Annotated in this window: 143 protein-coding genes, 1 tRNA gene and 3 pseudogenes (1 of these 147 only partly in view); 42 read left to right on the top strand and 105 right to left on the bottom strand. The window is 48.8% G+C overall.

What is annotated here, in order from left to right; all coding sequences use genetic code 11:
* On the top strand, positions 1–1,819 hold the 3' portion of the coding sequence (pta, locus tag R5268_RS11350) for a phosphate acetyltransferase (RefSeq protein ID WP_182106726.1). 329 nt of this gene lie to the left of the window's left edge; 1,819 of the gene's 2,148 nt are visible here — the last part of the coding sequence; its start codon lies off the left edge, out of view; its stop codon occupies positions 1,817–1,819.
* A gap of 66 nt (positions 1,820–1,885) precedes the next feature.
* Here pta and R5268_RS11345 read toward each other — a convergent pair whose 3' ends face one another.
* From R5268_RS11345 to yfcD, 6 genes are all read right to left on the bottom strand, one after another.
* Entirely contained in the window at positions 1,886–3,130 is a 1,245-nt protein-coding gene (locus tag R5268_RS11345) for a 3-deoxy-7-phosphoheptulonate synthase (protein ID WP_317419359.1), read from the bottom strand.
* Between the two features lie 3 nt (positions 3,131–3,133).
* A complete protein-coding gene (locus R5268_RS11340; protein ID WP_317419357.1) occupies positions 3,134–3,535 on the bottom strand; it encodes a cupin domain-containing protein in 402 nt (133 codons plus the stop codon).
* Between the two features lie 15 nt (positions 3,536–3,550).
* On the bottom strand, positions 3,551–4,093 hold the full coding sequence (locus R5268_RS11335) for a hypothetical protein (RefSeq protein ID WP_317419356.1): 543 nt from the start codon (positions 4,091–4,093) through the stop codon (positions 3,551–3,553).
* Positions 4,094–4,111: 18 nt separating this feature from the next.
* Positions 4,112–4,807 (bottom strand): RraA family protein, encoded by a 696-nt coding sequence (locus R5268_RS11330; protein WP_317419355.1) that lies wholly within the window; start codon positions 4,805–4,807, stop codon positions 4,112–4,114.
* 147 nt (positions 4,808–4,954) lie between these two features.
* A complete protein-coding gene (locus R5268_RS11325; RefSeq protein WP_317423098.1) occupies positions 4,955–7,036 on the bottom strand; it encodes a M48 family metalloprotease in 2,082 nt (693 codons plus the stop codon).
* Positions 7,037–7,442: 406 nt separating this feature from the next.
* Positions 7,443–8,018: an NUDIX hydrolase YfcD gene (gene yfcD / locus R5268_RS11320; protein ID WP_182106716.1), complete on the bottom strand. Its 576-nt coding sequence runs from the start codon at positions 8,016–8,018 to the stop codon at positions 7,443–7,445.
* Positions 8,019–8,274: 256 nt separating this feature from the next.
* On the opposite strand from yfcD, the gene R5268_RS11315 reads away from it, so the two are divergent.
* Positions 8,275–9,186 carry a TIGR01777 family oxidoreductase gene (locus tag R5268_RS11315; RefSeq protein ID WP_107678892.1) on the top strand — a complete coding sequence of 304 codons (912 nt, stop codon included), beginning with the start codon at positions 8,275–8,277 and terminating at the stop codon, positions 9,184–9,186.
* A gap of 40 nt (positions 9,187–9,226) precedes the next feature.
* Here R5268_RS11315 and R5268_RS11310 read toward each other — a convergent pair whose 3' ends face one another.
* From R5268_RS11310 to R5268_RS11260, 11 genes are all read right to left on the bottom strand, one after another.
* Positions 9,227–9,820, bottom strand: coding sequence for a UbiX family flavin prenyltransferase (locus R5268_RS11310; protein WP_166708111.1), 594 nt, complete (start codon positions 9,818–9,820; stop codon positions 9,227–9,229).
* Between the two features lie 23 nt (positions 9,821–9,843).
* Positions 9,844–11,361, bottom strand: a complete 1,518-nt coding sequence (purF, locus tag R5268_RS11305; RefSeq protein ID WP_046893326.1) for an amidophosphoribosyltransferase — start codon at positions 11,359–11,361, stop codon at positions 9,844–9,846.
* Between the two features lie 15 nt (positions 11,362–11,376).
* Positions 11,377–11,883, bottom strand: a complete 507-nt coding sequence (cvpA, locus tag R5268_RS11300; RefSeq protein WP_317419353.1) for a colicin V production protein — start codon at positions 11,881–11,883, stop codon at positions 11,377–11,379.
* A 179-nt stretch (positions 11,884–12,062) separates the two neighbouring features.
* Positions 12,063–12,737, bottom strand: coding sequence for a cell division protein DedD (dedD, locus tag R5268_RS11295; RefSeq protein WP_218454222.1), 675 nt, complete (start codon positions 12,735–12,737; stop codon positions 12,063–12,065).
* Positions 12,727–14,025 (bottom strand): bifunctional tetrahydrofolate synthase/dihydrofolate synthase, encoded by a 1,299-nt coding sequence (gene folC / locus R5268_RS11290; protein WP_317419352.1) that lies wholly within the window; start codon positions 14,023–14,025, stop codon positions 12,727–12,729. Before folC ends, dedD begins: the two co-directional genes overlap by 11 nt.
* A complete protein-coding gene (accD, locus tag R5268_RS11285; RefSeq protein ID WP_317419351.1) occupies positions 14,018–14,968 on the bottom strand; it encodes an acetyl-CoA carboxylase, carboxyltransferase subunit beta in 951 nt (316 codons plus the stop codon). Before accD ends, folC begins: the two co-directional genes overlap by 8 nt.
* Positions 14,969–15,069: 101 nt before the next feature.
* Positions 15,070–15,741, bottom strand: a complete 672-nt coding sequence (locus tag R5268_RS11280; RefSeq protein ID WP_166708114.1) for a DedA family protein — start codon at positions 15,739–15,741, stop codon at positions 15,070–15,072.
* Between the two features lie 45 nt (positions 15,742–15,786).
* Entirely contained in the window at positions 15,787–16,608 is an 822-nt protein-coding gene (gene truA, locus R5268_RS11275; protein ID WP_112550605.1) for a tRNA pseudouridine(38-40) synthase TruA, read from the bottom strand.
* Positions 16,608–17,618, bottom strand: coding sequence for an aspartate-semialdehyde dehydrogenase (locus tag R5268_RS11270; RefSeq protein ID WP_107678896.1), 1,011 nt, complete (start codon positions 17,616–17,618; stop codon positions 16,608–16,610). Before R5268_RS11270 ends, truA begins: the two co-directional genes overlap by 1 nt.
* Positions 17,619–17,698: 80 nt before the next feature.
* Positions 17,699–18,829 carry a 4-phosphoerythronate dehydrogenase PdxB gene (gene pdxB / locus R5268_RS11265; protein ID WP_218454224.1) on the bottom strand — a complete coding sequence of 377 codons (1,131 nt, stop codon included), beginning with the start codon at positions 18,827–18,829 and terminating at the stop codon, positions 17,699–17,701.
* Between the two features lie 145 nt (positions 18,830–18,974).
* Entirely contained in the window at positions 18,975–19,751 is a 777-nt protein-coding gene (locus R5268_RS11260; RefSeq protein ID WP_054426298.1) for an AraC family transcriptional regulator, read from the bottom strand.
* Between the two features lie 101 nt (positions 19,752–19,852).
* Between R5268_RS11260 and R5268_RS11255 the strand changes: the two genes are divergently transcribed.
* The gene (locus tag R5268_RS11255) at positions 19,853–20,782 is read left to right on the top strand and encodes a DMT family transporter (RefSeq protein ID WP_317419350.1); all 930 of its coding nucleotides are present in this window, start codon (positions 19,853–19,855) and stop codon (positions 20,780–20,782) included.
* Between the two features lie 627 nt (positions 20,783–21,409).
* Here R5268_RS11255 and R5268_RS11250 read toward each other — a convergent pair.
* The 3 genes and pseudogenes from R5268_RS11250 to fabB form a co-directional block, all read right to left on the bottom strand.
* Positions 21,410–22,083 (bottom strand): annotated as a pseudogene (locus R5268_RS11250) (colicin-like pore-forming protein).
* A gap of 762 nt (positions 22,084–22,845) precedes the next feature.
* Positions 22,846–23,115: a DUF3811 domain-containing protein gene (locus R5268_RS11245; protein ID WP_045138115.1), complete on the bottom strand. Its 270-nt coding sequence runs from the start codon at positions 23,113–23,115 to the stop codon at positions 22,846–22,848.
* 118 nt (positions 23,116–23,233) lie between these two features.
* A complete protein-coding gene (fabB, locus tag R5268_RS11240) occupies positions 23,234–24,448 on the bottom strand; it encodes a beta-ketoacyl-ACP synthase I (RefSeq protein ID WP_107678898.1) in 1,215 nt (404 codons plus the stop codon).
* A gap of 195 nt (positions 24,449–24,643) precedes the next feature.
* On the opposite strand from fabB, the gene mnmC reads away from it, so the two are divergent.
* Positions 24,644–26,671 carry a bifunctional tRNA (5-methylaminomethyl-2-thiouridine)(34)-methyltransferase MnmD/FAD-dependent 5-carboxymethylaminomethyl-2-thiouridine(34) oxidoreductase MnmC gene (gene mnmC, locus R5268_RS11235; RefSeq protein WP_317419349.1) on the top strand — a complete coding sequence of 676 codons (2,028 nt, stop codon included), beginning with the start codon at positions 24,644–24,646 and terminating at the stop codon, positions 26,669–26,671.
* A 244-nt stretch (positions 26,672–26,915) separates the two neighbouring features.
* A complete protein-coding gene (gene glsA / locus R5268_RS11230; RefSeq protein WP_317419348.1) occupies positions 26,916–27,953 on the top strand; it encodes a glutaminase A in 1,038 nt (345 codons plus the stop codon).
* Positions 27,954–28,050: 97 nt separating this feature from the next.
* Here glsA and R5268_RS11225 read toward each other — a convergent pair whose 3' ends face one another.
* The 7 genes from R5268_RS11225 to prmB all read right to left on the bottom strand — a co-directional run bounded on the left by R5268_RS11225 (position 28,051) and on the right by prmB (position 33,075).
* Positions 28,051–28,314 (bottom strand): hypothetical protein, encoded by a 264-nt coding sequence (locus R5268_RS11225; protein WP_046893998.1) that lies wholly within the window; start codon positions 28,312–28,314, stop codon positions 28,051–28,053.
* Positions 28,315–28,705: 391 nt separating this feature from the next.
* Complete coding sequence (locus tag R5268_RS11220) at positions 28,706–29,233, bottom strand: GNAT family N-acetyltransferase (protein WP_107678902.1); 528 nt, start codon at positions 29,231–29,233, stop codon at positions 28,706–28,708.
* Entirely contained in the window at positions 29,230–29,511 is a 282-nt protein-coding gene (locus R5268_RS11215; protein ID WP_046893996.1) for a YfcL family protein, read from the bottom strand. Before R5268_RS11215 ends, R5268_RS11220 begins: the two co-directional genes overlap by 4 nt.
* 36 nt (positions 29,512–29,547) lie before the next feature.
* Positions 29,548–30,099 carry an elongation factor P hydroxylase gene (locus tag R5268_RS11210; RefSeq protein WP_107678903.1) on the bottom strand — a complete coding sequence of 184 codons (552 nt, stop codon included), beginning with the start codon at positions 30,097–30,099 and terminating at the stop codon, positions 29,548–29,550.
* Between the two features lie 25 nt (positions 30,100–30,124).
* Positions 30,125–30,925 (bottom strand): sulfite exporter TauE/SafE family protein, encoded by an 801-nt coding sequence (locus R5268_RS11205; protein ID WP_218454230.1) that lies wholly within the window; start codon positions 30,923–30,925, stop codon positions 30,125–30,127.
* 52 nt (positions 30,926–30,977) lie between these two features.
* Positions 30,978–32,066: a chorismate synthase gene (aroC, locus tag R5268_RS11200; protein ID WP_052927016.1), complete on the bottom strand. Its 1,089-nt coding sequence runs from the start codon at positions 32,064–32,066 to the stop codon at positions 30,978–30,980.
* 79 nt (positions 32,067–32,145) lie between these two features.
* On the bottom strand, positions 32,146–33,075 hold the full coding sequence (prmB, locus tag R5268_RS11195) for a 50S ribosomal protein L3 N(5)-glutamine methyltransferase (protein ID WP_046893992.1): 930 nt from the start codon (positions 33,073–33,075) through the stop codon (positions 32,146–32,148).
* A gap of 194 nt (positions 33,076–33,269) precedes the next feature.
* Between prmB and smrB the strand changes: the two genes are divergently transcribed.
* Positions 33,270–33,815, top strand: a complete 546-nt coding sequence (gene smrB / locus R5268_RS11190; protein ID WP_025154914.1) for an endonuclease SmrB — start codon at positions 33,270–33,272, stop codon at positions 33,813–33,815.
* On the opposite strand, the gene sixA is transcribed toward smrB, so the two are convergent.
* The 4 genes from sixA to R5268_RS11170 all read right to left on the bottom strand — a co-directional run bounded on the left by sixA (position 33,816) and on the right by R5268_RS11170 (position 38,488).
* The gene (gene sixA, locus R5268_RS11185) at positions 33,816–34,286 is read right to left on the bottom strand and encodes a phosphohistidine phosphatase SixA (RefSeq protein WP_317419347.1); all 471 of its coding nucleotides are present in this window, start codon (positions 34,284–34,286) and stop codon (positions 33,816–33,818) included.
* A gap of 235 nt (positions 34,287–34,521) precedes the next feature.
* Positions 34,522–36,675 (bottom strand): fatty acid oxidation complex subunit alpha FadJ, encoded by a 2,154-nt coding sequence (gene fadJ, locus R5268_RS11180; protein ID WP_317419346.1) that lies wholly within the window; start codon positions 36,673–36,675, stop codon positions 34,522–34,524.
* A gap of 12 nt (positions 36,676–36,687) precedes the next feature.
* On the bottom strand, positions 36,688–37,980 hold the full coding sequence (gene fadI, locus R5268_RS11175) for an acetyl-CoA C-acyltransferase FadI (protein WP_317419345.1): 1,293 nt from the start codon (positions 37,978–37,980) through the stop codon (positions 36,688–36,690).
* Between the two features lie 211 nt (positions 37,981–38,191).
* Complete coding sequence (locus R5268_RS11170; RefSeq protein ID WP_046893988.1) at positions 38,192–38,488, bottom strand: YfcZ/YiiS family protein; 297 nt, start codon at positions 38,486–38,488, stop codon at positions 38,192–38,194.
* A 338-nt stretch (positions 38,489–38,826) separates the two neighbouring features.
* Between R5268_RS11170 and fadL the strand changes: the two genes are divergently transcribed.
* A complete protein-coding gene (gene fadL / locus R5268_RS11165; RefSeq protein ID WP_182106691.1) occupies positions 38,827–40,167 on the top strand; it encodes a long-chain fatty acid transporter FadL in 1,341 nt (446 codons plus the stop codon).
* A 77-nt stretch (positions 40,168–40,244) separates the two neighbouring features.
* On the opposite strand, the gene mlaA is transcribed toward fadL, so the two are convergent.
* Entirely contained in the window at positions 40,245–41,003 is a 759-nt protein-coding gene (gene mlaA / locus R5268_RS11160) for a phospholipid-binding lipoprotein MlaA (RefSeq protein ID WP_052927011.1), read from the bottom strand.
* Between the two features lie 182 nt (positions 41,004–41,185).
* Between mlaA and proC the strand changes: the two genes are divergently transcribed.
* Entirely contained in the window at positions 41,186–41,995 is an 810-nt protein-coding gene (gene proC / locus R5268_RS11155; RefSeq protein ID WP_317419344.1) for a pyrroline-5-carboxylate reductase, read from the top strand.
* 65 nt (positions 41,996–42,060) lie between these two features.
* Here the strand turns inward: proC and dsdA are convergent, their stop codons facing one another.
* Together dsdA and dsdX are read right to left on the bottom strand one after the other, a co-directional pair.
* Complete coding sequence (gene dsdA, locus R5268_RS11150; RefSeq protein ID WP_317419403.1) at positions 42,061–43,395, bottom strand: D-serine ammonia-lyase; 1,335 nt, start codon at positions 43,393–43,395, stop codon at positions 42,061–42,063.
* A 12-nt stretch (positions 43,396–43,407) separates the two neighbouring features.
* Positions 43,408–44,745: a D-serine transporter DsdX gene (gene dsdX / locus R5268_RS11145; RefSeq protein ID WP_317419343.1), complete on the bottom strand. Its 1,338-nt coding sequence runs from the start codon at positions 44,743–44,745 to the stop codon at positions 43,408–43,410.
* Positions 44,746–44,964: 219 nt separating this feature from the next.
* On the opposite strand from dsdX, the gene dsdC reads away from it, so the two are divergent.
* The 5 genes and pseudogenes from dsdC to R5268_RS11120 all read left to right on the top strand — a co-directional run bounded on the left by dsdC (position 44,965) and on the right by R5268_RS11120 (position 48,127).
* On the top strand, positions 44,965–45,924 hold the full coding sequence (dsdC, locus tag R5268_RS11140) for a DNA-binding transcriptional regulator DsdC (RefSeq protein WP_317419342.1): 960 nt from the start codon (positions 44,965–44,967) through the stop codon (positions 45,922–45,924).
* A gap of 200 nt (positions 45,925–46,124) precedes the next feature.
* A tRNA-Arg gene (locus tag R5268_RS11135) sits at positions 46,125–46,199 on the top strand.
* A 164-nt stretch (positions 46,200–46,363) separates the two neighbouring features.
* Positions 46,364–47,527, top strand: coding sequence for a tyrosine-type recombinase/integrase (locus R5268_RS11130; RefSeq protein ID WP_317419341.1), 1,164 nt, complete (start codon positions 46,364–46,366; stop codon positions 47,525–47,527).
* Positions 47,528–47,539: 12 nt separating this feature from the next.
* A pseudogene (locus tag R5268_RS11125) lies at positions 47,540–47,638 on the top strand (DNA polymerase III subunit theta); the annotation flags it as partial.
* 204 nt (positions 47,639–47,842) lie between these two features.
* Complete coding sequence (locus R5268_RS11120; RefSeq protein WP_317419340.1) at positions 47,843–48,127, top strand: DinI-like family protein; 285 nt, start codon at positions 47,843–47,845, stop codon at positions 48,125–48,127.
* A 39-nt stretch (positions 48,128–48,166) separates the two neighbouring features.
* On the opposite strand, the gene R5268_RS11115 is transcribed toward R5268_RS11120, so the two are convergent.
* The 24 genes from R5268_RS11115 to R5268_RS11005 form a co-directional block, all read right to left on the bottom strand.
* Positions 48,167–49,783 (bottom strand): hypothetical protein, encoded by a 1,617-nt coding sequence (locus tag R5268_RS11115; RefSeq protein WP_317419339.1) that lies wholly within the window; start codon positions 49,781–49,783, stop codon positions 48,167–48,169.
* A 58-nt stretch (positions 49,784–49,841) separates the two neighbouring features.
* On the bottom strand, positions 49,842–50,459 hold the full coding sequence (locus tag R5268_RS11110) for a hypothetical protein (protein ID WP_108943540.1): 618 nt from the start codon (positions 50,457–50,459) through the stop codon (positions 49,842–49,844).
* Positions 50,460–50,957: 498 nt separating this feature from the next.
* The gene (locus tag R5268_RS11105; RefSeq protein WP_317419336.1) at positions 50,958–54,167 is read right to left on the bottom strand and encodes a host specificity protein J; all 3,210 of its coding nucleotides are present in this window, start codon (positions 54,165–54,167) and stop codon (positions 50,958–50,960) included.
* 32 nt (positions 54,168–54,199) lie between these two features.
* A complete protein-coding gene (locus R5268_RS11100) occupies positions 54,200–54,793 on the bottom strand; it encodes a tail assembly protein (protein WP_317419335.1) in 594 nt (197 codons plus the stop codon).
* Positions 54,794–54,860: 67 nt separating this feature from the next.
* On the bottom strand, positions 54,861–55,148 hold the full coding sequence (locus R5268_RS11095; RefSeq protein WP_317423097.1) for a hypothetical protein: 288 nt from the start codon (positions 55,146–55,148) through the stop codon (positions 54,861–54,863).
* Positions 55,149–55,258: 110 nt separating this feature from the next.
* Entirely contained in the window at positions 55,259–55,966 is a 708-nt protein-coding gene (locus R5268_RS11090; protein WP_317419333.1) for a C40 family peptidase, read from the bottom strand.
* Positions 55,967–55,968: 2 nt separating this feature from the next.
* Positions 55,969–56,727, bottom strand: coding sequence for a phage minor tail protein L (locus tag R5268_RS11085; RefSeq protein ID WP_317419332.1), 759 nt, complete (start codon positions 56,725–56,727; stop codon positions 55,969–55,971).
* Positions 56,724–57,059: a phage tail protein gene (locus tag R5268_RS11080; protein ID WP_317419331.1), complete on the bottom strand. Its 336-nt coding sequence runs from the start codon at positions 57,057–57,059 to the stop codon at positions 56,724–56,726. Before R5268_RS11080 ends, R5268_RS11085 begins: the two co-directional genes overlap by 4 nt.
* Entirely contained in the window at positions 57,056–60,007 is a 2,952-nt protein-coding gene (locus R5268_RS11075; RefSeq protein WP_317419330.1) for a phage tail tape measure protein, read from the bottom strand. Before R5268_RS11075 ends, R5268_RS11080 begins: the two co-directional genes overlap by 4 nt.
* Positions 60,000–60,149 (bottom strand): hypothetical protein, encoded by a 150-nt coding sequence (locus R5268_RS11070; RefSeq protein ID WP_317419329.1) that lies wholly within the window; start codon positions 60,147–60,149, stop codon positions 60,000–60,002. Before R5268_RS11070 ends, R5268_RS11075 begins: the two co-directional genes overlap by 8 nt.
* Positions 60,150–60,226: 77 nt before the next feature.
* The gene (locus tag R5268_RS11065) at positions 60,227–60,571 is read right to left on the bottom strand and encodes a phage tail protein (RefSeq protein ID WP_317419328.1); all 345 of its coding nucleotides are present in this window, start codon (positions 60,569–60,571) and stop codon (positions 60,227–60,229) included.
* Positions 60,571–61,047, bottom strand: coding sequence for a phage tail protein (locus R5268_RS11060; protein WP_317419327.1), 477 nt, complete (start codon positions 61,045–61,047; stop codon positions 60,571–60,573). The genes R5268_RS11065 and R5268_RS11060 overlap by 1 nt, the downstream gene beginning before the upstream one ends.
* 15 nt (positions 61,048–61,062) lie before the next feature.
* Positions 61,063–61,476: an HK97-gp10 family putative phage morphogenesis protein gene (locus R5268_RS11055; protein WP_410795831.1), complete on the bottom strand. Its 414-nt coding sequence runs from the start codon at positions 61,474–61,476 to the stop codon at positions 61,063–61,065.
* A complete protein-coding gene (locus R5268_RS11050) occupies positions 61,473–61,862 on the bottom strand; it encodes a hypothetical protein (RefSeq protein WP_062771433.1) in 390 nt (129 codons plus the stop codon). The genes R5268_RS11055 and R5268_RS11050 overlap by 4 nt, the downstream gene beginning before the upstream one ends.
* Positions 61,849–62,184, bottom strand: coding sequence for a phage head closure protein (locus R5268_RS11045; protein ID WP_317419326.1), 336 nt, complete (start codon positions 62,182–62,184; stop codon positions 61,849–61,851). The genes R5268_RS11050 and R5268_RS11045 overlap by 14 nt, the downstream gene beginning before the upstream one ends.
* Positions 62,181–62,501: a head-tail connector protein gene (locus R5268_RS11040; protein ID WP_317419325.1), complete on the bottom strand. Its 321-nt coding sequence runs from the start codon at positions 62,499–62,501 to the stop codon at positions 62,181–62,183. Before R5268_RS11040 ends, R5268_RS11045 begins: the two co-directional genes overlap by 4 nt.
* Positions 62,501–62,758, bottom strand: a complete 258-nt coding sequence (locus R5268_RS11035) for a hypothetical protein (protein ID WP_317419324.1) — start codon at positions 62,756–62,758, stop codon at positions 62,501–62,503. Before R5268_RS11035 ends, R5268_RS11040 begins: the two co-directional genes overlap by 1 nt.
* A 47-nt stretch (positions 62,759–62,805) precedes the next feature.
* Entirely contained in the window at positions 62,806–64,020 is a 1,215-nt protein-coding gene (locus tag R5268_RS11030; RefSeq protein ID WP_108656745.1) for a phage major capsid protein, read from the bottom strand.
* 14 nt (positions 64,021–64,034) lie between these two features.
* Positions 64,035–64,886, bottom strand: coding sequence for a head maturation protease, ClpP-related (locus R5268_RS11025; RefSeq protein ID WP_317419323.1), 852 nt, complete (start codon positions 64,884–64,886; stop codon positions 64,035–64,037).
* A gap of 5 nt (positions 64,887–64,891) precedes the next feature.
* Entirely contained in the window at positions 64,892–66,229 is a 1,338-nt protein-coding gene (locus R5268_RS11020; protein ID WP_052927732.1) for a phage portal protein, read from the bottom strand.
* A complete protein-coding gene (locus R5268_RS11015) occupies positions 66,229–67,959 on the bottom strand; it encodes a terminase large subunit (protein ID WP_317419322.1) in 1,731 nt (576 codons plus the stop codon). Before R5268_RS11015 ends, R5268_RS11020 begins: the two co-directional genes overlap by 1 nt.
* Positions 67,960–67,962: 3 nt before the next feature.
* Positions 67,963–68,433, bottom strand: a complete 471-nt coding sequence (locus R5268_RS11010) for a phage terminase small subunit P27 family (protein WP_046894976.1) — start codon at positions 68,431–68,433, stop codon at positions 67,963–67,965.
* A gap of 124 nt (positions 68,434–68,557) precedes the next feature.
* The gene (locus R5268_RS19460; RefSeq protein ID WP_410795830.1) at positions 68,558–69,109 is read right to left on the bottom strand and encodes an HNH endonuclease; all 552 of its coding nucleotides are present in this window, start codon (positions 69,107–69,109) and stop codon (positions 68,558–68,560) included.
* Between the two features lie 14 nt (positions 69,110–69,123).
* On the bottom strand, positions 69,124–69,480 hold the full coding sequence (locus R5268_RS11005; protein WP_317419321.1) for an HNH endonuclease signature motif containing protein: 357 nt from the start codon (positions 69,478–69,480) through the stop codon (positions 69,124–69,126).
* Between the two features lie 114 nt (positions 69,481–69,594).
* Here R5268_RS11005 and R5268_RS11000 point away from each other — a divergent pair, with 114 nt between their 5' ends.
* The gene (locus R5268_RS11000; RefSeq protein WP_317419320.1) at positions 69,595–69,990 is read left to right on the top strand and encodes a hypothetical protein; all 396 of its coding nucleotides are present in this window, start codon (positions 69,595–69,597) and stop codon (positions 69,988–69,990) included.
* Positions 69,991–70,153: 163 nt separating this feature from the next.
* Here the strand turns inward: R5268_RS11000 and R5268_RS10995 are convergent, their stop codons facing one another.
* Together R5268_RS10995 and R5268_RS10990 are read right to left on the bottom strand one after the other, a co-directional pair.
* Positions 70,154–70,681, bottom strand: coding sequence for a hypothetical protein (locus R5268_RS10995; RefSeq protein WP_317419319.1), 528 nt, complete (start codon positions 70,679–70,681; stop codon positions 70,154–70,156).
* Positions 70,678–70,836, bottom strand: a complete 159-nt coding sequence (locus R5268_RS10990) for a hypothetical protein (protein ID WP_200894200.1) — start codon at positions 70,834–70,836, stop codon at positions 70,678–70,680. The genes R5268_RS10995 and R5268_RS10990 overlap by 4 nt, the downstream gene beginning before the upstream one ends.
* Before the next feature lie 84 nt (positions 70,837–70,920).
* On the opposite strand from R5268_RS10990, the gene R5268_RS10985 reads away from it, so the two are divergent.
* Positions 70,921–71,472, top strand: a complete 552-nt coding sequence (locus R5268_RS10985) for a hypothetical protein (RefSeq protein WP_317419318.1) — start codon at positions 70,921–70,923, stop codon at positions 71,470–71,472.
* A gap of 44 nt (positions 71,473–71,516) precedes the next feature.
* On the opposite strand, the gene R5268_RS10980 is transcribed toward R5268_RS10985, so the two are convergent.
* The 3 genes from R5268_RS10980 to R5268_RS10970 all read right to left on the bottom strand — a co-directional run bounded on the left by R5268_RS10980 (position 71,517) and on the right by R5268_RS10970 (position 72,777).
* A complete protein-coding gene (locus R5268_RS10980) occupies positions 71,517–72,011 on the bottom strand; it encodes a lysozyme (protein ID WP_317419317.1) in 495 nt (164 codons plus the stop codon).
* Positions 72,004–72,225, bottom strand: coding sequence for a class II holin family protein (locus tag R5268_RS10975; protein ID WP_036422679.1), 222 nt, complete (start codon positions 72,223–72,225; stop codon positions 72,004–72,006). The genes R5268_RS10980 and R5268_RS10975 overlap by 8 nt, the downstream gene beginning before the upstream one ends.
* A 240-nt stretch (positions 72,226–72,465) precedes the next feature.
* The gene (locus R5268_RS10970) at positions 72,466–72,777 is read right to left on the bottom strand and encodes a hypothetical protein (protein ID WP_062773576.1); all 312 of its coding nucleotides are present in this window, start codon (positions 72,775–72,777) and stop codon (positions 72,466–72,468) included.
* 20 nt (positions 72,778–72,797) lie between these two features.
* Here R5268_RS10970 and R5268_RS10965 point away from each other — a divergent pair, with 20 nt between their 5' ends.
* Positions 72,798–73,352 carry a hypothetical protein gene (locus R5268_RS10965; protein WP_317419316.1) on the top strand — a complete coding sequence of 185 codons (555 nt, stop codon included), beginning with the start codon at positions 72,798–72,800 and terminating at the stop codon, positions 73,350–73,352.
* A gap of 298 nt (positions 73,353–73,650) precedes the next feature.
* On the opposite strand, the gene R5268_RS10960 is transcribed toward R5268_RS10965, so the two are convergent.
* From R5268_RS10960 to R5268_RS10870, 20 genes are all read right to left on the bottom strand, one after another.
* Complete coding sequence (locus R5268_RS10960) at positions 73,651–73,809, bottom strand: hypothetical protein (protein ID WP_317419314.1); 159 nt, start codon at positions 73,807–73,809, stop codon at positions 73,651–73,653.
* Positions 73,810–74,077: 268 nt separating this feature from the next.
* Positions 74,078–74,569 (bottom strand): antiterminator Q family protein, encoded by a 492-nt coding sequence (locus R5268_RS10955; RefSeq protein WP_317419313.1) that lies wholly within the window; start codon positions 74,567–74,569, stop codon positions 74,078–74,080.
* Positions 74,566–74,766 (bottom strand): hypothetical protein, encoded by a 201-nt coding sequence (locus tag R5268_RS10950; RefSeq protein WP_036412746.1) that lies wholly within the window; start codon positions 74,764–74,766, stop codon positions 74,566–74,568. The genes R5268_RS10955 and R5268_RS10950 overlap by 4 nt, the downstream gene beginning before the upstream one ends.
* On the bottom strand, positions 74,751–75,350 hold the full coding sequence (locus R5268_RS10945; protein ID WP_317419311.1) for a recombination protein NinG: 600 nt from the start codon (positions 75,348–75,350) through the stop codon (positions 74,751–74,753). Before R5268_RS10945 ends, R5268_RS10950 begins: the two co-directional genes overlap by 16 nt.
* A gap of 8 nt (positions 75,351–75,358) precedes the next feature.
* Complete coding sequence (locus R5268_RS10940; RefSeq protein WP_317419310.1) at positions 75,359–75,502, bottom strand: hypothetical protein; 144 nt, start codon at positions 75,500–75,502, stop codon at positions 75,359–75,361.
* Positions 75,503–75,506: 4 nt separating this feature from the next.
* Entirely contained in the window at positions 75,507–75,641 is a 135-nt protein-coding gene (locus R5268_RS10935) for a hypothetical protein (protein ID WP_317419309.1), read from the bottom strand.
* Entirely contained in the window at positions 75,638–75,931 is a 294-nt protein-coding gene (locus R5268_RS10930) for a hypothetical protein (RefSeq protein WP_317419308.1), read from the bottom strand. The genes R5268_RS10935 and R5268_RS10930 overlap by 4 nt, the downstream gene beginning before the upstream one ends.
* A complete protein-coding gene (locus R5268_RS10925) occupies positions 75,928–76,341 on the bottom strand; it encodes a hypothetical protein (protein WP_317419307.1) in 414 nt (137 codons plus the stop codon). The genes R5268_RS10930 and R5268_RS10925 overlap by 4 nt, the downstream gene beginning before the upstream one ends.
* A complete protein-coding gene (locus R5268_RS10920) occupies positions 76,338–76,781 on the bottom strand; it encodes a recombination protein NinB (RefSeq protein WP_317419306.1) in 444 nt (147 codons plus the stop codon). Before R5268_RS10920 ends, R5268_RS10925 begins: the two co-directional genes overlap by 4 nt.
* Positions 76,782–76,803: 22 nt before the next feature.
* Positions 76,804–77,157 carry a hypothetical protein gene (locus R5268_RS10915; RefSeq protein WP_317419305.1) on the bottom strand — a complete coding sequence of 118 codons (354 nt, stop codon included), beginning with the start codon at positions 77,155–77,157 and terminating at the stop codon, positions 76,804–76,806.
* Positions 77,157–77,363, bottom strand: a complete 207-nt coding sequence (locus R5268_RS10910) for a DUF551 domain-containing protein (RefSeq protein ID WP_214181447.1) — start codon at positions 77,361–77,363, stop codon at positions 77,157–77,159. The genes R5268_RS10915 and R5268_RS10910 overlap by 1 nt, the downstream gene beginning before the upstream one ends.
* On the bottom strand, positions 77,360–77,575 hold the full coding sequence (locus tag R5268_RS19455; RefSeq protein WP_410795829.1) for a DUF551 domain-containing protein: 216 nt from the start codon (positions 77,573–77,575) through the stop codon (positions 77,360–77,362). The genes R5268_RS10910 and R5268_RS19455 overlap by 4 nt, the downstream gene beginning before the upstream one ends.
* On the bottom strand, positions 77,562–77,756 hold the full coding sequence (locus tag R5268_RS10905) for a hypothetical protein (RefSeq protein WP_317419304.1): 195 nt from the start codon (positions 77,754–77,756) through the stop codon (positions 77,562–77,564). The genes R5268_RS19455 and R5268_RS10905 overlap by 14 nt, the downstream gene beginning before the upstream one ends.
* 12 nt (positions 77,757–77,768) lie before the next feature.
* Complete coding sequence (locus R5268_RS10900) at positions 77,769–77,939, bottom strand: hypothetical protein (RefSeq protein WP_214182958.1); 171 nt, start codon at positions 77,937–77,939, stop codon at positions 77,769–77,771.
* A gap of 12 nt (positions 77,940–77,951) precedes the next feature.
* The gene (locus R5268_RS10895) at positions 77,952–78,203 is read right to left on the bottom strand and encodes a hypothetical protein (RefSeq protein ID WP_317419303.1); all 252 of its coding nucleotides are present in this window, start codon (positions 78,201–78,203) and stop codon (positions 77,952–77,954) included.
* Between the two features lie 29 nt (positions 78,204–78,232).
* Positions 78,233–78,961, bottom strand: a complete 729-nt coding sequence (locus tag R5268_RS10890; RefSeq protein WP_317419302.1) for an ATP-binding protein — start codon at positions 78,959–78,961, stop codon at positions 78,233–78,235.
* Positions 78,961–79,749, bottom strand: coding sequence for a hypothetical protein (locus R5268_RS10885; RefSeq protein WP_317419301.1), 789 nt, complete (start codon positions 79,747–79,749; stop codon positions 78,961–78,963). Before R5268_RS10885 ends, R5268_RS10890 begins: the two co-directional genes overlap by 1 nt.
* On the bottom strand, positions 79,749–80,417 hold the full coding sequence (locus R5268_RS10880; protein ID WP_317419300.1) for a GIY-YIG nuclease family protein: 669 nt from the start codon (positions 80,415–80,417) through the stop codon (positions 79,749–79,751). Before R5268_RS10880 ends, R5268_RS10885 begins: the two co-directional genes overlap by 1 nt.
* Before the next feature lie 140 nt (positions 80,418–80,557).
* Complete coding sequence (locus R5268_RS10875; RefSeq protein WP_025154244.1) at positions 80,558–80,884, bottom strand: hypothetical protein; 327 nt, start codon at positions 80,882–80,884, stop codon at positions 80,558–80,560.
* 181 nt (positions 80,885–81,065) lie between these two features.
* A complete protein-coding gene (locus R5268_RS10870) occupies positions 81,066–81,278 on the bottom strand; it encodes a transcriptional regulator (RefSeq protein WP_219694485.1) in 213 nt (70 codons plus the stop codon).
* Between the two features lie 106 nt (positions 81,279–81,384).
* On the opposite strand from R5268_RS10870, the gene R5268_RS10865 reads away from it, so the two are divergent.
* The 16 genes from R5268_RS10865 (at position 81,385) to R5268_RS10790 (ending at position 89,043) form a co-directional block, all read left to right on the top strand.
* Complete coding sequence (locus R5268_RS10865; protein WP_247718323.1) at positions 81,385–82,107, top strand: XRE family transcriptional regulator; 723 nt, start codon at positions 81,385–81,387, stop codon at positions 82,105–82,107.
* Positions 82,108–82,725: 618 nt separating this feature from the next.
* A complete protein-coding gene (locus tag R5268_RS10860; RefSeq protein WP_225902559.1) occupies positions 82,726–82,980 on the top strand; it encodes a hypothetical protein in 255 nt (84 codons plus the stop codon).
* A gap of 54 nt (positions 82,981–83,034) precedes the next feature.
* The gene (locus R5268_RS10855) at positions 83,035–83,340 is read left to right on the top strand and encodes a hypothetical protein (protein WP_317419299.1); all 306 of its coding nucleotides are present in this window, start codon (positions 83,035–83,037) and stop codon (positions 83,338–83,340) included.
* Between the two features lie 35 nt (positions 83,341–83,375).
* Positions 83,376–83,744, top strand: coding sequence for a hypothetical protein (locus R5268_RS10850; RefSeq protein WP_317419297.1), 369 nt, complete (start codon positions 83,376–83,378; stop codon positions 83,742–83,744).
* A gap of 69 nt (positions 83,745–83,813) precedes the next feature.
* A complete protein-coding gene (locus R5268_RS10845) occupies positions 83,814–83,966 on the top strand; it encodes a hypothetical protein (protein ID WP_317419296.1) in 153 nt (50 codons plus the stop codon).
* 251 nt (positions 83,967–84,217) lie between these two features.
* Positions 84,218–84,463, top strand: a complete 246-nt coding sequence (locus R5268_RS10840) for a hypothetical protein (protein ID WP_317419295.1) — start codon at positions 84,218–84,220, stop codon at positions 84,461–84,463.
* Positions 84,460–85,383: a RecT family recombinase gene (locus tag R5268_RS10835; protein ID WP_317419294.1), complete on the top strand. Its 924-nt coding sequence runs from the start codon at positions 84,460–84,462 to the stop codon at positions 85,381–85,383. The genes R5268_RS10840 and R5268_RS10835 overlap by 4 nt, the downstream gene beginning before the upstream one ends.
* Positions 85,384–85,385: 2 nt before the next feature.
* Positions 85,386–86,081, top strand: coding sequence for a lambda exonuclease family protein (locus R5268_RS10830; RefSeq protein WP_317419401.1), 696 nt, complete (start codon positions 85,386–85,388; stop codon positions 86,079–86,081).
* A 39-nt stretch (positions 86,082–86,120) separates the two neighbouring features.
* The gene (locus tag R5268_RS10825; RefSeq protein ID WP_317419293.1) at positions 86,121–86,408 is read left to right on the top strand and encodes a hypothetical protein; all 288 of its coding nucleotides are present in this window, start codon (positions 86,121–86,123) and stop codon (positions 86,406–86,408) included.
* Between the two features lie 63 nt (positions 86,409–86,471).
* Positions 86,472–87,263 (top strand): DNA cytosine methyltransferase, encoded by a 792-nt coding sequence (locus R5268_RS10820; protein WP_317419292.1) that lies wholly within the window; start codon positions 86,472–86,474, stop codon positions 87,261–87,263.
* Between the two features lie 2 nt (positions 87,264–87,265).
* On the top strand, positions 87,266–87,622 hold the full coding sequence (locus tag R5268_RS10815; protein ID WP_317419291.1) for a hypothetical protein: 357 nt from the start codon (positions 87,266–87,268) through the stop codon (positions 87,620–87,622).
* A gap of 18 nt (positions 87,623–87,640) precedes the next feature.
* Positions 87,641–87,799, top strand: a complete 159-nt coding sequence (locus tag R5268_RS10810) for a hypothetical protein (protein WP_317423095.1) — start codon at positions 87,641–87,643, stop codon at positions 87,797–87,799.
* On the top strand, positions 87,789–87,998 hold the full coding sequence (locus R5268_RS10805) for a hypothetical protein (RefSeq protein WP_045138173.1): 210 nt from the start codon (positions 87,789–87,791) through the stop codon (positions 87,996–87,998). Before R5268_RS10810 ends, R5268_RS10805 begins: the two co-directional genes overlap by 11 nt.
* The gene (locus tag R5268_RS10800; RefSeq protein WP_317419290.1) at positions 87,995–88,363 is read left to right on the top strand and encodes a phage protein NinX family protein; all 369 of its coding nucleotides are present in this window, start codon (positions 87,995–87,997) and stop codon (positions 88,361–88,363) included. Before R5268_RS10805 ends, R5268_RS10800 begins: the two co-directional genes overlap by 4 nt.
* Positions 88,360–88,626, top strand: a complete 267-nt coding sequence (locus R5268_RS10795) for a DUF5405 family protein (RefSeq protein ID WP_194857171.1) — start codon at positions 88,360–88,362, stop codon at positions 88,624–88,626. The genes R5268_RS10800 and R5268_RS10795 overlap by 4 nt, the downstream gene beginning before the upstream one ends.
* Before the next feature lie 228 nt (positions 88,627–88,854).
* Positions 88,855–89,043 (top strand): helix-turn-helix transcriptional regulator, encoded by a 189-nt coding sequence (locus tag R5268_RS10790; protein ID WP_025155030.1) that lies wholly within the window; start codon positions 88,855–88,857, stop codon positions 89,041–89,043.
* Between the two features lie 768 nt (positions 89,044–89,811).
* Here R5268_RS10790 and R5268_RS10785 read toward each other — a convergent pair.
* From R5268_RS10785 to R5268_RS10760, 6 genes are all read right to left on the bottom strand, one after another.
* Positions 89,812–90,018: a peptidase gene (locus R5268_RS10785; protein WP_317419289.1), complete on the bottom strand. Its 207-nt coding sequence runs from the start codon at positions 90,016–90,018 to the stop codon at positions 89,812–89,814.
* Complete coding sequence (locus tag R5268_RS10780) at positions 89,975–90,352, bottom strand: hypothetical protein (RefSeq protein WP_317419288.1); 378 nt, start codon at positions 90,350–90,352, stop codon at positions 89,975–89,977. Before R5268_RS10780 ends, R5268_RS10785 begins: the two co-directional genes overlap by 44 nt.
* Entirely contained in the window at positions 90,349–90,507 is a 159-nt protein-coding gene (locus tag R5268_RS10775) for a hypothetical protein (RefSeq protein ID WP_317419287.1), read from the bottom strand. Before R5268_RS10775 ends, R5268_RS10780 begins: the two co-directional genes overlap by 4 nt.
* Complete coding sequence (locus tag R5268_RS10770; RefSeq protein WP_112549535.1) at positions 90,489–90,965, bottom strand: lysozyme; 477 nt, start codon at positions 90,963–90,965, stop codon at positions 90,489–90,491. Before R5268_RS10770 ends, R5268_RS10775 begins: the two co-directional genes overlap by 19 nt.
* Complete coding sequence (locus R5268_RS10765; RefSeq protein ID WP_046893979.1) at positions 90,958–91,149, bottom strand: phage holin family protein; 192 nt, start codon at positions 91,147–91,149, stop codon at positions 90,958–90,960. The genes R5268_RS10770 and R5268_RS10765 overlap by 8 nt, the downstream gene beginning before the upstream one ends.
* 72 nt (positions 91,150–91,221) lie before the next feature.
* Positions 91,222–91,659: a hypothetical protein gene (locus R5268_RS10760; protein WP_218454240.1), complete on the bottom strand. Its 438-nt coding sequence runs from the start codon at positions 91,657–91,659 to the stop codon at positions 91,222–91,224.
* Positions 91,660–92,027: 368 nt separating this feature from the next.
* On the opposite strand from R5268_RS10760, the gene R5268_RS10755 reads away from it, so the two are divergent.
* Complete coding sequence (locus R5268_RS10755) at positions 92,028–92,735, top strand: LexA family protein (RefSeq protein WP_317419286.1); 708 nt, start codon at positions 92,028–92,030, stop codon at positions 92,733–92,735.
* Positions 92,736–92,879: 144 nt separating this feature from the next.
* Positions 92,880–93,212 (top strand): hypothetical protein, encoded by a 333-nt coding sequence (locus tag R5268_RS10750; RefSeq protein WP_247719088.1) that lies wholly within the window; start codon positions 92,880–92,882, stop codon positions 93,210–93,212.
* 44 nt (positions 93,213–93,256) lie between these two features.
* On the opposite strand, the gene R5268_RS10745 is transcribed toward R5268_RS10750, so the two are convergent.
* On the bottom strand, positions 93,257–93,472 hold the full coding sequence (locus R5268_RS10745; protein ID WP_247717238.1) for a hypothetical protein: 216 nt from the start codon (positions 93,470–93,472) through the stop codon (positions 93,257–93,259).
* Positions 93,473–93,938: 466 nt separating this feature from the next.
* Here R5268_RS10745 and nlpA point away from each other — a divergent pair, with 466 nt between their 5' ends.
* Positions 93,939–94,754: a lipoprotein NlpA gene (nlpA, locus tag R5268_RS10740; protein ID WP_052927001.1), complete on the top strand. Its 816-nt coding sequence runs from the start codon at positions 93,939–93,941 to the stop codon at positions 94,752–94,754.
* Between the two features lie 44 nt (positions 94,755–94,798).
* Here the strand turns inward: nlpA and R5268_RS10735 are convergent, their stop codons facing one another.
* Both R5268_RS10735 and R5268_RS10730 read right to left on the bottom strand, forming a co-directional pair.
* Entirely contained in the window at positions 94,799–95,461 is a 663-nt protein-coding gene (locus tag R5268_RS10735) for a CerR family C-terminal domain-containing protein (RefSeq protein WP_247719089.1), read from the bottom strand.
* Positions 95,462–95,494: 33 nt separating this feature from the next.
* A complete protein-coding gene (locus R5268_RS10730) occupies positions 95,495–96,760 on the bottom strand; it encodes a M24 family metallopeptidase (protein ID WP_410795834.1) in 1,266 nt (421 codons plus the stop codon).
* Positions 96,761–96,930: 170 nt separating this feature from the next.
* Between R5268_RS10730 and R5268_RS10725 the strand changes: the two genes are divergently transcribed.
* From R5268_RS10725 to R5268_RS10715, 3 genes are all read left to right on the top strand, one after another.
* Entirely contained in the window at positions 96,931–97,365 is a 435-nt protein-coding gene (locus tag R5268_RS10725) for a hypothetical protein (RefSeq protein WP_107678921.1), read from the top strand.
* Positions 97,366–97,538: 173 nt separating this feature from the next.
* A complete protein-coding gene (locus tag R5268_RS10720) occupies positions 97,539–97,709 on the top strand; it encodes a hypothetical protein (RefSeq protein ID WP_317419284.1) in 171 nt (56 codons plus the stop codon).
* Between the two features lie 245 nt (positions 97,710–97,954).
* On the top strand, positions 97,955–98,173 hold the full coding sequence (locus R5268_RS10715; RefSeq protein ID WP_046893970.1) for a hypothetical protein: 219 nt from the start codon (positions 97,955–97,957) through the stop codon (positions 98,171–98,173).
* 361 nt (positions 98,174–98,534) lie between these two features.
* Here the strand turns inward: R5268_RS10715 and R5268_RS10710 are convergent, their stop codons facing one another.
* The 7 genes from R5268_RS10710 to R5268_RS10680 form a co-directional block, all read right to left on the bottom strand.
* The gene (locus R5268_RS10710; protein ID WP_317419283.1) at positions 98,535–99,341 is read right to left on the bottom strand and encodes a sulfite exporter TauE/SafE family protein; all 807 of its coding nucleotides are present in this window, start codon (positions 99,339–99,341) and stop codon (positions 98,535–98,537) included.
* A 172-nt stretch (positions 99,342–99,513) separates the two neighbouring features.
* Positions 99,514–99,705 (bottom strand): YegP family protein, encoded by a 192-nt coding sequence (locus R5268_RS10705; RefSeq protein WP_046893969.1) that lies wholly within the window; start codon positions 99,703–99,705, stop codon positions 99,514–99,516.
* Between the two features lie 118 nt (positions 99,706–99,823).
* Positions 99,824–100,312 carry a GNAT family N-acetyltransferase gene (locus R5268_RS10700; protein ID WP_317419282.1) on the bottom strand — a complete coding sequence of 163 codons (489 nt, stop codon included), beginning with the start codon at positions 100,310–100,312 and terminating at the stop codon, positions 99,824–99,826.
* Positions 100,313–100,382: 70 nt separating this feature from the next.
* Positions 100,383–100,604, bottom strand: coding sequence for a YdcH family protein (locus R5268_RS10695; RefSeq protein ID WP_046893968.1), 222 nt, complete (start codon positions 100,602–100,604; stop codon positions 100,383–100,385).
* A 166-nt stretch (positions 100,605–100,770) separates the two neighbouring features.
* Positions 100,771–101,166 (bottom strand): hypothetical protein, encoded by a 396-nt coding sequence (locus R5268_RS10690; RefSeq protein WP_317419281.1) that lies wholly within the window; start codon positions 101,164–101,166, stop codon positions 100,771–100,773.
* 213 nt (positions 101,167–101,379) lie between these two features.
* Positions 101,380–102,669 (bottom strand): arsenic transporter, encoded by a 1,290-nt coding sequence (locus R5268_RS10685; protein ID WP_317419400.1) that lies wholly within the window; start codon positions 102,667–102,669, stop codon positions 101,380–101,382.
* Between the two features lie 108 nt (positions 102,670–102,777).
* Positions 102,778–103,113, bottom strand: coding sequence for a metalloregulator ArsR/SmtB family transcription factor (locus R5268_RS10680; protein WP_317419280.1), 336 nt, complete (start codon positions 103,111–103,113; stop codon positions 102,778–102,780).
* A 178-nt stretch (positions 103,114–103,291) separates the two neighbouring features.
* On the opposite strand from R5268_RS10680, the gene R5268_RS10675 reads away from it, so the two are divergent.
* Positions 103,292–103,483, top strand: coding sequence for a hypothetical protein (locus R5268_RS10675; RefSeq protein WP_317419279.1), 192 nt, complete (start codon positions 103,292–103,294; stop codon positions 103,481–103,483).
* A 75-nt stretch (positions 103,484–103,558) separates the two neighbouring features.
* Here R5268_RS10675 and R5268_RS10670 read toward each other — a convergent pair whose 3' ends face one another.
* The 3 genes from R5268_RS10670 to R5268_RS10660 all read right to left on the bottom strand — a co-directional run bounded on the left by R5268_RS10670 (position 103,559) and on the right by R5268_RS10660 (position 105,833).
* Complete coding sequence (locus tag R5268_RS10670; protein WP_247719090.1) at positions 103,559–103,867, bottom strand: DUF3088 family protein; 309 nt, start codon at positions 103,865–103,867, stop codon at positions 103,559–103,561.
* A gap of 427 nt (positions 103,868–104,294) precedes the next feature.
* Positions 104,295–104,567, bottom strand: a complete 273-nt coding sequence (locus tag R5268_RS10665; RefSeq protein WP_247716637.1) for a helix-turn-helix domain-containing protein — start codon at positions 104,565–104,567, stop codon at positions 104,295–104,297.
* Between the two features lie 417 nt (positions 104,568–104,984).
* Positions 104,985–105,833: an SDR family oxidoreductase gene (locus R5268_RS10660; protein ID WP_317419278.1), complete on the bottom strand. Its 849-nt coding sequence runs from the start codon at positions 105,831–105,833 to the stop codon at positions 104,985–104,987.
* An 89-nt stretch (positions 105,834–105,922) separates the two neighbouring features.
* On the opposite strand from R5268_RS10660, the gene R5268_RS10655 reads away from it, so the two are divergent.
* Together R5268_RS10655 and R5268_RS10650 are read left to right on the top strand one after the other, a co-directional pair.
* Positions 105,923–106,303, top strand: a complete 381-nt coding sequence (locus tag R5268_RS10655) for a winged helix-turn-helix transcriptional regulator (RefSeq protein ID WP_046893963.1) — start codon at positions 105,923–105,925, stop codon at positions 106,301–106,303.
* 226 nt (positions 106,304–106,529) lie between these two features.
* Entirely contained in the window at positions 106,530–106,736 is a 207-nt protein-coding gene (locus R5268_RS10650) for a thiamine biosynthesis protein ApbE (RefSeq protein ID WP_107678935.1), read from the top strand.
* Between the two features lie 392 nt (positions 106,737–107,128).
* Here the strand turns inward: R5268_RS10650 and R5268_RS10645 are convergent, their stop codons facing one another.
* Both R5268_RS10645 and R5268_RS10640 read right to left on the bottom strand, forming a co-directional pair.
* Positions 107,129–107,587 (bottom strand): Hsp20 family protein, encoded by a 459-nt coding sequence (locus R5268_RS10645; protein WP_317419277.1) that lies wholly within the window; start codon positions 107,585–107,587, stop codon positions 107,129–107,131.
* Between the two features lie 212 nt (positions 107,588–107,799).
* Entirely contained in the window at positions 107,800–108,156 is a 357-nt protein-coding gene (locus R5268_RS10640; RefSeq protein ID WP_317419276.1) for an MmcQ/YjbR family DNA-binding protein, read from the bottom strand.
* 122 nt (positions 108,157–108,278) lie between these two features.
* On the opposite strand from R5268_RS10640, the pseudogene R5268_RS10635 reads away from it, so the two are divergent.
* A pseudogene (locus R5268_RS10635) lies at positions 108,279–108,483 on the top strand (integrase); the annotation flags it as partial.
* Between the two features lie 128 nt (positions 108,484–108,611).
* Here R5268_RS10635 and R5268_RS10630 read toward each other — a convergent pair.
* Positions 108,612–109,103 (bottom strand): hypothetical protein, encoded by a 492-nt coding sequence (locus tag R5268_RS10630; protein WP_317419275.1) that lies wholly within the window; start codon positions 109,101–109,103, stop codon positions 108,612–108,614.
* Positions 109,104–109,197: the final 94 nt, after the last annotated feature.

Here is a 109,197-nt window from a genome sequence, read left to right as displayed (position 1 = left end):
AACCCGCAACTACCCGCATGCACAGTCCCTGAACTACGATATCGCCCAGACTCTGGGTGCGGAAATCGTGTTCGTGACAGCACCGGGCAATGACAGCGCAGCGGAAATCAAAGAGCGTCTGGAACTGATCCGCAACGAATTCGGTGGTCACAAGAACACCAACATCGCCGGCGTTATCGTTAACAAAGTTAACGCGCCGGTTGATGAGCAGGGCCGTACCCGTCCTGACCTGTCTGAAATCTTTGATGATTCATCCAAAGCCACTATCGCTCACCTGAGCACGGATGATCTGCAATCCCTGCCTCTGCCGGTTGTCGGCAGTGTACCGTGGAACTTCGAACTGATTGCCACCCGTGCAGTCGACATGGCGAACCACCTGGGCGCAAAAATCATCAACGAAGGCGACATCAAAACCCGCCGCATCAAATCTGTGACATTCTGTGCACGCAGCATTCCTAACATGCTGGAGCACTTCCGTCCGGGTTCTCTGCTGGTGACTTCCGCTGATCGTCCTGATGTGCTGGTTTCTGCCTGCCTGGCAGCGATGAACGGCGTGGAAATCGGTGCGATCCTGCTGACCGGCGGTTATCCGATCGATGACAGCATCGCCAAACTGTGCGAACGTGCGTTCGAAACCGGCCTGCCGATTTTCACTGTGAACACCAACACCTGGCAGACCTCGCTGAACCTGCAAAGCTTCAGCCTGGAAGTCCCTGCTGATGACCGTGAGCGCATCGAACTGGTTCAGAACTACGTGGCAAGCCACATCGATACCAAATGGATCGATTCTCTGGTTGCTGATTCTGAGCGTCCGAACCGTCTGTCACCACCGGCATTTCGTTACCTGTTAACCGAACTGGCACGCAAAGCGAAAAAACGCGTTGTTCTGCCTGAAGGTGATGAGCCGCGTACTATCAAAGCAGCGGCTATCTGTGCTGAACGTGGTCTGGCGACCTGCGTGCTGTTAGGCGATCCGGAAGAAATCCGCCGCGTGGCAGCTGCACAGGGCGTGACTCTGGGCACCGGTATCGAACTGGTTAACCCGGCTGACATCCGTGAGCTGTATGTACCGCGTCTGGTTGAACTGCGTAAAAACAAAGGCATGACCGAAGTTGTTGCCCGCGAGCAGTTACAGGACAACGTCGTACTGGGTACGATGATGCTGGAGCAGGATAAAGTTGACGGTCTGGTTTCCGGTGCTGTACACACCACCGCAAATACCATTCGTCCGCCGTTACAGTTAATCAAAACCGCACCGGGCAGCTCACTGGTATCTTCTGTCTTCTTCATGCTGATGCCTGAAGAAGTGCTGGTCTACGGTGACTGCGCAATTAACCCGGATCCGAACCCAGAACAGCTGGCAGAAATCGCTATTCAGTCTGCTGACTCTGTGAAAGCATTCGGTATCGACCCGCGCGTTGCGATGATCTCTTACTCTACCGGGACTTCCGGCCAGGGTGACGATGTTGAGAAAGTCCGCGAAGCGACCCGTATCGCCAAAGAAAAACGTCCTGATCTGTGCATCGACGGTCCGTTACAGTACGACGCCGCCGTGATGGCTGATGTTGCGAAAACCAAAGCACCGGATTCTCCGGTTGCAGGTAAAGCAAACGTCTTCATCTTCCCTGACCTGAACACCGGTAACACCACTTACAAAGCGGTTCAGCGTTCAGCAGACCTGGTCTCTATCGGACCAATGCTCCAGGGGATGCGCAAGCCGGTTAACGACCTGTCCCGTGGTGCGTTAGTTGACGATATCGCGTACACCATCGCACTGACTGCTATTCAGGCAGCGCAGGACGAAGCGAAGAAAAAATAAGTTCTGCTGACTGAAAAGTTACAGACAATAATCCCGGCCGGATTTCCCCGCCGGGATTTTTTTGCATTACCGGCCTGCTGAACCGGATAACAGCCGTACCAGCTCTGTTGCCTGAGCCGCATTCAGCCTGGGGTCACACAGCGATTCGTAACAGGCACCGACGTCCTGATCCGTAATTTTCTGCGGCCCGCCGGTACACTCTGTCACCGGCTGACCGGTCATTTCAAGATGCAGGCCGCCGGGATGCATTCCGGCCGCACGCAGCAACTGTACAAACAGACCAGCCTCACGGTAAACAACCGAAAAATCACGTGTTTTCAGATTATCTGCCGTGCTGCGGGTGTTTCCGTGCATCGGATCACTCAGCCAGATCACCGCATCGTTATCCGCTGCCGCTTTTGCTATCAGCGGCGGCAGTTTTTCACAGATATTATCTGCCCCCATACGCACTATCAGCATAATTCTGCCCGGCTGATTTCCGGGGTTCAGCCGGATCAGTAATGCACCCAGCTTTTCCGGTGTCATCGACGGCCCGCATTTGATACCGACAGGATTTTCAATTCCCCTGAGATATTCCGCATGTGCCTGTGACGGGTCATTGGTACGATCCCCGAGCCAGACAGTATGCGCCCCGCAGTTATACCAGCGGTTATCCGCCGGATTCCTGCGGGTCAGTGCCGTTTCATAGGGCAGAAGTAACGCTTCATGGCTGATATAATACGGCTGAAACAGCGCATCCTGCGCCGTTTCAGCCGCCGGAAACGTTCCGCTGCCGCGCAGTGCATTCAGGGTTACTGCGGCGTGGTAATACGCATTCAGCATACGTTCCGGTGACGGGATCCGTGCATCTGACGAAAATGCATGACCATTGATAATATCCCCGCGGTAACTCGGCAGTGTGATGCCGTTACGGGTTTCTTCCGGGCTGCTGCGCGGCTTGGCATACTGCCCGGCGATCCGCCCTATTTTCACTACCGGTAACCCAAGGCCATGGCCGATATTATCCGCCATAGTCTGCATTGTTTCCGTCCAGTTTCTGAGCACATCGTCCCGGCACTGTGAAAACGACTCTGCGCAATCCCCGCATTGCAGGATAAAAGCCCGCCCTTCACCCACCAGCCTCAGCGCCTGCCGCAATGCATGTATTTCTGCAATACTGACCAGCCCCGGCACACGCTGTAATTCTGCGACCGTATCATTCAGCACACCGGTTCCCGGGTAGTCCGGCTGCTGTTGTGCCGGAAATTCTGCCCATCCTGCCGGTGTCCAGGGGCGGCCGGTTGCCCCGTTCAGCATATTTTGCTGTTCCATAGACTATTCTGCCTGTTTCTGTGAGGTCCGAAGATAGGTTTCGTTCTTTCCCTGCTGACGTGCCACATAATCCTCACGCACCGGCGTGTAAACATCGATGATTTCAGATTCCTCAAGTACTTCAGCATCATGAACTGCCCATGACGGAACCAGCCCGGAATCACCGGCCCGCAGAATCATCGTATGACCGTCAACCGTCAGCCGCAACGCACCGGACAGCACCGTCGTCAGCGTTTCGTGCTCATGCTTATGCTCCGGGATCATCGCCCCCGGTCTGAATGACCAGAATGTCATGGTAAACGCGGTGCCGTGAATAAACCGCGCCTGTATTTTGCTTTCCTCTCCCTCCGCTCTGCCCAAATCCATATCGTAAGCAATCAGATCGTTTCCTGAGATTAACCCCATAACCATCTCCTGCTGTCAGTGCGAAACAGAATGAAAGATCGGCGCATGAACTGAAAATCCCATCGGAACAGGACCGAAGTCATGCAGGATATGAAGATGGTATTTTTCCGCAGTGCTGAGGGTCGTAATACAGCCATCCACAGCCCCCTGAGCACACTGAACTCCCGCTTCACTGTTGGATGTGAACAGCATTTTTTTCATGCTTTTATCTGCTATCGGCAGTTTACTGAGTAAATGCTGAGGTGCCGGATGTGAGCCCACATGGAAAATATCACAATAGCCGGTATAACGGCTGGCAAATACCATATTGTGCGTATCCATTACAAAGCAGTTTTTTAATTCAAGTGATGATAAATTCTGAAAAACAATATTATTTAAATCAGGATAGACAATACATCCTAACAATAAACCATCTTTATCTTCCTTCACTGATTCCGTTGCGGACTCCAGTGTCGGATATAATTTAACATTACCTTTTACATTATTTTTCGCGAGCCAGTAGTCAGCCGCTTTTTCACAATTTGTTCCTTTCGGTCCAAGTGTATGGATAGTCAGCACTTTATTTCCTCTTGCGAATTATATTTGTCCTGTTTTTTCTATTAAATCCGGAAGTCTGACACCCTGTCGTATTTGTTCCATCATCCTGTTTTCAATCCGGCTCATTTTTATGGCATTATCTGTAACCGTATCAATATCCTGATACGGTATAACCACCACACCATTACTATCTGCAATAATAAGATCGCCTGTCTGAATGGTGACCTGCTCTATCCGGCATGATGTTCCCGTTTCAGAGACACACCAGGCTCCCTGAGTATCCGCCGGTGTCAGATTTGTGGCCAAAACAGGCATTGCCAATACCTGTAAATCCGGTGCGTCGCGCACCGCACCGCCGGTTATCACCCCGGCAAACCCCATCTGTTCAAAGTATGTGCAACTCATTCCGCCGGCCAGTGCGGCATCACAGATGCATTCACCGCTGCCGGCAACGTAAACCAGTCCTTCAGCCCTCTCCAGTTCCGGCACCAGAAACGCCCCGACCTGCTCCCAGGTTGAGGGCGACGATGTCAGAATATGACTGCCTTTACGATTTTTGCACCACTGAACAGTATAAGCCTGAGCAACCAGATAATAATCTTCTGTATTTTGTGATCTTATTTTATGTGATAATACACCTCCTGTTTTCATACCATCCATTACATCAGTTATTGTTGATGTGCTTATTTTCAGTTTTTTTATTTCGCTGATGAGATTTTCATTTAATTTTTCCATACGACCTCCTGAGGATAAGATAATAAAAAAATATTAAGTTGTAATTTCCATTAGTTATTATCCTTAACTTAAAAAACGGTTATTTCTGTCAGAAATAAAAAAAGCCTCTTCATGAGGCTTTTTTATTTTTTATCATCAGGTGATTAATTACTGCCGTAATTCATGTTTTACGTGTGCCGTCTGTAACTGACTGTGCACCAGATTTGATAAATCCTGCAAAGATAATGATTTCCCCTGCCAGATACGGATACCGGCCATCAGGATCATCAGTTTCTGCTTTTTGGCATCATATTTAAAGAAACGGCTTTTTTCGGCTGTAACCGGCGCCGGAGCACCATCTGCCACATGCAGTGTGAGTGTCGCCACACCGGACGTTTCCGCAATGTCATAATCGACAATGTAGTGCAGCGGATACGCCTGTGTCAGCTTATCACTGACCAGCTGACCATGGCGGAAAGCAAACAGCGGCGCTTTCCCCCGGTTCCGGTACATAAAGGCTACACCCCAGAACAGCAGTAACAGCCAGAAACCGTGAACCGCACCGGAACTGACCAGATTTTCCGCACCGAGTTTTACGGTGGCAATCCCCATCCCGGCCGCCACAATCAGGCCAAAGATAAACATCATCCGGAACATTTTACGCCGCTCAGTGATGATCACTTCATCAGCCGCATCGGATTCATGCAGCATGGTTTCCAGTGCCGCTGTCCGCTGTGTGGTGTACTCAGCAACCATGCCGGAAAGTGATGCGGTCAGTGACATCGAGATGGCTTTGGCATCCGTGAACAGATCCGCAATATTGGCGTAATCATCTGACTGCACTTCGCGGGAAGCGGCGGCCAGCAGGTCATCGCTGATATCCTGAGACAGCGCTTCAATACGGGCGCGGGTCTGCGGATGGCTGTCGCTCGGGTGACTGGTTGCCTCATTCAGGAACTGTCCGGCTTCCGGCACACCGCGCTCACGCAAACGTGCCATCACCACCGGCAGTAAATCATCCGTTTTCAAGGTGCCTTCATACAGCTCACCCAGCGTTTCGGAAATCACGTCACTGACCGCAGAAATACGCAACAGTGATGAGGATACCGCTGCCGGTGAACTGACCGATGCCCCGGCTTTATCCGCTTCCAGTTCACGGATACGGCTCCAGTGACTGACCGCAAAATCAAACTGTTCGAGGAAGAAGATCCCGAGATACACGGACGGGCTCATAATCACTTTGCTGTAGTAATCCTGCACCTCATTCGCCACCAGCGAAATACTGTGGCTCATACCGGCATAGATCGGCGCAAAGTTCAGACTGTACGTGGTATCTTCGCCGGTAAAATGCCCCAGCTCGTGGCCGATAACCGCACTGGCTTCTTCCCGGTTGAGCAGCGCGGAATAAAGCAGCGGGAAGTACAGCGTTTTCCCTTCAATCAGCTGATTTTCATTCAGATTAATACTGTGGGATGTCACATAGAAGCATTCCGTCATACCCGCAATAATATGATCCGGCGGTGTTGTGCCGACTTTTGCGGCAATCTCATCCACCCACTGCCACAGCCCCGGCGCTTCCTCACGGCTGACAGCATGTCCGGTCACATCAGACGGCTCACTGCGGAACATAGCGAAACTCTTGCGCAGCTTAAACAGCCCCTTGATGATATACCAGATGATCAGCACAATACTGATCAGAATAAAGATCATGATTTTCGCGCCACCGCCGCTCATCACGAAATTACCGGCAAACCACAAGGCTTCATAAGCCATCACACAAATAATACTCAGGCCGACCAGTGTCATCTGTCCGGTCAGAATAAACGGCAGCAGTTTACGGCAGCGGGCAAAGACGTTCAGCAGGGCATCGCGGGAGCGGCGGGCAGCCCGGCCGCTGCTGATGCAGAGATAAATGGCCCCGGCGCCGAACAGCAGGGATAAAATCCCGGTAGCGATCGTCCCTTTACTGGCCACAGCCCGGGCCAGGATCATGGTAATTTCACTGCTGTATTTATTCAGCTCACGGTTAATCATGCCCAGCTGCTGACCGGCAGAAACCGTTTCCCCGTCATCGTAAGTGATTTGTGTGTCCGGGTCTTCCGCAATCAGACGCTGAAGTTCCGCTTTATCGGCCATGACATAGTGGTAAGCCTGATATTCATCACTGATCCGCCAATACTGAAATGCACCCCATGCGGTGAGAAGCAGCGGTAATAACAACAGCCATCCTGCTAATTTATTTCTCATCATTATTCTCGTTTGGTTTGTATTTTATTTTCCCGTTCACTTCAGGATAATTCTGATTACCGGCTGCCATCATATACATTCTCCGTTAACAACCCACTGGCGTAAATATATAAAAACAGTTATATTTCAAATAATTAATTGGCTTTTAATTATTGTTTCATAAACAGATTGTTTGCGGAGAAACAACAGAAATAATGGCTGACAAACATTGCGGGATTATTGTTTATATTCGCTGCGGCATTCTACATGAAAATGATAAAATGCAGAAACCGGAATAATACAAATGGTAATTAATAATATCGGATAATATTCCTTTTTCCCGATATATTTACTGTCAGCCTTTTATTTTACCGTATTTTAAATATAAAAAAGCCTGCATATTGCAGGCTTTTCCGGTTTTTATTCTTTTTTATTCGCTGTCACTGCTCATTTCAGTTTCAGGTATTACCGCCGCCTTTTGTGACTCTGCCGGGGTATAATTCTGATTATTGCGCGTCAGCCAGAGTGAAAGCGCTTTCAGTGAGTCTGCGGTAAATTCGTCACAGCGGGCCGTGATTTCCGCCGGTGTCAGCCAGGTCACTTCCGATACTTCACTTTCCTGAAGCGCGAACGGACCGTGTGTCACACAGCTGAATAACCCGCCCCAGACACGGCAGATGGGCTCTTCATAATAAAACAGGCCGTGCTCGGCAAACGGTACACCAGCAATCCCGAGTTCTTCCTCCGCTTCGCGCCGGGCAGAATCAAGCATCAGCTCGCCCTGCTGTACCACACCACCTGCTGTGGCATCCAGCAGACCCGGGCAGAAATCTTTGTGCTCAGTCCGGCGCTGAACAAGAATTTTTCCCATGCCGTCATGCACAACAATGTAGGTAGCCCGGTGACGCAGGTTTTCCGCCCGCATCTGCTCGCGGGTCGCCTGACCGATGACGTCATTATTCTCATCGACCACGTCCACCCACTCGATAGCGCTTTCTTGTTCCATCCTCTAACCTTTTCTTTTTTATCAGCATTACGGATGCTGTTTCTGTTTTTTCAGTGACACACGCCGGCAATCCGCGGGCCCTGTTTTATACTCTTTTATATATCAAACTAATAATGATAGTGTGCCATTATGGTCGTTAAAGCAGTATATCAAGAATTGATAGCGGTTCTATGATTGTTTTTCTTTCTTGACGATCACATCCTCCGGCCGCAAAAACTGCTATAGTCAGTGAAACCTACCGGCAGAAGGAGCAACTATGCGTATTCTGGTCACAGGCGGTACCGGGCTTATCGGCACCCCGCTGGTACAGGCACTGATTGCCCGGAAATATCAGGTGGTGGTTCTGAGCCGCTCACCGCAGAAAGTCTATTCCCGTTTTTGCTCGGCAGCAGAAAATCTCAGCTCGCTCAATGAAATAACACATCTTAATGATATTGATGCGGTCATTAATCTTGCCGGTGAGCCTATCGCAGATAAACGCTGGAGTGAAGAGCAGAAAAAGCGGTTATGTGAAAGCCGCTGGCAGATAACCGAACGGCTCAGTGAACTGATCAATGCCAGTGAGACACCACCTGCGGTGTTTCTCTCCGGCTCTGCCGTAGGCTGGTATGGTGATCAGGGACAGGCGGTGGTAACGGAGGACGACGAGCCGCATCCGGAATTCACCCACACCTTATGCGACCGCTGGGAAGCTCTGGCGATGAAAGCACAGAGTGAGAAAACCCGGGTCTGTCTGCTGCGCACCGGAATTGTGCTGTCACCGGAAGGCGGGGCGCTGGCGAAACTGCTGCCGGTATACCGCGCCGGTCTAGGCGGCCCTGCCGGCAACGGCCGTCAGTATATGCCGTGGATACATATCCGTGATATGGTCAGCGCCATTCTGTTTTTGCTCGATGACCCGGCACAGAACGGCCCGTTCAATATGACTGCCCCCTATCCGTCCCATAATGAACAGTTTGCGGCCGTACTGGCGCAGATCCTGCACCGCCCGCATCTGCTGCGGGTTCCGTCGTTTGTGGTTAAAGCACTGATGGGAGAAGCAGCGGTACTGGTACTGGGCGGACAAAATGCACTGCCGAAACGGCTGGAGGACGCCGGATTCGGCTGTCAGTTTATTAATCTGGAAGACGCTCTGCGGGATTTACTGGATAGCCCGGCGGACTATTAATGCAGTTCCCGGCCGGTGATAAAACGGCCGGGATTGCAGGTTACGGCTGTGCGGAACGGGGATTTTTCGCCCCGCTCCAGCGGGCAAATAAATCTTCCGGTAATTCAATATCAAACTGATCAAGCACGCGGTTGACCGTCTGGTCGATAATATCCTGCACGGTTTCCGGCTGATGATAAAATGCAGGCATCGGCGGCATAATGATCGCTCCGATTTCCGCCGCCTGTGTCATCAGCCGCAGATGTCCGAGATGCAGCGGTGTTTCACGTACTCCCAGCACCAGCTTACGCCCTTCCTTGAGAACCACATCCGCCGCACGGGTCACCAGAGTGTCCGTGTAGCTGTGCACAATCCCCGACAGCGTTTTCACCGAACACGGCAGAATAACCATCCCCAGTGTTCTGACAGAGCCGGAAGAGATACTCGCAGCGATATCGCGCTCATCATGCACCACATCCGCCAGAGCCTGCACGTCACGCAGACTGTACGCCGTTTCCAGCGCCAGTGTCTGCCGTGCCGCCTGACTGACAATCAGGTGGGTTTCCACCTCCGGCACCGTTTGCAGGACCTCCAGCAGACGCACACCATAAACTGCACCACTTGCGCCGGTCAGCCCCACAATCAGTTTTTTCATAACATCACCCGACAAAAAAGAGATTAACCTTCATTATATATCTCAAGGTTCTCAATTTCGTTATGATCCCGCAACTTTAATTCATCATCTCTGCGCAGGTTTTCCACATAATCGAGATAATCCTGGTCGATATCTTTGGTGACATAGATACCATCAAATACAGATGCCTCAAGACCACGGATATCCGGGTTCTCTTCACGCACGGCATCAATAAGGTCACTCAGATCCTGGAAAATCAGCGCGTCCGCGCCAATCAGACGGCAGATTTCATCGGATTCACGGCCGTGCGCAATTAACTCGTTGGCATTCGGCATGTCGATACCGTAGACATTCGGGAAACGCACTTCCGGTGCCGCAGAGGCAAAATAGACCTTCTTCGCGCCGGCTTCACGTGCCAGTTCCACAATCTGTTCTGAGGTGGTGCCGCGCACGATGGAGTCATCCACCAGCAGCACGTTTTTCCCTTTAAATTCAGTGCGGTTGGCGTTGAGCTTGCGGCGGACAGATTTTTTCCGCTCCTGCTGACCCGGCATGATAAAAGTACGTCCCACATAGCGGTTTTTCACAAACCCCTGGCGGTACGGTTTATTCAGCATATGGGCGATTTCCAGCGCGCTGTCCATTGAGGTTTCCGGAATCGGGATCACCACATCGATATCCAGGTCTTCCCACTCACGGGCAATTTTGGCCCCCAGCTTCTGCCCCATACGCAGTCGGGCGTTATAAACAGAAACTTTATCGATAACAGAATCCGGACGGGCGAAATAGACAAATTCAAACAGGCACGGCGTCAGTGACGGATTTGCCGCACACTGACGGGTATAGAGCTGCCCGGTTTCGGTGATATACACCGCTTCACCCGGTGCCACATCGCGCAGATATTCAAAACCGAGGGTGTCCAGTGCGACACTTTCAGAGGCCACCATATACTCTTCGCGTCCGTCATTCAGGGCGCGTTTACCAAGTACCAGCGGACGGATACCGTTCGGGTCACGGAACGCCAGCAGACCGTGACCGATAATCAGTGCCACACAGGCATACGCGCCGCGGATTTTGCTGTGCATGGCGCTGACGGCGGCAAAAATATTATCCGGCTCCAGCGGGTGAGCATCGAAGCGATCCAGCTCATACGCCAGCACGTTGAGCAGGATTTCAGAATCGGAGGTGGTATTGACATGACGGCGGGCCGTTTCAAACAGCTGCTGCTTCAGCGTGTGTGCATTGGTCAGATTGCCGTTATGCGCCAGGGTGATACCGAAAGGTGAATTAACATAAAAAGGCTGTGCTTCCGATGCACTGGAGCTGCCTGCAGTCGGGTAACGGACATGGCCTATCCCGAGTGTCCCCTGCAAACGCAGCATATGTCGGGTTTCGAAAACATCTTTCACCAGTCCGTTGGCTTTACGGAGCCGGAAACCATTGTTACTGTCAATGGTTGCGATACCGGCTGCATCCTGGCCCCGGTGCTGTAACACCGTGAGCGCGTCATAAATTGATTGATTGACTTGCGTAAAACCAACGATACCAACAATACCACACATGTAGTTTTTTCCTCATCAGCCGGGCGGAGAAGGAAAATTCTCCGGCAGGAAACTTGACGCATTCTGGAGGTAGTCAAAGAACCACCTGATAACATGACTGAATTGGGGAATGAGTTGTGACTGCTGCCAGTCGCTGCTCTGACTCATCTGCGTGAAGCTGTCGAGGAAGAACAAAATCGCCGCCACGATCAGCACCCCGCGCAGAGCACCAAAACAAACCCCGAGAACACGATCTGTGCCTGATAAGCCTGTCCGCTGAACCAGTGAACCGATAACATGGTTAATCACCGAGCCGACAATCAGTGTCGCAACAAATAAAATCGCGATAGAGATTCCGTTGCGGACCAGCGGGTCATCGAAGCGCGTAAAATAGTCCGCCAGCAGCGGGAAAAACTCACTGGCCACATAAAACGCACAGACCCAGGTCACTAACGATAAGGCTTCACGAACGAAACCACGAACCAGGCTGACTAATGCCGAGAAAGCAATAATTGCAATAATTGCGTAATCAATCCAAACCATATCACTATCCAAATTGATGCCCCGGCATCAGTGACGGGCGCATTCTAACAGAAAACGAAAACGTTTGCGTAACGGATTTTTGCTCTGTCCGAAAATAAATTGCGGCGAAATAAAAAATTATAATCGCCGCAAAGAGTTAACTGATTTTATTAACGGATACTGCTAATACCTTAAATTCGCTACGGTTTATAAGCCTGCACCCTGCCATCCAGCCCTGTCAGCTGCCTCAGTTCCCCCAGCGAGGACTTCAGCTCTGCCTGCGAGGCTGACGGCCCGACCATAATCAGCGTCAGTTTGCCGCGCGGCACCGTGTAAACCTGATAGCCGGATAACCGCAGCGTGGCCACAATCTCCTCAACCTTGCGGGCATTAGACAATGCCCCCAGCTGCACAACATAAGCCTGTCCCTGAGGGGCTTTTTCCGGTTTTGGTTCCGGCTTCGGCTCGGGTTTTGGTTCCGGTTTCGGCTCAGGTTTTGGTTCGGGCTTAGGTTCCGGTTTCGGCGGCTGTTTGTCCGGCACCACAACCGGCGGCAGCGGATCGGCTCCCGGCGGTACGTTGGAGGTGGTACTGCCGCCCGGCAATTCTTCTGCCGGGACTTGTGTCCCGGTTTGTGCCGCTTCGGTAATCATGGCACTGGATGCCCCTTCTGAGGGCATGGTCGGCATAGTCTGATTGATCGGATTTACTGCATCAATCTCATCCTGCTCACCCTCTTTCGGGATAAGCGGGATGGCTGCGAACTGGTCTTCGTTATATTTCTTATCGCCGTCCAGCAGCACCGGCAGGACAATCACACCCACCGCCACCAGGATAATAGTTCCGACTAAGCGATTCTGAAATTTACTGGCCACCCGCACCTTCCTTCGCTAAAACGTCCATGACATGCGCCACTGTGTGGAATGATCCGCACACCACCACAATATCGTCCGGGGAAGCATCACGGCGCGCCTGTTCCCATGCGCTTTCCACATCCGCAAACTGCTGCGGGTCAGTCAGGTGCTCTGCCAGCTGCTCTGCCGGCGCACCGCGCAGTTCTGTCAGCGGCGCGACATACCAGTCCTTCACCTGCTCACTCAGCACCGCCAGGGTGCCTTTGATATCTTTATCGCCCAGCATACCGATCACCGCACGGACGCGGCTCTGCGCAGTGCGCGGCAACTGTGCCAGTTTTGACACCAGATAACCGGCGGCATGCGGGTTATGCGCCACATCCAGCACCGTCAGCGGTTTTTGTGAGACAATCTGGAAGCGGCCCGGCAGTTGTGCCTGACGCAGTCCGGTATCAATCGCCTCACGGGTGATGGCGCGGCCGGTTTTGTCTTTCACCTGACGCAGATTGTGGATCACCGCAAGCGCCGTCGCGGCGTTCGCCAGCGGCACATTCGGCAGCGGCAGATTTTCGAGGGTTTCATCCTCACACTGCCACGTCCAGTGGTCACCCTGCTCGGTATAAGACCAGTCATCAGCACGGCAGAACAGTGAGGTTTCCAGCTTGTTTGCCACGTCAGCAATGGTATAAGGCGCATCCGGTTCACCGATTACCGCCACGCAGTGCGGGCGGAAAATCCCGGCTTTTTCGCGGGCGATATGCTCGCGGTCAGCGCCGAGCCAGTCGGTGTGATCCAGTGCGATACTGGTGATCGCTGTAATATGAGAATCGACAATATTGGTGGCATCCAGACGCCCGCCGAGGCCGACTTCCAGAATCACCACATCAAGATTGGCTTCGCGGAACAACTGCAATGCCGCCAGTGTACCCGCTTCAAAATAGGTGAGCGTGATATCACCGCGCTGCGTGTCAATATCCGCAAAGACACGGCAGAAATCAGCTTCCGGCGGGTTTTGTCCCTGAATCCGCACCCGTTCGGTGTAATTCACCAGATGCGGGGAACTGTACACACCCACCCGCAACCCCGCTGCCAGCAGGATGGATTCGAGTGTGTGGCAGGTGGTGCCTTTACCGTTAGTCCCTGAGACCGTAATGACTTTCGGGGCGGGATAGCGCAGATTCATGATATCCGCCACCGCACCGACACGTTCCAGTCCCATATCAATAACCTGCGTATGCAGATCACCCAGATAAGAAAGCCACGTCATCATTGATGACGCGGCTGTTGGTCTTTCTCGCTTATCAGACATCGTGTTTTTTGACATCAGTCTCTGTTTCGGAAGATAAGTCGGTATCAGGTTCATCCGCAGTCAGGATTTCAATGATTTCATCTTCCTGCGGGAACTTATAGTTAGTCAGTTTTGACAGAATTTCCGCGACGGTATCACGCATTTCCGGACGGCGGACAATCATATCGATCGCCCCTTTTTCTATCAGGAACTCACTGCGCTGGAATCCCGGCGGTAATTTTTCACGGACAGTCTGTTCGATAACGCGCGGACCGGCAAAACCGATCAGGGCTTTCGGCTCGGCGATATTGATATCCCCCAGCATTGCCAGACTTGCGGAAACGCCGCCCATGGTCGGGTCAGTCAGCACAGAGATATACGGCAGACCGCGCTCCTGCATTTTGGCCAGTGCCGCACTGGTTTTGGCCATCTGCATCAGCGACATCAGCGCTTCCTGCATACGTGCGCCGCCGCTTGCGGAGAAGCAGATCAGCGGGCAGTTATCTTCCAGCGCCTGTTCCGCCGCGCGGACAAACCGTGCGCCGACAACCGAGGACATTGAACCGCCGATAAAGGCAAATTCAAACGCTGCCGCAACAACCGGCATGGTTTTCAGTGTGCCTTTCATCGCAATCAGGGCTTCTTTTTCCCCGGTCGTTTTCTGTGCGGAGACCAGACGGTCTTTGTATTTTTTGGAATCACGGAATTTCAGGACGTCTTTCGGTTCCAGATCAGTACCCAGTTCCGTGGTGCTGCCTTCATCCAGAAACGCCATCAGGCGCGCACGTGCAGGGATCCGCATGTGATGGTCACACTTCGGACACACCTCAAGATTACGTTCCACCTCCTGGCGGTACAGTACCTGACCACAACTGTCACACTTCGTCCAGACACCTTCAGGAATGCTCGCCTTGCGTGTCTGGTTCATTGGGGTCTTATTCAGAATTTTTTCAATCCAGCTCATTAATGACCTTTCCGTCTGAAATCTGGCTCAGCCAGTGTAATTATTATCTGCCATTAAACCACATTGCTTATGCACTGTGGATAAAAAACTGCTCAAACCACTCAGGCGTCATCACGTTTCTGTGCTTTTTTCGCCGCACGGCGGTGACGCCATACCTCGATAATACCGGGCAATATGGAGATGAAAATAATCGCCACGATAAGTAATTTCAAGTTTTCCTGCACAATCTTCGTTTCCCCGAAGATATACCCTGCATAGGCAAATAATACCACCCATACAATCGCACCGATAACGTTAAACATCGCAAAATGGCGGTAAGACATCTTACTCATACCGGCAACAAACGGAGCAAATGTCCGCACGATCGGAACAAATCGCGCCAGAATAATCGCTTTACCACCATGGGTTTCAAAGAACGCATGGGTCTTGCGCAGGTGACTCTGTCGGAAGATTTTTGAGTCCGGATTGCGGAAAAGCCGCTCCCCGAAAAAGTGTCCGATCGTATAGTTAACTGCGTCACCGATAATCGCCGCCGTAATCATCAGCAGTACCATGATATGAATATTCAGGTCGTTAGACGGCAGTGCCGCCAGTGTCCCCGCCACAAACAGCAGGGAATCTCCCGGCAGGAACGGCGTAACCACAAGCCCGGTTTCACAGAACAGGATCAGGAATAAAATCGCATAAACCCAGATTCCGTAATCTGCCACCATGTCCTTCATATGCACATCAATGTGCAGAATAAAATCGATAAGATATTGAATATATTCCATATTTCACCCCGCCGGACGCAGTCTTCTGCTTATCCGGCCAATAAATTAATCTGCCAGGAAAAGCGGCCCCATCGCCGGTGACGGCAGGGCAAATTCTTCCGGATAATCCACCGAAACCAGATACAACCCTTCCGCCGGTGCTGTTGCCGGTGCCTGAGTGCGATCTTTCAGTGCCAGCAGTTCCGCCATCCGGCTGACCGGCAGATTGCCGCAGCCGACTTCCAGCAGAGCACCGGTAATATTGCGCACCATATGATGCACAAACGCGTTCGCTTTGATATCCACAATCACATACTGTCCCTGACGGGTGACATTCACATGCATCACATTACGCCACGGACTTCTGGACTGGCACTGCGACGCACGGAAAGAAGAAAAGTCATTCTCCCCGAGCAGGCTCTGTGCCGCTTCATGCATCCGCTTTTCATCCAGCGGATAATGAAAGTGGGTTACGCCTTTACTTAAAACAGCCGGACGAAAACGGTGATTAAAAATCACATACCGGTAACGCCGCGCCGTGGCACTGAACCGGGCATGAAAACTTTCCGGCACCGTTTTGACCCAGCGCACCGCGATATCAGACGGCAGATGAGTATTCACCCCCATCGTCCAGGCCGCATCTTTGCGGACAGCTGCGGTGTGGAAATGCACCACCTGGCCGGTAGCATGAACCCCGGCATCTGTCCGGCCCGCACAGAAAACCGATACCGGCTCTGCGGCCACTTTTGACAGCGCTTTTTCCAGGCAGCCCTGCACACTCGCAACTTCTGACTGACGCTGCCAGCCGTAATAGCGGCTGCCGTCATATTCAATACCCAGCGCGACCGTGGTTTTACCCTCATCCGCCGGTAAAATCACCTCTGACATCAGTAAAACTGCTCCTGCGTCAGACGCTCGGCAATTTCGACCGCCATCAGTGCGCCGCCGAACTGCACGTTATCGGCCACCGACCAGAAATGCAGGATTTCCGGGATGCCGTAATCATTTCGCAGACAACCAATATTCAGCAGATGGTTACCGGACGCATCCGTGACCTGAGTCGGGAATTCCTGCTCTTCAGAAAGCTGAATATCCTCTGCACGCTCCAGTTCATCGCGCGCTTCCTCACTGCCGAGCGGGCGCAGTGTTTCCAGCTGCACAATCTGCGCGTTGCCGTAGAACACCGGGGACTGTACACAGCTTACGCTGATCGGCAGACCGGCATCCTGTAACACTTTGCGGGTTTCTTCCGCGATACGGCGCTCTTCTGACACACTGCCCTGCTCATCGGTCAGCAGCGGCAGCAGGTTAAATGCCAGCTGTTTGCTGAAACGACCGGCTTCCGGCGGGATGCCGTTGAGGAGTTTGGCACACTCACCGGCCAGTTCTTCCACCGCACTTTTCCCGAAACGGGATACGGAAAACAGGTTGGTCAGATTAATACGCGATAACCCGGCGCTTTCCACCAGCGGACGGATAGCGGTCAGTAACTGACTGACGGTGCTGTCTGCCAGCGCAATCAGGTTACGGTTGCGGTATTCGCTCAGTGCCTGCGGGTTCACCGACGGCACCACCAGCGGCACATCCGGCTCCAGCGCAAACAGACCGCTGCTGTCAATCACAATACAACCGCTGTCCGTGGCGGCTTCATAATAAGCCTCCGTGGCTTCTGCACCGGCCATGAAAAAGGCCAGCTGAACCTGCGACCAGTCAAAATCACGGGCGTCAGTGACCAGATAGCTTTTGCCGCTCATGCGCACCGATTCTCCCGCGCTGCGCTCTCCGGCCAGTAAATGTAACTCTCCCACCGGAAATTCACGCTCTTCCAGTAATGACACCACCGCGCGGCCGACTGCACCGGTCGCACCCAATACGGCAATATTCCAGCCTTCTGACATAGTTATCTCCGGAACAAAAACTGCACCGCATCAGTGCGGCACAGTCAGAAAAAATGATGAAAAATAATGAATAAATAATGTTATGCGCGGTACTCTGCCGTGAAACCCAAATCAGACAACAGTGCCGCACTCTGCGCATCATCACAAATAACAGTCAGTGATGACCACTCTCGGCGATCAGGATAAAACTTACGCAGTTTGTCAAACTCACCCGGCACCCCGGCGACTGCACGTAACGCCGCATCATCACGACGGACATCATAAACCAGATGCATTAAACGTTTGAGAATACTTTGCGTTACTTTACCTGACAGCGTAATACAACCGAATTCCGGTGCCGGTAACAGTTCCGCCAGCGCAACCTGCTGCGGCCGCCCGGTGAAATCCGCAAACGCCTCAAACACCTGCGTGGTACCGCGCGCCTTGCCTTCAAGGGTATAACCGGCAATATGCGGCGTGCCGATATCTGCCAGCGAGAGCAGTTCCGGCGACAGATCCGGCTCCGGCTCCCACACATCCAGCACCACACTCAGCGGCTTGCCGCCTGCCAGAACCGACAACAGCGCCTGATTATCCACCACCGCACCACGGCTGGCGTTAATCAGAATACCGTTGTCTTTCATTGCATTGAGACGGATTTCATCCATCAGATGCAGTGTGGTGTACGGCCCGGATTTATTCAGCGGGGTATGGAATGTCAGGATATCAGCCTGTGCCACCAGCGTATCGATATCATAAAATTCACCGGCATCACCGTTATCCGCACGCGGCGGGTCACAGATAAGAATATTGACACCCAGCGCTTCCAGACGCTTCGCCAGACGGCCGCCGACATTCCCGGCACCGATAATCCCGACAGTTTTATCCGTCAGCTGAAAGCTGTCACGCTCCGCCAGCAGCATCAGGGCGGAAAAGACATATTCCACCACCGCAATCGCGTTGCAGCCCGGTGCGGATGAAAAACCGATCCCCTGCTCTGCCAGCCAGGCTTTATCCACATGGTCAAAACCGGCGGTTGCAGTACCGGTGAATTTCACCGGGGTATTTTCCAGCAGTTGCGCATTCACTTTTGTGACAGAACGCACCATCAGCGCGTCAGCATCATCCAGCACCCCGTCCGGTAACGGACGTCCCGGCACCGCCACCACGTCCCCGAGACGGGAAAACAGGGTTTCGGCGTAAGGCATATTCTCATCTACAACGATTTTCACGGGCTTCACCTTCATATCTGCCGGCGGCCGGCGGAGACCTGTCGGTACGGCGGCACAACCGGAATTGAAACGGATGGCCGCTATTTTGCCACTTCTGCGGGATAAAACCTACGCCCGGAACACCGATTGTTGCTAAAGAAAGCAATTAAGGCTGATGACGGAAACGTTCCGGTGTCACCCCCGCCAGTTGAGAGAACATCGCAATAAAGGCAGAGGATGAGCTGTAACCCACATCCAGTGCGACATTCTGCACGCTGCGGCCTTCCTGTAATAACGCCACCGCCCGCAGAAAACGCAGGCGCTGACGCCATTCGCTGAATGACATTCCCAGTTTCTGCTGACAGCGTCGTGACAATGTCCGCTCTGAGGTAAAACGCCGCACCGCCCACTCCGCCAGCGAGGTATTATCAGACGGATCACTCTCAAGTGCACTGAGTACCGGCGCCAGCAGTTTATCATCCGTGACCGGCAGATAAGTCGGCTGGCAGCGCGACAACATAAGCTGATCAGTCAGCACCAATGACAGCCGCCTGTCTGCCTCTGTTTCCGGCTCACGGACTTCACGGCTGAACAAATCCTGCATCACGGCGCTGAAGATCGGTGTCAGTTCTATCACACATGCCATCTGCGGCAACTGCGGTGCCCACTGCGGCGAAATATCAATAATTTTGAAAGATGCGCAGGCTTTGTTATAACTGGCATGTTCCGTTCCCGGCGGGATCCAGATACAAAACCCGGCCGGGGCCAGATAACGCTGCCCCTCAACGGTCATTTCCATCACACCACTGGCGACATACAACAGCTGGCCAAAGGGATGATGATGAAGGGCAAACTCCGTTTCCGAATAAAACTGTTCGTGACGGCAGATTAATGTCACCGGATCTTTCACGCCCAGTGATGAAATATCTGACTTACGGGCCATCTTGTCAGATCCTCTCTATAAATTGGCGGGATATCGTTATATAGAATAATTAAGACAGACTACACTACATCACCTGCCTGATAATGAAAATGAGTTTAAGAATGAAAAACCTGCTTTTACCCCTCGGGGCTGTATTAATCTGGTCTGTGAATGCCGTGGTGAATAAACTGGCCGCCGGTGCCATCGCCCCCGGCGCGATTTCCTTTTACCGCTGGGCACTGGCACTCGCCGTGATGACGCCGTTCCTGATCATACCGGTCTGGCAGCAGCGCGCGGTGATCAAACAACATGCGTGGAAACTGTTTGTCCTCGGTTTTCTCGGCATGGGGCTGTATCAGAGTCTGGCGTATTACGCGGCGTATACCGTCAGCGCGACCTTTATGGGAATAATCACCTCGCTGATCCCGCTGCTGACTGTGGTGTTAAGTATTCCGGTACTGCGGATCGCGCCGACCATCGGTATTGTGCTGGGGACAATCCTCTCCCTGAGCGGCCTGACCTGGCTTATCAGTAAGGGACATCCGGCAGATTTACTGCATCAGGGGCTGGGACAGGGTGAAATGCTGATGTTTATCGCCGGTCTGGCTTATGCTTTCTACGGCGTACTGACCAAACGCTGGGCGATCCCGCTTTCAAGCATTCACTCCCTGTATATGCAGATTGTCTTTGGCGTGCTGCTGCTGATCCCGGTTTTCCTCAGCGCCGGTGATGTGGCACTGAACCGCGATAATATCGGGCTGGTACTGTATGCGGGGATTGCGGCTTCTATCTTTGCACCGCTGCTGTGGATACTGGGCGTAACCCGTCTGGGTGCGAACGCCGCGTCTGTCTTTATGAACCTGGCGCCGGTACTGACCGCCATTATCGCCGCTGTCTTCCTGAAAGAAGAGCTGCACAGCTACCATATTATCGGCGGCGGTGTGGTACTGATCGGGGTCATTATGGCGCAGCGTCTGCGCACACCGCTGACACAGATTATCCGCCGCAAAAGCAGGAAACCGCAGCCGCAGCGGTGTGAGGCCGGGGAATAGATAAAAACAAAATCAGGGCCCGGCATTCAGGGATAACCAACAAAAATGAAAAGTATTAATTCATTGGTGAATCATATAACTTTCTTTTGTTGTTATCCCTGTTTTAATAAATTTATCAATGCCTTATCTGTATTCTGCTATTTTTGGGTATCTTTGTAATTTTTCACCTCTGTCACAAAGTGACAAAACAGCATCGGTATTGATTCTTATTATCATATATGACTATGTTAAAGTCCTGCCAATGGCACACCAATCTACGGGATACCATACAGTGACTAAAAAATATTATATTCAAAATATGTGCTGGGGATGGTTTTATACTTCTATTTTCTTTTACTATTGCTGGAATGATAATTTTAAATACAGACTGGTCTTTTTGCTCTTATCCATATTTGGATTTCTTTTTTATCCTGTTGCAAAATGGATAACTGAATACTTTTTCCTTAAATTCACGACACCACAGTTCTGGAAAAGTGGTTTTTTCATTGATACACCCGGAAGAACCGGTTTATTAGCCATTTATGGTTGTTCTGTATTTTTATTATCATTACCTATAATAATAATTTTTATTATTACTATTCTTATAAAAAGGCTACCACAGAAATAGGCAGCCTCTGTTTTTATAAATTAAATTCCCCAAAACAGATTAGCCTTTTCAGCCAGTTCATCATCAATCAATACTCCGGTGCCGGCCATTATCAAGCCATAGCCTATAAGGCCGACGGGATTTCCCAGCAATACGCTGAAGATAAATGCAACTACGACTGTCGCAGCATTCCCAGCTACGATGACTTCAGTTTTAACAAAAAATGGCCGCCAATTATCTGTTTTTACAGATTTAATCAATTCACCGACCCAATCAAATGCATTGATCGCATGACTCAGAACCCCCTACCCTTGCTGAATTTCGTAAAATTTTTTGCGATTTCTGCTGACTTAACTGACTCTAACGCCGCGACAATAGCCCTGCGATCTTCATAATTGATTTTTTTATTAAAATTATTTCTATATTTTTCATAAGCTTTCAATGCATCATCAATATTACGAATTTTCTTCCCTTTTGCCTGCTCAGCCAGAGCGCCCGCTAATTGTTCAGCCTTATCGCCGTATACACCGGATACTTCTTTATAAAAATCTGCTGTAAATTTTACGGCTGTTTTAACCTGACTAAATTCATCTTCTTCTTTTATTACGTCATTTTCTGCTGCTTTTATCCTCTCATCCTGTAAAACAATTTCTTTTGTTATACTTTTTCCTTTTTCCCATTCCGTTTTTATCTCACCACGGGTTTTATCCTGCATACGCCTGTTAAGCTCACTGTTATAAAACCATGCCTCATCACTTAATCTTTTTCTTTCTGCATCAGATTTTCTTTTTCTTGCTTCATTCAGTAAATTAATTATTTTCTCTTTTTGTAACTGGAATTTTTTCATAATGAGTTTTAGTGTGGCATTTTCTAAAACATCACTTACGTTCTTTATTTTTTCATTTATCTCAGTTATCTTTCTTATTATTTCACTGATATCTTTATTTATATTTTTTTCAAGTTGTGTTAAGTATTCTAATTTCCTTGCCGACCCTTCACGGCGTTCCTTTCTGATTTCTTCATCCACCGGATGCATCCAGCCATCATCGGCATCATCCCATACAGGATTCGGGGATGTGTTCATATCCGCAATATTCTGATCCCAGATATGAGTTATCCTGCCGCTGTCTGCCGGGATATCCCCGGTCCATCCGGTAACAACCATAGTCTCACCATTGTCTGATGCTTTTTGCCAGCCCTCTCCTTTCCAGTGATACCCCATGGAGGTCATCACATCACGCTCAAACGGTGTGGTGTCTTCGTATCGATTCGTCATAACATATTCCTTTTATAAAAATGCGCAGTGAATACAAATCGGCTCCCGGCCGTGTTTTTCACTGTAATTCAGGAATATGTTGTTTATTAAAACTAAAATTAATCAGGTCTGTATCTTATAAAATAAGACAACAAGGCGGGATATAAAAACCGCCGGGTGGCGGTTATTGTAATTAAAACAGATGAAAATTATCAGAAAGGCTCAGCGTAATCCCCGCGTATGCGTTTTCGCTGACCAGCTATATGTTTCTGTTCCACTGCCGGGTTTGATTTTATCCTTTTTTTTCTGTGCTCTGACTTTAGCGGCAGCGGCATCAACTTCTTTGGAAATCTCAGTGATAATCTGATCTTTGACTTTATTCTGCTCCGCATTGGTCAGCGGACGCCCCAGTTTCTTTTGTTCCTGAGCCAGCCGGGTACGGACACGGATTTTTTGCGGCTCGGTCATCTCTGCGATAGTCAGTTTTTTCATTTATTACCCCTGTGACAGTAAAAGGATAAACAGCACTGTTATACCCTGACAGACTTTACCGCAAAAGAAAATGCCCCGGTGATTAAACCGGGGCATTTATTTGATAATCAGAATAAAATCAGTTCTGATATTTGCGCATTACCAGTGTGGCGTTAGTACCGCCGAAACCGAAGCTGTTGGACATCACTGTGGTCAGTTCACGTTCGGTCGGTTCAGTGATAATCGCCATACCTTCCGCTTTCTCGTCGAGCTCTTCCACGTTGATGCTCGGCGCGATAAAGCCGTGCTCCAGCATCAGCAGGCTGTAGATAGCCTCGTGAACACCTGCCGCACCCAGTGAGTGACCGGTCATCGCTTTGGTTGCTGACAGTGCCGGCGTGTGATCACCGAACACTTCGCGGATCGCTTCCAGCTCTTTGGTATCACCAACCGGTGTGGATGTACCGTGGGTGTTGATGTAATCAACCGGTGTATCCAGGCCGTGCATTGCCATCTGCATGCAGCGAGCCGCACCTTCACCGGACGGGGCAACCATGTCCGCGCCGTCAGAGGTCGCGCCGTAGCCGACCACTTCCGCGTAGATATGTGCGCCGCGTGCCAGCGCGTGCTCCAGCTCTTCCACCACGACCATACCGCCGCCGCCTGCGATCACGAAGCCGTCACGGCCCTGATCATAAGTACGGGATGCTTTGTCCGGTGTTTCGTTATATTTGGTGGACAGTGCGCCCATCGCGTCAAATTCGCAGCTCATTTCCCAGCACAGTTCTTCACCGCCGCCGGCAAACACCACATCCTGTTTACCCAGCTGGATCAGTTCCACCGCGTGGCCGATACAGTGTGCGGACGTGGAGCAGGCAGAACTGATAGAGTAGTTCACGCCTTTGATTTTAAATGGTGTTGCCAGGTTTGCGGACACACCGGATGCCATTGCACGCGGTACCAGATAAGGACCGACACCACGCAGACCTTTGGCACGCATGCCGTCAGCCGCGATAGCCTGGGTGCGCGGGGAGCCGCCGCCGGAACCGGCAACCACACCGGTACGGTAGTGAGATACCTGCTCTTCTGTCAGACCGGAGTCTGCGATAGCCTGCTCCATGGAAAGATATGCATAGATAGATGCATCACTCATGAAACGGACAGTTTTACGATCAATAAGACCCGCAGTATCCAGTTTGACATTACCCCAAACCTGGCTGCGCATCCCGATCTCTTTAAATTCTTCTGAGAATGTGATCCCGGAACGACCTTCTCTCAAAGAAGCCAGTACTTCCTCCCGGTTATTACCGATACTTGAGATAATCCCCAGACCAGTGATTACTGCACGCTTCATTCAATACCTCTGTCATTTTAAGTAGTACGGGATTTTAGCGTTACTTTAGCTTACACCTGTAAGCTGAACAAGTCCGATCAGACGTTTTTTCGCATCTTTACATACCGATATTGTCCTGTGTCACATCCGGCATGGCAGTACAGCGCAAAGCGGAGTAAAATCAGGAAAAACCGAACAGAATCCTCAGGCCGTAACGTGAAAAAAACCGCAATTGAAACTGCACATTTAACCTGGAATGAACAGGGTACACCTGTTTCGCAACATTTTGATGACGTCTATTTTTCGAACGATGACGGACTGGCGGAAACCCGCTATGTGTTTCTTAACGGAAACGGTTTTCCGGACAGGTTTGCACAGATGACCACCCCGGTCTGTACCGTGGCCGAAACCGGGTTCGGTACCGGACTTAATTTTCTCACACTGTGGCAGAGCTTCCGGGCGTTCCGTGCCGCCCATCCCGGGCATCCGCTGAGGCGCCTGCACTTTATCAGCTTTGAAAAATTCCCGCTGACGGTGGCCGATTTACAGGCTGCCCACCGGCACTGGCCGGAGTTCGCTGATTTCTCCTTACAACTGTGCGCTCAGTGGCCGCAGCCATTGCCGGGTTGTCACCGTATCCAGCTGTCCGGCGGAGAAATTACGCTCGATTTATGGTTGGGGGATGTCAACGAGCTGCTTCCTTCTCTTACTCATGCGCTGGATAACAAAATTGATGCCTGGTTCCTGGACGGTTTTGCGCCGTCCAAAAACCCGGATATGTGGCAACAGTCTCTGTTTGATCTGATGATCCGTTTTTCCCGCCCCGGCGGCACTTTTGCCACCTTTACGGCCGCCGGATTCGTGCGCCGTGGTTTGCAGCAGGCCGGGTTCAGCGTTGAGCGCCGCAAAGGGTTTGCACATAAACGTGAATGCCTTGCCGGGGTGAATCCCCGTGAAGCAGTATCATCTGCAACGCCGTGGTTTGATCGCCCCCCGGCCGCCGCGCGGCAGCAGATAGCCGTCATCGGCGGCGGTATCGCCGGGGTTCTCACGTCCCTCGCCCTGCTCCGCCGTGGTGCGGAGGTTTCCTTATATTGTGCGGATAACACTTTGGCACTCAATGCCTCCGGTAACCGCCAGGGCGCGCTTTATCCGCTGCTGACCGGCCGGGATGATCCGCCTGAACGTTTTTTTACCGCCGCTTTCCCGTTTGCCCGCCGTACCTATGATGCGTTGTCAGCTCAGGGCGTGAAATATGACCATGACTGGTGCGGTGTGATCCAGCTGATGTATCACGAAAAAAGCAGCAAAAAAATTAATAACATTTCATCCGTCACATGGCCGGATGAGATGGTGCAGCGCCTGTCACGGGAACAGCTTTCTGCACTTGCCGGAACGGATGTGAATTTTGACGGCCTGCATTATCCGCAGGGCGGCTGGCTCTGCCCGCAGGAACTGGTGCGCAATACCGCAGCGCTGGCACAAAAAGAGGGGCTTCACCTGCATTTCAGCTGTGAAGTAAAAGAACTGATCCCCGCCGGACAGGGCTGGCAGCTCCGGTTTGCTGATAGCAGTACGACAGAGGCCGATGTGGTGATACTGGCCAACGGCTATTGTATCAGTCAGTTCCCGCAGACCGCCCCGCTGCCGGTCACACCGGTACGTGGTCAGGTCAGCCATGTCCCGTCTGTTCCCGCCATTGCCGGGCTGAAAAAAGTGTTGTGTTATGAGGGTTATCTGACCCCGGTAAATCCGGCTGACGGCCTGCACTGCATCGGTGCCAGCCACCAGCGTAATGATACCGGCACGGAATATCGCGAAGAGGAACAAACGGCTAATAAACAGCGGCTGCTTACGTCACTGCCGGATGTCAGCTGGCCTCAGGCAGTGGATATCAGCGCCGGAGCATCCCGTCAGGGGATCCGCTGCTCACTGCGCGATCACCTGCCGCTGGCCGGGAATGTCCCTGATTTTGAAGAAATAACAGTGTGTTATGCACATCTGGACGAACAAAAATCCGCGCCTGATTCCGTATGCAGTGTGCCGCATCAGCCACAGCTGTTTCTGCTGGCGGCACTCGGTTCACGGGGATTATGCACCGCCCCGCTGGCCGCTGAGGTACTCGCGGCACAGATTTTTGATGAAGCGCTTCCCCTGGATGATGAAACACTGGCCGCCATTCATCCCGCCCGTTTCCATGTCCGCAAATTGCTGAAAGGCCGCCCGCTGCCGCAAAAGTCATAATCTGCACCTGACCGGCCGCAGAGCCGGTCCCCGTCACATTATTGATAATTTTTCCGGCGGTAACGCAAACTATCATCGCCGGACTTTATTGATCACTGCCACAAACCTGGGTCATTTTGTGTGCTTTCTCACGAAAACCGGTGCAGTTCACCTGTCAGCGGCAATTTCTCTTGCCCAATGATCAATTTACAGAAAAGTCAGTGCGCCTATACGCTTCATCCGGAAATATTAACCGGAGAAGATTATGAAGAATAAAATAGTTATCGCCTTAACCTTTTCGCTGTTTTGTTTTACCTCTGCTTACGCAAAGAATAATAATATTCCCGATAATGCTGTTCACAGCAATGTTATTCAAAGCAATGCTATTCAGTACGATACGATCGTTGAGCAGGCGTATCAGAAATTCAAAACCGAAAAAGCCGGTGATGTGGCGGATTACATCCCGGCACTCGCCAAATACAGCCCCGATAATTACGCCGTTGTTATTGCCACGGTAGACGGAAAAATCTACAGCGCCGGGGATAAAGACGCGCTGTTTCCTCTTGAGTCGCTGTCAAAAGTCTTTACCCTCGCGCTGGTGATGAATCAGCAGGGGTCAGAGGTTGTACTGGAAAAACTGGGTGCTAACGCCACCGGACTGCCGTTTAACTCCGGTCTGGCGATAGAGCTGCGTCCGGATCGCCCGCAGAACCCGCTGGTCAATGCCGGGGCTATCAGTGCCGTCAGCCTGATCAAAGCCAAAAACCCGGATGACCGCTGGCAGCAGATTATGGAAAACATGGAAGCGTTCGCCGATACCAAACTGACGGTGAATGATGAAGTGTACCGCTCTGAATCAGAAACCAATCAGCACAACCAGGCACTGGCACGGCTGATGCAGTCCTACGGCATGTTATACGGCAATCCGGATGAGGCGGTTGATCTCTATACCCGCCAGTGTTCAGTGGATGCCACTACCGTTGATCTCGCCAAAATGGGCGCGGTGCTGGCTAATCAGGGCAAATCCCCGTACAACGGCAAACAGTTACTGAGTGCGGAAAACACCGGCAAAGTTCTGGCAGAAATGGCTGTTGCCGGGCTGTATGACGGTTCCGGCACCTGGTTATATCAGGTCGGTATCCCGGCGAAAAGTGGTGTCGGCGGCGGAATTCTGGCCGTGGTTCCGGGTAAATACGCCGTCGCGGTCTATTCCCCGCCGCTGGATAAAGCAGGTAACAGTGTCAGGGCACAGGCGGCTATCGGTTATATTGCTCAGGAAACCGGGGCTGATTTGTACAAATAATTTTTGCATAAAAAAAGGATCATCAGCATTGCTGCTGATGATCCATGATCGTCTCTGCTTTATATTTATCAGTCCACGTGATGCGATACCGTTTCTGTCAGGCGTTCAGAGCAACTGCATTTTTCGCACATTTATCCTCTGAACGGTACAGCGAATCTAATTCCCGTTTGGCATTAAAAATTATTAACCCGGTAAATAAAATCATACCGATGGAAGGGACTGCTCTTTCAATAACGCTCATTCCGTCAAGTTTAAACCAGAAAGAAAATAACAGTGCCAGCAATACCACCGCAGCAACCGCTATCTTGGTGTAAATAGTCACAGCCTGTTGTGCTGTGTTTTTCGGTTGTAATTCAAACATAATCAATACCTGTGTTTTATGGGGACAGACACATTCTGACACAACAAATGTTAATAGCAAGTTAATAGTTATTGCTATTTACTCAACATCTCTGCGTAGTTGTTGACGTTAACGCAACAAAAAGAAACAACTGCCTCAGAAAAAATCACCATTCAGATATCAGAAACATTATTTAAAATCATTCTGTTAAACAGAAAAATCTATATAACGATGATGAAATACATACCGGAGACAGACAAAAGCGGCACTATTTTCGCTGTAAATATCACAATCTCAAGATCTTTTATTATTATCTGTTAATAGCTTAATAATTAGTTTCTTAATCCGCCATAAATAAAAAAGGCCGCATACCGGAGCGACCTTTTCTTTTTACGTGCGATATTTAACTTTTTTAGAAAAACCGGTAAATCATGGCACAACGATCACAGAACTGCAGTCCGTATTCTGCCTCTTTCAGCATAATCGCTTCCAGTGCCGGAGCACGGGAAACATCACATACTTCAAAACCGAGATGTTCATAATAAGGACGGTTCCATACCACATCACGGAATGTGGTCAGTGTTACCGCGGCACAACCGCGTGCCAGCGCCACACTCTTCACCCGCTCAATCAGCTGTCGCCCCAGCCCCTGACGCTGATGCGCCGCAGAGACAGAAAGCTCATCAATATGCAGCCCGGTACCGAGGTTGGACACCAGCACAAACCCGGCCGGTTGATCCTGATTGTCCGCCGCCACCCACGCATTACCGTTGGCGATAAAATTGCGGAATGCGGTTTCGGAATGACCTTCGCTGCGGGCTATCCACTCATACCCCGGGACAGTTGCAAATAACGCGCCGGCAGAGGATTCAACGGCCGGTAACAATGCGGCGTCCGCCGGACGGGCCTGGCGGATGCGGTATTGCGGTTTATCTGTCATTCCTGCTCCTGCGCGCTTTTCAGCAGGCGTTTCCAGGTTTCCAGCACCAGCACCTGATCCGGCGGTGTCAGCTCTCCGGCGCTGATTGCCTGACGGATGCTCTCCTCCACCCGGTTATGAAGTGCCTCAACAGAGTGATCACCCGACTGTTCCAGTTCTGCCACCGCGAGGGTCAGATGCCCCTGCAGATAGCCACCCGCAAACAGTTCATCGTCTGTGGCATGTTCAACCATGTCATCAATCTGGGCGAGGATACGCGTTTCATAATCCGCAAGCATGTTTGTTCCTTAAAGTTCAGTCACCGGAATCGTTTGTCAGGCAAACGGATCTTCCGGCCATGGAAATTGGTCCGCAGTCAGCGGCGGCGTATTGTAGAACGATTGCAGGGCATTAATAAACCTTGCTGCACGCGTGGGTATTGAGTTCTGCGCCAGATATTCCATCACCTGCCCGTGAACAATACGCCGGAATTTGACGCGATCAGGCTCGAAATCGCCGTCAAGATTGTCACAACTGACGTTAAACGGATAACCGGCAGCCTGACAAAATAACCAGTCCAGTGCCTGCGGTTTTATTTCCACGACCTCAAATTCTGACTGCGTTTGTGCGTCCCGCCCGTCCGGGCAGTACCAGTAACCAAAATCCACCAGCTTTCTGCGCTCTTTCCCGGCAATACACCAGTGCGATATTTCATGGATCGCACTGGCATAAAAGCCGTGAGCAAACACGATGCGGTTATAAGGCGCTTCATCATCTGCAGGCAGATAAATCGGCTCATCGTCGCCTTTAATCAGGCGGGTATTGAAATCAGCGAGAAATTCGTTATCAAAAATCTCAATCAGCTGCTGATATTGATGTGTACTCATTGATTATATAAACCACTAATAAAAATTAAGAAAGCTGAGACAGCCACGTACTGATAGTATCACCGTGATTGTCATAAAGCAGTTTGATGCTCATCAGGAAAGAGACAGTTACCAGCATCGGGCGGATCAGTTTTTGTCCGCGGCTCAGCACCATACGGGCACCGAGGCGTGCACCGATAAGTTGTCCGCCCAGCATGGCAAAGCCCATCAGCCAGATAACGTGACCGCTGAAAATAAAGAATGAGAGTGACCCGACGTTGGATGCAAAATTGAGGACTTTGGCGTGTGCCGTGGCTTTCGCCAGGTTAAAACCGGCCAGTGTCACATACGCCAGCGCGTAGAAAGAGCCTGCCCCCGGGCCGAAAACGCCGTCATAAAAACCGATCCCGATACCGGCGGTACAGCCGAAGGCAAACGGCATCAGGCGCTGTTTCTGATCCGCAGCACCAATGGACGGCGTCAGCAGGAAATAGAGACCGATGGCAATGACCAGCAGCGGCAGCAACTGACGGAGAAATTCCGGATCCACAAACTGCACCAGCCCGGAACCGATAACCGCGCCAATCAGCGTCATCACTATCGGAACCCGCTGTCCGGCAAGATCCACCGCTTTGCGCCGGACAAAATAGAAACTGGCAGAGAAAGAGCCGCCGACCGCCTGCAATTTGTTGGTCGCCAGAGCCTGCACCGGCGGTACGCCGACCGCCAGCAATGCCGGGATTGTCAGTAATCCGCCTCCGCCGGCGATTGCATCAATAAATCCGGCAATCAGAGCAACAAAGAACAGCAATACATAGATTTCAACACCGAACTGAAACCATTCCATTTTTTACCTGCCAATAAAATCCCGGGCACAATACCTGGGACGCCAGTTTAAATCATGACCAGGCCGGTAACGGCGGTGTGACATCCGCACATTGTCCGCGGTGACGCAGAAGGTGATCGAGCAGCACTATCGCTGTCATCGCTTCGGCAATCGGCACAGCACGTATCCCGACACAGGGGTCATGACGCCCTTTGGTGATCATAGCCACCTCTTCGCCCTGCCGGTTCAGCGTATTACCGGGAACGGTAATCGACGATGTCGGTTTCAGGGCAATATGTGCGATGATTGGCTGGCCGCTGCTGATGCCGCCGAGAATGCCGCCCGCGTGATTGCTGGTAAAACCGGTCTGATAAATTTCATCCCGGTTTTCGCTGCCTTTGAGGTTAACCACGCCGAAGCCGTCTCCGATTTCAACGCCTTTTACCGCATTGATACTCATCAGCGCATGCGCCAGATCCGCATCAAGACGATCAAAGACCGGTTCACCCAGACCCGCCGGGACGTTTTCCGCCACAACCGTGACTTTCGCACCGATGGAATCCCCTTCTTTTTTCAGGCCGCGCAATAATTCATCCAGCGCCTCCAGCTGACGTTCATCAGGACAGAAAAACGGATTTTGCTCTGCCAGAGCCCAGTCGCGGATATCACATTTAATATCCCCCATCTGAGTCAGGCAGGCACGGACTGTCACACCAAATTTTTCGTGCAGATACTTTTTGGCGATAGCCCCGGCCGCCACGCGCATCGCCGTTTCACGGGCTGATGAGCGGCCGCCGCCGCGGTAATCACGAAAGCCGTACTTCTGCTCATACGTGTAATCCGCATGTCCCGGCCGGAAGAGATCTTTGATGGCACCGTAATCCTGTGAGCGCTGATCGGTATTTTCAATCAGCAGTCCGATACTGGTTCCGGTGGTTTTTCCTTCAAATACCCCTGACAGAATTCTGACCTGATCCGGCTCACGACGCTGTGTGGTATAGCGCGATGTGCCCGGACGGCGGCGATCGAGATCAATCTGCATATCAGCTTCTGTCAGCGCCAGTCCCGGCGGTACGCCGTCAACAATACAACCCAGCGCCGGGCCATGTGATTCACCAAAGGTGGTTACGCGAAAAAGTTCGCCGATACTGTTTCCGGCCATCGTGTTTTCCTGTCTCTGATTGTGTGCAAGTGAATGGTTTTAACCTGTTTTTATGCTTCTATTCCTACATGAGGAACGGTTATTTGAAAAGTTTAAAAGCGTCATGATGTTCTGCTAATTGATCACGAGTTAACATAAAGACACCGTCACCCCCGTTTTCAAACGACAGCCAGATAAACGGCACTTCAGGGAATTCGGCCATCAGATGTACCTGACTGTTACCGACTTCACAAATCAGTACCGCATCTTCTGACATATAATCCGGGGCATTCGCGAGAATGCGGCGAACCAGTTTCAGACCATCACTGCCCGCAGCCAGCGCCAGTTCAGGCTCAACGCGGAATTCATCCGGTAAATCACTCATGTCTTCCGCATCGACATACGGCGGGTTGGTGACAATCAGGTCATACTTCACTGCCGGCAGATCGTTAAACAGATCTGAACGCATCGGAACGACACGATGAGATAAGCCGTGATTTTCAATGTTCATTTCTGTGACTTCCAGCACATCGGCGGAAATGTCTGCCGCATCAACTTCTGCGTCCGGGAACTCATAAGCGCAGGCAATTGCGATACAGCCGCTGCCGGTACACAGATCCAGAATTGCTTCCGGTTCGGAATCCAGTAAACCGGCAAAGTGATTATTAATCAGCTCACCAATCGGCGAACGCGGGATCAGCACGCGCTCATCAACATAAAATTCGTGACCGCAGAACCAGGACCGGTTGGTCAGATACGGCACCGGCACACGCTCGGTGATCCGGCGCAGCACACGTTCCACAATGCGGTGACGCTCTGAGGAAGTCAGTCGTGACTGATACAGCTCAGCGGGTAAATCCAGAGGCAGGAACAGTGTCGGCAGTACCAGCTGGAGAGCTTCATCCCAGGCATTATCTGTGCCGTGGCCATAGTAGATGTTCGCGGCATTAAAACGGCTCATTGCCCAGCGCAGTATATCCTGCAGCGTGTGAAGCTCACTGACGGCTTCATCAACGTAAATTTTATCCAAAGTGCCTCCGGCGGGGTAAAACAAAAGAAAATATCTGATAGCGTAGTTTGCCATGAAGTCGCTGCTAAATCAGCATATCTTGTGAAATGCACGGCAATTTTCCGGCAGTTTTTGTCAGTTGTGACCGGCAGTATAGCGTCAACATCCTTAAAAAAATCGGTTACACTATGGAAAATAATCAGTGATGAGATGTTATGAAAAAGAAGACACCCCTGACTGATGATGACCTGAATCTGTTTAAAGAGGCCATCAGCGGGACGCGTAAAATCAGACAGGATATTGTGGTGCACCCGAAATCACGGGCCGGTGTGACAAAAATTGCGCCGGAACGGCTGTTGCAGGACCAGGTTGATGCCAGTTTTTATTTCTCTGATGAATACCGTCCGAACCTGGATATGGACGGCCCTGCGCGTTATCTGCGGGAAAATGCCAGCCCGTATGAACTGAAAAAACTGCGGCGCGGAGATTACGTGCCGGAACTGTTTTTGGATCTGCACGGACTGACCCAGCTTCAGGCCAAACAGGAAATTGGTGCACTGATAGCCGCGGCCCGCCGTGAAAACACCTATTGTGTCTGTATTATGCACGGGCACGGCAAACATGTCCTGAAGCAACAAACACCATTATGGCTGGCACAACACCCGGATGTGATTGCCTTTCACCAGGCGCCCAAGGAATGGGGCGGTACTGCGGCATTACTGCTGCTGATTGAAATTGCTGAAACCGCCCGGCGCGAGTAATCAGTCAATCTGTCCGGGACCGCGGTGCCAGAGCAGTGTACCGCGTCCGTTATTATCCAGTTCGATACAGGCAACAGAGGATGTTGCAAACATCGGTGCCGTCTCCTGCGGACACAATGCCGCTACCAGATAACCAACCAGCGGCAGATGCGATACCACCAGCACCCCTTTGCGCCCTTCCTCCGCCAGGTAGCGGATATAATCCGCCGCGCTTTCCGCATTTCCTGAAGGAGTCAGTCCCGGCATTACCTCTTCCTGCGCCGGTAAATTGAGCTCATCACGAATTTCGGTCAGTGTCTGCTCTGCCCGCAGATACGGACTGACCAGAACGGTATCCGTCAGGATATGCTGCCCGGCAAGCCATTTTGCCATGCGGCGGGAATCGGTTATCCCTTTCCCGGTAAGGGGTCGTACTGAATCACTGGCGGCCTGCAAAGCAGCATCGCCATGTCGCATAATAAATACTTGCATATGTCACCGTCTGAACAGGACGGATACGGTCATATCTGAATCCCCGGGCCGTATCACATCAAAGAATGGTCTGTTTAAAATTATCGTTATTTCTGCGTCCCCGTCAGGGGAGATGAGAGGCATTCTGCCTCAAATTAATCATAATTAAAATGATTCAGCACAGAGATAAACCTGAATTTTGTTCAGAACCTGTTCAGAAAAATAAAACAATTCACTGCCGTCTCACCGTAATTTCTCAGTAAAACCGGCGCTTATCCGCAGCACGTTGCTGTAACGCCTCACACGGCATGAAACGGTCACCGTAACGGGCAGCCAGTGTTGTCAGTTTTTCTGTCATAACGGCGGCGGACAGGCTGTCCATATAGTAAAACGGCCCGCCAAGGAACGGCGGAAAACCAATACCGAAGACGGCGCCGATATCGCCGTCTGCCGGGGAACGGATAACCTGTTCATCCAGTGCCCTCACGGCTTCATTGAGCATCATCATCAGACAGCGCTCTGTGATCTCCTGCGATGTAAGGCGTTCCTGCACGGTGATGCCCAGCAGCGGATAGATTTGTTTGTCGGCTTTACGCGGTGTCTTGCGGCCACAGCGTTTCCACCATGGCAATGGCGTGTAATCATAAAATCCGCGTTTGTTTTTCTTTCCCAGCCGGTTATCGCGGAAAAGGGCATCCAGCTGCGGCGGTAGTGCAAACCGCTCACCAAATGCGGCTTCCAGTACCGGCATAATTTTGGTGCCGACATCAATCCCCACTTCATCCAGCAGTGCTACCGGCCCTAACGGAAAGCCGAAATCTGTCAGTGCCTTGTCGATTTTTTCTGCCGGTTCACCTTCAACCAGACAATGCAGTGCTTCCGTAATATACGGCGCCAGGATGCGGTTGACATAAAATCCGGCTTTATCACCGACCACAATCGCTGTTTTTCCCTGTTTGCGCGCCAGTTGCAATGTGGTCGCCAGTGTTACCGCATCGGTGCCTTCATGAGGAATAATTTCCGCCAGCGGCATTTTTTCGGCCGGGCTGAAATAATGCAGTCCGATGATTTTTTCAGGTCGTAACGCCTTTGCGGCAATATCACGAATGGGCAGTGACGAGGTATTCGAGGCAAAAATAGTATCCGGAGGTGTCACGGCTTCTGTTTCCGCGATCATCTGCTGTTTAAGTGACAGGGATTCAAAAACCGCTTCCGCCACAAAATCAATACGGTGAAATCCCCGGTAATCCGTAGTACCGGTCATTCCGTGCATCAGTTGTGTCCGCTCACGCGGGGAAAGACGTCTGCGTTTCACCTGTCTGCTCAGATGCTGCCAGAAAAAGGCCAGTGCTTTACTGACTCCCTCCTGTGAAACGTCTTTAATTCTGACCGGCAACCCGGCACGCTGGCAGGTAATTGCGGCTATTCCGGCGCCCATCAGCCCGCCGCCCAGCACTGCCACATGGTGCAATTCTGCTGGTTTTACGCCATCCGCTGCATCTTTTTTCAGTGCTGTTGAGGCGAAAAAGAGGTGGCGGAGTGCGCCGGATTCCGGTGTGACTGCCAGTTTACCAAATGCGACTGCCTCGGCATTAAACCCGGCATCCCGCCCTTTTTCCTGTCCGCACTGTACCACATCAATAATCTGTTCAGCCGCCGGATAGTGCCCGCGGGTGCGGCGGCGAACCTGTTTACGGATTATACGAAAAAGGATATCCCGTATCCCTTTCATTTTCATTATTTTTTGCCGGAACGGCACCGGAGTGCGCTGTGCCGGATTTGCCGACAATGCGCGGGCAACCGCTGTTTCCAGCAAAATTTCCGGCGGAACAATATCATCGGCCAGCCGTATTTTAACGACTTGTTTTGCCCGCAACTGCCGCCCGGTCAGCATCATATCCAGAGCCGCCGTCAGCCCGATCAGTGCAGGAAGACGCTGTGTCCCGCCGGAACCGGGCAGCAGCCCCAGCTGAACTTCCGGCAGGCCGAGCCGGGTTTTATCGCTGTCGGTGACAACACGACTGCGGCAGGCCATAGCCAGTTCCAACCCGCCTCCGAGACAGCTGCCGTGAATAGCGGCAACAACCGGCAACGGATAATTTTCGATCAGATTAAATAACCGTTGTCCGGATTCAGAAAGCGCCTGAGCCTGTGAAGCTTCAGTACACCCGGCAATCATATGAATATCCGCCCCGGCAATAAAGGTATCCGGCTTGCCGGAGATAATCACCATCGCCCGCAGTCCCGGAATTTTGCGGGCATCCCGCAGCACCGCTTCGAACTGTTCAGCGAATTCAGCCTTCAGGGTATTCACTTTCTCACCAGGGACGTCAATGGTGATAACGCCGGTGTGATCCGGACGCACTGTCAGGCGGAAAGCAGAAGGTGCTTCATCATGCTGTGTCATCATCAGTCTCCCGTCTTATTCCGTTTCCCAGATCATCGCCACACCAAGACCGCCCGCGGCACAAGCCGTAGTCATTGCAAAACCGCCACCCCGCCGCTTCAGTTCGCGCAGTGTCTGTGTCACCATCCGGGCACCGGTTGCCGCAAAAGGATGTCCGTAGGCAATCGATCCGCCGAGTACATTAAACCGCGCCGGGTCCACTTCACCAATTGCCGATGTCCGGTTGAGTTTTTCACGGGCAAAATCCCCGCTGGCAAAACAATGCAGGTTAGTCAGAACCTGAGCGGCAAAGGCTTCATGCATATCAATCAGTGTCAGGTCGGATAATGCCAGCCCGGCACGATCAAGTGCCTGCGGGGCAGCATATGATGGCCCCAGCAGCATATCTTCCTGAACGGTATTGCCCGTAAATGCATAGCTGCGCAGAAACCCCAGCGGGGTCAGCCCGAGTTCCCGTGCGCGATTTTCTGTCATCATCAGCACGGCCGCCGCACCGTCGGTCAGTGGCGTGCTGTTTGCTGCGGTGACTGTGCCGTGGCGTTTATCAAATGCCGGTTTCAGTTGGGCATAACTGCCGGCCAGCGAATTTTTCCGAAATGTATTGTCTTCTTCACAGACCTGACTGAACGGCGGAAAACGGGCGGTCATCACTTCATCGCGCAGCACACCGGATGTCCACGCCTGTGTGGCAGCCAGATGTGAATGATGCGCTAACGCATCCTGTGCTTCACGGCTGATATGGTAACGCTTCGCCATCTGTTCGGCAGTATCGCCCATACGCAGACCGGTGGAATATTCAGCCACCGCCGGAGCCACAGGCAGGAGGTCACGCGGCCGCAGAGCCGCCAGTAACCGGAGCTTCTGAGAGACTGACCGGGCTTTACTGAGATCCAGTAATACACCTGCCAGTTTACGTGACACGCCAATCGGCAGGACAGACGCCGAGTCCGCCCCGCCCGCCACCGCGATCTGACTCTGCCCGCATTGTATTGCCTGCGCCGCATTGGCAATCGCCTGAAAACTGGTGGCGCAGGCGCGGGTCACCGAGTACGCATCCGTTGTCACCGGCAATCCGGTACTGAGAACAATTTCGCGGGCGATATTGGGTGCGGCAGGCATTTGTATCACCTGACCGAAAACGACAAGATCGACCAGTTCTGCCGGAAATGACTGACGGAAAAGGAGTTCCTGCACCACAGCCCGGCCCAGTTCAACCGCAGGAATATCACGGTATACCGTGGACTGACGGGCAAACGGTGTCCGTAATCCGTCAACAATTGCAATACGCTCTGCCTGTGCCTGCTTCATTCGTTCATCCTTACATGATGAGAGGTTATCACGAACCGCCGGTGGTCTGACCTGATGATATTGTTAACATCATGTTGCATTCACGCAATGTGAATAACTGAAAAGTGCGAGGTTGCTCAGGGAAATAAACTTTTTGTATAGCAGAAGGTAATAAAAAAGGCCCCCGTATTTACCGGAGGCCTGAATTCATTTTGCGTATTATTCTGATGAATTAACGCAGACCCAGTTCAAAGATCAATGTTTCAGCCTGGCAGCTGAAAGTGAAATCCGCTTTCAGCTCAACGCCGTCAGCCGTTTCTTTATATTCGCTGTGGATTTTGCATGGTTCAGATGCAGCTGCATTTGCTTTGGCAGTCAGTGTTGCCATCATCTGCTCAGCATCGGCTTTAGATGCAAATACGCGCTCGAAAGAAGAGGTGCAGCTTTCGTTATCAATAATAGTGCCTACATCCACACAGCAGCATGCTGAGGTTTCTTCTGCGCTGCACAGTTTTTTTTCGTCAGCCATTTCAGTCTCCCGTTAGTTAAAAATAGCCTGCAGTATTAGTACTGAATCATACCATTTATCAAAGTAAACCATAATAATTCAATCTAATGTTTGATCTACTCGGGCTAAAGCCACTTTTCGGCCTTAAAAAAACCAGAAATGTTAAAATACTGTAATCCAAATCGCATTTTTGCGTCTCAATCCGCTTATTTCAGTACAAAAAAATAACATTTAAGTGTACTGATTCTATACTCTCTCAACTGGTCTGATTTGTCATATCCACAAGCAAACATACAATCCAGCGCTACTTCTGACTACCAAAGTAGTACATAAACAAAATAAACAAGAGGGTTTTGGTCATGAACCAGAAAAACCTGTTCACTCGTTCAGCATTGGCAGTGGCAGTTTCATTAACAGCAACACACGCTTTTGCTGCGGGTTTTCAATTAAATGAATATTCCACGTCTGCACTCGGACGTGCGTTTTCAGGGGAAGGTGCCGTGGCGGATGATGCCAGCGTCGGCAGCCGCAACCCGGCAGCAATGACATTATTTGATCGTCCGTCCATGTCCGCCGGTGCGATCCTGATCAACCCTTCAGTGGATATCAGCGGAAAGTCCCCGCTGACCGGTAACAGCACTGATGCCAAAGATATTGCACCAAGCGCAGTTGTCCCGAACCTGCATTTTATTATGCCGATTAATGAAAAATGGTCAGTCGGCGCATCAACCACCACAAACTTCGGTCTGGCCACTGAGTTCAAAGATAACTACTCCGCCGGTGCCATCGGCGGCAAAACTGATCTCGTTACCGCTAACTTTAACGTCGCGGGTGCTTACCGTCTGAATGACAATTTCAGTTTTGGTCTGGGGCTGAATGCGGTTTACGCCGATGCGGAAATTTCCCGTCATACCGGAGAATTAGGCCAGGTTGCAGCCGGGATCACCAAAAACCCGGCATTAGCAAAAATTCCTGCGAACTCAAATCTTGCCAAACTCAAAGGTGACGGCTGGGGCTACGGCTGGAATGCCGGTATGTTATATGAACTGGACAAAGATAACCGTTTCAGCCTGACATACCGTTCCAAAGTCACCGTGAAATTTAAAGACGGTGATTTCACCCAAAATATTCCGGGACTGCTTGACCGTTCCACCAAGGGTAAACTGGATCTGAATTTACCGGATATCTGGGAGCTCTCTGCTTATCATCGTGTTGCACCAAAATGGGCGGTTCACTATACCTTTGCTTACACCGGCTGGGATTCATTCCAGGAGCTGAAAGCAACGGATAAAGGAAACGGCGGCGTTCTGTTTGAAAAGCATGAAGGCTTTAAAAATGCGTACCGTGTAGCATTAGGTACCACCTATTATCACGATGATAACTGGACCTTCCGTGGTGGTATTGCCTTTGATGACAGTCCGGTTCCGGCGAATAACCGTTCCATCTCTATTCCGGATCAGGATCGTATCTGGTTCAGCCTGGGCTCAACCTACGCCTTCAACAAAGATGCCTCTGTTGATGTCGGTGTTGCCTACATGCACGGACGTAAAGTCGATATTTCTGAACCACTGATGAGTAAAGATCAGCTTGCAGCTATCGGCGGTAAATTAGGTAATCCGAACCTGCAAATGCCTAATTACGAATTCAGCTCCTCCGGTAAAGCCTGGTTATACGGCGTTAACTTTAACTACAGCTTCTGATTTTTCCCGGTTGCGTACATAAAAAAGTTCTGGTCACTGACCAGAACTTTTTCTTTATCTGTATCTGTACCGGCACATTATTCGCTGTCGATAGAATCCAAATCATCCGCAATCGCTGCCGCGTTCGGGTTTTCCTGTACCTTCAGTTCTCCGCCTGACGCCAGGAAATCGTTACGCTGGAAATAGGCTTCACGCATCATCAGATACGGATCGCTGGAATTATGCAGCACACCTTCCGCATCCAGTGCCTGTGCACGGTTATCAATACCTTCGATAGCCCATTTACCGACTCCCATCCAGATAGTCAGATAACTCAGCATCGGATACGTGGTATCCAGCCAGTCACCGCCATCCACACGCGGAGTCCAGCCGCCATAGCCCGGGATAACCACATAAGGCCCGTACCCGACGCCGTAGTTTCCTAAGGTATTACCGAAACGGGCCGGTTCTGTTTTTGCCAGCTCAGGGTTCGCCATTGATGCAACATCAATCAGGCCGCCCAGTCCGAAGACCGTATTCAGGAAAAAGCGGTTAAAATGCTTGAATCCCTGATAGAAATCGCCGCGCAGAAAATTGTTGACCATACTGGCCGGTTCTTCAAGATTGCCGAGGAAGTTGATGGTACCGTTTCGTGCCGGTTCCGGCACATAATCACGCCATGCCATCGCAACAGGTCTGAGCACATAAGGGTCCAGCACATTATAGTTAAAATCGAACATTGTGCGGTTAAACCCTTCAAGCGGATCACTGCGCGTTCCCGGTGTCTGATCCGAACTTGCGCACCCGCCAATCAGCAGCACCGCAGCAAGTGTCAGGCCACTAACCTGATACTTCATATGATTCTCCATGCCAAAACGTGAGCAAATTTTACACTTTCACGTATCTATAATAGGTCAATATTACCCGGATTTTGTATATTTGTGTATGTAAATCATGCCTAAATTACCGGGTTACCCCGGCGCCGCAGAGTGGTATCCTGCTCTTCCGGTCAGTCTTTACAGGCAATACAGGAGCCATCATGAATAAAAAAATCGGATTTATTGGTTGCGGAAATATGGGAAAAGCAATCCTTAATGGCCTGATTTCAGGAAAAATTATCAGCCCTGATACTGTTTTTGTGCATAACCACAGCCCGGCCAGTACTGACCGTGTGGCTCAGGAATTCGGCGTTCATGGCGAATCGCACGCTCAGCGTGTAGCGGAACAATCCGATATTATTTTTATAGGTGTAAAACCGTATGCCGTCCCCGGCGTATTACGGGATATTTCGCCCTGCCTGAAACAGAATACCCTTATTGTTTCGATGGCCGCCGGTGTCACACTGGAAACCCTGGAAGCTGCTCTGCCGTCGCAGGCCAAAGTTGTCCGCCTGATGCCGAACACCCCCGCACTGGTCAATGCTGGCATGACATCGGTCACCGTCAATGCTTTTCTGTCTGATGATGAAACTGAGCTGGTTATGTCGCTGTGCCGCAGTTTCGGCCGTGCCGAACAGGTTCCGGAATCACTGATTGATGCCGTGATCGGCGTCAGCGGCTCCGCTCCCGCTTATGTTTTTATGTTTATTGAAGCGATGGCCGATGCGGCAGTGGCAGGTGGTATGCCGCGCAAACAGGCCTATGAATTCGCGGCACAAGCCGTGATGGGGGCTGCCAAAATGGTACTGGAAACCGGTAAACATCCGGGTGAACTGAAAGATATGGTCTGTTCGCCGGGCGGTACCACGATTGAAGCAGTGATAAAACTGGAGGAAACCGGTCTGCGTCAGTCCGTTATCGCCGGTGTCCGCAGCGCGATCGAAAAATCACAGGAAATGAGCCGGAAATAATCACCGGATACCGGAACCGGCATTTGTTGCACCGGTTCCGGTCTGTTCAGACTATCACCACGTTATCAGTTGCTTTTGGCCTGAGATAAATATTTCGCCATTTCATCCTCAGGAACCATTCCGCCGCCGGTTGCCCAGACCAGATGCGTGGCATTTGCCATCACTTCCGGTGTCAGCGCGTTAGCCTGCAAATACGCTTCATTCCGGGTCACATGCACACACCCCGGCATGCCCGCTAAAGCAGAAGGTTCCAGCCTGATCGCTTCGGTCTGATTAAGTAACCCCAACAGGTTATACATTTCTGCGTCGTCAATCGTGTAATAGGCGTCAAGCAGCCGTTCCATTGCCCGGCCGACAAATCCTGATGCACGGCCGACCGCCAAACCGTCCGCCGCGGTAATATTGTCAATGCCGATTTCCTGAACCGAGATTGCATCATGCAACCCGGTATGTACACCGAGCAGCATACACGGCGAGTGTACCGGTTCAGCAAACAGACAATGTACCGCATCACCAAATGCCAGTTTTAACCCGAACGCAACACCACCGGGGCCTCCGCCGACACCGCAGGGTAAATACACAAACAGCGGGTGCTGTTCATCGACTGTCATTCCCTTTTCGGCAAATTGTTTTTTCAGCCGCAGACCCGCAACCGCATAACCCAAAAAGAGCGTAACGGAGTTCTCATCATCGATAAAGAAACAGGACGGATCTTTTTCTGCCTCTTTGCGCCCCTGCTCCACCGCAATGCTGTAATCCTGTTCATATTCAACAACATTCACACCATGAGAACGTAATTTATCTTTTTTCCATTGTCTGGCATCCGCAGACATGTGCACACTGACACTGAAGCCAAGTTTTGCACTCATAATACCGATGGACATCCCTAAGTTGCCGGTTGACCCGACGGCAATACGATATTGACTGAAAAACTGCCGGAATTTTTCAGAGAATAACACCGCATAATCATCACCGGTTGACAGTAATCCCGCTTCCAGCGCTAATTTTTCCGCGTGAGTAAGCACTTCATAGATACCGCCGCGCGCTTTTATCGAGCCGGAAATCGGCAGATGGCTGTCTTTCTTAAGAAACATTTTTCCGGCTACCGGTGTCTGATAACGCGCCTCAAGAGCGGCCTGCATATCAGGAATCGCCACTGTGTCAGACTCAATAATGCCTTTCATAGCCTGCGTTTCAGGAAATGCTTTCATCAGATACGGTGCAAAGCGGTTTAAGCGGGCTTCCGCATCCTTTGCATCGTCAATCGTCAATCCCACATACGGCAGACCGGCTTCTGTGGTGGTCACATCAGGGTTAAACCATGTAACCGGTTTTAAATCAATAAGTTCCTGTACCAAAGGGTAGTCAGCAATAAGCTTTTCAATATTAATCTGAGTCATCATTAGTCTCTTTTAAATCACAAATGAAAGTGCAAAGGTGCCTGCCAGCGCGACGACTGACGCAATCAGCGTGGCGACACTGTAATAACGGAATGTTTCAGACAGCGTGGCATTACAATATTGTTTCACCAGCCAGAATAAGGAATCGGTCACGATGGTGCAGCCGATTGCCCCGGAGCCGATAGCCAGGGTCATAATTTCAGGGCTGATATGGGGATACAGCGGCATCAGCGGAGCCACAATCGCGGTTGCACCCATCATGGCGACAGTGGCAGAGCCGACGGCGGCATGAAGAATGATAGCCACCAGCCAGGCAAGTAAAATCGGGTGCATATCGATGCCGGACAACACCAGTGCCAGAGAATCACTCAGTCCGCTGCCTTTCAGGATGCCGTTGAATGCCCCGCCGGCCCCGATGATCAATAAGATATTTGCAATCGAGCTAAAGCTCTCTTCCGTTTTACTGAGCAGGACGCTCATTCCCATATTGCGGCGGATACCCAGCATGTAATAAGCGGCAAATGCGGCAATAAACATGGCGGTTATCGGATTACCGATAAACTGTAAAAAGGTGAGTAACGGATTATCTTTACTCATGTTGAGATCTGCGGTTGTTTTAACCAGCATGAGCACAATCGGCAGCAGAACCGTAAATAACGCCGCACCTAATGACGGTAAATCTTTTTCTTCACGTACCTTCAGGTCAGCAAACGCAGCCGGTACGACCTTGAACGGTAAACGATCGCCAAGGAATTTCAGGAACAACGGCCCGCCAATCAGCGATGCAACCAACCCCACAGCTAACCCGGCCACAATCACCGTTCCGATATCCGCACCGAGTTCATTCGTGACAAACAACGCAGCCGGGTGCGGCGGAATAATACAGTGCACGGCCATCAGCGCGGTGCATAACGGAATCGCCAGTTTTAATAATGACGTATTTGTTTTTTTGGCAATCGAAAACGCCAGCGGGATAAGCAATACAACCCCGACCTCGACAAACAGCGTGATACCACAGATAAGACCGATAAGGATCATGGTGACATCGGGGCTTAACCAGCGGCATTTTTCCAGCGTAATTCCGATTCGCTCGGCAGCGCCGGATATTTCCATCATCTTTCCGAGTATCGTTCCCAGTCCGATAATCGCCGCCAAAAATCCGAGTGTCCCGCCAATCCCGTCTTCGATGGCACTGACCATCTCCAGCGGATTCATTTTCATGGCGATCCCGACAAAAAAGCTGGTGAGCAGCAGTGCTAAAAACGGGTGAAACTTAAATTTAATAATTGAAATAATGATCAGCAAGATACTGAAAACCAGCGTACCGATCATCCACATTGTAGAGTCCATATCCTACCCCTGACTGTATTGTTGTTGTGGTTTTATTGGATAATAAATATTCAGGGGTGACAAACGATGAAAGCGGGCCTTTGGATTAGCACAGTTAATCCAAATGCGTGATATTCGTCAAATTAAGTACTTTTTTCGTGAATTGCATCATATCAATTCATCTTAAGCGCGGTATTCTTTATGAAAAAATACGTCCGCATAATAAAAAAGAGAGATGACATGACATCGAATATGAATCCGTATGAACCATCAGGATTCCTGCGGCGAAACAAACGGGTATCCAGTCATCAGTTATCACGCCTGCATACGTTCGAAGCTGCGGCACGGCACAGCTCATTTGCTCTGGCAGCACAGGAACTGGCGCTGACACCCGGTGCAGTCAGTCACCGCATCAATATGCTTGAAAGCGAACTGGGCTTCCGGTTATTTGAACGTTTTCACCGCCGTATTGAACTCACGTCAGATGGTGAGCGTATATACTGGGCCTTACGGAAAAACCTGGATGATATAAACCAGGAAATTATTGATATCAAAAATCAGGAAATCTCCGGTGAGTTAACGGTTTATTCCCGCCCGTCACTCGCACAATGCTGGCTGATCCCTGGCATAGCGGATTTTACAGAGCAGTACCCCGCTATTCAGCTGAACCTGTTAACAGGTAATGATGAGGTTAATTTTCGCGGCCATGGTATTGATATCGCAATTTATTACGATGATATGTCCAGACCGAATCTCTATTGCGAAGATTTGATGTCAGAATCCATTGTGCCGGTATGCAGCCCCGAATATGCAGAGCGTTATGATCTGCATAACAATCTTAATCAGCTCAGGAACTGCATGTTATTACATGACCGCCAGGCATGGAGCAGTAACTCCGATTACGACGAATGGAAAGCGTGGAGTGAACACTATCAGCCTGATTTATTCCCTCACCGGCGCAATCTCTGTTTTGATCGTTCAGACCTGGCAATTGTGGCTGCGATGAATCATGCCGGTGTCGCGATGGGACGTAAGCAACTGGTGGAAAAACGGATTAAGAGCAAAATGCTGGTGATGCCTTTCGGGGACATTTCACTGACATGCCGGCAGCGATATTATTTTGCGATGCTCGGCGACAGGCGTAACCCGAAAGCAGATATCTTTATTCAGTGGCTAAAACAACAGGTTACCAAAAGATAGCCGGGAGAACCGCCCGTTCCCCGGTATTCTGCAAATAATGTACATAATCTGTACACTCTGAACAGATGTATCCGGTAAAAAATACACCTGTAACCGGAAACCGGAAAAAACAAAGCGGAAATAAAGACTTGATAGAATACAGGGTTGAGCGGTAACATATGACCCGCCGTAAATCCGGCTATACAGCCGGGCAGCATCATGTCCTCTTAGTTAAATGGATATAACAAGCCCCTCCTAAGGGCTAATTGCAGGTTCGATTCCTGCAGGGGACACCAAGACCGAATAACCTCGCATTACCCTCCGTTACCAATCTCACTTGAAAAATCAGTACTTCACCGAATTCACTGTTACCAGACATAACCGTACGTTACTTGACTGAACCGCAATTTTGCGGGCATATTTGTGGGCATCAAAACAGAATCAAACCAAAGGTGCCCACATGCTGACAATAAAACAGATAGAAGCGGCCAAGCCGAAAGAAAAATCATACCGATTGTCAGATAGTGGCGGGTTGTTCCTTTTCATCTCAAAAGGTGGGGGAAAAATTTGGCGTTTCCGGTACCGAAAAGACGGAAAGGAGCAAACACATGTCATCGGCTCATATCCGGAAATATCATTAATAGAAGCCCGTAAACTTCACGCTTCCGCAAAATCAATCCTTGCCACCGGCGGATCGCTGGAAACAAAGAAAGAAGCATCACAAGAAGAAAGCATCATAACTTTTGAAAGCGTTTTCCGTGAATGGTACGAGTTCAAGAAAGAGGTATGGTCTGCCGGTTACAGGAAAGAAATGCTATCCATGTTTGATGATGATGTATTGCCGATTATCGGAGAGGAAGACATTGCAACTATAGATCCACTACGTGTTGTAGACGTGATACGCCACTTCGAGAGCCGTGGCGCAATGGAAAGAGCGAGCAAAGCCCGCCGTCGCTGCGGGGAGGTATTCCGGTATGCGGTTATAACAGGGCGCTCTAAATACAACCCTGCGCCAGACCTGGTTGATGCCGAACGCGGGTACCGGAAAAAGCACTACCCATTCCTCACCAAAGAACAGATACCCGCCTTTAACAAAGCGCTATCGGCTTTCTCCGGCAGTACCATCAGCAAGATTGCCACACAGGTTTTGCAATACACGGCGCTGAGAACCAAAGAACTCCGGTCTATGCAATGGTCAGACGTCGATTTTAAAAACAAGGTGATCACCATATCTTCCGAAGTGATGAAAAGCAGAAAGCCACATGTCGTACCGATGTCAGAGCAGGTTGTCGCGCTGATGGAACAAATTAAGCCTATGACATCAGGAATATCAAACCTTGTTTTCCCCGGAAGAAATGATAAAAGAAAGCCAATAAGTGAAAATGCTGTATTACTGGTGATCCGGCAAATAGGTTTTGACGGAATAGCAAGCGGTCACGGATTCAGGCACCAGTTCAGCACTATACTTAATGAAAACGGATTTGACCGTGACCTGATAGAGCGCCAGCTTGCTCACGTTGACCGTAACGCAATACGCGGCATCTATAACCATGCCGAATACCTTGATCAGCGCAGAAATATGATGCAGTGGTTCGCTGACTATATTGATGAAATCTCAAAGTAACAGGTAACCAACATGCACAATATAGCCAACCTGCCTCAAGACGAAAAAGACAAAATTAATGCCGATTTAGCCGCATCCGGTATCGCGTATAAAGAAAGACTCGGACTGCCGTATGATCTGTACGAAACAGAAAAACAATGAGATTGATAATGTATTTATTTATCAAATAATTAGATTGCCTTTTGGATAAAAAAATCAATATTATGAGCATATGTATGTACACATATTTTATGATGAACAGTGACTGTTATTGACATTTATCAGCTACGCATTTAAATTTACTGTATATTTAAACAGCATAAATAAGGTGATCGCATGCTCCGTATTGAAGTTATTTTCAGCAGCAACCAAAAAGAGATGATGCCGCCTGGCACATTTGAGGCTCTTGAAAAGGAAATTGACCGAAAGTTACGGGCTCAGTATCAGGATATGAACGTCCGTATTGCGTGGGGAACCAATGCAACGATGTCAGTAACGGGCGGGAAAAATGATAAGGACAATAAAAAAATAAAAGAGATACTGCAGGAGATTTTTGAGGATGGCAGTTGGGTGCCTGAAACGACAGATGCTTCTGATGATGTAGAATATTTTGATAAGTAGGTGACAGCCGCGCCGGACATCCACCAGCGCGGCTTTGTTTTATTCCTCTGAGTCTCCGGCCTGCTCTGCCGCTTCCTGCGCTTCACGCTCTGCCTGCTCACGTTCCATCTGCTCGGCCAGCTCCTGCTGCTTCACATTCCACACAGAGCCCTGCGGCATTTCAACACGTACATCGATACGGGTGGATTCCGGCAGATCACACGGTTCGCCGTCCTGATAGAAAACACGCTCACCTTCCGGGGTGACCTCTTTCAGCCGCCAGTTCTGGAAACGTTCCGGCAAATGCGCATGCTGACGGTGACAGGTTTCAATAATCAGGCTGCCGTCACTCTGCACCCTGTCATCTATATAAACCAACTCAAGGCCGTTATTGTCTTTCGGTACCGAGATACCACCGTTTACGCCCCAGGCACCATCTGAGTTATAACCCAAGATACCGGTGATGTGATATTGGCCGGTACCGGTGCGGCGGACTTCAGCGCCTTCGGATTCGTCGTTGGTTTCGTAGTTACCGTCAGGATATATCTGGATAACCGGGGATGAGCGTTTTATAAATCCGTTGCCATCCACTGTCGTATTAGTTTGCCCCCACAACGTATTCCAAATCATTTCGCCAGATGAATACCTTACGTTTGCAATAACCTGACCATTAGCCCCTGAAACAAATAATCGCATGCCATGGGAACCGAAGTAATTCATATGAATGCCAGTACCCCATGTACTGAAATAATTATCTTCTGTTCCGCCACCTTGCCAGAAAAATGAACATCCGTTGTCAACATAAAGCAAGTCAGCATTTTTATATTGAACAGCCCGATGAGCATACCCCCATTTGCTAATCCACTCCCTGGTCGCCATGATCCCGTTACCATCGGGAACCTCTGTCTCTCCACGCCATGCTCCGGTGTGATATTTAGACAAATACATCCGGTTTCCCACAGTAGCGATAGCCAGTCTGGCACTTTTTTCTTTGTTCCAGACCGAAATATCACCAAGAGCAGCAATATTGGCTTCCGTATTAATCACCCCCTCTCCCGTCACCAGGAATTTTGCAATACCGTCAACAAAATAGGTCAGATATCCATCATTACTGACTTTAAGTATCTTTTTCTTGTCTTTTGAATATAAAATCCCGGAATCACCATCCTGCCCAGCAAAATTATTAACCCAGCCTATTACTGCCTTTTGGCTCATAACATCCGTTTTCGATTCACCGGGCTCCTGAACCACTTTCGGTATCTTGCTGATAGCATCATTAAGGGCTTTAATGCTGTCCAACGTCACCTTCTGGCCGTTCGGCAGCTCAATTTCCACCTGGCCGGTGTCCGTCATCCACTGCTGCATTGCCTGGAGAAAATACACGATATAGCCCTGATTGGCTGACATAGTGCGGGCCGCATCTGAAATGGTATCCGGTACCGTGGTGGCGATGGAGTATTTCGCGCCGCTGAGTGTTACCGGGGCATTGAATGACAACACCAGTTCGGTATCACTGTTTACCGCACGGATCATCATACTGACCGGCGCTGTGCCGTTTTCAATACTGATAAGCTGGCCGGGGGCCACGCCGTGAATGTTTTTCTTCCACTGTGTGCCGGTGCCGGTCACAACCGGTGAGCCGGCGTTAATGGCTATAGTGCCGTCTGTGTAAATCATGGGGTTTCCTTAAATTTCAGGCATAAAAAAACCGCCGGAGCGGTTGATTGGATGATTGTTAAATGTATTCCCTGGTGTCTATATAAAAATACTGACTACCAATATTTGTAGACGACATTTGCCCGGCAACAATCATTGAATTCCATATCGCTTTGTTGCCAGCGCCACACCCGGTAATTCTTACCGTTTTACCTCCGTGATCATCCTGAAGACCAAGAATACCAAGTGTTGATATTAAAACTGCACACGGAACTCCGGTGTCTGCCTGACCAGACTGAGAATTAAAATTATTTCCCGTCAGTATCCGCAGTGGCCTTTGACTGGATGCGTGCGTCAGTAAGCCATTATTATAAATACGTATCCCCCATTTTTGAGGGAAGACAGAAACGTAATAAGATGATTTTACAAAAATATAAATATCAAACGGCATACCGGGATCGCCTTTAAGATCGACGCACCAGTAATTATTCACCACAGTAACGTCACACAATCCGTTCAGAGATACTCCGGTAAAACTCACCGCACGGATAAAAATAAGTGGAGTGGATTGCTCTGTTCTCAGAAACAGCCGGGTAACCCCCGGGGTTATTCTCATTCTTTTATAAAAAACGGAGGATTCATAGGGTGAGAGTATTTCCTCCGTTCCGTTGTTATAAACCTGTGCGCCATATCTCATGTGATCATCACCATTATTACTACATTAGCATTATTGCCACATTTCCAACTGACAGTATTACCATTTGTATTAATAAGTGTACCGGTTATGCTGGGATTAATATTAATTGCGCAAACTGATAATGTTTTTCCTTGAGGGATATTTGAATAAGTTCGGGATCCGTCACTCGTCACACTAAACTGATCGAGAACAAAACTTGTCCCAGTGACTTTTATAGGCTTCCCGTCAGTATCATATATTTCTATTCCCCATGACATGAAAATCCCTCAATATATTCCGGTCTTACCCACCCACCATTAATTTTAAATCCAAGCTGAGGAACCTGATGATAAAGATCTCCCCGTCTGGTCTGTCGGCGCTGATCAAATTTAACGAGCACATCATTACCCATGCCTGGTGTTTTAATACGGTAAACCCCCGTACAGTTTACTTTTTCGTAACTGGTTGCACACCCGGATACCATTATTGCAGTTATAATCACTATTATTTTTTTCATCATTAACCTCCGAGATAACCAATTTTCACAGCCAATTTCCCATTTTCGTCATACACAATTATCTGATTATTTTTAATAACCATTCGACCAGTGTTCCCCCCTGAATCAAGATCCAGCGTGCCGCGAAATGTTGCGCTGTTAAACTCAGCATTTCCGGTTTTTGCATCGATCAGAAATCCGGTTTTACCCGGTACATAGTTCTCAGACTGCATTTTGTCAGTGACAACCACTTCATTCAGCCAGGCCTGGTTGATAAATGCCTCATTCATAAAAATCTGTCCGTCCTTCATGTACATGAACAGATTCATTTTCCCGTTCACCGGGTTATAAAACGCAAACTGCTGGGCGTTAAAGCCCATGATGGTATCGACCTTACCGCCTTTCAGCTCTGCGCCAATCACCATACCGGCATCATAATTCACACCGTCATACACAATACTGACCAGTGACTTCCAGATTGCCGAAGCCGTTCCCTGCTCCATGTCGTATTCGGCTTTAATGGAATTCTGCGCACGGGCAAAGCTCTCATCTGCCGTGGCCTGCACCGCATCAAGGTGCTCAGCAAGCGCTTTAGTTTCCGTTACCACGTAGTTATCAACGCGGATAATTTCAGCCTTCATCACACCATTTTCACGCTGCAGGTGCATCCACTGGCCATAGGTGTTGTTGGCATTGTTGATAATGGCCTCGAATGAGTCCATGTCGTTATTGCTGAGTTCCTGAATAATTTTTGAGTCTTCCAGGATCGCTTCAACATCATCCAGAATAGCCTCTGTATCAAACTCGGCCACACCGCGCACAAAGTCAGTCCAGGGGGACTGGTTGCCGGTTTTATCCACCAGGCGGGCACGGAAATAAAACGCGGTACCGGCGGACAGACCGGCCAGTTCGTGGGAGCGGGACGGGTACGGCACATCAGCCAGCAGCAACAGGTTCTGCCCGTCATTGGTTTTGCTGTACTGAATTTCGGTTTTCAGGGTGTCTTCGGTGAATTTCCCGAATTCCCAGTTCAGTTTGATCCCGAATACCAGCGTGGACGCACGGAAGTTCAGCGGCATCGGCGGATCACCCACCTTACCGGTCAGCAGGGTTTCCTCTGAATATCCCCAGCCGCTGGAGATTTCTGCCGCGTTAATCGCCCTGACCCGCACCAGGTAGCGGCCTGAATAGACCCCGGGCACGTCAAACGAAGTGGTGGCATTGCGCGGCACATTGATCCAGTTGCCATCGTCACGGCGCCATTGCGCCTCATAGGCAATCGCGTTCTCTGCCGGTGACCAGTTAACCTGCATGGTTTCGACACTGATCCCCTGATTCACCACAGAATAAGAGCTGATAGTAATGTCTTTCGGCGGGAACTGGTTGCCGGGCGGAATAACACTGATCGGACGCTCATCAAGCACCGCGCCGGTGTCTATCCGGTCGTATTTGTCCGGATCATGCATCGCCGCGGATATCGTGAATGTGCCATCGTCATTTTCAGTCACACTCACCACACGATATTGCTGGGCGTACAGCTCGTCTGATTCTGTCACCCAGACGCACTCCGGTTCCGGCGTTTCACTGTATTCCGTGGTTACTGTGACCACATTATCCGTAACCATCTGAATGGTGCGGGCCTGCGATTTTCCGGACGGCAGGTTCAGCATCAGCCGGTCACCCGGCACGGCATCCGGTTTTCGGTCGAGTGTGAGACTCCGGCCATTCACCGCACTGACGCGGCCGCCGGTCACTTTCCCGGACAGGTTTTCATCTGCCACCGCAATGATGTACCCAGGCTGCGGAATATTGCCGTCCAGTCCCACACCGAATGTCACCACCCGGTCTTTGTTGTTGGTGAGGATGCCCCAGCGGCCTTTGCGGTTAGCCTCTGACTGGCGGGTACAGCCGATCGCCGTCATTTCAAGCTGATTAAAGCCGAACCGGTAAACCAGCTCATTTTCAAACACCGGCTCCATCGCGTCGGCATAGCCGTTCAACGGATCTGAGTACGACACCAGCGCGGAGGAATAACGGGCCTTACTGCTGCTGCCGGAATAGGTGAAACGTCCGTCCAGCACGTTGGCTTTGGTGTAACTGTAATCAATGTCACGCGGCATATCCGCCAGGGTGATAATCTGGTTGCCGCCCCAGTAGGTCATGCCACGGAAGATGGCCGCAAAATCACGCAGCACGGTATAGGCTTCATTGCGATCCTGCACATACACGTCACAGATATAGCGCGGCTCAGTACCGCTGCCACCCTTACCATCCGGTACCGGCTGATCACAATACTGCGCAACACGGTACAGCTCCCATTTATCGATATTCTGTATTTTGATGCGGTCGCCGAGGCCGAAGCGGTCAGAAACCACAATGTCGTAAAATACCCAGGCGGGGTTATTGGTCCATCCCCATTTAAACGAGCCGTCCCAGGTACCGGAATACGTCCGGTGTTCCGGGTCATAGTTTGACGGTACGCGGATGATCCGCATCTTCGGCTCACAGGTGACCTGCGGGATGGAGCCGTTAAACTGTTTTGAGTCAAACTCGATATACAGCAGCGCGGTGTGCGGATAGGTCAGTTTGGCGTCTATCACCTCGGTGTAACTCTGCAACACCACCGTATCGCCGATTTTGGCGCTGTTGGCATCCTCAGTAATTTTCCGCACCCGCAGTGTCCAGGATGTGGCCGACTGCGGCAGATCAATACGATGGGTGCGCTCATAACCCGAGGTGGTTTTCCCCTTCACGCGGCCATCGACAACGATTTTCCAACTGCCGCCGTCAGTCTGCAAATCAATGGCGTATGCTACCTCGTTACCGACCATGTCCCCGTTATCCTCCTGGCGGAACAGGGACGGCCATTTCAGGCGGACGCGGACAGCGGATAATTGCGGATTGGTGAATGCATGCGCCCACGGTGTACTGCTTTGTACCGTGGTACCAACGGTGATTTCATTCTCCGCCGCCGGCATCCCCTGAATATAGGTTTGTGCCTGGGTGCCGGGACGGTATTCCCACACCACGCCGGGAAAGTTTTCAGATCCGTCAGCATTCAGCAGCGGGGTACCGTCCAGAAAGATATTCTTCCCGGTCAGTTCCCCGGCAAATTCCCCTTCACCGAGGGCGATCAGCAATTTGGCTTTGGCTACGGACTGTAAATCATCCGGCTGTTCGACGGGCGTGCGCGGGCTGCCACCGCCACCTTTGCGGCCTGTGATTTGTGTCATTGTGGATTTCCTGCTGAAAAACTGAGAAAGGATTACTGCTGATCTTCGACGTAAATTCCGGCTGAGATAACGGCTCCGCCGATGCGGCGCTTACCGTAACCGATCGGTACCGGGTAGCCCTGAGAAACGGTATTCGTCGGCGCACCGAACGCATAGGACGGTTTGTTTTCGCCCTGGTCTTTCATGGCGATCCCGTTCGGCTGCGGGGACAGCATCTGGATAATGCCGCCCAGCATCATAGCCGCACCGGTTGTGGCCATAAAGCCGGTCATACCACCAGCTGCAAAAGCAGCACCGATACCACCTGACATAAATACAGCCGCTGCCACCAGCACTGCACCAAATATTGTTTGGAACAAGCCACCGCGTTTGCTGCCGATAACAACAGGTATAATCCTGATAACATCACCTGTTACCGGAAATCCAAGATCATCTTCACCGATATTTTTCTTACCACGAAAAACCGCAAAGGTCAGCCCGCGCGATTTACTCGTATTCAAAAACTGCTCAAAACCGGGGATAGTGCAACATAACGCACGAACGGCTTCTGATGTAGTGCTGACCAGACGCTGATGTGTTTTACCAAACGTTTTACCCAATACACCACCCAACTCTATTTTTATCATTATTTCCTGAGACATATTTACCCCATAAAAAAACCCGCCGGAGCGGGTTATATTTGTTTAATTAATTTTAACTACATGAAATTATAGAATTTATTCTATTATCTATTCTGTATTTAAACATTCCGCCCTGATGATAAAAGCTAATATTTGTTTTATCTCCGGAACTGATCACATCAACTAATTCAAGTTGTCCCGCTGAATAAATAGACCACCCATCTTTTGCAGGCTGTATAAAAACGCTTCCGTATGTTTGGCTTTTTTCTTGCCATCCATAGAGAATGCAATTGGCTACTTCTTGAGTTGGTTTATCTGATTGAAATTTATTATCTGCTGGCCGCTGACGAAGTTCTTCCATTCCTGCGCATCCAGTAATAATAAAAACAAATAGCAGCGCTATAATTTTCTTCACTACCCACCCCTATACACATTTAATAAACAACTGTCATTCAGGGTAATAGCAGCAAGTCACGTTGTCATGTGTAATTTATGTCTCAGTACCATAACTGTGCGATCACGCCAATAACCGCCATATGGCACCCGCTGGCTCAGGTGACCGTATAAGTGATGCAGGAGCATGTTGTCAGGCAATAAAATACCGGCATGATTGGCGACCGGAGCCTGCACCTGCATCACTATCAAATCGCCGGGCTGCGGATCATCAACCTGAATAAATCCGGCCTCCTGCCAGTTGTCCGCATAACGGTTTTCCCCCTGTTCCCACCAGGGGTAATCCACCCTGTAATCCGGCAGTTCAATGCCGTGTTCCTGCCGGAACCAGCTCATGACCAACCCCCAGCAGTCCGTAAACCCGAGCACAAACGGCCGTCCGAATAATGGCAATTCACCGCGTGGCTGAACAGTCCGCAGATCCCCCTCCGGCCAGCTGACGATATACCACGGTACACCGAGAGCATCACACTGCACTTTATCCAGTTCTGACGGCTGAGTAGTAGCATCCGGGTGACTGTGAACAATACCCGTCACTGTGCCCCAATCCTCCGCAACAGCGTAATCCTCCGGCGATAACACGAAGTGTTCCTCCGGCGTGGCCGCGATATTACGACAGGGAAAGTATTTCACCACACGGGATTTTTGTGCGATCACCCCGCAGCATTCGCGGGGGTACTCACGTTCGGCATGTAAAAAAATGGCTGCCTGAATGTTTTTACGCATCCCTATTTCCTCAGTAATGATGTTCCGGGAAAGCCGCCGAACGGGATCGGATTGTTTTTACCGAAGCGCGGGAGGCAGCCTGTGTTCAGCATGCCGCTGCACTGATCCTGTGCCGGGTCATCCACGCGGTTGCCGTGTTTGTCGAAATACCCGTTCTGCCCGGCATAATCACAGCCGTCACCGGATTTATATTTGCCGCGTATACACCAGGTACACATTGAATGTAATTGTCTTGTCGGGATCAGCACCCCCTGCAAATCCATCGGACTGGCTAATTCAAACTCAATAACTTCATTGGTTTCCGAAGACTTGCTGTCGATATAAAAGACCGAGACTTTTTCCTGTGTCGGATCTGCTGCCTGATTACCGTCCGGAAAGTTTGCCGCATCCAGATAGTGCGCCAGCGTATCGTGTATCGTGACTTTTGCTTTCAGCATGTCATCATACGCCAGACACAACGCCGTAATTGACCCGTCCAGGTTTGCTACAGATAACTTCGGTTGTGCGCCGGATCCGGTTGTGGATGCCTCAATCCCGTCAATCTGTACCGGCCACGCGCGATACTCTTCTCCCTGCCACCAGATGGATTTCGCCGGCAATTTTTCAGGGTCACCACCAGCGGCAGTAATCTCTGCCTCTGTGTGCGGGATATTGTATGCATGGAACCGCAGTATGTCCGGCGTGCCGAATGCGGTACCGTCAACCTCAAAAAGCCGGACGGCATTACCCGGTTCCAGCTTCTGGTAATCGTTTGTGATCATGGTTTAAATGCCTGGGTAAAAGTTAGAGAAAGTGAATAGTTGTCACCGCCGAGCGGGGTGAGTTTCGGATCATCACAGCGATACAATCCGGTATCCTCCAGCGGTGGCGTCCACTGAAATGCCCGGATTCCGCCGTGCCGGTCAATAAAATCACGGATTGGCCGGATATAACTTTCCGTCCCGGTAAAATTCAGTGACCACTTCTGGCCGCGAGGATTAATGCCGTCACCGCAAACCTGTTCGTAACCGTCACCAAACTTCGCCTTACGGGTTCTGAAGGAGATATCGCCCTGCGGATTCAGGCGCGGACTCCAGGTGAATGTTTCTATCATCTCCCCCCCTTAGCCAGATTCCAGACAGCCCCGCCGGGACGAGTGTCCCTGTCCATCAGTGCACGGTACCGCTGGTCGACATACTGCCCTATATCTCTGCCGAACCGCTCAAGACCACCGGATGCCTGAACCTGCTGATTTCCGTCACTGTCGATGCGGATATTAACCACAGGTGCCGTACCGCCGGCACTACTGCCACCATAGGCACGCACACCAAGGTTACCGTCCGGTCCGCGTTTTAGCGGCATAATCGCCTCAGATCCGGCTTCACCCATCAGGCCGATATTGGGTGCTCCGCCTTTGGCGAACGGGAACACGGTTGGTGAGCTGACAATGCTGTTGCTGTATGCGCTCAATCCGGGAGAGTGATACACCCCGCCGATCGCATTGGGTGCTATCCCCATCGCATCACCCAGCCATGTCCCGCTCAGACCGCTTTTCAGTCCGTTGAAAATGGTCATCTGGACGATCATTTTTGTGATGTCAGTGAGAATGGATTTCGTAAAATCAGCAAAATTCGCCCGGCCGGTGGTCAGAAAGTCAGTAAACATAGACGTTGTGCTGTTGAGTGCATTGGCTGATGTGTTGCGCATCATTTCAAACGCGTTGCCGCTGCTGTCACTGAAATCCTGCCAGCCCCGCTTTAATCCGCCCTGCCAGTCTGCATCTGACGCGGCTTTGTCTTTTGCGGCCTGCCGGACAATGTCAGTCTGCTTTTGTTGCTCGGCATTCAGAACAGCCGTCTGATCTTTGTATAACTGAGAGGTTTTATCTGAGATTTCTTTATCCAACTGATACCGGCGCTGACGGAAGTCATCCGCAATCCGCTGTTCCTCAAGCATCAGGTTATAATCTGCTGTCGGCATAATAATTTGCAGACGCTGATTATCCGCCTCCTGCTGCATAGCCCGGGTACGCTGCGCTATTTCAAAGTTCTGATCATCAAACTTTTTACGCAGTCCTTTCAGAGCAATCTCCCGTTCAAGCCCGGCGTTGAGCTGTAACTGAGCACGGATGGACCCGGCGTTTTCCATCACACTCTTCTGAGCGGCGTTCAGTTTTTTACCTGCCAGACCGATTAGTTCCTGCTCAAATGCAATCAACTTACTTTCGGATGCGGTCAGCTTTTCATTTTCAGCAAGCTGTGCTCTGAGTGTGGCGGTCTGCTCCATCAGCTGCTGTGCACGGCGCTGACCCTCAGGAATACCGCTGCCACCGCGCCCCTTCTTATCCAGTGAACTGTAAAGACTGTCGATCCCCTTCATTGTCTGCTCAAACTGCTTTGCATCCATCTGGCCGGATTTCAGCTGCTCACGGGCGGCATTCTGCAGTTTCAGTTTTTCCGCATGCTTATCAGCACCCGCTTTATACGCCGAATTTAGCTGCAACTGAGCATCTAACTGCTCACGGGTATTTTTTATCTGCTCCTTTTGCTGCTGCTCCTGCTGCATCCCTTTTATTGTTGCACCAATCTGCCACACCAGTTTTTCCTGGATCATGGCATTCATAGCAGAGGCCTGCACCTGTGCTGCGGCATAAGAGGATTCAGACATGAAACTGGTCAGTGAGCGGTAGCGATCTTCAATATCCTTAACGCTTTTCTCATGAATGGCATTGACCCTGGTCTGTTCTTCATTCAGTGTCTTTGTGGCATTCAGGGCGCTTTTTCTGGCCAGCTCTTTTGCTCCCTCAACATCACCCTGACGTTCCAGCAGCGCAATCCGGTTTATGGTAGCCTCGTCAAAAACCAGCCCTTCATTGATAAGCTGGCGCAGACTCTGCAGCGGCTGCTCGTTAATAGATGACAGCTTTGTGATCAGGAGATCAACGCTGCCGCCGGACTTTTCCAACTGCACGCCGAATTCAGACACTTCACGCAACATAGAACCGGAAAACCCGGCGGTCGCTGCCGCGGTTACCGTTTTGTATGCTTCTGCTGTTCCGCCGAGCTGATTGGCCAGTGTGCGCAGTTGGTATACCGAATTACTCAGTCCGGCCCCGCCTTTCTGAATAGCGGCATTAAACGCCTTTTGCCGTTCTTCCGCTTCTTTGTATTGTGAATACAGATAAGTGGCAGCACCGGCGGCGGCCATCAGACCAATGCCGAGTGTTCCGCCCAGCATAGCCCAGGTGTTTTTCAGCAGGCCGCCAGCCTGTGCGGATGCACGCTGTGCTAATGTCAGTTCTCTGTTTGCTGCCGACAGGCCAGCGGTGGCAGAAGCAAGATTCCGCTTACCGGACGCCTCGTTACGCTCGGCATCAACCAGACTCCGGGCGGCCCCGCGGAGTTTATTTTTTGCTTTTTCCTCTGCAATATTTGCTTCACTGATTACGCGCGCATTCTCCGCGTGTTCTCTGGCATAAGAAACAGTGACACCGTGCTGTTTGTTTACCCTTGCCTGCCGGGCATAATATTCATCCAGCGCAATGGCCTGTTCCCGCCTGGCGGCAGCCTCATCACGCATTCGTCCGGCAAGCTGAATTTGTGACTGTGCAGCCTGCTTCGCACTTCCGGCCTGTTTTACCTGGGCCTGCGCCATCTGTACCGCACTTTCAGCAGCGGCAATATCCTGCGCCCGCTTATTGCTGACAGCGGCACCAAGGCGATCCACATCATTAGCGGCCCGTTCCAGTGCCGGAATAAATGCACTGAGAATAGATGAACCGGCAACATTCGCGCCGGATGAAATATTGGTCAGCGATGTCCGTAACTGCGCGAACCCGGCCCGTGCTCCCGAATTCCCCATCTGCGCGATACTGTTACCGGTCCGCTTTGCCTCATCGGAAACACGGGACAGATCATTTGCTGTTTTGGCCGAATCAGCACCGACATCCCGGGAGAATTTCTTCGACCCCGCAGACGCGGTACCAAAGGCATCAGCCACCTCTGACTTAAAACTGGCTGCGTTGAGGTGTAACGCAACCGCTAAACTTGCAACGTCAGCCATTTAAGATCCTCATTACATCATTGCACTGTGTGCTGATATCCGGTGATACTGCCGGGATGCCGGTATTTTCCTGAACCTCACCCGCTGTCTCTTCTTCCAGCATAAAAAAAGCCCGCCAGTGATTAAGCAGTTCGGCGGGCATATCAGCCAGTTTCCGGGGGTCAGGCTCACCCCACCGATCCGCCAGCTGAAAAAGCAGATAGAGGCGGGGTGAGTCCGTCAGTTTTTTTTCGCGTCCTCAATGGTTCCGTAGCAATACTTCTGCAGCGTATTCATTGCTTCCACAAAGACCGGATTACTGTGTGCATCAATAAGCTCTTCTGCTGTCGGCAGATCTTCCGCACTGACCGGGGCTCCGTTCTCATCACAGATAGCCGACAAAATCAGGTTGGCTCCCGCAAGGGTGACCCCGGAGTAATCACCGGCATCAAAGGCGGCCTTGCGCTCTTTCTCGTAGCGGTCAAGTTCCCCGACAGTGAGACGCCGCAGATAAACTTCTGTACCGAAGAGTGTGTGTTTTTCCGTATGTGAATCCGGCTTTAACAGGGCTGATTTCAGATTCATTACTTTCCGTCTCCTGTTGGTGGTGTGACAGTGGTGGTTCCCCAGGTGATGTTATTCTGCTTGCCTTTAACGGTAATCTGAATCACCTCACTAGCCGGAGCGCTGATATCGTTCATTTCCCAGCCTGACAACGCGAGGATCATGGTTGCGGTGCGCCCGTTCGGCAGCGCGAAATAAAACTGCACGGTCTTACGCTGTTCGGCAGCATTGAGGAACGCGGCGAAATCTTCATTGGCCGGATCATCAATAAACCCGAGTGATTTTTCAGGCCCTTCCGGCAGATCGGAAATCGACTGTTTGTTTGTATCTTTCAGGGTGGTGCAGTCAATAAAACCACCGGTAAGCCCGGTAGCCCCCAGCGCTTTACAGTTAACCAGCGCTTTCATTTTGTCGGTGGTATCACCGGCCTCACCAAATTTTACGATGGTGCCGGCGGGTAACATGGCATATTCCGGGGAGGATTTTTCTCCGGCCATAATAAGTTCTCCAGGTTAACGATTTTCATTAATACCGGCGCGGATGGCGGCGGCAAGGGTGTTTAAGATATCTTTACGGTGATAATCCAGCGCCGGGCGTATAAACGGACGCGGGATCTGTTTTGATGTCCCGAATTCCTGTGCCTGCGCTTTCATGTGGTGCTCTTTTGACGGACCGACACGGATGGTCATCAGGGTGATATATTTTTTATCCTTCATCCGGTCAGTGGTTCTGACTTTGATGCTGTCCCGCATGTGGTCATCGTCGTGACTGCTGTCATAACCGGCGTACTGTTTCATATCCTCAGCAACAACGGTCATCGCCTCACGGCCTGCATCGCGCAGTATTTTGGATGTCAGCTTTTCCCCGAGATTCATCAGCTCCGCTTCCAGCCCGTCAAGGCCGGAAACCTTAACCGTAGTTCTCACGATACATCCTCCGGATAAGTGATAATAAAATCCCGCATGACTGACCAGCGGACGGTATTTTTTGTCAGCTCTTCCCGCCCCTGCTGAAAACTACCACGCTGCACGGTCTGCACCGGATAATGACCGATGTAACCATGCTGGATTGGCTCCCAGGCATCACGGATAGCTTTATCCAGCAGCAGGGCTTTTTCGTAGTCATTCAGTACGTGAATGCCTATCTGAAAACGCGCCACGATAAGATGAGTGGTGACCATACCGGTGGAATAACGCGGATCACTGATACGCTGAAAGGTGATACCTTCTTGTGCATCTTTCGGTAACAACAGGGGGAAAACGGGCATTGCGGTGATAGCGGAAAGAGACGACTTGAGGTCACTTTCGATCATGTCGTATGTCTGCCTCCGTGGTAATAATCAGTTTCGCAGGGTCATTACGGTCACAGGCACGGACTGTAAAAAACCGGTTCTGGTATTCAATCACCCAGTCGATTTGCATATCCGCGCGTGGCCGCGCAGTAAACTGCATGGTTTCGATGACCTGATCCTGCTCTGCCGTCCGGATTTTACGGTTGGATATCGCCTCGGCTTTGGCCCACACCGTGATGACTTTCGTCAGTTCGGTACGGGAATCACCGAGCTCCCCGGTCACCACCTCCGGACGGTACAGGATGATGCGTTTGTTGAGTTCGCCGGCACGTAACCCGCTCATTCCAGGTACCTCACATAAGGTTGCAGCAGCGCATCAACCGCCATCGGCAACACTGCCACGGATTCACCGGTTACAACTGATTCGCGGTTTGCATACCAGTTACCCACCAGCAGGAGCATAGCGACTTCAATATCGCCGCTATAAATCAGAGTTGTTTCCGGATCGGGGCTTTCATCAGAATCCGTGATTAAGGTACGCCGGGTGTGATTTTCTATCAGTCGACCGGCAGCAATAATGTAAGATTTCAGTAACTCATCTTCATCATGGAAATCCGGATCCAGCCTCACCTGTTGTTTAGCACGTTCCAGAGAAAGCATTATTTCCCCTTAGCACCACGCTTGGATTCAGGTTCAGCTGGTTTTTCCGGCTCTGGCTCTGGCTCTGGCTCTGGCTCTGGCTCTGGCTCTGGCTCTGGCTCTGGCTCTGGCTCTGGCAGAATATTATCCGGAATCTCCCCGGCATAACCTTTTTGTATCAGTTCGCGGCCGTGTAATTCTGTCGTTTCAATTTCTTCACCTTCCACAACGACACGGTGTCCGAAATAAAATGCCCGGAGTACAGTCATTTTCATCATATGATCCTTACGAAAAAGCGGCCCGCAGGCCGCCTGTTTTCAGAGAGTTATTCACCGGCACCGGCTACGGTGAAATCACCATAGACAAAGGCTTCCGGGCGTTTAACTGCCAGAGCAAGGCGCTCTTCACAACGGATTGAGATCATGTTTTTCTCAAAATCGTCGGCGTTTTCAGTGGAGATCACCACATTGGTTTCTTCACGGTCAAACAACTGAGCACCGGCATTAAACGCCCCTGTCAGGAACTTACCTTTGAATGCTGCCGTTTCTGTTGCCACAACCGGCAATCCCCACAGTGTAGGGCCGGTAAGTGAGGCCGGATTGGCAAGGATGTAGCGCCCCAGCGAATCCTTGGTCAGTTCGATTTTCGCCCAGTCAATAAAGTGCAGGACATGCCCGGATGCCGGGAAGCGAGCCAGCTGAGACTGCAGCATCGCCAGGCGCAGATCATCAATACCATTCTGTTTTTCAACGCTGAATTCAGCTTTGTATTTCGATGCCTGCGGGATAATGCCGTGCAGATGCGCCCCGGAGCCGTCACCGAACAAAATTTCCTGTTCTTCAACAAACTTCAGGCCGTAACGCATTTCAGCATCCACCAGTGACTGCAGTTGTGAAAAGTCATCCAGGATCTGCTTGGATGCTTTAAACATGTGAGCAACAGTGGTTACCGGGGTGATTTTGGTTGCAAACTCAATATCGCTGTAAGGCTTGGTGGTATTTTCCGGAACCACTGCTGCCTTATTGGTAAATCCGGTCTGCTGAACCCAGAAGATTGCCGGTGACTGCGTTTTTCCCGGAGCAATCAAATCACGGATAAATAACCGTTGTTTTGGTGCCACATCAACACCCGGCAGACGGTGAGGCTCAACAACACCTTCGGCAACGCCGGTTGAAATCAGCGCCGCCTGTACCGGCACAGAAATGCGTTTATTCCCCTGGATGCTGGAGTTAATATCTTTCAGCACTTCTGCCGAAATCAGTTGCTGACCAAAAGACTGCGCAGCTTTCAGAGCACTCTGAAGCGGCATCTGGGCAATGTGCTGTTCCAGTTCCCCCATCGCGGATTTAATGGTTTTTTCGGCTTCGCGCAGCGCGTTAAGCTCCAGCGCCATTTTATCAACAGCCTCTTTTGTCTCTGCACTGAGTCCGCCCGCTTTTTGTGCTTCTGTCAGTGCGCTCTCCGCCTTGGCATTAAAGTCGCTGTTTGCTTTTTCAATCTGCGCTTTCAGGCTTTTCAGTAATTCGTTTGTATCAGACATAATGTCTCCAGTAATTAACGTGCCGGAGTAAAGGCTCTTACCGCCTCTTCCAGTTCAGATAAGGTTTGTGGATTTATTTCAGCGGCAGCGCATGGCGTACCTTCAGGGTCGGAAGCAGCGCCCGGCATACTTCCCGTTAAAGCAGAAATCAGTTTCCGGCGCTCAGAGCGCGGTGTGTTTGTTTTTGCCAGCAGCGCATCAATTTTTCTGACCGCGGCCTGCGGGGTTTCGTCACCGTTATCGATAGCGTCCGCGGCCAGAAGACCATCGGCAAACCCGTTATCAATGGCATCGCTGCTGCCGATATAGGTTTCTTCATCCATCATCCGGCAGATATCTTTTTCATCCTGTCCGGTTCTGGCCATATAGATACCTGCCATGGCTTTATCAAACGGCTCAAGATCAGCGGCCAGTTTTGCAAAATCATGTCGGTTACCCATGCTGATAGCCCAGCAGTTATGGATCATCAGAAACGCGCCCCGGCCCATCAGAATTTCATCTCCGGCCATCGCGATTATTGATGCTGCTGACGCGGCGATACCCAGGACATTGACGGTGACATGACCACTGTGTGCCCTGAGCAGGTTGTAAATAGCCAGACCTTCGAACATGTCACCGCCGGGGCTGTTAATGTTTACCACCACATCATTGTCACCGATAACCCGCAGCGCTGCGGCAATCCGCTTTGCGGAAACACCATCACCCCACATATCGGCACCGATCACATCAAGAATGGAAATAGTGTTATCAGCGCTGGCGGCTTTTATGCCGCTGTTCCAGTTTTCCAGCGCTTTCGGTTTCAGTTCATAGTTAACTGACGCGCAGGGGCGACCCTCCGGCGCTGCCGGCAGGTTACTTTTTTTCATGAAATTTACTCCCCGGAATGAGGTGATTGCGTGGATTGTTGTTGCGGACCCGCTGCGGCAGAAGATGATTCAGGGAAAAGCCAGTTCGCTATTCCTGCCCGCAGTTTTTCTGATTCATTTTTCCCGTTGTCTTTACCGAGCTGATCGATCGGGGTCAGGTTAAGCTGGACAGTATAAATATCGCCACCATCAATCGGCGGAAGATTCTCAAGACGGCGGACATCATTGCGGCTCATCCATCCGTTTTGCAGTGATGTTGTGTAGTAAGCTGAACGCCCCGCGCTGTCTGCCCTGAGTAACCCCTCAACAGAAAATTCAGCATAATAATCATCGTCATCATTCAGCAGGCAACGGCTGATTTCCTGTTCGATATTTACCAGCAGCGGACGCAGTGTATTGGTCAGAAACTGCATATTCATCCCTTCCACACTTGACGCCCAGCTGCTCTGTTTATCCATGTGACCAACCATGAACGGCGGCACGCGGAACCAGCGGCAAATCTCCTCTATGCTGAAGGTCCGGCTTTCCAGCATCTGAGCAGCCTCCGGGTTCATGGTGACATTGTTGTATTTCATCCCCCCTTCAAGCACCATAATTTTCCCGGCATTTTTCGAGCCGACAAATGCCTCAATATATTTTCTGATCCGCCCGCGCTGATCATCGTTCAGCGGCATCTCAGCTGACAGAAATCCGGAACTCTGAAGACCATTTTCGAATATTTTTGCGGCGGACTCCTCGACAGACATCGCGGCACCAATCACATCACGCCCGGTTTTTACCGGGATCATGCCACAGATACCATCCATCCCGAAACCACGTATATGCATCATCGATTTCAGAGGAATATCGCGCTTTGTCTGTGTCAGCGGGTCGGTATATTCATATTCCAGACGACCGCTTTTTCCGCGTCTTACCACCATGTTCTGTGGTAAGAGCGGGTGCAGAGCGACCAGTTTTGATCCGATATACCGCTTCTCAATAAAGCTGTTACCCCGCAGGCAGATACTGGCGACCACCATCAGCATAAAACGGGATGGTGTCATCTCAGCGTTCGGCTGCTTACATAAAAGCCGGTATACCGGGTGCTCTTTCGCCAGCGTCCGGGAGCCGTCACGCTGATTCTGATAGATTTTCAGCGGTAATGTTGAGATGGACTCACTGAGCAGGCGCACACAGGACCATACCGCAGACAGCTGCATGGCTTTATCTGCCGTCACTACCTTTCCGCTGCTGCTGGTACCGGCCCATTCCTGCCAGAATTCACCGGATGTCAGATGAACAGGCACGCCCAGCCAGTTAAGCAGCGCACTGCGGATGCGGCCCGGTTGCTTATTTTGCTTCATTAAATACCTACCATAATTGGGTTTTCAAAGAATCCGGAAAGATCCTGCTTATCCTCCCCGCCATTCACCATCTGGCGTGATTTGGCCGTAAACAGCGCGACCGGTCCGTCGATTTTGTTTTCCGGTGTCGATTTGTTCGGGAAAATGTTGTCGTTTTTGTCCGGTTTTACGGTCACGTTCGACATCATCCAGGACATCATCGGATTGTGATCATGGTGAAATTTTCCGGAATAGACATCGGCCTGTACTGTTTTCATGGATTCAGACATGTTTTTCACCGTCTGCGCCACTTCCACCAGCGGAATACCCTCTTCCGCCAGGCGGCGGGAGAACTGCACCGCGCTCCACGGGTCAAACCCGAGTTCACGCAGATCATCACCTTCGCACCATGCCAGAATGTCGGCTTTGATGATGTCATGATCAATAACCTCACCGTCAGTCAGCTCCAGATGCCCGGCGGCCGCCCATTTCCGGTACAGCTCCGCAATATGGTTCGGTGCGGTTTCTATCCGGTCTTCCGGCAGCCAGAATTTGCACTTAACATGCACCTGTCCGCGCGGATCTTCATAAACCTTAATTGCCGCGGCCACGTCGATTTTATTTGCAAGGTCAACGCCGACCCAGACAGGGTAATTTTTCAGTTCATCATCCGGCGCATTCTCCGGGCAGTTGTCCCATTTTCCTGAGTCCATCCAGATCGACTCCGCGTTAACCCACATATTGAGGTGTTTGGTCAGAAAGTTGGGCCGGGCGGCAATCTGCTCTTTGGCTTTTTTCGCCAGGCGGCGCATATCATCAAAGCGCTTGCAGACACCCAGCCCCGGATTAGCTTTTATCCAGACAGACTCATCGAACGGATCATCATCTTCATCCGGTGTGTAAATTGCCGCGAAAAAGGTGTCATCCTCCACCACGCCCCGCAGCACCTTGATAGCGTAATCCCGCAGTTCGTAGCAGATACCTTCGCGGTTAAATCCCGCTGTAGTGATCGCAAACAGCAGGGATTGCAGGCGGGCACCGGTCGCAGTTTCCAACACATCCCACACATCCCGGGTTTTGTGGGCGTGAAGTTCGTCCACAATGCCACAGTGAATGTTCAGGCCGTCGAGGTTGTTTGCGTCGCTGGACAGCGGTTCAAACTTGGAGGCAGACCTCTCCTGGTAAATCGCCAGCTTATTAAATTCAAACAGACGGCCGAGTGAACTTTTGGCCTTTTTGATCATGTTTTTCGCATCTTCAAACACGATACGGGCCTGGTCACGGGTTGTCGCCGCCGAGTAAACTTCTGCACCACCTTCACCGTCAGCGCCGGTCATGTACAGACCGATGCCGGATGAAAGTGTGGATTTAGCGTTTTTACGCGCAACTTCGTTATAGGCTGTCCGGAAACGGCGAACCAGCACCGGGTCGCCGTCATCGTCGTACTGAGCCTCACCGCTGAGTTCATCAACCAGCGGGATCACGAAACCAAAGATATTAATCAGAATAAAGGTATGCCACGGCATCAGCTCGATCGGCTTACCTGCCAGCGCCCCTTTGACGTGCGGGACAAACTGGTAAAAATCCAGAATATACTGGGCGCGTTCTTCAATGAAAAAGATGCCGCGCCCAGGGCCGCGCTCCAAATCATCAAGAAACCGCTGACACGCCAGGCGTATCAGTTCGCCCGTAACTATTTCTCCGGCAACCACCTGTTCGGCGTACCGGATCCCATCTGCTACGGTTGCCATTCATCATTTGCGCTTTTTCATAAATGCCTCGAAAGGGTCTTCTTCGGCTGGTGTGTTAATCGTTACCTTCGAGCGGGACGCGGGCGTCATGCCGAATTCACCCAGCATTGCCCGGATACGTTTCCAGGCATCGGCTTTCATTGCCGCCACCGGGTGTGCTTTTATCAGTGTGCCGCCTTCGCTTTCTGTGGTGTAGGTATAGCCTTGTTCATCCAGCGTATCGCAGTGCTGCCGGTATTCGGTATATGCCTCGATCAGCAGCTCCAGCGCTTTGGCATCCATCGAACTCATCACGCCCATGGCATCGAGTTCTTCCCCGATCCGCTTAAACCAGTATTTCCCCTGCTTGGTAAAGTGCTTCGGAGTTGGGGGTACCCCTGACGGCGGTTTCGGTTCTTTTTTATTGATCGGGCGTTTTGATGGGTTACCCCTGACCAAACGCAGGTGTGACGGGGTTTTCGGTGGTCCCGACATAATCGTTTTCTCCTATTGATTCCCATCCGGGGATCCCGGAAAAAAGTTTTCTAACCTGCGGCGATCTGAAAAGAGGTAAGGCGGCGGTCCTCTGGCCGTGGGGCGGCAGGGATTTGACCTCCCCCTAGGTATTCCACAGATATAATCTTGTATGATGTAGTTTGATGTCACTTACATGCTTTTGTGATATACCAAACTGACGTGCAATATCGGACTGAGGTTCACCGCGTTTCGCCCTTTTTTCTATCTCTATTACCTGCTGGTCCGAAAGAATAGTTGCCACTGCCTGCTCCCCCTGCCTTAAGCAAGCGGCAGTTCGATGCTTTATGCTATCCAGTGCATTTTCTTTAGGCGTTCCCCATGCAAGATTGTGCAGATGATTATCTAATGGGTTACCATTCAGATGCCTTGTAAGCGATCGCTCGTCTGGCTTACTACCTATGAATGCCAACAGAACGAGCTGGTGAACCGGCTTCTTTCTGACAGTGCTTCGTCCACATCCTGTTCTGACATTTACATGAAGATAACCGTTGTGCATCCTTGCTGATAAAGGCCTTACCTGCCCTGTTCTCATCGAGAATATACATCCATCCTCAGATGCCATATATCCAGGATAGCCGGGTATATCTTTCCTTAGGGCGTGCGAAAGCCCTGAGTCATTCTTTAGCTCAGTCATATTTGCCTCAAAATTCAGAATCGCTTCAGGTGTTCGTGTGCGGTTTTGGCTTTATGGCAGGAGTAACAGAGTGACTCTAAATTTGATTCCGCATCGGTTCCCCCATGTGCTTTAGGTGTGATGTGGTCGACTGTCTTTGCCTCAGTTGCCCGACCTTCACGCAGGCACTGCTGACACAGGTGCTTATCTCTGCCCAGCACCACAGCACGCAACCGATCCCACTTGGTTCCATATCCACGTTCGTGTCGGCTCTTGCCCTGCTGGTGGTTCTCCCACCCAGTATTGCGGTGCTCTTCGCAGTATCCGCTGCGGTCGGTGGTTGTCTTTGCGCAGCCACGTTTGCGGCAGGCGCGGGGGATGCGTGGTGGCATAATTTTCTCCCTGCAGTGATACTATCTCCATGTGAAGGGTGGCCAGCCGGTAGCGCCACCGCAAATCATTCCCCATACAAAAGCAAACACCGGATAAAGGAGCCAGCCGTACTCATGACAGATATCATTGAATTCCTGAAACATTACACACCTCTGATTAGTATACTGACATTCCTTGCCGGCCTTTACATCGGAAACAGACAGGCCATCGGCAGAGACAGGAGAAAAGAATTTAATGAGGCAGCAGAACCCGTGATTGAGTACTTTTGTCTGATGTCTTCATGGTATGAAAAAAATACATTCACATCCGCATTACCCTTACCAGATGCAGTCATATCAAAATTAAAACGACGAATGAGCGCCCGTAATGAATGCACATTCACAGCGCTAATATCTCAATACAAAGACTGCTATACCGCACTGAACAGAGCAAAGGAAAAAACACCGGCACTCTATGCTGATGCCCTTGCGGCTGCCCGAGAAATCAGTAAATTTATCCGGCTTCGTTAATTATAAAAAAACCGCTATTTAGCGAAGTATTGTTGATTTCCTGAATTAAATAACTGTATATTGGCTACGTAGTTAGGAGTTTTTTGATCATCTTTGGATATTCCTGCCCGCTCACTGCGGGCTATTTTTTTGCCTCTCCGCCTCAGTCTCCCGCACGGCCTGCTTATCGTGACTTGCCACCCCGCTCTGCATCCGCTTTCCGGATATCCATTAACTGCCCGTTCGCCTGATCCAGCGCCATCAGCAGCGGCTCTATCCATTCAACCGCCTGGCAGTATGTCAGTCGGCGGGTGGCAGCGGTGCCAGTACCGGTTCTGTCAGCGATACCGGGAGCGGAACGCATTGCTGATTCACGGATGGCGTAGACGTGGCTGAGCAACCCGTCAGAAACAGGCTGAGGAATATACAGATTACAGGTAGGCTCTTTCCGGATAATAGTGCGGTATTCAATCTGCTTCTCCTGTGATTTGGCCTCGATGCGCATGCTGCGGTTGGCGTTCGCTGCGGCCACGCGGTCAAAGATATCGATACTGGTGTAGGCGTTATCAATCACCTTTTGCTGGTCAGTGATAACCTTGTCTTTGTGCTGGCCTTCCGTTTGTTCGGCTGACAGCATGCTGAACATCCACAGGCCGAAGAACACGACAGCCCACACCCAGCCATTGAACAATACAGTAATTACCTTTTTCATGGCGCTTCACACTCATAGTGAATCACACCATCCAGCGGGTTACCCGGCAGCGGCTTACAGTGATTCGGGAGTGAATACAGATAACAACCCGCCAACAGAGCAGTAGTCAGCAGGATGATAGCAATGATGATCAGTGTTAAAGGGTTCCGTGGCATACTATCTCCAGTGGTTAATAGCTCTTTATAATTTTCTAAATTCATGAAAAACTGTCTTAATGTGACAACTTTGAGATCTCTATCATGAAAATATCAAACGCCTTTAAATGGAGCTCCTTATCCATCATTTTTTTGACGATCGGTTGGGTTTTAATAAATGGTGATAAGGCCCTAGAAAACATTAATTCATTTCGCCAGTGGCACGGGTCATCGCCTGAACTAACAGGAAAATGGACCAATTCAACAGAAGGCTGGGTTGATGAAAGAAAATGGCACGGAGACAAATATCCGTTCATGGAAATAGAGCTTACTGTGGAAAACTATGAAGCAGAGGGCACTATTTCCACTAAGAAAATAAAAGAGATACTTCCCTTTGATTTTGTTCTGTTCCGAGGTAAAAAAAGTTATTTTAGCAACACTATCGATGGTGTTGCTTTTGACTATATCCTTGGAAAAGAAGTTATTCTTGGAACGATAAGTCTGTCACTGAATGATGACGGTGAGCTCATTGTTATTGATAGCGAAAGAGCACCTTCTATTTTCCCTAAAAAAACAATTCTCTGGAAAATATCAGATCAGGCGTTCGACTCACAAAACAGCAAATCAGAGCATAAAGATGAAAGCAACCAAAAATAACCACCAACTTTCAATATCGTTTATCAGAAAAATAATCGCTAAAATCAAAGAGATGATTGCCATTCCTCACCCCATGAACAAATAACAAACTCAATCTCCCGGCGGGTCATCAGGCCTTTCCACTGCTTCCCGCCGGCGAAAACCCAGCGTTTCATTTCGCCACAAGCTCCGGCTCTGTCACCGGCATTCAGTTTTCTGAGCAAAGTTGACCGGGAGAAAGCGCCCACACCCGTGTTGTATACAAACGAGTAGATCGCCCCTCTGGTATAGACAGGAATATCAACACGGATAAGCCGGTCTACCCCTTTCGCCACGATAGCAAGGTCTTTTTCCAGCAGCGCATCACATTCTGCCTGCGTGTAAATCTTATCCCGCTGAATATCCGACCCTGTATGCCCGGCACACACTGTCCATACTCCGGCGACATCCTGATAAGGCTTGAACTTCATACCCTCAAATGCAGGTATCAACACCAGTGCAACGGCAATCGCACCACCACTGACAGCAGCCATTGCTTTTTTAACCAGACCGTTATTCATCCTGTGGTTCCTCTTTGCAGCGGCGCTTGTACTCGCGGTGTCTGAAATACAGGTTGGTCAGAAAGGTCAGGAACGCGAACAGTAAGCTGCCCAGTACGCCGATTGCCGCCCACTGCTCCGGAGAGAAACCGTCCAGCAGCTGCTTCATCCAGTACAAGGCTCCGGCACCGGACGTGCCGTATGAAATGCCGGTTGTTATTTTGTCCATTCGCATTTCCACCCCCTGCGGAGTGTTCCGTATGTTGAGTGATAGGGTAATGCCGCAACCGGTTTATATTGTTACAGACGGTTAAAGTGAGGTAGCTGCGGCATTATTCGGATAATCCCACCAGCGGCGGGAAAGCAATAAAAAGAGCACTGTGGTCGAATACGGATTAGGTAATGAGCCTGACGTATTCCAATGCTCTTGTTGTTGCAGGCAATAAAAAGGCCGCCGGAGCGACCGAACTGTTATTTATATGTTGCTTTCGTCTATCTGGCATTCCAGATCGAACAGTTCTGCACGATATGACAAAATCACCTGCGTTATGGCCGATTTTTGCTGTTCGCTAAATGAATCCCACAGATCAAGCAGAGGATGATCGTGGTGTGACCATGTATCGCCGATTTCAGTTTTATCATTACTGTTTTTACACGCGCTCAAATCTATATCACCACCATGCCGAGCGCTGTCTGTTATATTGTTTACTGCCGGTAATCGACCAACCACGCATACTGTTTTATTGGTCTTATCCTGAATAACCAATGCATCATTTTCAATTTTCATAAAAAGCCCACGAGGAAAAAATGAATACTGATATTTTTGACCGATTGTTTGATTCTGATAAAACTATAGAGTCCATAGTGACCATATGCCGATCTGAGGCGCCTCTTATTTCGGTACTCACCCTGCATCTGACCTGTGAAAGCTTCCTTGAAGCATTTATATCCGGAAGACTTGATGTGTGTGACTTATTCGCAAATAAGCCAGACAACCCTGATGACGTCAGTTTCAGAATGACATTCGAACATAAAAATAAACTATCTCAGCGCCTTGGAATGCCCAGGGCAGCATATGACGCTTTATTTGAACTGAATCAGATTCGAAATCAATTTGCACACAAATTACTTCACGCTGAGATACCAGCTGATAAAACAGCCAAGATCATTGATTTGGTCAACTCTATTAAGTCAGCGGAAATTGAAATTGAGTTAAGTGAAGAAGGAATAGTGTATGACCCTGATAATCATGACGATTCTTTCACATATAGGATGTCAGACCAAAACACTCCGGTAATGGTTAAATTATGCATAGCATATTTTTCTTTATTCCGAAGGGTTGCCTTGAAATTCGCTGAGTAATGCAAATCACCTGTTTAAACGACAGACTCTTACCTGGAAATACTTTCTTCTATTGAAACTTTCGAAATGAAGAACGAATAACCTCACTAATTCGATCCTGAAGACTGGCTACTTCCTGTTCGGCAGCCAGTCTTTTCCCAGATCGGCAAGCCGCACACAGCTCTTGTGTTAAGTGATAACGAGGTGATTGATACTGTGGCGGCGTATATGAAAAAGGCCGCCCGGTGCAGCCTTTGGAATGTGAACTATCCGGAAATTACGGAGAGTTGAACCTGTAAGTAACTCTTACAGGTTGGATTTATAGCTCGAAATACCCATTACCAAAAAGCAGGGCGGCATTAAACTTTCGGCTCCGTTCCGCCCGCTCTTCTTCTGATAACTTGTCGCGCTCAATATAAGGTGGCGCTTTGGCAGCATCTGCTCTGGTCGGATATTTAGAATCCTTCGAATTCGTCATACATAGTTACCTCGCTATGGGGATTCCCATATCGGAACAATATCAATGCATTAGATATGAAAAAGCCCTCCGGAGAGGGCTGTTATGCATGCTTCGACACAAGGCCGGTTTCCCGCCGGTGTGCGCCGTTTACTTACTTCCTCGCTCTGCATTCTAAAAAGCCCCGCATTTGGCGAGGCTTATAATTCAGGTTAAGCGACTTAAGAGTCATGTAGAGCAACTTACCTGATAAGTATTGCTAATTCGATAAAGTAAGTCAATAGCAAAATTAAGTTATTTTACGTATTTTATCGACACGTTTACGATTGTTCATAGCAGTTCGCAGCGGTTCATACAGCAACCACTGAGCAGCCTTAAGCTTTTCGTCAACTTCATTCCTGCATGTTCCAAGTGATGGCTTTCTAATCCTATTTCCGCCTCTCGTTTGCATTTTGCGTGGTTTTGCAACTCCGTGATAGTAAGATGCAATCGACAGCTTGGATGAGCCGTGAGCATAGTAACTGAGCAGTATTCCGTAAGCCTGTGTGTCAGTGGCGATAACTGAATCTACGACCTGAGAAATCAACATTCCGTCATCGTCATTGCACATTGGTCTTGTTGGGCTTTTATCCGGCTCGACAGTCTGCATGAACTTATAAATCATGTTGATCATGCGAATATCAATCCGGCCTGAATATACCCACGCACCCCACAACTCCAGCCACTGATTAAGCCAGTCGTGCTGCTCTTTGGTGAGTTCCTTTTCTCCGATATAGCTCATTTTACCTCCGGAATAACAACGCCCATACCATCAACATCAGTTGAAAACATCACCTTTCTTCTGGCCGCTACACCAAGCCCGTAAAGAAGCCTTACCAGCATCACGCCAGCGCTGGATTGCACCACAGCATGATGGTGTCCACTGGTGTTCATGAGATATCTGGCTTCTTCGATTGCTGCCGCTATGTCTGTGAACATGATTTCAGCTCCTTCAGTTTCCGCCGGTACTCATCCCGAATCCGCTCATAGTCTTCCCGCTTCCACTTCGGTAATTCATGCACACCCATCAGGCGGTCGAAGCGTTCCTGGCCGATTTTTTCAATCAGTGCCGGCCGGTAGTTTTCGATATTCCCGGACAGATGGTTATTACATGGGGCGCATTGCTTATGGACGTTATCCTCATCAAACCGCAGTTCCGGATTGGCTCCGGTGGTTCGATAGTGCCCGGCGTGATACTGCCCTGTGTGGTGACGGCCGCAGCTGATGCACGGAAGGTCTTTATCCCGTTCACGGATGTATGCGTTGAATGCGGTCTGTGCTTGTTTTGCGAAATATGAGAGGGGTTTTACTGCCAACTTGCGGATTTTTAATTTATCTTTTGCTTCACGTTCTTTCTGTTGATGCTCCTTTTTTAATTTGGCCTCGGCCTTTTCCCTTTCCCTGCTTCGTCGCTTTATTGCCAACTCAGCGCCGTGCTCCGGGCAACACCACCATTCGTTACTGAATTTCGGGTGAAACCATTCCCGGCATATCAGGCACTTTCGCCGCGATTGCTTTGCCACATTTCACCTCACGATAAACTGATGCCGATAGCCAGAACGAACAACACCCAGCACAATACGAACGGGATATATCGTGTCGCCTGTTCAAGGCTGCTTCGTTCATGCGATCCGCCGGTATTATTTTCACCTTTCGGGTATTTGTGTTTATGCATGTACTTACTCTTTTTTCTCGGCATCATCATCTCCTTTTATCTTCTCGACTACTTCCAGATGCGGACATTCACTGGCGCACTGGTCGCACAGCCACGTCTCATCGTCGGCCAGTTCTTTACTGCACAGTTGGCATATCATGGTATACCCCGCTTAATTGCTCTTTTCGCTTCACGGCGCATTGCAATCCCTAGTCGCTCAAGCCAGTCTGCATACTTCAGCACAGCCTCGGTTTCATTATCGAAACGCGGGAAATCGTCGATAGCTATTTCAACTTTGAGGCCGCGGCTAAAAAACAAATCACAGGTAACAGTCAGCTCCTGCTCCAGCTTTGTTTTTCCGTTGTCATGACTCACCATGTACTTTTTTGACTTTTTATCTTTGCCTTTTTCGTAATGGATTAATTCCATTTTAGTTTGCTTGGTCTTCACGCCCGAACCTCCCGCAGCATTGCGTCAATGTCATTGATGAACGACCATCCGAACCCAGGCTCAAACGGACGGGTTCTGGATTTTGGACGCGATGCTTTCTCCTTGATTACCGCCATCCTCGCCTTGGCTACCGGGGTCGGCTTTTCTGCCAGGCAGCTGAAATGCGCTCTAACTTTGGATGCCGCACGGTCATCAAAAGCGTAATAAACCTGACTGCCTTTCCTGCGCACGGCGTGGACACTGCCGATATCTTGCAACAGCCGGACAAATTTAGCGTCTATCATGCTGCCAAGACCGGTGGCCTGCGCAACCATCTTGACCGTGAAGGTATCAAGGTGGCGAAGTGACCGGATTATTTTCAGGCACATATCCTGCTTCTGCTCATTGGTGTGAAGGTATTGCCTTGTCATGCGTCCTGCTCCCTTTTGAGTTTCATGTACTCCGAATCCTCCGGCGTAGTCAGTATTAAACCGAACTGTGCAGCCCATGATTCGATTTGTTGAAGAAAGTAATGCATATCCCCTTTATCCAGTTTTGAAGTGCGCCTGAGCGTCTCACGTTGCGTTTTCTCGCCGGTGATAACATCGGTGTACTCAGTGGTTTCAAATCCGAGATATGTCGCCTTCAGGCTTTCCTTCACCCATGCTTCAGTGCAAAACGGCCGGCCGGCACGAATCAGGTAATCGCTGATTTCTTTGTACCAGACATGGCTGAGTGAATTTTGTGAAAGGCTTCTTTTCGGGCGGTAGGGTTTTGCGGTGATACTTAACTTCGGGTGGGTGTTCAGTAGTGATTTTAGTTGCTCGTAAAACAGTTTTTTGTTGGATTCATGCAGGCAGAAATTTTCCACATTACCTCCTGTGTTTTCTCTGTCATTTGAACCTCATTAACCAGCCGGTAATGTTCCTGTCGATGATTTCGGTGTGCTTCACTTTTTTCGCTCTCCTGCACATAACGTATGTAGCCACACCATAAACCGGATAAATAAACGGCGTTGTCACTGCAATGAAAATCATGGTTAACAATGTGATAGCAGTGAATGGCATCTCTCTGATTTCAGTATCCAGCCAGAAAAGCCAATTGTAACTCTTCATGCATTCGACATATTTATGCGCCGTAAACGCCATGCAGTCGAAGAAATTGAAGTCATATCCAGCTGCGGCGGCGTACGCTGGCCGGTCGAAAAAGTGTCTGAGAGTTACCGGATATTGTTTGAAATACTTCATCACTCCTCCGGTGGTTGTGGTAGTGGGATGTCATCAAAATCAATCCAGTGAGTAACTGTCAGCGCTCTGTTGTTGATTGCGGATGTGATGTATTGGAAGTTGGCACCTGAGCAATTTCCGACGCCAACATTTAAATGACCGCCGCTCTCAGTTAAAACTACAACTCCATCTTCCGGCATTCTTTCCGAGCACTTAATCCAGTTCATAAACCCCTCGGACATTCTGGTAGCTCCATCCAATGACTAACTGTGCATTTAACGCCCATCCAGCCGGTCATTCCTTCGTTATCATTCGACTCCGCATCCTGAAATTTTCCGATCTCTGATATCCAGAACCCGGTAGTTATTCCATGAGAACCGCAAATGAGGTATTTACCATCGCGGGATGGGGTTTTCTCGTTACGATTAATCCATTCCATCTTCATCTCCTTTTGGCGGTGTCTGGTACGGCAGTCTGCTGCAAACTCCGGCCATGTAGGCGCGGTACATGGAATTGATGGCACCTTCGGTATAACCATCACCGAACTTCCATCGCATGATGCGGTTCAGCGGCATTCCCGTTTCTTTCGCACACCACTTTTCAAAATCCGTTGGTTCCATAATCAAAAGTCCTCAGTGAATTGCGCCGTGATACACAACAACTAAATCATCTACCCGGGCGCCGCCGAGGTTAGCCCAGAAGATTACCGTCGCCTCCGCGTCCATTTCGCATTCAGCTTCCATCAGCTTTTCAAACGGCTTCCCGTTCCATAAGCCGGTAATTTTGTAAACTGCTCCGTCCATAATCAAAAGTCCTCACTCACCGATATCAACGCTATGCAATTTTCCGCCGCAGAACGGGCAGAAATTGATGTGTATACGACTACCGTTACCTTCGTCGTAATAAACTGCATCCCCCAGACTATCGCCGGTCATCGTGTCGATGGCGGTGTATTTGTAAATACCTTTGGTCTTGCCGGTAGGTGATTTGTTTTTCGCCCTTTTACGCATGAAGTCACACAGGTAGCTCGCGTACTTTGTTCCGTTGGATTCGCATTTTTTCATCATCAAAAGTCCTTCTGTCTTGGGTTATGCCGCTACTTAACCTGTCTGCGGAAGCTTTCCCAAGTGAAATTGATAACGGTCGGCGATCCCATTCTCAGGCGATCAATAACCCGATCACCCAATGCTTTCGCCAGTTCGTCAAAATTGAGATTGGTCAGCACACCTACAGGCTTTTTGTTCGATAACCGGCGGTCTACCACCTGGAAGATAATCAGCTCTTCGTTCAGGTTTCCGCGCTGCACACCGACATCATCCAGCACCAGTAAATCCACTTCGCACAGGTCGTTGATCAGCTGCGACTCAGTAGTTTTTGCACCCTTCTGGTATGTCTCACGGACACGCATCATCAGGTCTGGCAGAGTGGCGATCAGAATGCTTTTCCCGTTCCGGATTATCTGGTTGCCGATAGCAGCTGCCAGATGGTTTTTACCGGTACCGGGATTGCCGCTGAAAATAAACCCGCCAAATGATTTACCGAACTCAGCTGCGTACTGCTGTGATTTACTGAGCGCCCGCTGCTGCTCCTGCGTTGTCGCCTGGTAGTTATCGAACGTGCATTCCTGGTGTAACGGGCTGATACCGGAACGCCCCATGATTTTATTGAGACGGGTAACGCGGTTTTCATCGGCGATCCGTTTCGCATCGATAGCGCCCTGCTCACGCTGCCACGCCATCAACTCAGCAGCATTCGTGAATTTCGGTTTGATATGCTCCGGCTTCATGCGGTTAAACCGCGCCAGAGTCTGCGCTGCTGTTGCCATCAGAAGTCCTCCGGTATGAACTCACTCGCTCTCGATGGCTGCACAATGCGATCACCGACACGGCGACGGGCAGGCGCTGAGTTTTTGTTCTGGTAGTTGAGTTTCTGGCTTGCAGTGATAAACCAGTTTTTAGGCTTTTCAGCCCTGAATTCGATATCCAGCCGTTTCAGCTCATGCACCAGGTCGATATTCGAATACAGCCCGCTCCACTCAGCGAAGTCTTTGTGGTTCAGGCGGATCACTTCTCCCTCGAATGCATACTTGCTCGACATCTGGTGAATACTTGCCAGGTTATTTTTTTGCTCGTCAGGACAAGCCGGTTTTTCGGCTTGGGTGTTTATAGGGTTAAGGGAATCAGGAATCAGGTTAAGGGAATCAGCCGGGATTGTTGTATGCTCTTCCTGTTCTTGCACCATGCAAGTACTATGCTTTTCTGGTGCTCCTTTATTATCAGTATCTTGCGATAACTGTTCAGGTATTTCACTGGCCGCTTCTTTAACGTGAGGGTTCTGATGCTTCTTCCAGTTATTCACCTGGATAAAATCATTTCCGTCCACTGAATACCGGGTGATGAAGTTTTTACCATGCAGCTGCGCCAGTAATTTGTCACAGTCAACATCATCGTAAGGAAGAACCATTGCCTTAATCTTGCGTGGCTTGTCTTCCATACGGCCTTCACGGTCTGCGATTGTCCATAACCCGACAAACAGAATACGGGCATAAGGATCACACTCCGCCAGGTCATCATTAGTGAAAAACCCGGGCTTAATATTTCTTGCTCTGGCCATTAAAAAGGCACCTCCGATTTTAGTGCTAACTCAGGATTGTTCCTTTCCCATTCCTCATGCTTCTGACCTATATAGCTGTGTATCAGGTATGCGGAACTATCGCTGAAATAAAGTGAATGAGAGGCAACGAATTGTTTTTTACAGAGATGGACGGCAAGCCGGATAAGCCTTTCTGCTGTTGCAAGCTTGCAGCCGAATACATCGATACCAATAGACTCGAATAATTCATCCAGATTTAGCTCATTAAGTTTTTCTGTGCAGATAACATCGAATGAATCAGCAAGGTCTTCAACTTTATCCCCAACCCTTGCAAGGCAGACTTCCGAACATGCATCTGTGATTTCATTCAGGTCACACTTGAAAAACTCCCTGGATTCATTTATCCGATATTCAGATAAATAGTCATGAATACAGGCCTCATCCTCACCGGGAGACGAAGAATAAAATGCAGCTTCAATTTTGAATTGGTCTGGGACGCCCGTAGCGGATGAAAGCTCTCTCGCCCTGTTCTCTGGTGAGATGGTTGTCATACCGATCTTATAAATGCCTGGCATGTATTCATTGCTGAGGACGTACACCCAGCCCTCAGTCCTGAAATCGCTTGGTAAATCCAATGTTTTAGATACTTCTCGATGAACGCTCATCTCACCAAGATGTCTCGTCCCCATAGCGACCTCCATATCTTTGTTTCGTAATTACTTTCATGTATAATTACTCCGTCGTTATCTGTATCAAAAAAGGGGAAACCGTATATTCCCCTTTCCTAAATCACTGGTTATTGATACAGTGTGAAAGTTAAGTGCTTTTCTTAATGCGCCTCAGCTGCTCCAACAGCCGGGGCGTTTTCTTTTGTTCTCATCAGAGAGAGTTCGCCGATCTGCTTCCACAGAAACCGGTACTCTTCCTCGCTGATTTTCTTCTCGCCTGGCAAAACAAAATCTGTGATACCGGCTGCGGCCAATGTCTCGCATATCTCCGGTAACTTTTCTGTTCTGCGTAAGACTGTTGAATCGTGTACACCGAGCAGTTTTGCAACCACTGTCTGTGTGGTGCTTCTCAGTGCCTGATGAGCTGTTGCCATCAGATGATTTGACACAAACCGGTTAAACGATTTGCGTGGATTTGCATTTTCCATAATTCATAATGTCCTTATTGAGATACAGTTATTCGCTCACTTCCTGTGAGGTGTTGCTGTGTTGAAAAAATGTAATTTGGTGGGTTTTGCCTCTTCGGTACATTGTCTCCTTGGAGATACGCCGCCCGCCCGACAATATGCTGTGCCGTTCAGCTACTTCTTTTTGGTCGGTGATGTTTAATCACCCAAAAATTTCATGCAGGTCAGGTCTTAACTGACTCGCCAGAACGGCTCCGTTTGTCACCATTTCGATACGTTTTGCGCTTGTGGCAGATGGTTTTTTCCGTCCGTGTAACCAAGCCCACACTGTGGGTTGTTTTACGTTACAGGCGTCAGCCAATTTCCGTTGGTTGCCCACCATGCCAATAGCCTTGTCGATAAGTTTGTTTTTCATAAATAACCTCGGCTGTTGGAATATAACCAATAATAGCCTTAGATATTTTAAAAGTAAATAGCTTTGGCTGTTTGTTGGAGGATAGCTGCGGCTATATAATTGAGATATGAAAAAGACAACATTCACTGAACGACTAAACCTCGCCATGAAGATGCGTGGATTCACACAATCATCACTTGGTGATGCTGTTGGTATGGCTCAGCCAAGCATATGGAAGCTGACATCAGGCAGGGCTCACAGCTCAAGGAAGGCCGTTGAGATAGCCCATGCATTGAACGTCGATCCTGTTTGGCTGGCTACTGGTGAGGGGGTGGCTCCGGATTTTTTAAATGACCACGCTTCTGATGGCGTCCCTATGGACTCGATAAATCCTGAAAAGGTTGAGGCATGGGATAGCCGAACCCCATTAGACAAAGACGAGGTTGAGATTCCTTTTTACAAAAGTATTGAGTTAGCGGCTGGATATGGCTGTGATGGAGCTGAGGATGAAAATGGGTATAAGTTACGCTTTTCCAGATCCACCTTAAACCGGTATGGCGTTCACCCAAGCGAGGCCATGGCATTCCCCGTTCACGGAGATAGTATGTCTCCAGTTATACCGAATGGCGCAACAGTATCAGTTAGCACGGGACATAAAAAAGTCATTGATGGCGGCGTGTACGCCATTGAACAAGATGATCTGTTACGGGTGAAAATATTGATGCGCCGCCCAGGTGGTAAATTAATAATCCGTAGTTTTAATTCATCAGATTACCCCGATGAAATAGCGAATGAAGACGACGTTAAAATAATCGGTCGCGTCTTTAACTGGTCTGTTATGGGTTGGTAACCATCCACTCCCCCGCGATAAACCTGCTTCGGCAGGTTTTTTTGTGCCTAATTTTTGTGATCTAGCTATAAAAAATACCCTCAAGTAAAAAATAATTACCCTTTAAATACATAAACATATAGCTTTATCTATAATTTATATATCTTTGGCTATTTACATGATAAATATCTTTGGCTATATTTATATCCATCGAAGGGCAACCGGAGATAACCACAGTCGAACGGCGCGACTTTAAACCATGCGTCGGGCACTCGGCGGAACCAGCTAGCTAAGTGGTCAATGAGATGCACTACAGATCGCTTATGAAATACCAATATTTGCATAAGTCATTTGATAGGAGCAGCGCATGAAAACGAAAGTGACCTGTCCGTTGTGTCTGAGGACATTTGACCCACGAATACCGGTAATGCACATCAGCAAGTATCACAAAGGCGCTACCGATGCTCAGTTAGCAAAAATAAGGAATGTTCGCAGAAAGGCAACATACGCAAGCAGCTGAGAATGAACCGCAAGCCGATTATGCCGAACGGTGGTATCACGGCCAGAGCATGACCATCGGTCAATCACCAATACTGACTAACAACACAATCACGAAAGGATAACGTTATGTGCAACTGCATGAATGAAATGGGCGGGAAGATTAAAAAGCACATTTCACAACAGGTTCCTGCCGGTGGCGAAATAATTGATTATGAAACAGATTGGGATAACAAAATGCTGTCTCTTGAGGATGGCAAATCCTACGTAATGCTCAATTACAAACTCGCATACCGGGCTAAAAAGAAAAGCGGTGAGATGGCAAAAAATATTACCCGTCTCAGTAACTGCGTAAAAATGTCTTACTGCCCTTTCTGCGGCGTTAAGTATGACTAACACCCCGCATCGGGGATAACTATTCGGACATCACGTAGCACAGGGAAGTGCATAGTGGCATTACTTCGGATAAAGGAAATATCCGATTACCGCAAGGATGATAAAAACAACAACCGGAATACCGATAACTATTTTCAGGTACTTGATGAACGATCGGGTTATGGCTTTTTCTACGGCCTTACTGATGATTTCTTCAAGTTGTTCAGGGGTCATGTTCATAATTCTCAACCTAAAAAGAAAGTTAGCGCAGCAAAGTCAACAAACAGTCTAAACGCAAGTGTAACAGGGGAGAATGCCCCTATTATCAACGAATCACTTAAAGTCATCAAATCCATGATTAGTCCCTTCATGAAAATTTAAATGTATGGCTGTAACTATTACACAGCGAGGTAACAATGCAACAAAAATATTACATGGCGAACAGCATGGAGTTTAAAGGCACACCCGCACCGTGGACTCATTCAGGCAGTCGCGGGCTTAACGAAACAATCGGAGGCTCTATTCATGGAGGCGGAAATACATTATGCGTCGTCATGGGAAAACGCATCGGAAAGGAGCAGGCGACAGCTAATGCGAAACTGATGGCGGCAGCACCGGAGTTATTATCAGCATTGCAAGGTATCCAGCAATCAATGGCTAAATATATCAACATCGCAAATAACATCGGCATGGATGTTACCGCAGACGGGTTTTATCTTGGTCACGCGATGGAGGTTGAAGAACAAGCCAGAGCTGCAATCAACAAAGCACTTGGCCGCGAATAGCCGCCCTGCTCTCTTTCACACAGAAGTAACCCACCCTATCCCACCTCGGGATATCAGCAGGTAAACAACATGAAAACTAAACCTTGTCGCGCTGCGTTCGACTTTAACGCGGTGCGCATCACTACGCCTCAGGCAAAGCGGAATAATCACGTTCCGCGCTGGGTTGAGTATTTAGCACTCGTAATTGTCGCCGCCGTAGCTGTTATCCCGACGGCGATGTAAGGGGGATTTATGCAGATAACTTGCGACCACTTCAGCTGTTCCAGTAGAGCCGGCGAGTCGGTAATCACTACCCACGGACGGGTATTTATCAACGGACTTGATTCTGAGGCTATAGGAAATAGCGATGCCGACATACAGGAATTAGTCGGTAACTGGCTGCGGAGCATGGATGAGCAATCAGCAGTTGAAACGCTACGGAAAGCAGGGTTCGACATGGATGTTATCGCACAGATTGCAGGAAGGAGCGCAGCATGAACGCATACGCAGCACAGGATGCTCAGGAAGAGCGGCGGCTGGAACATGCAGCATGGCAGGATTCCGTAAACGATGCTCTGTGTATGGATGCTGACGAGTTCATTGATGGACTCCCTGAGCATATCTTATCGCCGGAAATGGAAAAGATAATGGATCCTATCTTCATCAAAAGCGGCAAATCACTGGATGCATTAATCGAAGGGATTCGGAATGCGTACCTCATCTGGAGAAGTGAGCAATGAGTACCGCAATACAAAAAGTGTACGAAACAATAAACCCGCTCAAAACGGACTTTGAGCAGGTTTGCAGTGAGCCGAGCATAGCATTCAAAAGGGAATCTGAGTTCGCTATGCAAATATTTGCCAATAACGATTACCTGGCGACCACGGCGTTAAATAATCTGGTGTCGGTTCGCAGTGCAATAATGAATATTGCCGCCATCGGCATCAGTCTGAATCCGGCGCAAAAGTTGGCTTATCTTGTTCCGCGGGACAGAAAGGTTTGTCTCGATATCAGCTATATGGGGCTGATGCACATTGCGCAGCAATCAGGTGCAATAAAGTGGTGCCAGTCCAGCATTGTCCGCAAAAACGATAACTTCCAGCTCACATCTATCGATACAGCCCCTCGGCATGAATACAACGCTTTCGCACCGGCAGAAGAACGCGGCGATATTGTCGGAGCGTATGTCGTAGTTAAAACAGATGACGGCGATTACCTGACGCACACAATGCCGATTGCTGATATCTATGCAATCCGTGACCGGTCATCAGCCTGGAAGGCATGGAAATCAAAACAAAAGTCATGCCCGTGGGTAACTGACGAAGAACAGATGATACTGAAAACAGTTGTGAAGCAGGCGGCTAAATACTGGCCTCGCCGTGAGCGACTTGATCATGCCATCGATTATGTGAACACAGAATCCGGCGAAGGTATCGATTTTAAAGGTGAGCAATCACAGGAACGTGATGTTACGCCGGCAGGAGAAACCCAACTACAGGATATCGCCGATCTGATGATTAAGGTTGATGGCGACTGGAGCGATACATTCCTCGCATTCATCAGTAAAAAATTCAACCGCCCTATCTCCCACCCGGAACAGCTCACTGTATTTGAGGCTAACACCATCATCGATATGCTCAGGAAAAAGGCAGGCGAATAATGATCAGTAACGACATCATTCTCAGCAAAACCGGCATCGATTTATCAAACATATCGCAGGGAAGCGAAGAATGGATGTCACTGCGCCTCGGGGTGATTACCGCCTCAGAGGTCTGGAAAGTGCTCACAAAACCACGCTCAGGGACGACATGGAGCGACACAAAAAAGACGTATTTCAATACGCTTATCGGTGAAGTCTGCACCGGTGTGAACAAGGATGTTAGCGCCCGTTCTCTGGAATGGGGAAAAGATTACGAACTCGAAGCACGGATGACATTCGAGTTTTACAGCGGCCTGACGGTCACGGAAGACCCGATAATTTTCAGGGATGAATCACTGCGGACAGCATGCTCTCCAGACGGTATTTGCAGTGACGGCGCTGGCCTTGAGCTTAAATGCCCCAAGACAACGGAAGTCTTTATCGACCTGGCTTTAAACGGAATTAAGGCCATGAAAAGGGAATACACCGCTCAGGTTCAGTATTCAATGTGGATCACCGGAAAGGATGTCTGGCACTTCGCAAACTACGACCCACGCATGCCGGGAGGAAAGGAAATTGTCCACATACCGGTAGAGCGCGACGAAAAGATGATGCAGGAATTCGACCAGCAGATACCGGAGTTTATTGAGGCAATGGATGCCGCTTTAAACACACTCGGCATTGAGTACGGTAATCAGTGGAAAGGATTTCAGCTTTAATAACAACAGTATATTAAATAGCCAGCACAGGATATCGCCATGAATAAATGCTGCTTATGCAAAAAAGAGATTGATGATTATAGCGGATATGAATATCGGGGTTTCTCTTCCTGTGAAGAATGCTTTGATGAGGTATGTGAACGGGTTGACATAAAAAGGCGAGAAATAATAAATCAGCATGATTCTGCGTCCAAGCCATTAAAGGGTCTAGATATAAGGCCAGATAACCCCATTGGAAAGGCTAACCGTGAATTACTTAAAGGAAGTATAGAGGTTGCTGGTAAGGAGTCTCATCTGGAAAAAAATTATAGAAACGGAATTCTATGATTTAACCAAATAACCCCACCGTTTCAGGATGAAGCGTAATGCAGGGATGCAGAGGAAATAACAATGACTGCATTTTACAACGAAAACGATCCGTTCGCTGCTCAGTGGTTACGGAACCTCATTGCTGCCGGTCATATAGCTCCGGGTGTAGTGGACGAAAGGAGTATTGAAGATGTCACACCAGATGACTTACGCGGATTCACACAATGCCACTTCTTCGCCGGTGTCGGAGTGTGGTCACTTGCCCTGCGCCGTGCAGGATGGCCGGATGATAAACCAGTCTGGACAGGAAGCTGTCCGTGCCAGCCTTTCAGCGCGGCAGGCAAAGGAAATGGGTTTGCTGATGAGCGGCACCTTTGGCCAGCATTCTTCCACCTCATCAACGAGTGCAAACCTGGCGTTATCTTTGGTGAGCAGGTTGCAAGTAAAGACGGCCTCGGATGGCTCGACCTTGTTCAAACTGACCTGGAAGCAACGAACTACGCCACAGCTGCGGTCGATTTATGCGCTGCGGGCTTCGGTGCGCCGCATATCAGACAGCGATTGTATTGGGTGGGCAACACCAACAACCAGGGAATGGAAGGAATGCGGGGATGTGAGTCAGTCATTCTTCCGGAAAGACGGGAAGATGCGAAACGACACGCTGTACCGCCAGCTATGGCTGCACATGTTTGGGATGGATGGCAAGCCGTCACGGGAGCAGATAAAAACTCTCGAATGCTGCCACCTGACTTTGGCGAGAGAACTGATGATGCTGCCGGTCGGGTGGGAAAACTCCGCGCCTACGGAAATGCCATCATCGCGCCGGTCGCGGAAGAGTTCATAAGGGCTTATATGCTGATAACAGAGGAATGAATATGAAAAGTGAATACGTGATGCACGGTCAGGTAATGCAATTTGTCGCACCAGAACCAGACCCGAAAGATGCCTGTAACCTCTGTGGCGGTAATGTCGGTAAAAATAATTTAATTCAGGGGCAGGCAGCAAATATCTGTTTTGACTGCTCAGATTTGGCGAAGCAGTTGGCAGATGAAAAGCGGAAAGAAATAGCTGAAAAGGAAATTCAGCAAATGGCAAAAGACTTGTCACTGGCAAATATAACCACTGATAAAGGACTTAATATTGCTGACACAGGCATGGCAACTGCTTATATGTATGCCGAGAGACTATATAAAGCCGGATACAGAAAATCAGCACCAGAAATTAAGCAATAAAATCATCGGGAAATAACCATGACCATCGGATTTGTATTACTACTGGTAATGCACGGCTCTGCTGTGCCTGTTACCGATGATATTTATACGCTCGAAGAATGTGAAAGCCGCGCAGTGCAGGTAATGGCTGTGCGGAATGTTGACGTGATTTGCGGGGAGGTTATCCATGGAGAGTGAACCAATTCAGGTACCAAAGGACTTATTGGAAGAATTAGCATCTGAATATCAATCAAAAATACTTTGGTTTATGCAGGCTTATAGCGGTTATTACAACATAGTTGGCACTCGCTGGAACCGTGATTATAACGATTATGTCGATAGTTTTAATGCCGCCGCTGAGTTATTGGGCTGGGATAAGATGGAGAAAATAGAATGAACAAATATCGTGACAAATCAGACTTTGAGATTAATAAGGCTGTGTTTCGCGCCGCCAGAATAAAACATAAATGGTTTAGATTTTTACCGCATGGCGTGGTTACTTATAATATCAAAAGTGATTGGGTAATCTTCGACCCCTGCAACAACCCAGCGGACGCAATGCCGATTATTATTGAGAATAAAATAACGGTAGCGTATGACAAATTATATGAAACCTGGTGTGCTCATGTAGGGTCTGTAATTAGTGATGATGGTGGGTGGGATTATTCTATTGAACCAGTAATAAACTATTGCGACGACAATTACTATCGCGCAGCTATGATTTGTTTCCTGATGATGAAAGAGGCGGAGAATGAAAAATGAATATTAAATTAGGCCAATACGTTATTACATCAGACCCACACCAGTTAATCCTCAGCGAAATTAAAATAGCTAAAGAAGGGAAGAATGCCGGACAGGAAGTTACGGCAACCATTGGTTATTACCCAAAACTGGAGCAGTTGATTAAAAAGATAATCACCATTGAAGTGCGCAAGGATGATATTCAGTCGCTTCAGGACATGGCTGATAAAATCGATGAACTGAGCGTCACCCTGTCCAGACAAATCCGGGAATCACAAATCTGAGGTGACCAATGACACCACAGGAAGCAGAGAACGGACGCAGACGAATAGCAAGGGAATGCTATCACGAACTCGACGCTAATCGCCCGCTTAACGACGACAAGCGCCGCACCATATTGAAGAAACACCTCAGGCAATTCACGTCACTATTAACCGAATATCACCATAAGCGATCGATACCGGCTATCTGGCTGAACGTGTATTTATTTAAGTTGGAGAAGGAGATGAAGTATGGATAACATTAACGATGATTCTTTAATTGACATGAAGTTCATGACGCGAGATGCTGGCTTCACTTCCAAATATTTCTACAGCCAGATCAATAAAGGCAACCTGCCAAAGCCGATAAAAATCGGTGAAAGGTCGCGCTGGAAAATGGGTGATTACCGTAAGTGGAAAAACTCTTTTTCATGCCGTTAAAATGTCTTTGTGGGCATCTTTGCGGGCATCCCCTGCACACCAACATAAAATTACTAACAATTCCAATATAATGAGAGCGTGTTCGGTGTTTGCAGGGGACACCAGTTATACATCTCAAATATTCCCACCAAGTCCAATAACCCATTAAAAACAATAAATTAATTCAAACCCACGTCTGGTGACATCTCACTCAGTTTACTTATCAGTATGGACGAAGACCTCTGAAAGTGAATGAAACTTTTTGTGGGATACTGACAATCCACAGTTAAACCATAAGCACCTGTATTACAGGTAGTTATTTTCACAAAAAAAAAGCCCCACAGTTCGCGGGGCAGATATAACCGGTAATACCTTACGGTGGGTTAGTACCTCGGGGTATTGTCACTTCCGGAGTTGTTACCTTCGGAGTTGTTACCCACGGAGTTGTCACTTCCGGAGTTGTCACCCACGGGGTTGTCACTTCCGGGGATGTTATTTCCGGTGTTGTCACTTCCGGTGTTGTTATCCACGGAGTTGTTACCTTCGGGGTTGTGATCGGCGGACATGTACACGTTGGTGTTACCGGCGGACATGTCGGCTCCGGCGGACACGTCGGTTTCGGTTTTTCCGGCTCCGGACATTCACACTCACATCCGCATTTACAGCAGTTGTTAACAATCACCTTGATAACTGTCTGACCATTCTCACAACACGTTCCCTTTTTTACTTCTGTCATTTTTTAATCCTCAAATAACATTGTCCAATATTGAACTGTTTAAATATACAGCATTATTGAGATGCCTTATAATCCGCTCCGGAAGCACGCATATATTCAAACTCACGTATTGCCTGCTTATCGTGATTGCAGCCTGCAATTGATTTCATGGCATCGGCCAGCAGCAGGATCGCGCCGCCGTAAGTCAGTTCATCCGGAATAACCGGCAGCGGGCAGTCAGCGAGAAGGTGCGCCGGAACCGGTACTGACGGCGCGGGCACGAATATCTCTTTCGTATTGCTGCAACCCGCCAGTGACACCATCAGGAACAGGAGCAACAGCACATTCACTCTCTTTAAGTTCTGTTTTGATAATTGTCTTAACATTGATGTGTTCCGCTTCCTCCGCCTGCTTTGCCCGGATATTACTGAGTGCAATACGGTGTCCGGCCATAAATGCTGTCCGCGTCAGATGATTGACGGCCAGCTGCTGGTCATATTTATCCTTCAGTACCCGATAGTTGTCTTTCAGGCCGCCATACAGATGCAGGGTCAGCAACAGGCCGGTCAATATCACAATGCAGATACCGGACACTATTTTTGTCAGGATATTCATAATGTTTCACACTGATAATGAATGACTTCTGCCTGCGGATGTCCCGGCAGAGGCCGGCAGTAATCAGGAAGTGAATACAGATAACAACCTGCCAGCAGACAGGTTGTCAGTAAGATGATCGCGGCAATAATCAGCACTACAGGGTTGCACGACATACCGCGTTCTCCGTTTCGCGCCGGTTAATCAGCCCCTGCCACTGCTTACCACCTGCAAATGTCCAGCGTTTCATTTCGTCACACGCACCGGCGATATCACCGGCATTGAGTTTACGCAGCATCGCGGAACGCGAGAATGCACCGGGACCGGTGTTATACACGAAAGAATAGATGGCGGCCCTGGTTGTATCGTCAACCGGGACTTTAATCATCGGATCAACAGCACGGCGGACTTTCTCAAGGTCACGGTGCAGCAGCGCCCGGCACTCATCAGCCGTATAAATTTTTCCCGTCTGAATATCACCGCCGGTATGCCCGTAACAGACTGTCAGTACTCCGGCCACATCACGGTAAGGTTTATATTCCACCCCCTCATAGGCCGTGATCAGTACCAGGGCAGCGGCAACAGCACCACCGGCAGCGGCGGCAGCTGCTTTTTTGCTCAGATTATTATTCATGATGTTCTCCGGCTTTTATCTGATACTCTTTCCGCCGGTAATACCAATTGATAAAAAATGTACCAATGGTACAGACAATCCCGATAAGGACTGCCCACTGATCCAGCGATAACACTCCCAGAACAGAAGTAATAAGCCCCCAGGTATATGCTGCGGGCCCGGAATATTTATCTGACATGCTCATATACACTCCCTTGCAGAGTGTTCCGTAAATATTATTGAAAGGTAAATTCAGATAATGGATTAAATATAAAAATTAATGCACCGTTGTTTCCGGCTCTTTATTTCTGACGGCCTTTAACCGGGAATCAATATCCGTAATCGCAGAGCGTCCGAATCCCGGAGAGATATAGGCTTTACTGACAGTTTTCCCGCAAAATTTAATTCGCTTCATTCCTTTTGACGGACATTTCATTACCGGATTCGGCTCAGGCTCACCTCTGATTTCACGAACGTAGCGGTACAGGCGCGTGACAGCATCCTGTGCCACCGCATATTGCGGAATATAATGCCGCCCCTGTTTAACCATTCCCACTTTTACCAGACTGCCGATTTTATGCAAAATTGTAGTATATGTCCGGATAAAAATTTCAGATGTTCCGGTATATTGTGCAGCATCACTATTAGTAAAATATTCATAGTCCCGGCAGGCCCGGATAATATCGGTATAGATTTTAAATTTTTCCTCAGTCATTAGGACATCCTCCGTAATATTACCCTATAAATAATCAGCAGCGCACTGTATTAAATAGCACTATACCGATAGTTATAAAATATAAATAATTGTCAGGGAAATTTAAATAAATTGATTGAATATAAATGTTGCCGGATAATACCGGCAATAATCCCGTTTGCGGGACTCATGTTTGATGGCGATGCGTTTCGCATACCTGCCCCGGAAATACACAACGGTATGCCTCCCGGGTTTGTGCGCATTTTTCAGCGCAGACTGTTAAAGAGCGGTACAACATCATCTGTTGATGGATATAATAATACCATAACTATTAAACATGTCAATATCTTTAGTATTGACAAAAATCTGATTTTTGGTATTACTATAGTATGAATGAAAAACGACAACTGACGACAGAACAGCTGGCAGACTGCCGAAGACTGAAAGCTTTGTATGAGTCAAAGAAAAAAGAGCTGGGTATCACCCAGCAGAGCATTGCTGACATACTGAATATCAGCCAGGGCGCCGTCGGTCACTATCTTAATGGCCGTAACGCATTGAATTTACAGACAGCCAGTGTTTTTTCCGCACAACTTAATGTCCCGATTTCAGATTTCAGCCCGTCTCTCGCCACTGAGGCACAGGCGCTGAGCGCTGCTATTGACAGCAATATTTCCGGCCTGCGGCCTTACAAGCCCTCCCCCCGATACCCGGTGATAAGCTGGGTACAGGCGGGTGCCTGGAATGAAGCAAATGAAGCCTACTGTCTGGATCAAATTGATGAATGGTATGAATCAGAAACCCATGTTCAGGGTGCTGCATTCTGGCTGAGAGTCGAAGGGGATTCCATGACAGCCCCGACCGGTAAAAGCGTACCTGACGGCTCGCTGATCCTTATTGATACCGGCAAAGATTCTGAAAACGGCAGCCTGGTCGTCGCAAAACTGACAGATTCTAACGAAGCCACATTCAAAAAACTGGTTATCAACGGTGGCAACTGGTATCTGAAAGGACTTAACCCGACGTGGCCAGCGATGAAAGTCAACGGTGACTGCAAAATTATCGGTGTTGCCGTTCAGATGATGATGAAGCTGTAATTATCTTCACCCTCCCGGCAGAGGGTATTTTTCGGGTAAAAATAATACTTATGGTAGCTATTTTGCAGTGACAGACATCATGCCAGAATAATACCAATAGTATTTTTATTAGTATTAATGCTCAGAAAGGTAAAGGAGACAGAAATGAGTTGTCGCGGATATCATTGCGCCAGAGCCCGCCGGTCTGCCCGCAGACAGCAATTACAGGCAGAGTACCAGCTTAACAAAGAGCTGAAAGCCGCCCTCAGCGGGGAACATAATAACGGACAGCACATTAACGGAGAGCGTATTCAGGAAGAACCGGTTTTATCGCTGAACAGGCAGCCAATGAACAGAGTCACAAAAGCACTCTCAGTCCGCCGCACTTATACTGTGAATTCTGCCGGCAGTTGCTGCCTGACAAGCACATCACTGTATTCCGCCCACCGCTATCCGTCAAAACCGAAGTCCGGATACGGCGTTACGGCGAAAGTATGAACAGTGACAGATAAACGCCGGGGAAACACCCGGCGTTTATCACATTATCCGACCGAATGCAGTTTTACATGTGATCCGAGATACTCCCGCTTACGTTGATTATCAGCAACTTTGTAGCATTCCGGATACAGTGCCGCAATCTCGTCCATTAATTGTGCAGGTGTATTAACTGCTTCCATTTTTGATGCAAGAGCCAGTGCCATATCAAAAGCCACCCGCTCAACAGGATTATATTTTGGTGAAAAGATTTTATTTGGCATATTATTTCTCCATTTATCATTGATAAATAACAATATGCATTACTTATCATTATGCAGGCTTCCGAAATGAGTATAACGGAATATATTTTCCGGAACAGGTCAGTAACTGCGTATTTGATCAATACAGCAACCTTTTTCCGGTTTGCTATATTCTTTTTTTCTCATCACAATAACTTTCAAATATTAACGTGTCCTTTGTCACATTTTGTCATCATTCACTGACAAATCCCGATAATACATTAACCAGACTTTAAAAAGCCGGACACTACTACACATCCGCTCCGGTATAGTAAGTTCATCCAAGTAGAGAGTACCCTGAAGAAATGTTGTGATTATGCCCGCGGATTGCGGGCTTTTTTTTATTTCTGTCAAGATGAAATTTTTGCATCACCCTTCCCGTTGACCTTTCTTTCATTTTGCCGCTATTTACTGAGACATACTTTCAGTAAACAGAATGGTGAACATAATGAAAAAACAATTTTCTCTGTTTTTTTCCGGTGCTGTTTTAGCGCTGGGATTGTTACTGTCAGGTTGTGATAAGGGCACAACTGACATGACAAAAATTAAAGTCGGTGTGATTAATGGTGCCGAGCAGGATGTGGCCGAGGTTGCCAAAAAAGTGGCCAGAGAAAAATACGGACTGGATGTCGAGCTGGTCGGCTTCAGCGGCTCCCTGTTACCGAATGATCCGACAGCCAACGGTGATCTCGATGCTAACGTCTTCCAGCATCGTCCGTTCCTGGCTCAGGACAATAATGCACGGGGCTATAATCTGGTCGCAGTGGGGAATACCTTTGTATTTCCGATGGCCGGTTATTCCGATAAAATCAGCAATATCAGTGAATTAAAAACCGGCGATACTATCGCTATGCCGAATGACCCGACAAATCTGGGTCGCGCATTATTATTAATGGAAAAAGAGAAGCTGATTAAATTAAAGTCCGGTACCGGTTTATTACCTACCGCGCTTGATATTACCGAAAATCCGCTGCAACTGAACATCATGGAGCTGGAAGGTGCCCAGTTACCAAGGGTGATTAAAGATCCGAAAGTGACTGTGGCGATTATCAGCACTACCTATCTTCAGCAGACCGGTTTATCTCCGGTAAAAGACAGTGTGTTTATCGAAGATAAAGAATCACCGTACGTCAATATTATTGTCACCCGTGAGGATAATAAAGACGCAGAGAATGTGCAGAAATTTATCAAAGCTTATCAGTCACCGGAAGTAGCAAAGGCCGCTGAAACCCTCTTTAACGGCGGGGCTGTTCCCGGCTGGTAATGACAGCAAACTTAAGCGTGCCGGACACCGTCCGGCACGATTTCTCACTCCTGATCCAGTCCCAGTGCACGACATGAAAGCAGCACAATCTGTCCGGTAATGGCTGTCAGTGAATCCTCACTGACTGATTTTTCTTCACTGCGGCGAAGATAGGCTTTCTGCGCCACCACAAATCCCAGAATCTGTCCTATCAGTGCATGTGCCCTGATAATCGCTGTTTTGGTATCTGCCTGTACATCAGCAAGCTGTACCAGACGGGTGAGCTGTTCATGAAATGGTTCGATAAAGGACTGATAAATCACATTATAATTTTCAGTCTGCTCCAGCTGTTCCCGCAAAATCAGTGTGGCATACAACGCACGCTCCGGCGACAGCAGTGCTCTGCACAGCCCGGTAACCATACTGGTCAGAACCGTTTTCAGTGCTGTTTTACCCGGATGCGCCTGTACCATCAATGCTGCCGTGGCGGCATCAATCCCGCTGACATCCGTGACTGCCGCCAGATCATCCGTGATTTTACGGATCACCGCCGCATATACACCCGACTTTCCCCCCATATGATAAGGAATAGCCGACTGATTCACACCAGCCTCCTCCGCCAGCTGCCGGGTCCGGACACCGCTGACGCCGCTCAGGGCAAACAGGCGGACGCCCGCCTGTATCAGTTTCTCTTTGGTCTGCTCTGAGGAGAGCGCATGTTTATTCATCTTATCCGTCATTTGCGGCATTCACCGGTATAATCAGAGATCAGCACGCATCAGCCGGGTGGAATTATCATTAAGCTCAATTCCGCCGTTTTTCCCGACAATCACCGTGCCGCCAAGGTTACACAGATGATAGCCAAAGGCACAGTTCGGTTCAAATGCAAAACTCATTCCCGCCTTCAGCACCAGCTCCCGTCCGGGATTCGGCAGACGTTCCACTTTACGGTAACGGGATACCAGCGGCAGAGACTCAATACCCGGCGCAGTACCGAAGCCGATCGGGCCATACGGATTGATGCTGTGAATGAGCGGATGCACATGCCAGCCGCCGGAAGCCAGCAATGGTTTTTCCATTTCATCCACCACTTCCCCGAATGTCACGCCCTCTTTCAGATATGACACACCAATGTCATAACACTCTCTGGCGACCAGAGCTGCTTTTTCCAGCTGCGGATGGATTTTTCCGACCGCAACGGCTGCCTGATGCTGGGTTTCATACATTCCGTACAGTGCAAAAATTTCGGACAATACAATATCACCTGACGCAATCTCTCTTGGTTTCTGTGAACGGTACTGCCAGGCCGGCTGACCCCAGCCGATATATTCCGGGCCGGACCCCATCAGAATCTCAGCAGTAAAACCCCCCGCGGATAAACAGGTGGCGGTCACTGCCGCCGCAATATCCGCCTCACTGTTTCCCGGCACAGCAGTCACCCGCATCGCTTCACTCATGGCTTCACCAATCGCCGCGGCATGACGGATATGGGCCAGTTCTTCTTCACTTTTCACGGATGCGCGGACAAAAAAGTCACGATAGACCGGCACGATCACCGCCTGCGGGTACGCTTCTTTAATCCCGGTCAGGGTATTAAACGGCATTGCACCATCAAAATAGAACGGCGGATACGGCTCCAGCCCGATCACACCGATTTGTGCCGCCGCCGGGACATTCATTTCCCTGAGCAGCGCACCGATATTACGCCCGGTTTTGCCGACCATAATCTGTGACGGCGACAACCACTGATTATCCCCGCGCATTGCGGCCTGCATATGGTCAGCAATCATCATCGGCGCAAATGTCACGACAACCGGGTCATTATCCTGATAAAAAATCACCACAGAGCCAAGACGATCATTCGTAAAATAGTGATCCACACAAAACGGGGCCGGTGCAGCCGATTCCCGGTCACCGTAAACAATCAGAACATCCAGATTGCGCCGGCGCATGATGTCGCGCGCCAGATTCCAGCGGCGATCCCGCTCCTGTAAAGAGAAACCAGCCGGTATTGCAGTATTAATCATTTTCATAACTCACCTTAATTTAATTCATTTGAATGAATTAATATTGTAGTGAATGATCTGAAATCCGTCAATGACAAGATCCGGATCAACACCTGAGAAAAAAGCAATGGATTGTTTTATCAGCAGATTTAAAATTGATCTGATAACAATATCAGCCCGGAAAGTGACTTATGAATATCTTTTACCTTTATATCCTGCTCTATCAGGACAAAATTGTCGTTCGTGATGTCAGAACACACCGTGAAATGACGGGGATACCGGAAACGCCCTTCACCACAAACCGGTTGCTGGTCGGGGATATGCTCTCTGCCGCCAAAACACTGCAAAAGACGGTTTCACGCCTGACCTCCCCGCGGCCGCTGTGGAAAAAGATATTCAGTCCCCGCTACGCGGTGCTCGTTCACCCGATGGAAATACGCGAAGGCGGATTATGCAATGTGGAGAAACGTATTTTCCGGGGACTGGCCGGTTTTATTGCCCCGCAAAGAAAAGGTGCGGTGAAAGCCTATGTATGTGACCATCCCGACATGCAACCTGATCAACTGGTACCCGATGTGATGTCCGGTAAATTTAAGCTGACGGATGAAGAAAAAAACGCCTCCTGATCGTATTCCGGAGCAAATTTTCTTATTTAACCTTTCACGATAATCCTCTCCGGAAAAAAGAAAATGAAGACTCCCTTAATTATTTATGATGAACCGGATTAATTCAATTTAAGCTATTAATTACTATTTTTTCTGATAATAGTAATAACACCGCTATTGAAAAGGAAAAGACAATGAATACAAATCAACACGATATAGATAAAGCCGCTGAAAAGATCATCAAAGGAATGGAGCGTATTAACCGCTTTGCGGATAAATACACAACATACCTTTCAGAAAAAGACAAGACGCACCTGATCCGGCTGACAACTGAATTACAAAAAAAACTGAACGCGAACAAATAATAAATTTATTTTTTGTTGATGATTCGTTTATATTAAAAACATAAACAGATTAACTAATTGATTAACAAGTAATTTATTATAAATATAACCTATAGAGAAATATCAGTATTTGTCAGTTTCCCGGGGATTTGAAAATATTGCCACTGTTTATGTATATCCCGTTGTGCGGCGAAAAAAACAGGAATATGTTTCATCCATACCCGCTGAGCAGGTATAAATACTCCCGTAATCCTGAGGATATCATAATGAAACATTCAGCTCTTATTGTTGCAACGCTGGCCGGTTTATTCTCTTTCGGTGCAATGGCATCGACATCCGCACCGGCAGTTTCTGCGGCACATTCAGGTATTACCGCCACTAAAGCGGACAGTCATGCTAAAACCGTAAAACACGAAGCAAAAGTAAAAAATGAGAAAGGAAAAAAAGCGAAAAAAGTTAAAGAGGAAAAACAGAGCGCAATCTGATTATGACAACGGTGTTATCCGCGGATTAAACCGGCGCCATACCGGCCGTAAAAAAACCTCCCGTCATACGGGAGGTTTTCCTTTCGTCTTAATTACCCGTCATCAAACTGCTAACGCAATAACAAAGATAATGAGCGCGATGCAGGTGAAGAAACCAGTAGGGTATACCATCGTACTTTTCGTCATTGGTGACATGATCGAGTCTCCTGTAAACCTTGCTTAGTATCTGACAAACAAAGAACCCGAAGATATTTAAAGACATCCAAAGACATAAGTAAAGCTGATAGATCACAAAATCGGACGGTAATATATAAGATACCGTTTCGCTTCATATCATTATTTTTCGGCGGAGATATCCGGTTTACTGCACAATGATCATAACCAGCAGTACAAATATCAGCAGAGCCAGATAAGATTTGGCATAGAATCGGTCCGGGATACGACCAATCAGCGGAGCACAGAGTTTCTGCCCCAGCCAGGAGCCGGCAATCAGTAAAACAAAGGCATGAATATCCACATAACCGGCAAATCCGCTGCCGAATTCCGATGTTTCATTGCGGGCCAGAAGAATATAAGTCAATGTACCGGTCAGTGCCATCGGCAAAGATAACGGGTTTGCCATGGCGGTCGCCTGTGCCATTTCCGCACCACGGCGGCGCATCAGCGGTACCGTCATCACGCTGCCCCCAACCCCCAGAAAGGCAGCCACAACACCAATGACAGTACCGGCTGCCGCAGTGGTACCCGCCGGCATTTCCCGCAAATGAGAAGCTGACTGTGTCATAAATCCGGGACGAAAAATGCTGTCCAGAATAGTAATGGCAAGGTAAGCAATAAAAATCCATCTGACCCACGCCCCCTGAACCGCGATCGCCAGCAGCGCGCCTGCGACAGCACCGGCGGCAATATAACCTGCCAGCGGACGTACCTGCGGCCAGTTAATCATTCCTGCACGATGCTGACGAAGTGTCGCCATTGATGAGCTGAATATCATCACGCCGGTAGATGTGGCCACAGCAATATGCATGGCAGCAGCAGCGGTATGACTGTCAGCAGTCGCCGTTAACAGCGCATAAAGCAGAGGAACAATAAAGAATCCGCCGCCGAAACCGAATAACACGGTTGTTGACCCGACAAGACAGCCACACGCAAATAAGAGTAGAAACACAGAAACAGCCCCGCTTAACATAATCGTTGCCTTTACTATAAACAGCCTGCGGGGAGTTCGCTTTTGCATGCAGGACAACCGGTATTGTATTTCAGCCAGGATGGGTCAGCGTCGTAAAAAAAGAAAAGGCTCACTGATGTGTTCAGGAGCCTTATTAATTCTGCTGCTTATTTTATTTACCGGTAAGGTCTTTAATCTCTTCAGAAGGACCATTTTTCTGCACGGAGGCAATACCATTCAGCGCCCCCTGCTTTGATGCATACATCTCGCTGGTGGCGATAATTTCATGGTTACCGGCTTTCAGGACAAAATAGTACGGCTGTGATACATCTTTGGTCGATTTTTTTAACTCGTAATACCCCATAACAAGCTCCTCGGTTGAAAATCATGTTAATACGGCAAATCATAATGACGATTTCAGTATAGTCACTGATACGTAAAAACAGGAAATAAAAACCGTAAAAGATAATTCCCGATGATATTCAGCGACCAATCATCAGGAAATACGGGGTCTCATTACAGATAAAATGCCCTGCTTCTCTCATGCCGGATTTCAGATGCGCACGAACAGAACGCTCATTATCCTGATTAATAAATGCAACCGGCTTTCCGCTGTTTTCCGCGCACACCTGTTTATATAATGCAGATAAAATCCCCTGCCCGCGATAATCCTTTGCGATACAGACCGGGCCATAAAACCAGTTATTTTCCAGCAGTTCACCAAATTGCTGTGAGATCAGTGCGGTCACCGGGGATATTTGTGCGGACTGCGCCGGGAAGCTGAATACCACACCCGCAATCACGTCATCGTCCTGAGCAATAATCACTGTCAGTGCATGCGCAAACATCGTTTCAACTTTTTTCAGCGGGTATTCTCCCGATAATCCCCCCTGCCGTGACTGTGCGTTCTCCTGTAATAATGCAGCAACCTTTCCGCAGTCCGTATTGTCCATCTGCCGGTAATGAATCATCCTCTTTTCCCCGTATTATTAAGTCTGAAACAAAAAGCCACCGGATAAACCGATGGCATATAAGGGAAATTCAGTCATCTTCCGGCGGATTTTTCAGAAGCTGGTGGATCTCTTCTTTCAGGCGTAATTTTTGTTTTTTCAGTTCCACCACTTCCTCACTGTAGCCACTTCTGTCTGATTTTTCCAGCCGGGCTATTTCATGATCGAGTTGATTGTGTTTATCAAACAGCGTACGGAACTCAAGGTTATTCTGGCGAAGATGGGAAATTAAATCACGGTATTCCGGAAACATAACAATTTACCTCCTGTCAGTGACTATATAATCATCATCTGCGATTTCCGCCTGCAAATCAAAGATCAGACGCTGAAAATTTGACATTGGTTTGTGGTTTAATGCCGTATCCGTTTTTCGCTGCCTGCCTTCACGAAGATTCAGCTCCGGCGCAACCGGCAGTAAATCAGGGTCTTATTGTTAAGGTCATACGTGCTGATGGTTTTACTTCGTAAGTCTGCTTTTCACTATTCCAGACAAACTCCGGCGCCGCATACTGGCCATAAGTATAGGAAGGAAACTCATTGGGTTTATAAGAAAAATCACTATCGATACCGGTGTTTTTGCTTTCTTTTAGTCCGGCTTTAAAAAGCTCATTCAGTTTATTTTGGCTTTTTTCTGCATCCTGCTCGAATTTCGAACGACCGGCAAGCATATAGCCAGGCTTACCGGTGGTATTATTTATACGATTATCGGGTGTTTTTTTGGTGGCTATCGTTAGTTCAGAGTGACTTTTATTTCCTGCCTCAGCACAACCAACAAGCAGACATAATGACAGATGAGATATAACTACATAATGCATAAGGTTAATTCCTGATAATTGACCCCGGCATTATTACATAAGATTATTTTATATGTAAATGTAGTGAAAAATAACATACCGTTATTAACTGATAATACCACCTGAGACTAAGTGAAATATAAAATCAATTTTCCCGTCATTTTTTGCATTAATAAAAGAAACAACTATATTTAGTTTCTATCGCAGTTGATTGTCTTATGAAAATAATTTGCATTAATTCAGTAAAGACAACCTGATGACCAGCGCCACTAAGGTTACCGTTAAAACAGGAATGGTCATAATAACGCCTGTTTTAAAGTAATACCCCCATGTAACCGCCATATTTTTCTGAGACAGAACATGCAGCCACAATAATGTTGCCAGACTCCCGATCGGGGTAATTTTAGGCCCCAAATCTGCACCGATAACATTCGCGTATATCATCGCTTCCTGAACAAGACCTGTCACATTACTGCCTTCAACCGACAATGCGCCGACAAGAACGGTTGGCATATTGTTCATCACAGATGATAAAAAAGCGATGATATAACCCGTTCCGAGTGTTGCAGCCCATATACCCTTGTCCGCGAGATAATCAAATATTCCTGACAGATAATCAGTGAGCCCCGCATTTTTCAGGCCATATACAACAAGATACATACCCAGTGAGAAAATAACGATTTGCCACGGAGCACCGCGCAATACTTTCCGGGTATTAATTATTTTTCCCTGTGATGCCACCAGCCATAAAACGAATGCACCAATCGCCGCAATAACACTAACCGGAATACCAAGCGGTTCGAGAACAAAAAAACCGGTAAGCAGTAAAACCAGAACAAACCATCCTGCTTTAAATGTTTTCAGATCTTTGATCGCCGATGCGGGGGTATTCAGTTTTGACGCATCGTAGTGTTTTGGAATATCCCGGCGAAAGAACCAGTGCAGCATAACAAGTGTTGCAATAATAGCGGCAATATCTACCGGCACCATGATCGACGCATATTCCGTAAATCCGATCGTAAAGAAATCAGCGGAGACAATATTCACCAGATTTGACACTATCAGCGGTAAACTTGCAGTATCGGCAATAAATCCCGCAGCCATCACAAAGGCCAGCGTTGTGCCCTTACTGAATCCCAGAGCCAGTAACATAGCAATAACGACCGGCGTTAATATCAGAGCTGCCCCGTCATTAGCAAATAAGGCCGCAACACATGCACCGAGCAGGATAATATAACTGAATAATAATTTGCCTTTTCCCCCGCCCCACTTTGCCACATGAAGTGCTGCCCATTCAAAAAACCCGCTTTCATCCAGAATAAGACTGATAATAATAACAGCGACAAATGTACCCGTTGCATTCCAGACAATATTCCAGACAACCGGGATATCCTGAACGGTTATCACCCCGGATAATAATGCAGCCAGCGCACCGGTGGCCGCACTCCAGCCTATGCTCAGTCCTTTGGGCTGCCAGATAACAAATGCAATGGTCAGAATAAATATTAATGCCGCAATAAACATAAAAACCTCTTTCAGGAAGCTATCCGTACCGTAAACACCAAATACAGGAAAAACATTTTTCACCGCAACAAACACATATGGTAAAACGCATGTATTAATTTAAAAAAATCAGCCGGAACAACATCCGGATGATGTTTTATCGGTTATTACCTTCAAAAGGTGTGACACCCTGTTTTTTTCTGTACTGAACGCAATATCGATAATATTTCTGACCCAGGGCAACAAAGCGGGTGATAACCGGTAATGAACCCATTTTCCATGCCTGGAATCGAGTAATAATCCTGATTCCCTGAGCATAGCAAGATGTCGTGATGTTTTTGGCTGGGACAGGTTTAACGCGGTGTAAATATCACAGACACACAGTTCACCTGATGCTTTGAGCAGCAATATGATATCCAGCCTTGTCCGGTCACTTAATATTTTAAACAGTTGTAACGATTCCATATCCGCTCCTGCATGATTACTGCGGACTAATATACTCCTGAACAAACACATGCGTCAAAACATATATGAATAAAAAACTATCCATAACATGGATCTGTGCGGGCTTATATTATTTCCTCATCACCGGCCACACTGCCTGACTGCACTCAGCCACCGGAATAGTGACAGAACTGTCATAATGGGGACGTTTGGCTACGGTACTGTTCTGGTAAATGGTGAGTTAATCACAGGTATCGCTGCTCTGCCGGCTTCCCTGCTTATCGGACTGGCTTTTATTGGTGTATTTACTGCTGTTTTCGGAAAAATGATTTTCATCGGATTATGGTGTTACAGCAAATTCCGCCCTTTAAAAGTAAAAGTCAGTGACTGACGTTAAAATCAATAAAAAGCTTCAATTTGAAATGAAGCTTTTTTCTGCTTACTGCTTACTGCTTATTGATCACTGTTACGGGTGCTTTTTAGGGCAGCCATTTGTCACGGCAAACTCTGCCAGAATACCGTCAACATCATTAATAAATTTTTGTCCGTCTGCAAAAACTAATACAGGCAGTGACTGATTTTCTTCCCCGATAAGCTCAACAAGCGGCTTTCTTGGTTTCTCAAAATCAACGTAAACAACGTCTGTTGATTCACGCAGTTCAGGATTGGTTGCAAGAACGCCTTCTAACAGCGTGCAGTCAGGGCAAAGAAAAAGGCTGCCCGGATAATTTAAATCAGAAAATCCCATTCTTAAAAGATACAGTGTGTTTTTCATGTGTTCCTCCGGTTTGTTATCGAAATAATTTACCATTCATCAGAGGGAAATAATTTCCATAACTCACTAAGATTCAATTAAAAAAAATATAAATATTCTCTTTTTAAAACCAGAAGACTGACGAGAGCCAGACGAAAACACACCATTATCCTGTCCGGTTCAGCGGTTCCGGCGGAACGCATGACCGATCTGCGGCTGGTAAGATAATGCCTTTTCCGCACGTTTGTCATGGCTCTGCTAACATACCCGCTTTTATGCAGCTATATTTTCACACAGGATAAAAATACAGAGTGAAATTTTAGTAAAATTAAAAGCCAGCTTGCAATATGTTAAGCTGGCATTATAGTGTATTTGCTATGTTTTAATAAGAATGATACTCATTATTTTTTAGTAATAAATAACATTGTGACTATACCTTTTTGTATTATCAGATTGCCAAAGGCTCCATATAGACAAAGGAGCTTTTTATTGATTCAGTATAATCATTCTCAGTTTCAGGAAACAAATATTCATAGGATACGTGAAATATATTTATTATCTTAAATACAACACTGACATCTATTTTATTAACACCTCGTTCATACCTTGACAACTGTTGTTGTGATACTCCCAACATTTTGGCTAACATCTTAGTAGTCAAGCCGTTACGGTGTCTTAAGTCGCGGATGTTCTGCCCTACAATAAAATTAATATCTTTCATTATGAACCTCCTGATAAACATATATTAAGGGTAAAGCATAATATGCTGACTGACAAACCAAACCATCGACAAAAAATCGACAAATCAGAACAATCGTTTACCAATGAAAGATATTTATCGTAAGAAATCTAAAATTATAACTTAATGACCAGTAAAAAGATGAATCCCCCACATTGGACTTAATTACAAATCTGATACCAGGTAATTATACTTGTTTATATTTCGTTTAACTTTCGGCAGGTATATTCGGTTGCAGAAGTCATAAGTATCCCTTCCATTATTAATTTGCCCGGCAATAGCCGGGCTATTTTTTTCTTTCAGCTGTATCTGCTTTAATAATAGCCATCGGGTATCATGTTTATTTACCACCAGCAAATACCGTACTCTGTGCCTGCAGAAACTCTGCCGGAAGAGAAGTTACAGAATACCTTTGATGCTTTCAGCAAGTGTTATTGTTGGCCGCCCGGTCAGTTTGCTCAGAGTATGACTATCATCGAATAATCCTCCTCCGGACGCACCAACATCAGAGTCAGCAAGCATTTCAGACAGCTCATCAGGCAAGCCCGCATTTTTCAGTGCAGCAACAAAATCAGCCTGACTTAAGTTCTGATACACAACATTCTTTCCGCTCTGTTCAGTCAGTTCTTTCGCCAGATGGCTTAATGTCCACGCCTCATCTCCGGCAAGCTCATACACCTTACCCGCATGCCCGTCTTCACTGATAACACGGGCTGCAGCTGCCGCATAATCAGCTCTGGCAGCGGAAGCGATTTTTCCGTCTCCGGCCGCGCCAATAAAGACACCATGCTCAAGCGCAGCAGGCACACTGGCCAGATAATTTTCCGTATACCAGCCATTGCGCAAAAGGGTATACAGGATACCGGAATCAGCCAGCATTTTTTCTGTTTCCACATGCTCAGTATGCAAACCCAGCGGAGAGGTATCGGCATGTAACAAACTGGTATAGGCAATAAATTTCACATTGGCTGATTTTGCAGCATTAATCACATTACGATGCTGCGTGACACGCTGCCCGATTTCGCTGGAGGAAATCAGAAGCAGTTTCTCAACCCCCTGTAACGCCCTGATTAATGATGCTTCATCATTGTAATCAGCCTGACGTACAACAATGCCTTTCCGGCTCAGAGATGCACCTTTTGCCGGATTACGGACAATCGCCACAATCTGGCCTGCCGGGACTGTTTGCAGAAGATTTTCAATAACATGCCGGCCCAGGAGGCCTGTCGCACCGGTAATCGCAATCATAAGATAGCTCCTTAATGTATCACTTGTGTTTCGTTAACATAACACCTAGACTTACTTAAAGTAAGTACATACAAAAAGGTAAGTGCAACGTGGCAGTTTCAACATTATCCCAACAGTTACGCGACGGTAATTTATTTGCCGCGCAGTGCCCTTCCCGGGAAATTCTTAAACATGTAACAAGCCGCTGGGGGATACTGATTTTAATTTCCCTTCGTGACGGAACACACCGTTTCAGCGACTTACGACGCAAAATCGGCGGAATAAGTGAGAAAATGTTAGCTCAGTCATTACAGGCGCTGGAACAGGATGGCTTCATTAATCGCGTGTCATATCCGGTATTACCGCCCCACGTCGAGTATACCCTGACCGGTTCCGGTGAACAGATAAGTGAAAAAGTCGCTATGCTGGCAGACTGGATAGAAATAAATCTTCCGGACATACTGGCGCAAAAGGAAAGCAAAACAGTATAGTGATTTACGCTGCTGATGCTCCGGTCGTCAGGCATTATTCCGGCTGCTTTGCATCCGCTGAATGTCTTTCAGTATCCGCCGCCGGGTCATTGACAGGAAAATACCGAAACCGGGTGATATGTTTTAAACGGGTTAAAATGAGTCAGAGTGTATAAATTATTTTTTATTTCATGCTGTTACTCTGATAGCATTAAGCACTGACATTTTGCGATACAGGACTGTTTATATGCACAAAACCAAGGCATTATTATTTATCGTCTCCTTTTTCCTGGTGGCAGGCTGTTCACAAAAAGTCAGGCACCAGCCGGAACAAAATGTATGCGTTATCAAAATGGATACGCCGGAAGGGAACCAGCCAGGGAAAATAGATCAGGTCGATGGAATCAGCCCTGAGTGCAGAGCTGTCGAAAAATCAATAAGCAAAGCTATTTGACTTGTTTACCCTGCATATAAAACCCAAATTATCACATCACTAAAAACAGATAACCTGATAATAAAAAAGCCTCACCGAAGTGAGGCTTCAGGCCGTTGACAAACCCGCAGGGGGTGGCGACGACCGACAGAGGTTGTAAAAATAAACCAGGAAAATCAATTTATTGATTTTCGGCTGATAACACAAAGCAGGAAAAACCACGTTTTATCCTGCTTTGTCAGCAATCTCAAAGCCTCACCGAAGTGAGGCTTACACTGTTGTTATATATACCTTTAATCCACATAAATACTATTAACAACAGCGCACTATATATATCGTATCAATATTGTCATTTTCAAGCCCTGTGGACCCCGCCGGTCTGACGGTTTCCACAGGGTAAACAGAATCAAAAATTAAGCCTTGGTATCTTTATTTTCAATAGCGATTAACTGTGGTTTTTCTTCTTCCGGAATTTCATACTCTATATCCAATGTCAATAATCCGCAGGATAACTCTGCATTTTGGATTTTAACATTCTTACCAAGGTTAAATTCTAATGAAAACTGACTTTTTACTATCCCCTGATGTACCCATTTTTCTGATTCATTAACCACTTCAGCAGGCTGTTTACCCTGAATACTAAGCTTGCCGCCTTTCAGTGATACCTCAAGATCATCTTCCCTGTAGCCGGGAACACTAACCGTCAGCTGATATCGCGCATCATTTAATTGCTTCAGATTATACGGATGTTCTGAGGTTATTGGTCTGTTGCCCGTAAGCTGGCTGAATAAACGATCTATCTGGTCAAAACGCGTTGACAGCAAGCTGTCAGATAATGCCGGAAATAATGAAAAAGAACTAATGTTCTGCATAATTCCTCCTTCAGTATTTCAATTTACTATTGATTATATACCACTGCTTTTCTTATCCGGTAATTACTCTTATCCGGGTACATTATCTATATAAGGATAGTGTCTGAATTTTCAATATATAATTTACAGTTCCTTACAAATCGGAATACATAACAAAAAATCCCGTAAATACGGGATGTTAGCTTATAAGTAATGTGATACACATATAACGCTTACTGCGTCAGCCTGTAACTATCATCAATCAGTGATTTCAGTTCCCCGCTGTTAAACTTATCATCCAGTATTATTGTAACCCAATGTTCTTTGTTCATATGATACGCAGGATAGACGCCCTCCTTTAAGCGGAGAGAACCCACCAGTTCCGGCGCGACCTTAACATTAATAATATCCGCCATAGTCTTTGCGTCTCCGGCACCTATTTTATCAGCAGATACTGACATAATAAGAGCAAACCACCTGGAATTCCCCCGGTGCCTGAATACGGCATAATCCGGATATTTAATCCACGGATAATCAGGGGGTGTGCCGTAATTATACTGAATATAATCAATCAGATCGTTCTTTTTCATACCTGTACCTTAAGCAAACCATCAATCGCTATAGTTAACGCCTGATATGACATCCGGGCAAGCTGGTAATACGGAAATTGATGAACATCTGGTATAAAAACCCCGTGATTGCGTGTTTGAATGTCCGTTCGGTATTAATTGATGTATTCAAAGAAGCACAGTATGCCGGTGAAGTTCCGCCGGGATATCACCCTGCTCTCGCAACAAAGTAACCACGGCGAAAGGTAACCTGGGAACGCTATGTTACTGGCTGTTGTTACCGGACAGCGCCCCAGAGATATTCCCGAAATGAAATTCCGTGATATATGGGATGAACATCTGTATGTCAGTAAATATTTAGTCCACTACAGTCTGCAACCAAGCTTTCTTACATCAGAGTGTGTTGAACAATAGGGGAACTGGTCATAATAAAAGCACTTAGGGATTTAAATTCCGAAAGTGCCTCTCATTATTTTTTACTTAACAAGTTTAATTGTTATGCCTGAGTTAGGGCCAGGAGGAACGCCTAATGCCGTATCTACACCTGGGTTATTACGTAAATCCTCAAGAATTTCTTCAGGTCGGAACTTTTTTCCGATAATAGCTTGAGATTCAGGGCGTGGATTTTCTGAGTGTCTTGCTCGGTAAGCTTCAACAAATTCAATTCCTTCTGCTTTTGCTCGTGAGCTCAAGCCTCGGGCAAATAAACGATTGAATTCTCCTTCAGCTAAAGTTTGAGCAGCCGTGTGAGGGACTTTAGCCTCAATCATCTCAGTGCTATTAGGCTTTCTTCGAGGATAATGGGTAGCCAGCAATCCTCTATTTAGGATTTCTTGCTCAAGCCATGCATCATCATGTTGAGATGCTTCTTCTAACAAAGAAGGCCACACAGTCTTACCTTGAGCAGTAAGAAAATTGCTTAAATAAAAACTGTTATTTTCTTTATCAAAAGAAATTTCTTTAAGCATAAATTCTTTAGTCGAATTGTAAGTATCCCGGAAAAAAGTCCCATTCACTTTCAGAGATCTTCATCCATACTGATATGTATTCTGAGGAGATCGC

The sequence above is a fragment of the Morganella sp. BCCO 40_0007 genome, from assembly GCF_032989665.1.
In the GTDB taxonomy this organism is placed as follows: domain Bacteria; phylum Pseudomonadota; class Gammaproteobacteria; order Enterobacterales; family Enterobacteriaceae; genus Morganella; species Morganella sibonii.
This window is presented reverse-complemented; position numbering and strand designations above follow the sequence as displayed.

Excerpts from the sequence above, each read along its gene's own strand:
- R5268_RS10725 (WP_107678921.1), top strand. The coding sequence starts at position 96,931 with ATGAATATCTTTTACCTTTATATCCTGCTCTATCAGGACAAAATTGTC.
- R5268_RS11020 (WP_052927732.1), bottom strand. The coding sequence starts at position 66,229 with ATGAAGCAAAATAAGCAACCGGGCCGCATCCGCAGTGCGCTGCTTAAC.
- R5268_RS10700 (WP_317419282.1), bottom strand. The coding sequence starts at position 100,312 with ATGATTCATTACCGGCAGATGGACAATACGGACTGCGGAAAGGTTGCT.
- R5268_RS11060 (WP_317419327.1), bottom strand. The coding sequence starts at position 61,047 with ATGGCCGGAGAAAAATCCTCCCCGGAATATGCCATGTTACCCGCCGGC.
- R5268_RS10885 (WP_317419301.1), bottom strand. The coding sequence starts at position 79,749 with ATGGCCAGAGCAAGAAATATTAAGCCCGGGTTTTTCACTAATGATGAC.
- R5268_RS10670 (WP_247719090.1), bottom strand. The coding sequence starts at position 103,867 with ATGAAAAACACACTGTATCTTTTAAGAATGGGATTTTCTGATTTAAAT.
- R5268_RS10795 (WP_194857171.1), top strand. The coding sequence starts at position 88,360 with ATGAATATTAAATTAGGCCAATACGTTATTACATCAGACCCACACCAG.
- R5268_RS11030 (WP_108656745.1), bottom strand. The coding sequence starts at position 64,020 with ATGTCTGATACAAACGAATTACTGAAAAGCCTGAAAGCGCAGATTGAA.
- R5268_RS10650 (WP_107678935.1), top strand. The coding sequence starts at position 106,530 with ATGCACAAAACCAAGGCATTATTATTTATCGTCTCCTTTTTCCTGGTG.
- R5268_RS19460 (WP_410795830.1), bottom strand. The coding sequence starts at position 69,109 with ATGACTGAGCTAAAGAATGACTCAGGGCTTTCGCACGCCCTAAGGAAA.
- R5268_RS10820 (WP_317419292.1), top strand. The coding sequence starts at position 86,472 with ATGACTGCATTTTACAACGAAAACGATCCGTTCGCTGCTCAGTGGTTA.
- sixA (WP_317419347.1), bottom strand. The coding sequence starts at position 34,286 with ATGCAAGTATTTATTATGCGACATGGCGATGCTGCTTTGCAGGCCGCC.
- R5268_RS11105 (WP_317419336.1), bottom strand. The coding sequence starts at position 54,167 with ATGACACAAATCACAGGCCGCAAAGGTGGCGGTGGCAGCCCGCGCACG.
- fadI (WP_317419345.1), bottom strand. The coding sequence starts at position 37,980 with ATGAAGCAGGCACAGGCAGAGCGTATTGCAATTGTTGACGGATTACGG.
- R5268_RS10970 (WP_062773576.1), bottom strand. The coding sequence starts at position 72,777 with ATGAAAATTGAAAATGATGCATTGGTTATTCAGGATAAGACCAATAAA.
- R5268_RS11130 (WP_317419341.1), top strand. The coding sequence starts at position 46,364 with ATGCTGACAATAAAACAGATAGAAGCGGCCAAGCCGAAAGAAAAATCA.
- R5268_RS10680 (WP_317419280.1), bottom strand. The coding sequence starts at position 103,113 with ATGGAATCGTTACAACTGTTTAAAATATTAAGTGACCGGACAAGGCTG.
- R5268_RS10950 (WP_036412746.1), bottom strand. The coding sequence starts at position 74,766 with ATGTTCACAGACATAGCGGCAGCAATCGAAGAAGCCAGATATCTCATG.
- aroC (WP_052927016.1), bottom strand. The coding sequence starts at position 32,066 with ATGGCCGGAAACAGTATCGGCGAACTTTTTCGCGTAACCACCTTTGGT.
- R5268_RS11015 (WP_317419322.1), bottom strand. The coding sequence starts at position 67,959 with ATGGCAACCGTAGCAGATGGGATCCGGTACGCCGAACAGGTGGTTGCC.
- dsdX (WP_317419343.1), bottom strand. The coding sequence starts at position 44,745 with ATGGACTCTACAATGTGGATGATCGGTACGCTGGTTTTCAGTATCTTG.
- R5268_RS11340 (WP_317419357.1), bottom strand. The coding sequence starts at position 3,535 with ATGGGGTTAATCTCAGGAAACGATCTGATTGCTTACGATATGGATTTG.
- smrB (WP_025154914.1), top strand. The coding sequence starts at position 33,270 with ATGAAAAAGAAGACACCCCTGACTGATGATGACCTGAATCTGTTTAAA.
- R5268_RS11010 (WP_046894976.1), bottom strand. The coding sequence starts at position 68,433 with ATGTCGGGACCACCGAAAACCCCGTCACACCTGCGTTTGGTCAGGGGT.
- purF (WP_046893326.1), bottom strand. The coding sequence starts at position 11,361 with ATGTGTGGTATTGTTGGTATCGTTGGTTTTACGCAAGTCAATCAATCA.
- R5268_RS11025 (WP_317419323.1), bottom strand. The coding sequence starts at position 64,886 with ATGAAAAAAAGTAACCTGCCGGCAGCGCCGGAGGGTCGCCCCTGCGCG.
- R5268_RS11005 (WP_317419321.1), bottom strand. The coding sequence starts at position 69,480 with ATGCCACCACGCATCCCCCGCGCCTGCCGCAAACGTGGCTGCGCAAAG.
- R5268_RS10715 (WP_046893970.1), top strand. The coding sequence starts at position 97,955 with ATGAAACATTCAGCTCTTATTGTTGCAACGCTGGCCGGTTTATTCTCT.
- R5268_RS11050 (WP_062771433.1), bottom strand. The coding sequence starts at position 61,862 with ATGATCGAAAGTGACCTCAAGTCGTCTCTTTCCGCTATCACCGCAATG.
- R5268_RS10810 (WP_317423095.1), top strand. The coding sequence starts at position 87,641 with ATGACCATCGGATTTGTATTACTACTGGTAATGCACGGCTCTGCTGTG.
- R5268_RS11205 (WP_218454230.1), bottom strand. The coding sequence starts at position 30,925 with ATGGAATGGTTTCAGTTCGGTGTTGAAATCTATGTATTGCTGTTCTTT.
- R5268_RS19455 (WP_410795829.1), bottom strand. The coding sequence starts at position 77,575 with ATGGAATGGATTAATCGTAACGAGAAAACCCCATCCCGCGATGGTAAA.
- R5268_RS11110 (WP_108943540.1), bottom strand. The coding sequence starts at position 50,459 with ATGAGATATGGCGCACAGGTTTATAACAACGGAACGGAGGAAATACTC.
- R5268_RS11325 (WP_317423098.1), bottom strand. The coding sequence starts at position 7,036 with ATGATGAGAAATAAATTAGCAGGATGGCTGTTGTTATTACCGCTGCTT.
- R5268_RS10895 (WP_317419303.1), bottom strand. The coding sequence starts at position 78,203 with ATGATGAAAAAATGCGAATCCAACGGAACAAAGTACGCGAGCTACCTG.
- R5268_RS10850 (WP_317419297.1), top strand. The coding sequence starts at position 83,376 with ATGCAACAAAAATATTACATGGCGAACAGCATGGAGTTTAAAGGCACA.
- R5268_RS10905 (WP_317419304.1), bottom strand. The coding sequence starts at position 77,756 with ATGGAACCAACGGATTTTGAAAAGTGGTGTGCGAAAGAAACGGGAATG.
- R5268_RS10750 (WP_247719088.1), top strand. The coding sequence starts at position 92,880 with ATGAGTTGTCGCGGATATCATTGCGCCAGAGCCCGCCGGTCTGCCCGC.
- dsdC (WP_317419342.1), top strand. The coding sequence starts at position 44,965 with ATGACATCGAATATGAATCCGTATGAACCATCAGGATTCCTGCGGCGA.
- folC (WP_317419352.1), bottom strand. The coding sequence starts at position 14,025 with ATGTCTGATAAGCGAGAAAGACCAACAGCCGCGTCATCAATGATGACG.
- fabB (WP_107678898.1), bottom strand. The coding sequence starts at position 24,448 with ATGAAGCGTGCAGTAATCACTGGTCTGGGGATTATCTCAAGTATCGGT.
- R5268_RS10940 (WP_317419310.1), bottom strand. The coding sequence starts at position 75,502 with ATGCATAAACACAAATACCCGAAAGGTGAAAATAATACCGGCGGATCG.
- R5268_RS10705 (WP_046893969.1), bottom strand. The coding sequence starts at position 99,705 with ATGGGGTATTACGAGTTAAAAAAATCGACCAAAGATGTATCACAGCCG.
- R5268_RS11245 (WP_045138115.1), bottom strand. The coding sequence starts at position 23,115 with ATGAAAAAACTGACTATCGCAGAGATGACCGAGCCGCAAAAAATCCGT.
- fadJ (WP_317419346.1), bottom strand. The coding sequence starts at position 36,675 with ATGATGACACAGCATGATGAAGCACCTTCTGCTTTCCGCCTGACAGTG.
- R5268_RS11120 (WP_317419340.1), top strand. The coding sequence starts at position 47,843 with ATGCTCCGTATTGAAGTTATTTTCAGCAGCAACCAAAAAGAGATGATG.
- R5268_RS10640 (WP_317419276.1), bottom strand. The coding sequence starts at position 108,156 with ATGAAAAAGAACGATCTGATTGATTATATTCAGTATAATTACGGCACA.
- R5268_RS10735 (WP_247719089.1), bottom strand. The coding sequence starts at position 95,461 with ATGAATAAACATGCGCTCTCCTCAGAGCAGACCAAAGAGAAACTGATA.
- R5268_RS10645 (WP_317419277.1), bottom strand. The coding sequence starts at position 107,587 with ATGCAGAACATTAGTTCTTTTTCATTATTTCCGGCATTATCTGACAGC.
- R5268_RS10915 (WP_317419305.1), bottom strand. The coding sequence starts at position 77,157 with ATGAAGTATTTCAAACAATATCCGGTAACTCTCAGACACTTTTTCGAC.
- R5268_RS11260 (WP_054426298.1), bottom strand. The coding sequence starts at position 19,751 with ATGGCCCGTAAGTCAGATATTTCATCACTGGGCGTGAAAGATCCGGTG.
- R5268_RS11065 (WP_317419328.1), bottom strand. The coding sequence starts at position 60,571 with ATGAATCTGAAATCAGCCCTGTTAAAGCCGGATTCACATACGGAAAAA.
- R5268_RS10840 (WP_317419295.1), top strand. The coding sequence starts at position 84,218 with ATGAACGCATACGCAGCACAGGATGCTCAGGAAGAGCGGCGGCTGGAA.
- R5268_RS11225 (WP_046893998.1), bottom strand. The coding sequence starts at position 28,314 with ATGTTTGAATTACAACCGAAAAACACAGCACAACAGGCTGTGACTATT.
- R5268_RS11085 (WP_317419332.1), bottom strand. The coding sequence starts at position 56,727 with ATGATCACAAACGATTACCAGAAGCTGGAACCGGGTAATGCCGTCCGG.
- cvpA (WP_317419353.1), bottom strand. The coding sequence starts at position 11,883 with ATGGTTTGGATTGATTACGCAATTATTGCAATTATTGCTTTCTCGGCA.
- R5268_RS10980 (WP_317419317.1), bottom strand. The coding sequence starts at position 72,011 with ATGAATAACGGTCTGGTTAAAAAAGCAATGGCTGCTGTCAGTGGTGGT.
- R5268_RS11315 (WP_107678892.1), top strand. The coding sequence starts at position 8,275 with ATGCGTATTCTGGTCACAGGCGGTACCGGGCTTATCGGCACCCCGCTG.
- R5268_RS11035 (WP_317419324.1), bottom strand. The coding sequence starts at position 62,758 with ATGATGAAAATGACTGTACTCCGGGCATTTTATTTCGGACACCGTGTC.
- R5268_RS11270 (WP_107678896.1), bottom strand. The coding sequence starts at position 17,618 with ATGTCAGAAGGCTGGAATATTGCCGTATTGGGTGCGACCGGTGCAGTC.
- R5268_RS11100 (WP_317419335.1), bottom strand. The coding sequence starts at position 54,793 with ATGATAAAAATAGAGTTGGGTGGTGTATTGGGTAAAACGTTTGGTAAA.
- accD (WP_317419351.1), bottom strand. The coding sequence starts at position 14,968 with ATGAGCTGGATTGAAAAAATTCTGAATAAGACCCCAATGAACCAGACA.
- R5268_RS10875 (WP_025154244.1), bottom strand. The coding sequence starts at position 80,884 with ATGGAAAATGCAAATCCACGCAAATCGTTTAACCGGTTTGTGTCAAAT.
- glsA (WP_317419348.1), top strand. The coding sequence starts at position 26,916 with ATGAAGAATAAAATAGTTATCGCCTTAACCTTTTCGCTGTTTTGTTTT.
- R5268_RS10665 (WP_247716637.1), bottom strand. The coding sequence starts at position 104,567 with ATGAAAGATATTAATTTTATTGTAGGGCAGAACATCCGCGACTTAAGA.
- R5268_RS11075 (WP_317419330.1), bottom strand. The coding sequence starts at position 60,007 with ATGGCTGACGTTGCAAGTTTAGCGGTTGCGTTACACCTCAACGCAGCC.
- R5268_RS10865 (WP_247718323.1), top strand. The coding sequence starts at position 81,385 with ATGAAAAAGACAACATTCACTGAACGACTAAACCTCGCCATGAAGATG.
- R5268_RS10985 (WP_317419318.1), top strand. The coding sequence starts at position 70,921 with ATGAAAATATCAAACGCCTTTAAATGGAGCTCCTTATCCATCATTTTT.
- R5268_RS10890 (WP_317419302.1), bottom strand. The coding sequence starts at position 78,961 with ATGGCAACAGCAGCGCAGACTCTGGCGCGGTTTAACCGCATGAAGCCG.
- nlpA (WP_052927001.1), top strand. The coding sequence starts at position 93,939 with ATGAAAAAACAATTTTCTCTGTTTTTTTCCGGTGCTGTTTTAGCGCTG.
- R5268_RS11040 (WP_317419325.1), bottom strand. The coding sequence starts at position 62,501 with ATGCTTTCTCTGGAACGTGCTAAACAACAGGTGAGGCTGGATCCGGAT.
- yfcD (WP_182106716.1), bottom strand. The coding sequence starts at position 8,018 with ATGGAACAAGAAAGCGCTATCGAGTGGGTGGACGTGGTCGATGAGAAT.
- R5268_RS10765 (WP_046893979.1), bottom strand. The coding sequence starts at position 91,149 with ATGAGCATGTCAGATAAATATTCCGGGCCCGCAGCATATACCTGGGGG.
- R5268_RS10660 (WP_317419278.1), bottom strand. The coding sequence starts at position 105,833 with ATGATTGCGATTACCGGTGCGACAGGCCTCCTGGGCCGGCATGTTATT.
- R5268_RS10935 (WP_317419309.1), bottom strand. The coding sequence starts at position 75,641 with ATGATATGCCAACTGTGCAGTAAAGAACTGGCCGACGATGAGACGTGG.
- dsdA (WP_317419403.1), bottom strand. The coding sequence starts at position 43,395 with ATGACTCAGATTAATATTGAAAAGCTTATTGCTGACTACCCTTTGGTA.
- R5268_RS10685 (WP_317419400.1), bottom strand. The coding sequence starts at position 102,669 with ATGTTTATTGCGGCATTAATATTTATTCTGACCATTGCATTTGTTATC.
- R5268_RS11215 (WP_046893996.1), bottom strand. The coding sequence starts at position 29,511 with ATGCTTGCGGATTATGAAACGCGTATCCTCGCCCAGATTGATGACATG.
- R5268_RS10695 (WP_046893968.1), bottom strand. The coding sequence starts at position 100,604 with ATGTTTCCGGAATACCGTGATTTAATTTCCCATCTTCGCCAGAATAAC.
- fadL (WP_182106691.1), top strand. The coding sequence starts at position 38,827 with ATGAACCAGAAAAACCTGTTCACTCGTTCAGCATTGGCAGTGGCAGTT.
- R5268_RS10900 (WP_214182958.1), bottom strand. The coding sequence starts at position 77,939 with ATGGACGGAGCAGTTTACAAAATTACCGGCTTATGGAACGGGAAGCCG.
- R5268_RS10860 (WP_225902559.1), top strand. The coding sequence starts at position 82,726 with ATGAATGAAATGGGCGGGAAGATTAAAAAGCACATTTCACAACAGGTT.
- R5268_RS10755 (WP_317419286.1), top strand. The coding sequence starts at position 92,028 with ATGAATGAAAAACGACAACTGACGACAGAACAGCTGGCAGACTGCCGA.
- R5268_RS10925 (WP_317419307.1), bottom strand. The coding sequence starts at position 76,341 with ATGACAAGGCAATACCTTCACACCAATGAGCAGAAGCAGGATATGTGC.
- R5268_RS11210 (WP_107678903.1), bottom strand. The coding sequence starts at position 30,099 with ATGAGTACACATCAATATCAGCAGCTGATTGAGATTTTTGATAACGAA.
- R5268_RS10815 (WP_317419291.1), top strand. The coding sequence starts at position 87,266 with ATGAAAAGTGAATACGTGATGCACGGTCAGGTAATGCAATTTGTCGCA.
- R5268_RS10880 (WP_317419300.1), bottom strand. The coding sequence starts at position 80,417 with ATGGGGACGAGACATCTTGGTGAGATGAGCGTTCATCGAGAAGTATCT.
- R5268_RS11330 (WP_317419355.1), bottom strand. The coding sequence starts at position 4,807 with ATGGAAAAATTAAATGAAAATCTCATCAGCGAAATAAAAAAACTGAAA.
- proC (WP_317419344.1), top strand. The coding sequence starts at position 41,186 with ATGAATAAAAAAATCGGATTTATTGGTTGCGGAAATATGGGAAAAGCA.
- R5268_RS10835 (WP_317419294.1), top strand. The coding sequence starts at position 84,460 with ATGAGTACCGCAATACAAAAAGTGTACGAAACAATAAACCCGCTCAAA.
- R5268_RS10910 (WP_214181447.1), bottom strand. The coding sequence starts at position 77,363 with ATGAACTGGATTAAGTGCTCGGAAAGAATGCCGGAAGATGGAGTTGTA.
- R5268_RS10690 (WP_317419281.1), bottom strand. The coding sequence starts at position 101,166 with ATGCATTATGTAGTTATATCTCATCTGTCATTATGTCTGCTTGTTGGT.
- R5268_RS10960 (WP_317419314.1), bottom strand. The coding sequence starts at position 73,809 with ATGACGAATTCGAAGGATTCTAAATATCCGACCAGAGCAGATGCTGCC.
- R5268_RS10805 (WP_045138173.1), top strand. The coding sequence starts at position 87,789 with ATGGAGAGTGAACCAATTCAGGTACCAAAGGACTTATTGGAAGAATTA.
- R5268_RS11310 (WP_166708111.1), bottom strand. The coding sequence starts at position 9,820 with ATGAAAAAACTGATTGTGGGGCTGACCGGCGCAAGTGGTGCAGTTTAT.
- R5268_RS10770 (WP_112549535.1), bottom strand. The coding sequence starts at position 90,965 with ATGAATAATAATCTGAGCAAAAAAGCAGCTGCCGCCGCTGCCGGTGGT.
- R5268_RS11000 (WP_317419320.1), top strand. The coding sequence starts at position 69,595 with ATGACAGATATCATTGAATTCCTGAAACATTACACACCTCTGATTAGT.
- R5268_RS10630 (WP_317419275.1), bottom strand. The coding sequence starts at position 109,103 with ATGCTTAAAGAAATTTCTTTTGATAAAGAAAATAACAGTTTTTATTTA.
- R5268_RS11095 (WP_317423097.1), bottom strand. The coding sequence starts at position 55,148 with ATGGAAGAACTTCGTCAGCGGCCAGCAGATAATAAATTTCAATCAGAT.
- R5268_RS10775 (WP_317419287.1), bottom strand. The coding sequence starts at position 90,507 with ATGTCGTGCAACCCTGTAGTGCTGATTATTGCCGCGATCATCTTACTG.
- R5268_RS10955 (WP_317419313.1), bottom strand. The coding sequence starts at position 74,569 with ATGAGCTATATCGGAGAAAAGGAACTCACCAAAGAGCAGCACGACTGG.
- R5268_RS10845 (WP_317419296.1), top strand. The coding sequence starts at position 83,814 with ATGAAAACTAAACCTTGTCGCGCTGCGTTCGACTTTAACGCGGTGCGC.
- R5268_RS10825 (WP_317419293.1), top strand. The coding sequence starts at position 86,121 with ATGAATAAATGCTGCTTATGCAAAAAAGAGATTGATGATTATAGCGGA.
- R5268_RS10870 (WP_219694485.1), bottom strand. The coding sequence starts at position 81,278 with ATGAAAAACAAACTTATCGACAAGGCTATTGGCATGGTGGGCAACCAA.
- R5268_RS10780 (WP_317419288.1), bottom strand. The coding sequence starts at position 90,352 with ATGAATATCCTGACAAAAATAGTGTCCGGTATCTGCATTGTGATATTG.
- R5268_RS11280 (WP_166708114.1), bottom strand. The coding sequence starts at position 15,741 with ATGGAATATATTCAATATCTTATCGATTTTATTCTGCACATTGATGTG.
- R5268_RS10965 (WP_317419316.1), top strand. The coding sequence starts at position 72,798 with ATGAATACTGATATTTTTGACCGATTGTTTGATTCTGATAAAACTATA.
- R5268_RS11080 (WP_317419331.1), bottom strand. The coding sequence starts at position 57,059 with ATGATAGAAACATTCACCTGGAGTCCGCGCCTGAATCCGCAGGGCGAT.
- R5268_RS10995 (WP_317419319.1), bottom strand. The coding sequence starts at position 70,681 with ATGAAAAAGGTAATTACTGTATTGTTCAATGGCTGGGTGTGGGCTGTC.
- R5268_RS11170 (WP_046893988.1), bottom strand. The coding sequence starts at position 38,488 with ATGGCTGACGAAAAAAAACTGTGCAGCGCAGAAGAAACCTCAGCATGC.
- R5268_RS11115 (WP_317419339.1), bottom strand. The coding sequence starts at position 49,783 with ATGATTTACACAGACGGCACTATAGCCATTAACGCCGGCTCACCGGTT.
- mlaA (WP_052927011.1), bottom strand. The coding sequence starts at position 41,003 with ATGAAGTATCAGGTTAGTGGCCTGACACTTGCTGCGGTGCTGCTGATT.
- R5268_RS11220 (WP_107678902.1), bottom strand. The coding sequence starts at position 29,233 with ATGACAGATAAACCGCAATACCGCATCCGCCAGGCCCGTCCGGCGGAC.
- R5268_RS11345 (WP_317419359.1), bottom strand. The coding sequence starts at position 3,130 with ATGGAACAGCAAAATATGCTGAACGGGGCAACCGGCCGCCCCTGGACA.
- R5268_RS10760 (WP_218454240.1), bottom strand. The coding sequence starts at position 91,659 with ATGACTGAGGAAAAATTTAAAATCTATACCGATATTATCCGGGCCTGC.
- truA (WP_112550605.1), bottom strand. The coding sequence starts at position 16,608 with ATGTCAGAGGTGATTTTACCGGCGGATGAGGGTAAAACCACGGTCGCG.
- R5268_RS11070 (WP_317419329.1), bottom strand. The coding sequence starts at position 60,149 with ATGCCCGCCGAACTGCTTAATCACTGGCGGGCTTTTTTTATGCTGGAA.
- R5268_RS10800 (WP_317419290.1), top strand. The coding sequence starts at position 87,995 with ATGAACAAATATCGTGACAAATCAGACTTTGAGATTAATAAGGCTGTG.
- R5268_RS10730 (WP_410795834.1), bottom strand. The coding sequence starts at position 96,760 with ATGATTAATACTGCAATACCGGCTGGTTTCTCTTTACAGGAGCGGGAT.
- R5268_RS11090 (WP_317419333.1), bottom strand. The coding sequence starts at position 55,966 with ATGCGTAAAAACATTCAGGCAGCCATTTTTTTACATGCCGAACGTGAG.
- R5268_RS10720 (WP_317419284.1), top strand. The coding sequence starts at position 97,539 with ATGAATACAAATCAACACGATATAGATAAAGCCGCTGAAAAGATCATC.
- R5268_RS10990 (WP_200894200.1), bottom strand. The coding sequence starts at position 70,836 with ATGCCACGGAACCCTTTAACACTGATCATCATTGCTATCATCCTGCTG.
- R5268_RS11045 (WP_317419326.1), bottom strand. The coding sequence starts at position 62,184 with ATGAGCGGGTTACGTGCCGGCGAACTCAACAAACGCATCATCCTGTAC.
- R5268_RS11255 (WP_317419350.1), top strand. The coding sequence starts at position 19,853 with ATGAAAAACCTGCTTTTACCCCTCGGGGCTGTATTAATCTGGTCTGTG.
- R5268_RS10790 (WP_025155030.1), top strand. The coding sequence starts at position 88,855 with ATGGATAACATTAACGATGATTCTTTAATTGACATGAAGTTCATGACG.
- R5268_RS10975 (WP_036422679.1), bottom strand. The coding sequence starts at position 72,225 with ATGCGAATGGACAAAATAACAACCGGCATTTCATACGGCACGTCCGGT.
- R5268_RS10745 (WP_247717238.1), bottom strand. The coding sequence starts at position 93,472 with ATGCCAAATAAAATCTTTTCACCAAAATATAATCCTGTTGAGCGGGTG.
- R5268_RS10675 (WP_317419279.1), top strand. The coding sequence starts at position 103,292 with ATGGGGACGTTTGGCTACGGTACTGTTCTGGTAAATGGTGAGTTAATC.